Origin of the sequence: Ureibacillus chungkukjangi (assembly GCF_003217295.1) — a bacterium.
Taxonomy (GTDB): Bacteria; Bacillota; Bacilli; order Bacillales_A; family Planococcaceae; genus Ureibacillus; species Ureibacillus chungkukjangi.
The window spans coordinates 57,672-173,014 of sequence record NZ_QJTJ01000004.1; the positions used below are offsets into that span (position 1 = coordinate 57,672).

The following is a 115,343-nucleotide window of genomic DNA, read 5'->3' on the forward strand; positions in this document are numbered from 1 at the left end:
GGTGACGGTATTGCTCGTGCTCATGGCCTCGACAACTGCATGGCCGGAGAATTATTAGAGTTCTCTAACGGTGTTATGGGTATGGCTCAAAACCTTGAAGAAGGTAACGTTGGTATCGTTATCTTAGGTAACTACCTAGGCATTAAAGAAGGCGATGAAGTACGTCGAACTGGCCGTATTATGGAAGTACCAGTTGGTGAAGAACTAATTGGTCGCGTTGTAAACCCACTTGGTCAACCAGTGGATGGACAAGGCCCAATCAATACAACTAAAACTCGTCCAATCGAAAGCCCAGCTTTCGGTGTAATGGCTCGTAAATCTGTACACGAACCATTACAAACAGGTATCAAAGCGATTGACGCTCTTGTACCAATCGGTCGTGGTCAACGTGAGTTAATCATCGGTGACCGTCAAATTGGTAAAACTTCAATTGCAATTGACACAATTCTTAACCAAGCAGACCAAGATATGATCTGTATCTATGTTGCGATTGGTCAAAAAGAATCTACAGTACGTGGTGTTGTTGAAACACTTCGTAAAAACGGTGCTTTAGACTACACAATCGTTGTAACTGCATCTGCTTCTCAACCAGCTCCATTATTATACTTAGCACCTTATGCTGGTGTATCTATGGCTGAAGAGTTCATGTTACAAGGTAAACACGTATTAATCGTATATGATGATTTATCTAAACAAGCTGCAGCTTACCGTGAGCTTTCATTATTATTACGTCGTCCTCCAGGTCGCGAAGCTTACCCAGGTGACGTATTCTACTTACACAGTCGTTTATTAGAGCGTGCTGCTAAGTTAAACGAAACATATCAAAATGGTTCGATTACAGCACTTCCATTCGTTGAGACTCAAGCTGGGGATATCTCTGCATACATCCCAACTAACGTTATCTCAATCACTGATGGACAAATTTTCTTACAAGCTGATCTTTTCCACTCAGGTGTACGTCCAGCGATCAACGCCGGTCTTTCTGTATCACGTGTAGGTGGATCTGCTCAAATTAAAGCGATGAAAAAAGTTGCTGGTACGCTACGTCTTGACTTAGCTGCATTCCGTGAGCTTGAATCATTCGCACAATTTGGTTCTGATTTAGATAAAGCAACACTTGCTAAACTTGAGCGTGGTAAACGTACGGTTGAAGTTCTTAAACAAGACCTTAACAAACCAATCAAAGTTGAAAAGCAAGTAACAATTCTTTATGCATTAACTCGTGGTTTCTTAGATGATATTCCTGTACAAGATATCGTACGTTTCGAAGCTGAATTATACAGCTGGTTAGATGTAAACCACACAAACGTTTTAGATCATATTCGCACTACAAAAGAACTTGCATCTGATGCTGAAATGGCAGCTGCTCTTAACGAATTCAAAAAGACTTTTGCTAAATCAGAATAAGTTTAAACAAGTTCAATGTGTTTTGTGATTAAAAACTAAAAGGTGGTGAAATACCAGTGGCAAATTTACGTGAAATAAAAACTCGTATTACTTCAACAAAGAAAACGAGTCAAATGACGAAAGCCATGCAAATGGTTTCGGCTTCTAAGAGTAAACGTGCAGAGTCAAATGCAAAGAAATATGTTCCTTATATGGAAAAAGTACAAGACGTGGTTGCTGCAATCGCTTCAGGTGCAACTGATGCATCGCATCCAATGCTAGTGTCTCGTCCAGTTAAGAAAACAGCTTATCTTGTAATTGGTTCTGACCGTGGTCTTGCAGGGGCTTATAACTCAAGTATCTTACGTCAACTAGAACGCACGTTAAAAGAACGTCATAAATCACAAGATGAATACGTGATTTTTGCAGTCGGACGTGTTGCTCGTGACTATTTTGTAAAACGTGAATTCAACGTATTAGATAGTGTTGTTGGTTTACCAGACCAACCTACATTCTCAGACGTGAAACAAATCGCTCGTAAAGCTGTTGGTATGTTCGCTGATGGTACATATGATGAACTTTATATGTACTATAACCACTTTGTCAGTGTTATTTCACAAGAAGTTACTGAGAAAAAGGTATTACCTATCACTGATTTAGCTCCAGCAAGCGAAGGCGTATCGGCTTCATATGAATTCGAACCATCAGGAGATGCAATTCTAGAAGTATTACTTCCACAATACGCTGAAAGCTTAATTTATGGTGCTTTATTAGATGGTAAAGCTAGTGAACATGCTGCTCGTATGACAGCGATGAAAACAGCAACTGATAATGCTAACGACATTGTTAGAGATTTATCACTTGTATATAACCGTGCGCGTCAAGCGGCGATTACACAAGAAATTACAGAAATCGTTGGTGGAGCTGCAGCCTTAGAATAGGCTGCACTTTCCAGCGTGCGTTTATAAAAGGAAGAAAAGCGGGAAATTCAATTGCCCTACATAGTTAGTCAATTCGGACCGCTCGGACACCCAACTCGATAGGAGGTACACAAGAATGAACTTAGGACACGTTATTCAAGTAATGGGTCCGGTTGTTGACGTAAAATTCAGCAACGGTCAATTACCAGCAATCTATAACGCCTTAACTGTTAAGATTGATCGTCGAAACGGCGAAAGTGAAACTTTAACTCTTGAAGTTGCTCTTCACCTAGGTGACGATTCTGTTCGTACTATTGCCATGTCATCTACTGACGGGTTACAACGTGGAGCAGAAGTAACAGATTTAGGAAAAGCAATCTCTGTACCAGTTGGTGATGTAACTTTAGGACGTGTATTCAACGTACTAGGTGAAGTTATCGACTTAGGAGAAGAAATCGGAGCAGAAGCTCGTCGTGATTCAATTCACCGCGAAGCTCCAAAATTTGATGAATTATCTACAGAAGTACAAATCCTTGAAACAGGTATCAAAGTAGTAGACTTATTAGCACCTTACATCAAAGGTGGTAAAATCGGTTTATTCGGTGGTGCCGGTGTAGGTAAAACTGTATTAATTCAAGAACTTATCAACAACATCGCACAAGGTCACGGTGGTATCTCTGTATTCGCTGGTGTAGGTGAGCGTACTCGTGAAGGGAACGACTTATTCCACGAGATGAGTGACTCTGGCGTTATTAGCAAAACATCAATGGTATTTGGTCAAATGAATGAGCCACCTGGTGCACGTATGCGTGTAGCATTAACTGGTCTTACAATGGCTGAATTCTTCCGTGATGAGCAAGGACAAGACGTTCTTTTATTCATCGACAACATCTTCCGTTTCACTCAAGCAGGTTCTGAAGTTTCTGCCCTATTAGGTCGTATGCCTTCTGCGGTAGGTTACCAACCAACACTTGCTACTGAAATGGGTAACTTACAAGAACGTATTACTTCAACTAACAAAGGTTCTGTTACATCGATCCAAGCGATCTATGTACCTGCCGATGACTATACTGACCCAGCCCCAGCTACAACTTTCGCTCACTTAGATGCAACAACTAACTTAGAGCGTAAATTATCTGAGATGGGTATCTACCCTGCGGTGGATCCATTAGCTTCAACATCTCGTGCTTTATCACCTGAAGTAGTAGGTGAAGAACACTATGCTGTTGCTCGTGGCGTTCAAATGACGTTACAACGTTATAACGAATTACAAGATATCATCGCCATCTTAGGTATGGATGAGTTATCTGACGAAGATAAGCAAACAGTTGAACGTGCTCGCCGTATTCAATTCTTCTTATCTCAAAACTTCCACGTTGCGGAGCAATTTACTGGTCAAAAAGGTTCTTTTGTACACGTAAAAGATACTGTTCGTTCATTCAAGGAAATCCTTGAAGGTAAATACGATCACTTACCAGAAGATGCTTTCCGTTTAGTTGGTAGCATTGAAGAGGTAGTAGAAAAAGCGAAAAGCATGGGCGTAGAGGTATAATCTGCGGACGAAAGGAGCAAAAATATGAAGACAGTTAAAGTCAATATTGTCACTCCCGACGGCCCAGTATACGATTCAGAAGTCGCAATGGTTATCGCTAAAACAGTTTCAGGTGAAATTGGGGTTCTTCCAGGTCATATTCCTACAGTAGCTCCACTTGCTATCGGTACTGTAACACTTAAAAAAGAAGACGGTTCACAAGAACTTGTAGCCGTTAGTGGTGGTTTCATAGAAGTGCGTCCTGACCAAATTTCAATATTAGCTCCTTCTGCAGAGCTAGCAGCTAATATTGATGTTAACCGTGCTAAAGAATCACTTGCACGTGCAGAACAACGTCTTCAAAAGAAACAGGATGACATCGATTTCAAACGCGCTGAGCTAGCTTTACAACGTGCGATTAATCGTATCAGCGTTCATGAGGGTAATAACTAATTCAACTAATAAAAGCGGACGGGCAACTGTCCGCTTTTTTACTGAATAAGAATATAAACATCAACTCAGCCTTTTTTGGTGAGTTGTGTTTTTTAATTATGTTTAAAGGAGGATATTAAATGGAGGTTTATCAAACTTTAGGTTTCCAAGCCATCATAGGATTAGTTTCCCATATCTTTTTTATTGCCATCACTTTCTATGCGCTTCAAGCATTCAGAGCGGAGCAGTTGTTTAAGAAAGGAAAGGTTTTTCAAATTCAGTTAATTTACATATTATTAAGTATTGCTATTGGTTCTTCAGTATCCAATTTCCTAATTGATTTTTCGAATTGGTCCAGACAATTACCATATATTTTCTCTTAATACTAGTGAAATGGCAATATTACTAAAATGGGGCAATTTATATATCCTGTAAGGACAAATGACATTTCGTTTTTCGTTACATAATATATATAAGAGTTCTATTACCTGCTACATACTTAGTTTCAAGGGATTTTTAAACGGATACGAAAATTCGAGCGTTTTCTACCGGTAGCTTTGCAATTTTTTGTCTAATAATTCAAATCTTGGCGAAAAGCTAAGTATTATAATATTTCCTCGGCAATATTGTTGTAAATTGTTTTGTTACCTTCATTTTGGGTATATATCCAATAATTCACTGTTAATTTTTTACACAATAATTGGATGTATAAAATTCACAAATATGTTTAATCGAGCGTAATATAAACTGTAGAAAATTATTGATATTTCCTGTAAAATAGTGATTTGGATGCTTGTTATACTCTTTAATTAGCAGTACTATATTGATAGTTTTTGTGATTAATAACTTCATTCAGTATTACTCTAATGGCAAAATAAGTATTTCAAATAGTAAAGATTTAATTTAGAAAATTAAAATTAACTTGAATGAGGTTAAAGTCTGTGGCGGATCATGAAAATTTTTAGCGGAAATTATCGAGGGAACTAAGATAAATTCCGAATAAATTTACGCCAAGGCGATTTGATTTATAACCATTCATCAAGGTTCGACAGTTATGGACAATTGAATTCGGAGGGACGAATTGTGGAGAAAATTATTGTTACGGGAGGCCAAAAGTTACGAGGTATCGTAAAAGTTGAAGGAGCCAAAAACGCCGTATTACCTATCCTAGCAGCTTCATTATTAGCTTCTAAAAGAATGAATATCATTAAAGACGTTCCCGATTTAGCGGACGTTAATACAATAAATGAAGTTTTAAAAAGCCTTAATGCGGAAGTAGCATACAACGTAGAAAAAAACGAAATTCACATAAATGCTGAAAAACAATTATCGAGCGAAGCACAATTTGAATATGTAAGTAAAATGCGCGCTTCTATTCTAGTGATGGGATCTTTATTAGCGCGTAACGGCTATGCTCGTGTTGCGTTACCTGGTGGCTGTGCGATTGGATCACGTCCAATTGAATTGCATTTAAAAGGCTTTGAAGCAATGGGTGCCAAAATTTCTTTCGGTCATGGATATGTAGAAGCAAAAACTGTAGATGGTCTAAAGGGTGCTGAGATCTACTTAGACTTCCCAAGCGTAGGCGCTACAGAAAATATTATGACAGCAGCAGCGTTAGCAAAAGGAACTACAATTATCGAGAACGCTGCAAAAGAGCCTGAAATTGTTGACCTTGCTAACTTTATTAATGGAATGGGTGGCCGTGTAATCGGTGCAGGAACAGATACAATCCGTGTTGAAGGTGTAGCAGATTTACATGGTACAACTCATCACATTATTCCAGATCGCATTGAAGCAGGTACTTTCATGGTTGCAGCAGCTATCACTCGTGGTGATGTCTTCATTGAAAATGCAGTACCAGAGCATATGTCTGCTTTAATCGCCAAGCTACGTGAAATGGGTGTAGAAGTACTTGAAGAAGGCGAAGGGCTAAGAGTGCGCGCAAATCAACCATTAAAAGCGGTTGATTTAAAAACAATGCCTCATCCTGGATTCCCAACTGATATGCAAGCACAAATGATGGCGCTTCTTCTAACTGCTGAAGGAACAAGTATCATTACTGAAACAGTATTTGAAAATCGTTTCATGCATGTTGAAGAATTCCGCCGTATGAATGCCTTGGCTAAAATCGAAGGACGTACTGTATTTATCGAAGGACCTGTGAAATTACAAGGTGCTGAAGTTTCGGCAACAGACCTACGTGCAGCAGCAGCTTTAATCCTAGCTGGTCTAGTTTCTGAAGGGGTAACTCGTGTAACGAAGCTGACTCACTTAGATCGTGGATACGTTGATTTCCATAAAAAATTAGCCTCTCTAGGTGCAATCATCGAACGAGTAAATGATGAAGTATCAGAAGAAGAGCAAACTGTCCAATCAAAAGAACAGGCTGTAGAAATTTAACCAATCCTTAAAAACTAAAACACATTTTCATTTTAATCAAACATACGTGGATGAACTGAAAATTAGAACCAAATAAATTCAATTTTTAACGACAAAATTCTTTTAATAGGATTTTGTCGTTTTTTTGTGATGGGGAGGGGAAGAGCGAGCATTTAATAGCGTGAGGAAGGGTAAGGGTAAGAATAAGAGCAGGAGGGCAAGAGCAAGAACAAGAGCATGGATGGTAGGATAAAGCTGTTGATTGCGACGATAGAGAGCGAGCAAGAGCCAAAAAGGTAGAATAAAACTGTTGATTGCGACAATCGGGAGCAAGCAAGAGCCAGAAAGGTAGCATAAAACTGATGATTGCGACAATTGGGAGCGAGCACGAGCCAGAACGGTAGAATAAAGCAAGACATTGCGACAATCTGGAACGCTCATCAGCTTTCACGGTAGCATAAAGCCAATGTTTCCTACAATACCAAGTAGCTAATAGCTCAAACGGTAGCATCAAACCAAACTATCCTACAATTAAATACATTATTCACATGCCCGGCCGGTAACTATACCACACTCAAAATCACCAACTGCCCATCCTTTACCGCATTTACTGCATCTCAAACAAAACCTAACTCTCAACACGCTCCCATTCATTCAAAAAATAAAATTTTCCTCGCCAAACAGATATATTTTCTTCATTCCAATCATAAGTAATATGTATGAAAAAAATAAAAAATTATAGAAACCCAATAATGGTCGTATCAGTCATAGGCTTTGTGATTGCACTTTTTTTCTTTCCATTTCTTTTCTTAAAGTCTGACTCAAAATCGGAGGCGGCTCCACAAAGTACGGCTAAAACCGCTGAGAATGCCTGTGCGCTGACGATAACGGTAAGTGGCAGTGACATTCCTCTTGATTTAGAAGAGTATGTCATAGGGGTTGTGGCGGCTGAGATGCCTGCTGGTTTTAATTTGGAGGCGTTGAAGGCGCAAGCCATTGCGGCAAGGACCTATGTGTTGAAGTCAACAAACTATGGACAAACCCCGATTGAGCCAACAGTTGCTAAACAGGTTTTTTATGATGAAGATTCGAGGAAAGAGAATTGGAACGATTCATATGAAGATTATGAAGCGAAAGTGCGAGAAGCTGTTGAAAGTACACGTGGTGAGGTAATCGAGTACAATGGTGAATTGATTACGGCGATGTTCCACTCGATGAGTAATGGGATGACTGAGAGCTCTGCCAATTATAGCGGGACAGATCTTCCTTATTTACAGTCTGTAGCCAGCTCAGATTTTCAGTATGCCGATAATTATGAAACTACTACTTCACTTACAATTGAAGAATGGAACAGCAAATTAAATATTCAATCTACAATAGAAGATATCAGTCAAATTCGTTTGCAAAAAAATAATACTGGGAGGGTAGAAACCGTTACTATGAAGGATCACGAATGGACAGGCCGTGATTTTAGAACTCTTTTAGACTTACGTTCTACTGATTTCCAAATAAAAGCTCAGGATGGACAAGTAGTGATTACGACAGAAGGGTATGGACATGGAGTTGGGATGAGCCAATATGGAGCTGATGCATTGGCTGATAACGGCTTAACCGCACATAAAATTATTGAACATTACTATAAAAATACAAGTGTCGAAAAAATAAATTGTAAAAAATAAGGATTTTTTTCCAAAATGTGATTAGAAATGTAAAATTTTGTTCACACTTCCATTAGAGGTGATGAACATGAGAGAAGAAAAACAAATTAAGGTCTCTCCTAATAAAAACAGTTGGCAAAAAAAGCCATGGTTTTGGCCGTCAATTTATGCAGCAGTTGCTGTAGTTTTAATCGGTCTAATTTTTAGTTATAATGCGCTAATCGGTGATGAGAAAGAATCAGAAGTGGTACAAAATGACCCAGCTTCTGAAGATCCATCTGCAGTAATTAAGACAAATGCACGTACTGAAACATTGAAATATCCTTTCAATGAAGAAGCACTTGACAATGTAGAAGTTTTACAAGACTTTTACGATGTTACTGCTGATGCGGAGACTAGAGAAAAAGCACTTTTAGTGTTTAATCAAACTTTCTCTACTTCATCAGGTGTATCCTTGTCAGTAAACAACGAGCCATTTGAAGTACTAGCAGCAATGAGCGGTGAGGTTACTGAAGTGAAGCTTGACGAATTTACTGGAAATGAAATTGTAATCTCCCATCCAAACGGTATGGAAACTCGTTACAGCTCAGTAACAGACATTCTAGTAAAACAAGGTGACACAGTAAACCAAGGTCAACCTTTAGCAACTACAATCGAAAACGATTGGAATCCAACAGCTGGAATCCACCTACACTTTGAAGTATTGCAAGACGGAGAACACGTTAACCCAAGAGGTTTCCTAGCTTTCTAATGAAGACAGCCTAAAGCACTTTAAATAATGAAGAGTGCCATGGTCTAAAATTGTTTTGTTGCCATTTTCTCGTGACTTAGATAAGAAGTGAGTTAACACTCTTATTTTCCTAACTAAAAGCAAGACTTGTTGCTCAAAGGTTCAGGCAATAAGCTCTTGTATTGCAGTTAAAGATCAATAAATTGTACAAGCAATGATGAACGTCCAATAAACTCTCCAAGACGATTTTTCTCGTCTGAATGAGATTATTGGGCGTTTTGTGTATTGAAAAACATTAGTACTAAATAGGAGAATGTTTCAGCTTGCACAATTTTTCAATTGAATTGTGTTTTTCTACGCCGATATTAAAGTATAAATTTTGAAGTAAACTAGCACAAGAAAAGACAACAATAAGCCCTTTTGTGAGTGTTATTGTGTTTTTCTATTAGTTTTATTGCGAAAATAGTTCTGAAATTTCAAAAAACCTCATATTGTGAATAAACGTTAAATCGCTAGTTGCAAACGTCAATGAAACACTCGCAATATAAACACGTCGAAAAAAACACCTCTCGTTAGCAAAACGGCACATTCTTATATCCGATAGAAAGGAAGAGAACGTGCACGAGCACATTAGGCATCGCTGCGTTCGGCTTGGAGAGCTGCTTATTGAAACAGGTGAAACGGTTCGTGTCCTCGCGAAAATGACGGGTTATTCGAAAAGTACTGTGCATAAAGACCTAACTGAACGATTATTCTTAGTCAATGAACAATTAGCAAACGAAGTGAAAGAAATCTTAGCCTATCACAAATCAATTCGTCATTTACGAGGAGGCGAAGCAACACGTAAGAAATGGCAGACTCGAAACGATTAAAAAAGCATTTAGTTTGGCTTTCATAAGTCAACTAAGTGCTTTTTTACTATGGTGTACCTGGTACACACACAATCGTGAATATTCAGAATTGAATATGTACCAGGTACATATAACCACATATAACCAAGATAAATAAAGATGTAATTGGAATGTGATTATGTTAAAATAATCTAGATAAAGTATAGGAATAAGCACGTGTTTTTTATGGTGGAATGGCAGGAAGGAGAAATTATTAAATGTTTTCTAAAGATATTGGGATTGATTTAGGAACGGCAAATGTACTCATCTATGTAAAAGGAAAAGGAATCGTCTTAAATGAGCCATCAGTTGTTGCAATCGATAAGAATACGAAAAAAGTATTAGCTGTTGGTGAAGAGGCTCGTCAAATGGTAGGACGTACGCCAGGGAATATTGTGGCAATTCGCCCATTAAAAGATGGTGTAATTGCGGATTTCGATGTGACCGAAGCTATGTTAAAATATTTTATAAATAAGTTAGACGTGAAAGGATTCTTCTCCAAGCCACGTATTCTTATTTGCTGTCCAACAAACATCACAAGTGTTGAACAAAAAGCAATTAGAGAAGCTGCCGAGAAATCTGGCGGCAAAAAAGTTTATTTAGAGGAAGAACCAAAAGTAGCAGCAATCGGAGCTGGTATGGATATCTTCCAGCCAAGCGGCAACATGGTCGTTGATATCGGTGGTGGTACTACTGATGTTGCAGTTCTTTCGATGGGCGATATCGTAACAAGTGAGTCAATCAAAGTAGCTGGGGATGTTTTTGACAACGATATTTTGCAATACATAAAAAGACAATACAAATTATTAATCGGTGAACGTACGGCTGAGTCCATTAAAATCACAATCGGTACAGTTTATCCAGGTAGCCGTGATGAAGCAATGGAAATTCGCGGTCGTGATATGGTAACTGGTTTACCAAGAACGATTGAGATTCATTCCTCTGAGATCGAAAAAGCCTTACATGAATCAGTTTCATTAATCGTGCAATCAGCGAAAAATGTTCTTGAAAAAACGCCGCCAGAGCTATCAGCGGACATTATTGACCGTGGCGTATGTATCACAGGTGGTGGTGCTTTATTACATGGGATGGACCAATTGCTAATCCAAGAGTTGAAGGTTCCTGTGTTTGTAGCCGAAAACCCAATGGATTGTGTAGCTGTTGGTACAGGCTTGATGTTAGATAACATCGACCGCTCTCCAGGTTCTCGTATTTAAGAACCATGACTGATCACAAGCTTTAGTGTGGAAAGAAAAATGGGGCAAGTTGATTTAGCATCTGACTTAATACAAAAATAAATTTAGAGGTGAATTACATTGTTTAAAGGATTTTATACTGTCGCAACTGGAATGGTGTCTCAACAAAGAAAAACAGAAATAATTACGAACAATATGGCTAATGCCAATACACCTGGTTTTAAGTCGGATCAATCAACAATTCGTTCGTTTCCAGATATGCTGTTATCAGCAGTAGGAAATACAAATCTTCCAACTGATAAACAATTAAGTATGGCTAATATTCAGCAAATCGGGTCTGTTAATACAGGTGTGTACTTACAAGAGACTCTAGCTAACTATACCCAAGGTTCAATATATGAAACTAGTCAAAAAACAGATGTTGCTTTAATCAACGGTACAATGCCGACTGATGCTGAATCAGGTCAAGCGGGCTCTATCTTTTTCCGTCTGGAGCATCCAGAGGGTGGAGAAGCATACACACGTAACGGGAACTTTACATTAGATGGTCAAGGCTACCTCGTTAATGCACAAGGACTATATGTACTTTCTGCAGAGGGTGAACGAATCCAGCTTCCAAATGATCAGTACAACCTTACAGAAGAAGGTAATATTTTTGTAGATGATCAGCTTGCTGCATCACTTGGCGTATCGTTTTCAGCAAATCCTAACACGTTAATGAAACAAGACAATGGTTTATATCGTACAGTCGATGGCGAAAATCTGCCTACTGCTTTTGCACAAGAGGGCGTAACGTTCTCCATGCAGCAGAGCTATCTTGAAGGCTCAAATGTCGATTCAGCTCAATCGATGACAGATCTATTAACTGCTTACCGTGCCTTTGAAGCAAACCAAAAAGTTTTACAGGCCTATGACAAGAGCATGGAAAAAGCAGTAAATGAAATTGGAAGAGTATAGAATAGGGAGGATAAATCATGCTTCGTACAATGATTACAGCAACAAACACTTTAGGACAGCTGCAAAGTCAAATTGATACAATCAGTAATAACATTGCAAACAGTAATACAGCCGGTTATAAAGCTAAAGAAGCCACTTTTTCTGAACTTCTATATCAACAATTCAATAATGACAAATTAGATCCAACTGTTCGTAATTCACCAGTCGGTATTCGCTATGGTGTTGGTGCGCATCTTGGACAAATTCAAACGAACTTTGGACAAGGTGGTCTACAAGCAACTGATCGAGATTTAGACTTAGCTTTCACGAAAGAAAAACAATATTTTAATATCCTAATGCCGGATGGCGAAAATGGGCAAAGAACAGTGTATTCCCGACAAGGTGATTTCTATGTAACGCCTGTTGATAATGGACAAGTTATGCTTGTTAATGGTGATGGTTACGCGGTAGCTGACTCCAATGGAGATGCGATTTACTTCCCTGATAATGTAAGTAATTTTAGCTTATCTAAGGATGGCACATTAGGTGTTAACTATCCAGATGGTGATTCATTAACTTTTGAATTAGGGATTACAGAAATCCAAACCTCTCAAGTAATGGAGCATATTTCGGATACTTACATCGGATTGCCAGCGAACCTGAACGAATTAGGCTATAATCAAGCAGATATTCATATAGATTTACAAGGTGCAGCTCGTACTGAAGTAGGGATAACAAGCGGCTCATTGGAGCTATCAAATGTAAATCTTTCGACTGAAATGACAAATTTGATTACTGCACAAAGAAACTATCAATTTAGTTCCCGTGCAATTTCCATCGCCGATCAGATGTTAGGTCTGATTAATGGAATTAGATAACATAGTGTGTAAATTTTTTAAGGGTAAGGGTGATCAAGCATGACAAACGAATTGAAGAGTGAATCTACCCAGCCGAAAGTTCCTAAAAAAGAAAAAAAGAAAAAAGAAGTGACAAACATATAGATAAGCCAATTCGTTGGTATAACTTCCGACTTTTTCCGATTTGGCTAAGAATCATTCTTGTCATCGCCCTACTAATTATTGCTGGAGCCGCAGGTTTAATGGTCGGCTTTGGCGTAATTGGTAGTGGTGAGCCACTGGATGTATTAAAACAGGAAACTTGGCAGCACATGTTAGATATTATAAATGGGCAAGAATAGAGAATAATAACTACAATACGAATTGCTCTTAGATTTGGCTTGTAGTATTTTTTCTATTCTCCTTTTTTGTGCTTATGCGTTATTCAAGCTATAATTTAATATACATAAGGGATTAAAGGGGGATTTTTAAATGTTAACAGCAGAACAAATTCAAGAAATTTTACCACATCGCTATCCGTTTTTATTAGTGGATCGAATCTTAGAAATCGAAGAGGGGAAGCGTGCAGTAGGTATTAAAAATGTATCCATCAATGAAGACTTTTTTAACGGGCATTTTCCAGGATATCCAGTTATGCCTGGTGTTTTGATTGTGGAAGCATTAGCACAAGTAGGTGGAGTTGCTCTGTTAAAATCAGAGGAATTCAAGGGGCGCCTAGCATTTTTAACTGGAATCGATAATTGCCGCTTTAAACGTCAAGTCGTTCCAGGAGACCAATTAAAATTAGAGGTTGAATTTGTAAAACTACGCGGAGCTATGGGAAAAGGTCATGCAGTAGCAACAGTTGATGGTGAACTTGTATGTGAAACAGACATCCTATTTGCAATCGGCCCAGTTCAACCTAAATAATCTTCTTCATTTTATGTGCATATTTTAATAGGAAATTGGGTAAAGAATACAAATAAGGTATTTTTGGACATTGTATTTTGCATTTCACTTTCTAAAGTATTAAAATTAAGTAGGTAGAATGGAACGGTGGTTAGAGCAACATCAAAGATTGTGCTTTTGAACTGTAGGAGGTTTTTAAATAAATGTATAAACAGTTGTCTTCAGGCGTAAAGATAAGCATTACTAGGTCTATCTCAACGTCATTTGAATCATATTTGGCAAGCATCGGCTGGGATGAGGACAAATTTTCGATGGACGAATTTGTAGCAAATTGGCAAAAGTATTTTACAGAAAATGCAGCTTGGTATGACAAGGTTCCTCAAGATGTATTACTTAGCCCAGAATTTCACGAAGAGCTGGCACAGCGAATTGACGAAGTGATTGCCAAAATTTTAAGTGAAAAACCAACGAAAAAGCAAATTGATTCAATTGAAAAAATGCAAAAAGCACTTGGGACAAACTTTACATACGAATGTAAAGCAGAGGCTGCATATGTAGAACAACAACTTAAAGAACAGCTTAAAAAAGAAGACTAAGTTTTCCACGTTGTGTAACGATTTAGAAATTGAGCTAAAATGCGTTACTTCTTTTTTAGGATAGTTCCTTCCTTCTCGGGTAATCTAAGATTAATCACATTCCTTATGTGGTTAAGTATACTTGAAAAGGAGGGAGCTTTTTTTATGTGGAAAAAACCTGTTTTTGCGTTCGTACTTGGATCCGCTTTATTAGTGGGCTGTAATAACACAGCAGATGAAGCAGTAAACGACGTACAAGATGTTGGAGAAAATGTCGGCCAGGATATCAATGAGGGTGTAAACGATGTCCAAGAGGGTGCAGAGGATTTACTACGTGATGATTCCTCAGGTAACCTAAATAACGAAGTGAATAACAACACGGGCACTACTGATTTAGGAGATGACCTAAATGGTAACACAGGTACCCTTAATAATAACGACAATCCTGTTGATGAAGATGGTCAATCAAACAGCGATGGTGCCGGCCAAAATATAAACGGGAATGTTGATAACAACGACGAACGCGTCGATAACGATACAGAAAATCAATAATACATCCCGATTTTGGATGCTACCATGGATCGCCCCAGTAATACGGGGCGATTTTTTTAGTGGCAAATCTTACGTGTACTAAGTAAATTTGGTTATCGCAGGAAAAATGGGTATCCGTACGGGGAAAGTTAAAGCGGGTCATCGCCCAAAATTGGTGGAAAGTTAGTTTAGGGGAAAAGAGAAAGCGGCTCATTGCCCGAAAGCTGGAGAAAAATTCGTTTAGGGGAAGAGAGAGAACGGCTCATTGCCCGAAAGCTGGAGAAAAATTCGTTTAGGGGAAGAGAGAGAACGGCTCATTACCCGAAAATTGGTGGAAAGTTAGTTTAGGGGAAGAGAGAAAGCGGGTCATCGCCCGAAAGCTGGAGAAAAATTCGTTTAGGGGAAGAGAGAAAGCGGATCATCGCCCGAAAGCTGGAGAAAAATTCGTTTAGGGGAAGAGAGAAAGCGGGTCATCGCCCGAAAGCTGAAGAAATCATTATGTACATGCTTAAACAATCAAAAATGTAGATAACTGTGTTAGTGTTTATACAAAGCTAAGTAACCACATACACAGATGTGGCAAAACCTCACGCAAATGAAGATAACAGCACAACCCTAGATAAGCACATACAATCTAACTATCCACACTCCCATCCCATAAATCCACTCCCACACCAAAATAAAAAAAGATTAGGCATGTGTATCCATACCTAATCAGTTTAAGATTCTTTTATGCGTGGGCGTTCGCGCATTCCCTTTTTGAAGCGGGTCATAAGCTCTTCGCTTGATAATTCCTCAGTTAATAGTGAGTTTAATAATGCCTCTGCATACTTGCTTCTTCGAGTTTTGATGGTTCCTTTTAATAAAACGGTGATTTTTTCACCGATTTCGCGGATGTCACTTACCAAAACCTTGAATGGTGCAGGCTCGTTATCTGGAAAAGAAATGATGACATGTACTTCAAAGACTTCATTGGAAGCCTTGAGGTTTTCGAAGGTTGTTTTGTGTTCTTTGGAAAGGAATAATTCAAGAATCCAGGATTTGCGACTGTTTTCTTGATTGATTACGATTCCGTCGATAATGGGAATGTTTTGCCCGCCGTCTTCATTGATCAGGTCAAACGAAAGCATTTTAAACGTCTTCATCAGCAATCCCCCAATATTTTTAGATAATTTTAGTATAACATAGAAAAACTGCGAAAATTAAATTTTGGCCCTTACAATTTTGTGTCACTTCAACTCCATATTCTTACAGCCGCATGGACTTGTCAAAAATCGACAAATTTATCGCTATGTCGAAAAATGATTTTTCAGCTCAAAAACGACGGAAAACCTATATTTTCGGAATTTGCCGAAATTAGTGAGCTCGGTTTATGATGGACTCACAAGAAAGGAGGTGAACGGCATGAACCAAGTCGGACTAGTCGGGAGATTTACAAAAGACCCATTTCTCAAGACATTTTCAGAGAATCGGGTACAAACCAATTTTGTTATAGCGATTAATCGAAACTACCGAAACAACCATGGAAATGTGGAAGCCGATTTCGTTGCCTGCGTAGCATGGGGAAGGCTAGCAGAACGAATTGTCAACTATTGTGGAAAAGGGTCATTGGTAGGCATAAACGGTCGCTTACAAACTAGATCATTTACAAATAAGGAAAATGTAAAAATCTATACAACAGAAGTCATTGTAGATGATGTCCGATTCTTAATCTTAAAGACACCCGAAAATAAGGGTGGAGCTACCAGAAACAATCAAGATGTGTCATCGGATTTTGTTCTTCCTGAACAGGTGGCCAACACTCCAACTCCATAAGACTTGGGCAGTCTGGGAGTGACCAAAACTAGCTGAACTCGAAATGTTGTAGAGGTAACAAAAAGATTTCGCAAAAACCTTTAACTTTCACTAAAAACTAAAACCAACTCTCCTTAGAACAACATAAAATTTTCTCTCCTGTACAATGTAATTTAAAAACTCTCCTAGAATCAAAACAACAAAATCAAAGACTCAACTAATACCTAATCTCAATTTAATCTAAAAATCTCTCTTTTATATGTGTCCTAAACTATAGAAATTATAAATCAGAAAACTCCCTTCCAAATAAAAGCCAATTCATAAATCCATCCTCGATTCACAAATAGCTTGAAAGGAGGTGATAAAAAATCACTACTGCTGACCGCACAGTAGTGACAAAAAATGTCCTAAACTCTACATAGTAGAGAACAAACAATTGAATATGGATAAAACGCAAATTGAATAACGAGAGGCAAAATTAGAGTCGAGTACTACAATACTCGACTCTATACCATATAATTATCTCATCCCATGTGTATCTAGCATTAGTAAATCCATTAATTCATCCTCTTGAAGCTCAGTTAACCAATTGCTCGATTGAATCAATTCTTCAGATAGGGCCGATTTAATTTCAATCATTTTATCGATTTTTTCTTCGATCGTCCCAATGGTTATGAATTTATGAACCTGTACAAATTGTGTTTGTCCGATTCGGTAGGCACGGTCTGTTGCTTGATTTTCAACTGCTGGATTCCACCAGCGATCGGCATGCAATACATGATTAGCTGCAGTCAGGTTTAGACCTGTCCCACCAGCCTTTAAAGATAGTAGGAAAATGGGGAACTCGCCAGCCTGGAAGCTATCCACCAAATTGTCTCGTTGCTGCTTTGGCATACTACCAGTTAAGAAGGGAATATCGATATTGTATAGCTCTGAAAAACAATGCTGTAATAGCTGACCCATACCAATATACTGGGTGAAGATTAAGCATTGCTCCCCGTTGTCCACGATATCTGCTGCAAGCTCAACAATTCTTTTTAGCTTAATAGAACGATTTAACAATGTTTTTGCATCATCATAAGGTTCTTTTAAATATAAAGCTGGATGATTACATAACTGCTTTAGCTTACTCAGCATTTGTAGAATACGACCCTTTTTCTCAAAAGCAGTCATTACCTCAAGCTGTGCCAGTGTATCCTCAATATATCCTTCATACAGCGCGGCCTGTTCACTTGTTAAGGCACAGAATTCTTTCGTTTCCTGCTTTTCTGGAAGATTCAGCATTAAATCTGGATCATTTTTTGTACGACGCATCAGGAATGGACGAATCTTTGTACGTAAGATTTCCTTATGACGATCAGATTCCTCACGCTCAATAGGTACTATAAATTGCTCCTGGAATTTACCGAAGCTGCCTAAATACCCTTTGTGAATAAAGTCAAAAATTGCCCAAAGCTCTGAAAGTCGATTCTCAATAGGAGTACCAGTTAAAGCGATATGATGTTTTCCGTTTAATCGACGAATTGCTCGAGATTGTAAGGTTTGCATATTTTTAATATTTTGGGCTTCATCTAATGCTACACTCGCCCAATTTATGTGCTCTAAGAAGTCAATATCCTGAGAAATCGTCCCGTAGGAGGACAGTACAACGTTTGGTTTTTCACTCTGTATCACGCTTTTAAAGCTATCGTCCTTGATACGATTTGAACCGTAATGAGTCATCACTTTTAAGGATGGTGCAAATCGAACCAGCTCTTTTTGCCAGTTTCCTAAAACAGAAGTAGGGCAAATAATCAATGTAGGCGCAGTTTCGCCTAAATTCTCGTTCGTATATAAAAGATAAGTGATTAACTGTACAGTTTTTCCTAGTCCCATATCATCTGCTAATACGGCACCAAATTTTTGCTCACGCATAAATGTTAACCATTCGAAGCCTTCCTGCTGATAAGGACGTAATTCTGCCTGCAATCCTGTAGGCTTTGGAATAGGGGGAAGACCCTTCTTAGTTGTGAGCTGTTCAATATAATCCTGTAGGGAACGCTGCATTTCGAATGCAAAAAGTGGATCATCCGTTTCAGAATCCTCTTCTTCAAGTGGAGCAGCCAACTCATTCGGTAATTCGCGGAATAAAAGCTCTCGAACAGTCCAGTTTTCTTCCTCTGCCTTATCCATCAGCTCTCGAATCTCATTCATCCAATTAACATCCATACGGAACCATTCATCGCCAATTCGAACAAATTCTCGGTTTTCCTCAACAATTTTGCGGAATTCCTCGGCATTAATTTCTTCGCCATTGACAGATAGCTGCCATTTGAATGCTAAAATATCATCTAACCCAGCGACCGATTTTTGAGATTGGTTACTTGCACTTACACGGACACGCATCTTTGTCTGCTTTAGCTCTCGTAGCCATGCTGGTAAAACAACCTCAAAGCCTAGTGCACTCAATTTAGCAAAGTCATCTCTCAGTAATTTACGAACATCCCCGTCCTCTATTGTGGTATGTATAAACTTGTCAGGGAAAACATGATATGCACGCAAATCCATCAGCTCGAGCATCTGTGCTTGCTGGGTAACGATATCATCTGCAAATTCTAACCATTTTTCAGGGAGTGCCTTTTCAACCGGTAAATGTCTTTTACGAATCGCTGGTGTCCAAAGCTTAGTTGTTTTAGGTGAGCTAAGCACCGTTTCTAAAAGCCATTCCGACGATCCTTCATCTGGTTCACTTAAACGGATGGCCACTTTTAGGTTTCCGATATTACGATCTTTATTTAACGGCCAACCTCCATTTTTGAAGAATGGAAGTAAAGCACGTAAATCTCTAGGATGCAAGCTTGCAAATGCTAATTTTTGATAAGCTGCCGATTTAAGGAGTGATTCCAATTCGTTCAATGTAATATTTTTCTCACGAGTATACTGTTGTACAAACTCATCCTCTAAAAAGCTCTCGGGTAGCTGAAAGGAAAATGAGAAATCACCATTTTCTTTTTCCTCCGTAACGACGTATTCCCATAAAGCACTATTATTCCAAAGGAGCTGTATCGCCTTCATGGATGAAAGGAGCTTTTCGGAATGCTCATCAGCGCCCTTTAGCTGTATAAATGGATGCTTATAAGAAGGCGATAACAAATCGACTAGCTCCACAGTGGGTAAACGAAGATCTGTGTCACTAACATTGGCAGTTAAACCAAAGAAGCTCGGTTCATAACGGAAAAATAATTGCCTTGTCCAATTAATAGGCGACATAGGTGTGTTATCTTCCGTGTAGGCTGTTACAGAAAAGAAAGCTGGTTGCAGTTCTTCTATGGATAATCGAACTATTTTCGTAAAAGGTGTTTGTTGAATTTCTGTCATACCAGTAGGTTTCCTTTCTCTAATTCTTCTTGTAGAGCACGTAGCCGTTTATATTGTTCACGTACAGTCTGAATATAATCAGCCCAAAAGTTAGTTTTTCCACATTTTTTCGAGGCAGACTTCATCATTTTCCAAATTCGCACAGCCTGCTTATAATTCATTCTCGATTTTTGATTTACTTCTTCAAGTGCATAGTAATGGTAAAGTGGCAATGTCATTTCCGGTGCCTCCTCAATTACTTCCTTTAGTCCACAGGTTTCTAGATAAGAAATAGAGGAAGGATATAATTGATGGAGAGCAACCCATTCGCCGTATCGTTTTTCCTTCAGCAAGTAATGAGAATAAGGCTGCACACCATAGCTTCCAAATGCTGAGTAAAGCATCATTTCTTCATGCTCTGAAAGCGGAATATTATCATATAGCTGGTGTATCCTTCTCACATACATTTGTCGTTGAGATGGCACCAAATATCCATTAATATACTCATTTAACAGCGGTAGCATAGCTTTTAAAATCGCATCAGTGGCAATTTCATCGTTACGTGAATGGGCAAATTTAGCCAATCCAAAGTAAACATTCATTTGATCGGGTGCAATGTTTTCTAAATTTTGTTTTAAGGAATCAAAATCCTTTAACAAAATGTGGAAAAGATTAAAGACAGTAGAGAGTGGCACATCCTCACTAATCTCTGACTGCTCATAGCCTTGCAGGATTGCTAATTCCTCTTCAGCCCGTCTTTTTTCGATAAAAACGGTATCCCAGAATAATAAATAAATATTTAATCTTCGACCGATATAACGTTCCTTTTCCAGTAAAAACTCTCGTACTAAAACTTGTAGTGCATCAAAAAATGGATCTGTTGCAAAAAGACGGGATTTCCCAGACAGTTCATGAATGGTATTTTGAATCACTTCAAATCGACGGTCAAAAAAGTACTCAAAGTAATCCGTACCAAAGCTATTTCCGCCTCGCTCAAAATTCACATTTTGCCATAATTTATTTAAAATGGCGATTTCCATAAATAAATTATAGATAGGCTGCCATTCCCGTTCAAAAGGGAGGTGTTTTCTGAGCTTGCCATGTATGTTATCTACTGTGCTAGCAAGAAGGTGTTTTTCGATTAAACGTCCCTCTGGAACAAGATGTGCCATTACCTCGTTTACCATAGCAAGCCAATTTTCAGGAGTGCGTGTGGAAGCAAGCATGTGCAAATTCAAGCTTTTTTTCGTACGCCATTTTGCCGCCCAATCCTGTACAGAATCAATATATTGGAATAAAGCCAAGATAACACTAACCTTATGGCGACACCATGGCTCTTGAGGACAATCACAATTTATTTCACTATTTCGGAAGTTAACGGTCACATGTGTCAGTCGAACATCCTGTACCGATGCATAAAGTGTTGTTGTAGCAGGAACATAGCGCTCTAGGTTAACCGATTTGTTACGTATAGCAAAAAGTGCGCGGCGTATAAGTTCTTCATCCTCAGTGACAGAAGGATGTAATGCTTGCTCTATATTTTCTAGTTGATTTCGAATGAATGCTGCTTGTTCCCATGCAAGTGCTGAAATCGATATCCCCATAGTCATACGCTCCTTAAAAAAACATGTAAGATCAGTGCTTTTTCTTTTACTCATAGTAATTTTCTCATTTCTAACTAAAAAAAGTCTGTCCTTCCATTATAACTTTAAAATGCAGGATTGATAAGTAAAACGGAAAGTTTAGGAAAAAGTCCTCTGTAATTTGGTTGATAATTGGTTTAGCTTGAAGAATACAGGGTATAAGAATTTAACATTAGTTTGTAATTAGTCCAGTGGGTTAACACATTTCCATTTTATTTACAAATATCGATAAAATTAGTAAGATTCTGCTAGTTTGAAAAGCGAAAAGTATGGAGAATATAGCATTAACGAGATACAAAATTCGTATGATACAATAACGGCTTTCAAGGTGGCACCGGCCTTATAGCCCAGAAAATACATATGAATTTGGCTTAAGTTACAACCTAAAGCTGAAATCGCTTTCATTTACTAAAGAATGAAAATGTGTTATAATTAGAAAAATCAGAAAACTTCCAAATTAGGAGGGGATAGTATGATTCAAGTACAGTTTATGAAGCCCTTTTATACAAAAGTAAGCGGAAAGACACTGCGCTTAGTTTTTGCTTATCAGTATTTTTCGATTGTGAAGGATGATGAGTTATATCATTTTGTACCCGTTGAAGGGAAGGAAATGATTATTGACCTAGAAACGAAGCAAATTGAAAATCTGTCAGAGATTTTCGTATTCCAACGTGGAAACCGATTCATTCGTTTACCATTATATCAGCTGCTTTTAATTTCAAATGTGCATGATCATTTAACTCCTATATTGGCCAAAGCAACGACAAGTGACGATACATTAAACGTTATACCGAAAGAGGAATCTCAATCTGAAATGCAAAAAATGATTCGCGAGCTAGAGGAGCAAAACCTAGAACGCCTAATCGACCAAGCTCTAGAAAACCGCGACGAAAAACGCTTCCATGAGCTAGCATCCGAAAAAGCCAAATTATATGGCGCACAAGCTTAATAAAAGATAGGGCACCTCGATTTGCTAATTTGAATCGGAGGTGTTTTTTAATTGAGGATAAATTTGCGGAATTTAGATATGCAACTTTTCAAATGACAGATACGTTATCATTAAAAGGTTAAAAATGCTTCATTGTGACATTAAATTACAAAATACTCCACTGTAATACAAATTTAATTTCACAAAATGGAATGGAAAGTTGTATACTATATTGCGGGATTACATAGTGTTTGCGGTACTAAGAAGGCAAATGCGGTAACATTATTAAAAGGATTTTCGAAACAAGCCATTTATGAAGCTTAAGAATGAGCATAAATCCAGCTTTCGTGGGCATTTTAAAAGAAAATGACCGAAATGACATATACACTCGTTCTCGAAATTTGAAAGGAAGTAACGAATCTTATGACAAAATCAATTTGTGTTGTTGGGTTAGGATATATCGGGTTACCAACAGCAGTTATGTTTGCAAACCATGGCGTGAAGGTTCACGGAGTTGACGTGAATCCAGCAGCTGTGAAAAGTATCCAGGAAAAAACTTTACACATTGAAGAAAACGGACTGCAAGAGCGCTTAAACAAAGCAGTAGATGAAGGCTTTTTAACAGCTTCAACTACGCCACAAGAAGCGGATATCTTTATCGTAGCTGTACCTTCACCAATTAATGCAGATAAAACAGCAAACCTTGAGTATGTGAGACAAGCTACAGCTTCAATCGTGCCATACATTAAAAAAGGCGATCTAGTTATTTTAGAATCAACAGTACCACCAAAAACGGTAGAACGTATCATGATTCCAGAGCTTATCAAAACAGGTCTTGAAATTGGGACAGACATTTACGTATCTCACTCACCAGAACGTGTTATTCCTGGTCGTATTTTTGAAGAGCTGGTAAACAATGATCGTATTGTTGGTGGTATCAACAAGAAATCGTCTGAGCTGACAAAAGAGCTTTACGAAACTTTCGTTAAAGGTCAAATTCACTTAACGGATGCAACTACTGCTGAGCTTGTAAAAGTTATGGAGAACACTTACCGTGACGTGAACATTGCCTTTGCGAACGAGCTTGCGAAAATGGCGGATATGCTAGACGTAAACATTTGGGAAGCCATCAAATTTGCGAACTATCACCCACGCGTGAACGTTCACTTCCCAGGACCTGGTGTTGGCGGTCACTGTATCGCAGTAGATCCATGGTTCCTAGTAGAGCTAGGTGGAGAAAGTGCACAAATCATTAATATGTCTCGTAACACGAATGACAGTATGCCAGCATTCACTGCACAAAAAACACAGGCTATTTTAAATAGAAACAAAGTAGCTGGTGGAAAAGTAGCAGTTCTTGGTTTAGCATTCAAAGGAAACGTTGATGATATGCGTGAAAGTCCATCAACTGAAGTAATTGAAGAGCTTCAGCACCTTGGATTAGAGGTGATTTCTTATGATCCACATATCAAAGAAAACAAGCACGAAACACAAACGCAAAGCCTAGAAGAAGCAACTAAGGATGCGGACATTCTTCTATTCTTAACAGATCATAATGAGTTCAAGGCCTACAACCCATTACAAATCTCGGCAAAACACAAAATCGTATTCGATACGAAAAACTGCTTAAGTCGTGATGCGTGGCAGGAAGCTGGTTTCCAATACCACCTATTAGGCGATGCAAAAAATAAATAAGTAAACTGCACATAAAAAATAAATATCTACTATTTAAGGCAGTGTGCACTTAACAGCATGCTGCCTTTTTAAATTAATATGAGTTTCTACTATAAAAGGACGGATGAAAAGTCATGAAAGAAACTGTACTTGGAATTCAAGTGAATACGGAAAACTACGATAACCTGCTAAAGGAAATTTTCCAGAGAATTGAACGAAAAGAAAAATCACTAATCGTAGCCATCAATCCCGAAAAAATCATGAAGGCAAAAGAAGATCCTTCATTAAAGAAATTATTAAATGATGCTGAGATTCAAATTCCAGACGGAGTTGGAGTTATCATAGCTTCCAAAATCCAAAAGGGGCAGATTACTGAGCGTGTTACTGGCGTTGAAATGATGATGCGTCTATGTGAAGAAGCAGCCAAGAATCAAAAACCAATCTTTTTATATGGAGGAAAGCCTGGAGTAGCAGATACTGCAGCAGCTAAACTTAAAGAGCTGTACCCAGGAATCATCGTTGCCGGCACATTAGACGGTTATGAAAAGGATAACGAAATTGTAAAGGCGAAGATTAATGAAGCAAAGCCGGATATTTTATTCGTTGCAATGGGAAGTCCAAAGCAAGAAAACTGGATCAATGCAAATCGCGAGGAATTACACCCAACAATCTACCAGGGCGTGGGTGGCTCCTTTGACGTATTAGCTGGAACAGTTAAACGCGCACCAGAAGCCTTCCAAAAGCTAGGGCTAGAATGGTTCTATCGTTTAATGAAGGAACCGAAACGTTTCAAACGTCAATTGGCATTGCCTTTATTCTTAGTAGAGGTTGCGCGGAGCTCGAAGAAGTAGTCATTAATATAGTAAATCTAACCAATTAAAGAAAATGGAAAATAAATATGTAAACTTTGTAATTACTGATTGTCCTTTTCTAATTTTGGTGATACACTGTGTCTATAGTAAGATTTTCTCTATGATATAGCTTTAACTTTTCCCTGCAAGGAAAAAAACGGTTGGTAGCCAAAAAAGGAAAGCCTACACATTTTATATGTGTAGGCTTTCTTTTTTTGTTTAATCTATTAGAAGATGCATATTCTACTGAACCATCTAATATACTTATCGAGGGTTAAGGAAGAACTAGAAAGCAAAGTAGATAAGCCTACGGAGGCAATATTATTCTAGTCAAAATACTATATTTATAGTAAAAGAGAAAAAAAGATTAACCACTTATGAAAAAAATATTAAAAAACTATTAAACTTTGCTTCATACGCCCGATAATAAGATTGTTATGACAGTAAAAGAAAATGTTAACCAACCGAAACATTGGAGAAATCCCTGTAATAACAACGAAAATTATTAATCAAACATTATTACCAAATAATGATATGTTTGTTTATGAAAGATTTTGTTGGAATTATAGTTATTTTATGTCATAATAAAAAAGATTTTAAGTTATCAAGACTATTAAATTTATGTTAATCTACATACCTCGACAATTTTCAAGAAGGTACCAAAAAAGGATTGACATAACATTTAGATACTACTAAACTTTTATGTGTAATAGTTTATCTGTACCTATATATAGTTGAGATAACTAGAAAACAATTTTATTTGAATTAGAGGAGGAAATCTTTCTTATGGCTAACCAACCAAAGAAATACACAAAATTCGTAGCAACAGCTGCTACAGCTACTTTAGTAGCATCTGCAATCGTACCAGTTGCGTCTGCAGCAACACCATCATTCCCAGACATCGCAGGTAACGACCACGCGGCAGCGATTGAAGCATTATATGCTGCTGGTCTAATCGGCGGTAAAGCTGATGGAACTTTTGCTCCAAGTGAAAATGTAACTCGTGGACAAGTTGTACAAATGTTAGGTAAATGGGCTGAAAAACAAGGTCTTGAAGTACCAGCTGACTACAAAACAGTTCAACGTTTTAAAGACGTACCATTAACTGCTGATGAAAACTTATTAAAATATGCTGCTCTTGCAAAAGATAACGGTATTTTCACAGGTTCAAATGACAACTTAAATGGTGCTGACAAAATCTCTCGTGAGCATATGGCTGTAGTATTAAACAGTGCATACGCTGCAATCACTGGTACTTCACTAGTTGAAGTTGCTGGAGATGTTTCTGACGTAACAGTTGGAGATCTGGACAAAGTTAATGCTAACTACCGTTCTCAAGTATTAGCACTTAAAAAATTAGGCGTAACTGCTCCTGCTAACTTCAACCCAACTGGTAAAGTTACTCGTGGACACTTCGCTTCATTCTTAAATGCTACAATCAAAGTTGAAGCTCCATCAACTGAAGTAGCTGTTGAATCTGTAAGTGCGATTAACGCAAAATCTTTAAAAGTAACATTCAACACTGCAGCTGACGTAACTGCTGCTGATTTCTCGGTAGCTAAAGGTACTGTTAAATCAAACGTTGCTAACGTTGTTATCGCTGACGATAAAAAATCAGCTACAATCGAATTAACTTCAAAATTAACTAAAGGTGATTACACTGTAACAGTTAAACAAGGTAACAACACTCCTCTTACAGGTACTGTAACTGTAGAAGATGAAAAAGTTGCTGGCTTAGAAATTCTTTCTGATGTAGCTCCAGTAGTAAATACAGATGCTGATGCAGCATTTGAAGAAGCAACTGTTGGTTATCAAGTAACGAACCAATATGGTGAAGATCTTACTAAACTTTTCGGTACATCACTAGTAAAAACTGTTTCTGGTGCTGCTTCTGATGCTACATTAAATGCAGATGGTTCTATCCGTTTCACTCTAGTTGCTAATGCAAAAGTTGGAGATACTATTAATATTACTCTAGTAAATGCTGCAACTGGTGTTTCAACAACTAAAACTATCAAATTATCTGATCAATCTGCAGCTTCTACAGCAACAGTTGGAACTCTTTACAATAAAGATGGTAAAACGTTATCTCAAGATACAGACGTATCTAAAGATAAATTCTACCTACCAATTACTGTGAAAGATCAATACGGTAAAGAAATTACAAGCGCTGCAAGAGCAAATTCTGAATTAATCGTTACAAATACAAACCCAGCAGTAGCAACTTTTGCAAATACAAATGAAATCAAAGAAGTTACAATTGATGGAAAAGATGTATTAGCATTAGAAGTTTCTGGTGTAAGCTTAGCAGGTACAGCTTCTGTTTTAGTAATTGCAAAAGCTAATGGTTCAAATGCACAAGGTTCAGTAACAGTTAAAGAAGGCGTTAAAATTGCTACAGTTTCATTATCTGCTCCAACAGAATTAGTTACAGCTAATAAAGATGTTTACTTCCCATTAACAGTAACTGATACTAACGGAATTGAAGTTAAAACATTAAAAGCTTTAGATGCTATTAATGACACTTTAACTCCATCTACTGGTGAAATTGTTGAAGTTGAAGGAAAAGAAGGCTTATTCGTTAAAGTAACAGACGGATCGGATGCTGGAGAAGTAGAAGTAACTGAAAACGCTCCTTTAACAGTTGTAGTAACTTCTCAATCTGGTAAAGTATCTACTCAAACAGTAACTCCTAAAGCAGAAGCAGTAGCATCTGTTATTACAGGTATCGATGCTGATTTAGCAAATGCACTTCGTGCTGGTGATACTACTGGTGTAACTGTTAAAAACACAGATTTAGTAGTTGAAGACCAATTTGGTCAAGTAATTACTGATAAAGCTGTTCTTGAAACTTTAACATTTGAATTAAGTGCTCCTGACGCTGCAACTTTTACAACTACTAATGGTGCTGCTGCTGATGCATATAAACAATGGACAATTAAACCAGTATCTGGTGCTACTAAAACTTCTGAAAAATTAACGTTCAAATTACGCAAAGATAGTTCAGCAGTTGAAGCAAGCGCATTTACTAAAACATACTCAATCGTGAAAGATGCTGACTTTGCATCATACACAGTAAAAGATGTTCCAACAATCTATGCTGCTGATAATGGTTCTGGTGCTTATCTAGTTGAAGCAGCTTACAATGAAGACATCAAAGTAAATGCTACTACTAAAGATGGTAAAGTAGTAGAATTAACTGAAGGTACAGACTTCGTAGTAACTGGTCAACCTGCAGATGGCGCTGAAGTGAAATTTGCTGACAAAGCAACTACAGCTACAAAAACTGTAACTATCACAATCAACGCTACAGGTGAAGAATTAACAAAAGAATTAACATATTCTAACGTAGCACCAAAAGTTGCTAAAGTTCAACTTGTTAAAAACAATACTGTAGTTAGTACTGAAGTTGCAACACTAGGTGAACCTATTGAAATTACTTCATCTACGAAAATTGAAGAAGTTAAAAATGTTAATTTCGATGGCGGCAAAGTATTCGATTTATCAGAATTAGCTGCTTTAGTAGACTTTGTTATTACTGATACTTATGGTAAAAAAGTAGCGGTAGATGAGTCTGATCTTGATGATTTAGTTCTAACACTTGCTGATGGTGAAGATGATATTGCTCAAACATTAACATTAGCAAAAGTATCTGGTACTGTAACATTTGCTAATAACGGTGCAGCTAATGCTGAAGTATCAGAATTCACTGCTGGTTCAGAATTCAATTCAACAGTTAAATTTGGCGGTGTTACAGGTAATGCTGTAAAAGTAATTGCTGATGCTAAGCATACTCCAACTGCTGATGCAGCTGCAGCTCTAGCAACAGCTAAAACAAATCTAACTAATGCAATTGCAGCAGCTAATACTAATCTTGGAACTGGAACTGTGACTGCTGATGGACTTGGTGCTGGAAATGTTACAGCAGCTGAAAAAACTGCATATACTGATGCAATTGCAGCAGCAACAGCTGTAAAAAATAATGCAGCTTCAACAACAGCACAGTTAAATACAGCAACAACTGATTTAGGAACTGCGACAACAACATTTAATACTGCTAAACAATAATAGTTTAAACTTAACTTTATTTTATAAACTAGTTATCTAGTGAATAAAGAAAAATTGACACCTTATAATGATAGCGACTTTGAAAAAAGCCTATGTATTATAGGGTGTTTTTTTACTAAGTAAAGTTTAGAGCAGGTTTGGTGCTTGTCACCACTGAAATTTCTCGTGTGAAACTTGAAAGCCCTGTAGAGAATTCTCTACAGGCTTTTTTATTTCTTTTTTCCTCAATATACTGGACAAACTCAGACTGCCCGAAATTCAATAGAATCCGGACGTTTCGGGTATAATCTCGGTAAGTCTTTTTTCTATTGAGAAAATAGTTAAACAATGAAATAAACCCTTCCTAAATTAAAGGGAAATTATTAGCTGTTTTAATATCCGTTAATTTCAATATAGGACTACTTCAAAGTTGCTCACTTTGAAGTAGTCTTTTGTATATAGTTTGTCGTGTATGGAGCCTTTTGAGAAAGGACTTTCATTCAACCCCTTTGTCCCTTAGCGATAAACTTTCACCGCGTAATAGAATAAGTTTGTGCTGGAAAATTTATTTTTTTATGTATTTATTAGGTAATTTTTGTTAACAATACTCTTGAAGCAACAAAATTAAAATAATAGAAGGGTGGGATTAAGTGAACTTATCAAATAATTATTGGATTAGCAACAATGCTGCGATTCCATTAGAAAATAGGAAAATTTTAAATGAATTCTTGCTAAGCTATAAATTAGCAAACAAGGCAGAAGCAACTATTACAAAATACAAATCAATTTTAGAGAGATTTTTAAGTGAGTGTACTGTTCCAATTGAAGAACTAACATCAGATGATGTTCTTAAATGGTTTAATGAGTATTCAATAGATAAAAAGGAAAAAACATTAGACTTAGTTCTTTCCTCCTTATCTTCATTCTTTAAATTTTGTATTGCCGAAGAGTATTTGGGTCAAATGGTGATAAAGAAAAGATGGCGGCCTAAAATACCTCATTCACTACCCAAATATCTAACTGAGCAAGAGTATGCTAGAGTCAAAATCGCTGCCGAAAAGTTATCTATTCGCGATCGAGCACTAGTTTTATTTTTATTTTCTTCTGGATGCCGTAGGTCCGAAGTGGTTCAGTTGACAATTAAAGATGTCAATATTGACCGTCGAACAGCAGAAGTCAAAGGGAAAGGGAAAAAGATACGACATGTCCATTTCTCTGAAGAATGTGCCCTAATCTTAAAGGATTATTTAAGTACAAGGTTACTTAAATCAACGGATCCATTATTTTTGAATAAACATGGAAAACCTCTTCAGCAAAATGGCATTTATCTAGTAATATCGAAACTTGGAAAATTAGCAAAACTTAACCAGTCTTTACATCCGCATAGTTGCCGTCATACATTTGCAACCAACATGTTGTCAAAAGGTGCAGGACTTCCATTTATTGCAGATGAATTGGGACATAGCAACTTAAATACGACTCGCATCTATGCTCGTATTCCGACGGAAGATGTGATTCTGGCCTATCAAAATATAATGGGGTGAATGAATATGAATTTGGAAGTACAAAGATCATTTTTTAATGACCATCAAGCTCGATTTAGCTCAGAAACTATTCGTAGTTATCAAATTTCATTGAGGCAGTTTTTTAGTTTTTGTAATAAAAATTATAATGAAGTAAGGGCTGCGGATGTTCGTGCATGGCTTGCATCATTAGAAGAAAAGAGTTTAAAACCTCGAAGCATTCATTTGAAATTATCAGCACTAAAATCCTTTTATAATTATTGTATGGAAGAAAACATGCTGAAAAAAGATCCTACACTTACAATTCAGCCTCCTAAAATTGACGATTCCCTACCAAGATATTTAAGTAAACGGCAAGTGGCACTATTACAAGAATTAACAAAAGGAGACCGGAGAGATCGTGCTTTAATTGAAACCTTCTATGTAACTGGTGTCAGAGTGAGTGAGTTAATAAATATACGATTAGAAGACATTAAGTGGGATATGCGGCAAATATGGATTAAAGGAAAAGGAAAAAAAGTTAGGTTTGTATTGTTTACAAATGAGTGTGAAGTGAGGTTAAAAGCCTATCTTCATGAACGGGAGATACAAAGTGATTATTTATTTTGTAATAGAAAAGGTGGAGCATTAAGTAGGGTTTTTATTGAGAAAAAATTCACAGCATTCTCCGATAAACTTGGATTTAAGATTGTTCCACATATGATGCGACATACATTTGCGACACATTTAACTGAGAAGAATATGGATTTTAGTTATATACAGGAACTTCTTGGTCATTCGAATATTAATAGTACTCGTGTTTATACACGACTGATGGATAATGCCCGTAAAAAACAGTATGATCGTTACCGCTAAAAAGAAACAGATGATTTAGAGAGTCCTATACAAAGAATTTATATAACAGTGAAGCAGGGAGGGGAATATGGATAATTTAAAGTTAAAGGTAACGTTGCCCATAGCTGAGAATCAAAAAGCAATCAATGAGTTTCTTTTAGTAGAAGCAAATACTACGAATAAATCAAGCAAAACCCTGTTTTCTTACCGCAAGAAATTACAAACCATTTTTCAGGACATAACAGTTCCATATAATCTGCTTCAACCCGATGATATAAACAAATGGCTTATGACGAAAAAACATTTGAAAGATAGCACCATTCAGAAATATGAATCCGTAATGAGAGTGTTTTATCGCTTTTGTATTAAGGAAGGTTATTTAGAAAAATCGCCGATAGAAATTAAGCCAAGAGAAAATAAGCCAAGCGAAAATGGAGGGAAGATTACACAAAACTATTGGGAATTAAGACGTGAATTACCCAATGCAGATAACCAAAGAGTGGTCAATGAATTTTTATTTACAATGAAAAACCTGAATAGAAAAGTAAATACAATTGTTGTTTATCGGGGATGTTTAAGTTATTTTTTTAAGGATTGGGAAAAGGCGTTTACTTCCATTACATTAGATGAAATTCGACAATGGTTCAACGAAGAACAAAAAAAGAAAACTGAAAGTAATATAGATGATAGATATATAAAACCCCTTCGTAGCTTCTACAGCTTTTGTGAGGAAGTAGGTTATATAGTAGAACCACCGATAGAAAAGAAAAGTTGGAATAGAACGCCGGAAAGGTATTGGGAGATACAACGTCCTTTAAGAAATAGAAAGAACAAAGTAATAATTAATGAATTTCTATTCAATCTAAAAAATATAAACAAGACTAAGCGAACTATTGAAAATTATAGGGTTATCTTACAATTCTTTTTTAAAGAGAGAAAAGAATTGTTTTCCTCTATAACCTCGATAGATATCGATCATTGGATGAATGACCAGATAAAGAATAAAAGTAAAGATACTGTGGGTAGAAATTTATCTGTTATCCGTACTTTTTATCGTTTTTGTATAAAGCAGGGGTATATGGAAAAATCGCCTGTAAAATACCCGTGGGAACGAGATGGTTCAAATAGAAAGTATTGGGAGTTAAAGAGTCAATTGCTAAACGATAAGAATCATCAAGTTATCAACGAATATCTATTAAGTATTAAATTAGCCAATTTAAGTGAACGGACGATTCAAGATAGACGATTCTATTTAGAGAGATTCTTTAAGAACGAAAAGGAATCGTATGATAACCTTAAATCCGAGTACATTCAAAAATGGTTTATCGAACGTAAGGAAATGTTGCAAGAAACTACAATTAGTAGCTATTTAAGTATGCTCTCCGCATTTTACTTATTCTGTGTAGAAGAAGGCTATGTGGAAAAATCGCCCATCAAATCTCGCTGGTTTCCAAGATTACCAAAACCGATGCCAAAATATTTGGAAAAAGAGCAAATTGCCAAAATCCGAATGCAAAGTGAAGAACACCCGCTTCGAGATCTTTTGATAGTGGAATTCTTGTACGCGTCTGGTTGCCGAATCGGTGAACTAAATACGCTTAACCGAACAGATGTAGATATAGAAAATCGAACAGCCCTTGTCTTAGGAAAAGGAAAAAAATTTCGTAAGATTCATTTTACAGTGAAATGCGCTATTTTACTTGAACGATACCTTGAAACCCGTGATGATAATCATCCGGCCTTATTTCTCTCAGAGCGAGAAACTCGGCTTGGGATTCAGCGAATTCGCGACATTCTAAAGAATATCGGAAAACGAGTCAATCTTGTCGGATCACTTCACGCGCATCGATTTCGTCATACATTCGCAACGGAATTATTAGCGAAAGGGGCTGACCTTTCATTTATAGCAGATGAATTAGGGCATAGGAATCTTCAAACAACACAAATTTATGCGCGTCTTCCGAAACGAGAATTAATTTTGATGTATCGGAAGTATATGAGATAAGGAGGAAGATGAAAATAATGGAGAAGGAAAAATACATTAAACAGTTTAAAGTAGATTACCATTTTCGTTTGACAAAGAAAACCTTAAAAGGGTATATCTTAGCGGTCAATCAATTTTTAGATCATTCGAATGTACCACTGGCGCAGATCTCAAAACGAGATATCCGAAATTGGTTAAAATACCTCATGGAAAATGGCTATGGACCCAGTACAATCAATGGTAAACTTGCTGCTCTGAAAACATTTTTTAAATATTGTTGGGAAGAAAGAATAATTCAGAAAAATCCAGCAAAGGATATTTTATCCATAAAGCGAAACGAAACATTACCACGTTATTTGGAACATGAACAACTAGCGAGACTTCGAAGGTTAAAGGACGTGACATTAAAGGAGCGCGCAATCATCGAGACGTTATATGCAACTGGAGTCAGAATTAGTGAACTTATGGTCATGAATAAAGATGATATCAATTGGTCAGAAAGGAGTATCATGATTCGTAAAGGGAAGGGGAAAAAAGAACGGATTGTCTTATTCAACCAGGAATGTGCCCACTATTTGAAAACTTATCTAGCTAGCCGTACAGACGATTTACCCTATGTTTTTTTAAATGTTGCCGAAACAAATCGTATTTACGATAAGTGGATTGGAACACAATTTCGCTCTTATTCAGAAAAATTAGGTTTTAAAGTAGCTCCACATATATTACGGCATACCTTCGCCGCCCATCTCGCACAAAAAGGGATGCAACTGGAAGGAATTCAAATGTTACTAGGTCATGAGAAGCACCATACCACCCATTCGTATGCACGCTTATATGAACATGCAAGAAAAGAGTTATATGATGAATGGATGTAAGTTCATGAAAATAAGGATTGTTGTATCGCTTCGTCTATCGAAACGGTTACGATAATCCTTTTTGTTTGTTTTGATTGATTTTAGCTATACTAAAAATTAGAGCACGCTCATCGATAAGATACGCGGTTCCTCCTAGACACGTTCAAAACTAGAGGGGAGTCGTCTCGATAAAACGCGAACCAGGAGAATGACTAATAGACCTTTTACCTATACTAACAACGATTTTTGAAAAAGACCTTAAACCCTTGGTATGACTAGGGTTTAAGGCTTTTTTTGTTATGTAAGGTTGGAGCGGAAAGTGCAATTAACGCAAAAACTTTAAAAGTAGAATTCAATAATGCTGTTGCAACAGCTGACCAAGCAAAAGCTACTTTCGATGTTAAACGTGGATCATCTAACGTAAGTTTAACAGCGAAATGGAATGCTGATGGTAAATCAGTAGAATTATCTTCATCTGCTAACTTATTAGCTGGTGATTATACTGTAGCTGTAAATGGTTTATCTGAAAAAGCATTAACAGGTACGACAACTGTTAAAGCTGTTAAAGCAACTTCTTTAGACGTAGCTTCTACAGTATTATATGATGCAACAGCTGAAGCACCTGTAAATGTATCATTAAAAGATCAATATGGTGAAGAGTTAACATTAAACAACTCAGATTTCACTAAAACTGCATACAACAAAACTCAAGGTAAATCTGTAACATTAGGTTTCAATGGAACAGATAAAGCTTACTATGTAAATACATCAGCTAATGAAAATGATTTCAAAGTAGACGATGTTATCACTGTAACTTTCATTCACAATGAAACAGGTTTAACTGTTACTAAAGAATTAAAAGTTGTAGCTGCTTCTACTTTAGACGCTATTACTTTTGGTAACGTAGAACTTCCAAAAGATAAAACAATCTTAACTTCTAACTTAACAGACGTTAAAGTTGCTTACACTGCTAAAGACCAATATGGTGAAGAAGTTGTTATTGACCCATCTGATGTTGAAATCGTAACTTCTGATGCATCTATCTTAGCTAAAAATGATGTTTCTTTCGTAACTGAAGAAAAAGTAAACAAAGTTAAAATTGCTAAATTTGGTAAAGAAGGTACTGTTACTTTAACATTATTAAGCAAAGCTTCAGGTAAAACTGCAACTGTAACTCTTGATGTGAAACAAGCTCCAGGTGCTATTTCTGAAGTTATCCTTGGTACTTCTGAATTAACTGTAGCAGCTAACTCTACTGCACATGTTGGCGTAACAGTGAAAGATAACTATGGTACAGAAATTAAACCAGCTGACTATGTTTCTGGTAAATTTAATGTCACTTCTTCAAACCCATCAGTTGTTGCTGCAAACGCAGTTGGAATTGTAAATACAACTGGTGATAATTATGGAAAAATTTCAGTTGCTGTAGCTGGAAATGCACAAAAAGGTGCAACATCAACAATTACAGTTACTGATGCAATTACTGGTAAAACTTACGGTTCATTTGTAGTAACTGCTGGTGAAGTAGCTGTGCCAACTACAATTGATGTAGCTAAAACTTCAAAACATGCATCTAAATTAGCTGTTGGTGCTGAAACTACAGTAACTTTCACTACATTAGATCAATATGGTAACGCAGCTGTATTAGGTGATTTCACTACTAACTATAAAATTAAAGGTACTGCTGATAATTTCACAGTTACAAAAACTTCACCTACAACTGCTAAAATTGAAGCTGATAAAGTTGGAACTGCAGTAGTTGTTGCAGAACTTAAAAATGCTGCTGGTGATGTAGTAGCTTCTAAAGAAGTATCATTAGAAGTAGTAGCAAACTCATCTGAGGCAGGTCTTGCGATTTCTGATATCGCTACATTAGCTGCAGTTGACCCAGCAGATGAAGATGCAGTATTAGCTTCAGCTTATAAAGAAGCAGTAAAAGTTAAAACTGCTGATGGTGTAGCATTACCATCATCATCAATTATTTCTGTAACTTCATCTAATCCAGCTGTTGCTATGGTTGCTCTAGATGTAGATGGAAACTACTACGTAGCCGGTAAAGCTGCAACAACTGATGCAAGTGGTAAAGTAATTGATGCTAAAGCTACAATTACAGTGGTATATAATGCTACAGATAAACCAGTTACATTAACTAAAGAAGTTACTGTTTCTGCTACACCTGTTGCAGTATCTGAAATTTCAGTAGTGGACAAAGCTCAAACTGCAATTGATACAGATTTAACTGAAGATGCAGAACAAGTACCAACAATCACTGTTGCAAACTTTGACGCATTATCAGATGTTGAGTTATTCCCAGTAGTTAAAGATAACTTTGGTCGTTACCAAGGTGCAACTTTAGCTTCTAACCCAGCTGTATTTACAGACGTACAAATTTCGATTCAAAATGCTAAAGGATTTGTAGATGTTGATGGTGACGATACTATTACTTTAGGATCTGATGATGAATTAGTATTTACAACATTTGAAGATAACTTAATTAACTCTACAGATGGTAAAGCATCATTCCGTATTCTATTAACTAACGGTTCAAAAGTTCAATTTGTAGATGTAACTGTTAATGGTGGAACTACTGTTGCGCAAGCAGCAGCAGCAGCAGTTACGGCTGCAACAGATGCAGTAGTAACTGCAGAAACATCTAAGTCACAAGCTGATGTAGACGCAGCACAAGCATTAGTAACAGCATTACCTACTGACGTAGCTCCAGCTACAACAAAAGCTGATTTACAAGATCGTTTAGCTGCAATTACTGTAACTCCTTAATAAAACGAAATATTAATCAATAAATAAGTAGTATATAAATATTTAAAAAGAAGCCCTAAATGAGAGAAATCTTGTTTATGGCTTTTCTTTTTATTTTGTGATTAAACTAAATTTTTTCAATGAAATCTGTAAAATACTAAAATTGATTTTTGAGTATAGTGGATATAAGTACTATAAATTATGATAATTCTGAAATAATAGGAAACAAAGTAATGCAAATATAGTCAAAATAACGATTTTTTATAAGTATAATGGATGAGTGGTTAAGTGGAGTTATATGAGTAATATTCAAAGAATTCCTTGGTTAACTCGTTCTTATAAAATTATAGATAAATAACTTTTCTATACATTTTAACAAGTAAAATCGCTTTAACTTAAAGTTATAGGAATTTAATCTTTTATATAAAATAAATACGATTCTTTAGCACTAACAAACCTTTCCACTTTCACCACAACTATATCACTTTTCCCTCTTTTTTATCATTTATCTATCACTCTATTTGTTATATGATTGTTTTGTAAGACAGAAACAAACAAAAACAATTTATCTCACAGGGGGATTTATATAAATGACAAACAATAAAACTTTCAAATATTTCAATACAGTAATGGCAGCAGCAGTAGTAGCATCTGGGGTAGCGGTAGTAGCGCCACAAGCAGCTGATGCATCAGAATTAAAGTTCACAGACGTTAAAGCAGGTGACTATTATTATGAAGCTGTAATGAATTTGGCTGAAAGAGGAATTGTTAAAGGATATAATGGCACTGGTACATATGGACCGGAAAACAATATTACACGTGGACAAGTCGCTGTCATTCTAGCAAATGCTTTAGGCTTAGATACTGATAATGTAACGGATCCAGGATTTAAAGACGTTCCAAAATCTCATGATTACTATGGTGCAATCGCAGCACTTGCGAATGCGGGACATATTAGTGGGTATGAGGATAAAACATATAAACCAGGCGAGAAAATCAATCGCTATCATATGGCTTTGATTCTTGCTTCGGCGTTTAATTTAAAAGCTAAAAATGTAGAATCACTTCCATTCATAGATGTGATGGATGTATATAAAGACAAAATTGCTGCACTTTATGATAATGGTGTAACTGCAGGTAAAACAGCTACTACTTTCGGTGGTAACCAAAAAGTAACTCGTGGCCAAATGGCATTATTCATCGTAGCTGCTGAAAAAGCTGCATATCCTACGATGACAGTATCTGAAATTAAAGATTCAAAAGTTTATACAGCAGATGGTAAAGAGTATACGTACTCTGAAGATGTTGCGGCAATCTTTGCAGAAGCTAACCATAAGGCTCTAGAAAATGCTGATATGGGTGTAATCGTTGAAAAAGGCGTAATTGTAGATGTTTATTTCCTTGCTTTAAATAATGCAGGCACTGAAGCAGAGCCAGTTGTATTTGACGGTGGCGATTCATTTATCTTAGGTGACCTAGTAGTGAATGCTGACTGGTTAGAAGTGAAAAACCTAACAGTACTTGGTGATTTATATATCACAAGTGAAGTTGTAAACAGCTTATCAGTTGACATGGTAGATGTTGATGGTGAAGTCTTCGTTGAAGAGATTGAAGCAGCAGAAGAATCTCCTGTTGCTTCATTAAAAAAAATATTACCATTCAACACTGCAGCAGCAAATGCAAAATTAAGCTTTGTTGATTCAACTATTAAATCAATCGATACTGAACGTAACAATCTTGAAATCACTTCTAACACAGCGATTTCTGAAGTGAAATTATCTAAAAATGTTAACGCAATTCAGTTAAATGCTGCAGTTGAGGCAGTGACAGTTAACAATGCAAAGGAAGTTCAAATTTCAGGTACTGGTTCTATCAACAAAGTAACAGTAGCTGAGGCTGCACAGGTAACTTTAAATGTACCTGGTCAAGTGAAAGAGCTTGTTGTTGCAAACAAGGATGCAAAAGTATCTTTAGGTGAAAATGTAACAGTTGAGAAACTAGTTGTACCAACAGAATCAGACTATGCAACAATTATCGATAACTACGAGAATGTAAAAGGAAATATTACTGGTGTACAAGATGAGCAAGGTGCTGTTATCGATACAACAGCTGTAGAAGCTTCAACAATCGAAGAATTACAAGCTGCATTAGCTGATACTCATGTGAAAACGATCAACGTAACAGCTGATATTGAAAACTTAACTGAAAGAATCGTTATTGATCGTGCTGTAACGATCAACGGTGGTGGACATACAATCAGCTTTGCAGATGCAATCAACGATCTTGCTTATGGTAGCCGCCAAGGTATCGTAGTAATGGCTAGTGATGTAGCAGTTAAAGACTTAAATGTTCAGCTAACTGAAAAAGCTGAGTGGCAAGGTGCTTATGCTGTACAGGTTTATAATGCTCAAAATGTAACAATTCATAACTTTGCTGCTACAGGTGCAGATGCTGGTTTACTTGTGAACGGTTCAAAAGTGAAGCTAACTGGAACAATCGATGTAAGTGGTAATGAATTTGGTGGTATCGAATCATCAATCGGTAGCGAGTTAACAGAAGCATCTTCAATCGTTACAACTGAAGCTACTTTAGTAAACACTTCTGAAGTCTATGGTTTACCTACAATTTGGGAAGACAAAGTAACAGGTACAGTTCAATCTGCTGAAGGTGCATTAAAAGTAAATGATGCAGTAAAAGATGGACAAGTACAATACTATTTAACAAACGCTGCAACAACAGTAGAGGTTGAAACTCTTGCTGAATTACAAGCTGCATTAGATCGTGCTGATATCCAAACTATCAATTTAGTAAAAGATATCGAGGAAGTAGCTTCAACAATTGTAGTTGACCGTGCTGTAACAATCGAAGGTAACAACCATACAATCAGCTTCACAGATGCTATCAACGGACAAGCTAATGGAGGTCGTCAAGGAATCGTAGTACTTGGTGATGATGTAACAATCAATAACTTAGCTGTTCAATTAACTGAAGAAGCTAATTGGCAGGGTGCTTACGCAGTACAAGTTTATAATGCTGAAAAAGTAGTGCTAAATAACTTCACTGGTACAGGCGCAGACGCAGCAATTCTTGTGAATGCCTCTCAAGTGGACTTAACAGGTACAACAACAGTTTCAGGCAATGAATTCGGTGGTATCGAAGTTTCAAAAGGTACGGAAGAAGGATTATCAAACTCTGTATTAAATGTAACAGGTACAATTGCAAACGAATCAGAAGCTACAGGTGAGCCAACAATCTGGGTAGTTCATAACAATGATAATGCAAAAACAGCTCAAGGAACTGTATCAGGTAGCGCTTTAGACTCTGCAGTAGTGAACTATATCGACAAAACAGCAGGATACCAAACTCAGTACTATACTCAAAATGCTCCAGTTCAGTTAGTTAGTTTTGGAGGCGACAAAACTGTATGGAACTCTATGAACCTTGCTTATATCGAGGTAGTTGCTCAGTCTGAAAACGGTTTGAAAGAATTAGAAGTAGACCACAATATTCAAGGTTTACCAGAGTTTAGTGTATATGCAAGTGAGGAAAATCCATATGGTACAGACACTGAAAAAGCAAAATTCGAAGCACTTGGTGTAATGGTGACTTATAATGCAGAAGCTAAAAAATGGACTATTGAATTTGGTTCTACAATAACAAACCAAATGGCAAAACAAAAAGATGTGACATTCTATGTAGTAGTGGCTGATGAAAAAGGTTATACTTTTGGGTCAATGTACAATACTGCTGAAGAAAATACATTTAAATTAGCGTTCTAAAATTTAAATACTAATAATATCAAAAAGGAGTTAGTTCAGTGATTACTGAGCTAATTCTTTTTATTTAATTTGTTGAATATTTCGTTATTAAAAGTAAAGACAAAGAAAACTCAATTTTAATGGTATAATAATAATTAAAATTACGAATAGAAAGTGGAGCTGTAAGTTTTGAGAATTAAAGAATGGGATTTATTACGGGTTATCGCCTGTTTATCGATATTACTTTTACATACAACAACGTTTAATAATTTAGTAAGGGGTTCGGCAGAAAATTCCGATTTTGTTCACTTTGTAAGAATATTATTATGCTTTGCGACACCTACTTTTATTTTATTATCTATAATTATATTAGCTGCTAGATATAAAGAAGGTATTCCAGCGAAGTTTTGGTCCTCTCGATTACAATTCCTAGTTATACCATATCTAGTATGGGCAATTGCGGATGCAGTGGTAATTGAGGTTAAGTATCAAAATGGTGTTCTGTATGATTCAATTATAAATAATATTTTTTATGGTGGATTTGTTGGATGGTTTGTTGTAGTTATCTTACAGCTCTACTTGTTATTCTGGTGCATGGTAAAGTTTAAATGGCCACAGATAATTGTATTACCATTTGCAATACTTATTTATTTCTTTCATCTACAATTATTCTCACTCCCATATACGTTCTATCAAGAAAATAATATATATCAGAAATTATATGGTAGTTCATGGTTAATTTACTTTGTAATTGCTTATCTGATAGGTGTGAATTATGAAAAATTACGTCCGGCTTTAAAAAAATATAGAATTGTCACTTTGATTTTCACTATCCTGGCAGGTATTTATATATGGATAAATTTTGGGCAAGGGCAAACTGATATACATTCACGGAGAGTAGATATAGTGTTTTTTGTAGTGGGAATGACAAGTATGATTCTTGCATATGGACAATCTCTCCCACACTTTAAAATTACTCAGTTAATTAGTAAGTATGCGTTTATGATATACCTAATTCATTGGAATGTTTTAAACCTAACAGCAACATATTTCGTTGAACTTATTCCTATTAGTGCTATTCGAATTATTGCTATGTTTGGTTTTACATTAGTAATCACTATACTTATAGCGAAAATAATTTCCTACTTCCCCTTCGGAAAATGGATAGTAGGAAAAATAAGATAACAACTAACCCCCAAGCTCACAAAAGTGATCTTGGGGGTTTTGTGTGTTTGAATTGTTTGTGTACCAGGTACACAAACAATTCTAGAACTATTCAGAAAATTAAACTCTTATTTGTTTTGATTTAAAGAAAACGATGAGGCAAAGTAATTTTTTATGTTGGATGTAAAAGAGCTGATTGTACGATAAATGAACATAAACATGAGAAACGCCAAGTATCGCAATGGTCTAAAATACGTCGCAATCACCATGATAACAAGCACTAATAAAAAGTAAAAAAATGATTTCAATTTTTATCATCCTTTTTAGCAAAAATATAGTAACCTAATTTTTTCCCAGTCAATTGAATTTATACAATAAAATGAAAAGATTGTGTGTACTTAAATTGTGTGTGTACCAGGTACACACACAATTCAAGCACAATTTAAAAAACTTTAGGTGCCTGGTACACAAACAACTCTAAAACAATTCAGAATACTCCGTGTACCAGGTACCCAAACAATTCTCAAACAATTCCCCCCAATCCGTTTCTAATTCTCTTCACAAAAATATTTACAATCTCCTTAATTCTATTAACATCTCCTTAACAAATCACCTTTACACTTAAAAGAAAATAGGTAAAGGATGGTAGTGTTTAATGTCTAAATTTCTTTCTTTTAAAACACTTTTCACTTTAAGTATGGCAGCGGCGGTTGTGGTGGCTCCTACGATTTCGGCGAATGCAGCTGAGAATAAGTACAAGCTTTCATTAGAGGCGCGCTATGATTCTGGCGTTCAAAATCCAGAGGGTGGAACGACGGAAATCGTTGCTTATAACAAGCATAATCACTCTACATATGTAGTGAACGGGAAAACGAAAAAGGTGGAGGCTCTTTCTCTTAACTATCAAAAGGCTGATGCTCTTTCATTAAAACCGTTCCTTTCAATCGATATTGCCGAGCTTTTAAAGACGGTAGACTCTAAATTTCAATATGGCGATTTAACAAGTATTGCTGTACATCCGAAAGAAAATGTCATTGTTGCATCCGTTCAAGCTGAAGGATTTAATGACTATGGCTATGCTGTTTTCTTAACAGGGGAAGGGAAGCTGTTAAATGCAGTGAAGGTCGAGCCACAGCCAGATAACATTACCTTCTCACCAGATGGAACGAAGGCATTAACGGCTAATGAAGGGGAGCCTCGCGAAGGTTATGGAGAAGGTATTATCGATCCTCAGGGTTCTATTTCAATGATGGATTTAACAAAAGGTTTTGAAAACACAGTTGCTAAAACTATTACATTTGAGGCATATGATTCAAGCGAAAAGCGCGAGGAGCTGCTTGCATCCCAAGTAATTTTAAAGAAAGATACAAAGCCTTCACTAGATTTGGAGCCTGAATACATTACTGTAAGTGAAGATAGTAAGTTTGCTTACGTTGCCCTACAAGAAAACAATGCAATTGCAAAGCTTGATCTTACTTCGAGTGAGGTAGTTTCTATTGAAGGAATGGGCTTTAAAGACTTTAGTGTAAAAGGAAATGAAATCGACTTACGTAAAGACGATCAAATCAAGCTTCAAAATGAAAATTATTTTGGAATCTATATGCCTGACGGGATGGCGACATATAGCGTAAACGGTAAAAATTACATCGTTACTGCAAATGAAGGAGACGCCCGAGAATGGGGTGAAGAGGACACAGAAAGCTTCCACCTAAATGAAACTGAAAAAGAAGTGGATGGCAATGAAATTGTCTTCTACGATACAGCCGAGTATGAAGGATTTGCTGAAGAAAAAGAGTACATCTTTGGTGGACGTTCATTCTCCATTATTGATGCGGATACGATGGAAGTTGTTTATGATAGCGGCAGTGATTTTGAGCGTATTACAGCCGAAAAATTTCCAGAGTATTTCAATGCAAGTAATGATAAGGTGAAGCTTGATAATCGAAGTGGGAAAAAGGGTCCTGAACCAGAAGACGTTAAGATCGGTAAAATTGGCGATGAAATCTTTGCCTTTATTGGACTAGAGCGTATCGGAGGCATTATGATGTACAACATTACAGATCCGACAAATGCAGAATTTGTAGACTATCTTAATCTACGTGATTTTAGCCAGGATATTGCTGGAGATGTGTCACCAGAAGGTTTGGCTTTTGTGTCAGATGAAAAGGCTCCACAGCTGTTTGTCGGCCACGAGGTAAGTGGAACAGTAACGGTTTTAAATATACTAGAAAAGCATGTAGAAAATAAAGTTGGCTTTAAGGACATTGAAAATCATTGGGCAAAAAATCAAATTATCGCAGTGACAAAAGCTGGCTTATTTAGCGGTGTCAATGAATCTACATTTGCACCAAATAAAAGCCTAACACGAGGACAAACAGCAATTGTACTAAACAGCTTAGCTTATGATGAAAAAGCAAAAAAAGGACCTTCGTTTAAGGATGTAGGGGCTTCTTCTCCAATTGCAAACGATATTGCATGGGCAACAGAAAACAAAATCATGAGTGGCAAAAATGCTACAACCTTTGCTCCAAATCAATCAATAACAAGGGAAGAATTTGCTCTAGCGATATACAATTATCTATCCTATGAAGGCATTAATTTAGATGCTAGCAACCAATCCACATACAAAGACGATGGAAAGATCAATAAAAACGCAAAACAAGCAGTATACGCACTACAACAAGCAGGCCTAATGACAGGAAGCAACGGGAACTTCAACCCCAACCAACCCCTAACACGCGCCCACGCAGCAACAGTCCTCGCAAAACTAATAGACTAATAGATTTATGAATAGAATTGTGTGTGTACCAGGTACACACACAATTCTAAAACAATTCAAAATACTCCGTGTGCCAGGTACACAAACAATTCTCACACAATTTAATTGAGAATAGCCAAGTCTCTATAATCCTTAGTTAATTCAGAATTATGGGACTTGGTTTTTTTGGTATTTAAATAGGTACTAGTAGTTTTCAATATATGCAATTGTAGGAAAATTGATAGAAAAAGGAATGTATTTAAATGGATAATTTGAAAGAGGCGAAAAATTCATTTTTTTAGAATAATAGGAAATGAAAGTGAAATCTAATAATTTACTAGATTCCAGTTTCGATTCATTGTAAATAAATAATCTTATGAGGTGTAGAAAAAGTATGGATAAGCGCAATATCAAAAAGTCTTTGAATGTATTTTTAGCAACAACCTTAACAGCAAGTGTAGCAGTTCCTATGGTACCTTCGACAGTATCAGCAGAAACTGTTGCAACAGATTTAATTATTTCAGAATATCTTGAAGGAAGTAGTTATAACAAAGCTATTGAAATTTACAATGGAACTGGAGCAGCAGTAGATTTAAGCCAGTATAAGGTTGAGGTTTATTTCAACGGTAGTTCAGCGCCGTCTCAAACAGTATCCCTATCTGGCACATTAGAAGAAGGAGCAACATATATCCTTTATCACGGGCAATCGGCAGCGGATATTAAAGCAAAAGGAAATTTAGAAAGCACAGCAGCCATGAATTTTAACGGTGATGATGCAATCGTATTAAAGAAAAATGATGAAATCATTGATTCCTTTGGACAAGTCGGTGTAGATCCTGGAACAAACTGGGGAACAGATGCAAAGTCAATGGATATGACCCTAGTTCGCAAAGGCTCTATCTTGGCTGGAGATACGAATCCATTCGACGAATTCGAACCTGCTGTACAGTGGATAGCTTATCCTAAAGATACATTCACGCACCTTGGTTCACATGTTTTAGGTGAACAAATCGTAACGCCTGTTGAAGGAACAATCACTGAAGTTAGAGCTCTTCCAAAAGGCAGCACTGTTATCACAACAGGTACAGTTACTGCTGTGATGGGCTCAACAACTTATATCCAAGATGAAAACTCTGGGATTGTATTATATGGGAATAACTTAAACGTTAAACCAGGTGACATTGTTCGTGCGACAGGAGAGCTTACTGAATATATTACTTTATTAGAAATTAATGTTACTCCACAAAGTGTTGAAGTAATAGGAAATACAGAGGTTCCAGAACCGGAAGTCGTTACAGGGGCACAATTACAGGAAGAGCGTGAAGGGAAACTTGTAACAGTTCAAAATGTAAAAATCGAATCTGTAAAAAGCGGGAACTTCCAGGCTGTTGACGGAGAAGGAAACACTTTTGAATTACGACCATCAAGCTCTTCTTTATTAAGTGTAGGTTCTACCTATGAAGCGATTTCAGGAGTTTTAGGCTCATATAATAATATTTATCAGCTAATCCCACGAAGCGTTGATGATATCGTTGAGGATTCCTCAATTGTTAAACCAGTTGTTGCGACACCTGGGCAAGGCTTGATCAAAGAAGGCTCTGAAGTAACTCTATCTACGAGAACAGATGGGGCGACGATTCATTACACAACAGATGGCAGTGAACCAACTCTTGAAAGCCCAATCTATACGGGTGCAATCACAATAACTGAAGACACAACAGTAAAAGCCATTGCAGTTAAAGAAGGCTTAAAGGCTAGTGATGTAGCGGTATTTGAATATATCATCCAGCTTGAAGATATCCGCATTCATGATATCCAAGGGGAAGGTCATTATTCTAAGTATGATGGTTTAAATGTAACGGACGTTGAAGGGATTGTTACGTATGTAAATGGAAATGAATTCTATTTACAAGATTTACAGCCTGATAATAACAGCAAAACTTCAGAAGGTATTTTAGTATATAAAGCATCTCATGGCGTTAAAGCTGGTGACATCATTTCAGTTGATGGAACTGTTAAAGAGTATATGATGCCAGGATATGCAGAGCGTTTTGATACGGACCTTTCTGTAACCGAATTAGCAGCAACAACAATTGATGTTATCGGTACTGGTGAGCTTCCAAAAGCAATCGTTCTAGGGGAAGATGTAGTGCTTCCAACAGAAGTAATTGATAATGATGGATTAACGGTATTTGATCCAGAAGAGGATGGAATTGATTTATTTGAAAGCGTAGAAGGTATGCTAGTTCAAGTAAATAATCCAAAGGTCGTTGCATTGCAAAAATACGGTGAGCTTACAGTTATTCCAGGAAATATGGAAACAAACACAACATCGGGCGGCTTGCGCATTAGCGAAAATGACTATAACCCTGAAAGAATCACGATTAATATCAATGATGAAAAATACCTAGCAAAAATGGGCGACTATTTCGAAGGAAATATTCAAGGTGTCATGAGCTATGGCTATAGCTATTATCAAGTTTTAAGCAATAAAGAAAATCTTCCTGCTTTAATTGATGGAGGAAATCAACGTGAAACAACTTCAATTACACCAGTTGAAGATAAATTAACAGTTGCTTCGTATAATGTCGAAAACTTCTCACCAAAAGCTAAGGATGAAAAGGTAACAAAATTAGCAGAAGCGATTGTTGCTAATATGAAAACTCCAGACATCATCGGTCTAACTGAAGTACAAGATAATGATGGTGAAACAGATAGCGGAACAGTTGATGCAAGTCAAAGTGCTCAGACTTTAATCAATAAAATCGTAGAACTGGGCGGACCGGAATACGTTTACACAGATGTAGCACCAGAAAATAACAAAGATGGTGGGGCACCTGGTGGAAATATTCGCGTTGGATTCCTTTATAATCCTGAAAGAGTTTCATTAGTAGAAGGAACTAAAGGTACAGCAAATGAAGCGGTAGGGTATGAAGATGGCGAGTTAACTTTAAATCCAGGTCGTATTGACCCAACAAACACTGCCTTTAATAGTAGTCGAAAACCATTAGCTGCTCAATTTGATTTTAAAGGTGAAAAGGTTATCGTTGTAGCAAATCACTTTAACTCAAAAGGTGGCGACCAACCACTTTACGGTAAAAATCAGCCAGCAGTATTAGGTAGTGAAGTACAGCGTATGCAAATTGCAGCGATTGTAAATGGATTTGTTAAAGATATTTTAGCAAAAGATCCAAAAGCAAATGTAGTGTTAACAGGGGACTTCAACGATTTCGAATTCTCGAACCCATTGAAGGCGCTTAAAGGCAACGAGCTTACAAACATGATTGAGCAAGTGCCAGCTGAAGAACGCTACTCTTATTCATACCAAGGTAACGCTCAAGTATTAGATCATATTTTAGTAAATAATAAACTAGCATCTAAAACTGAGGTTGACATTGTTCACATCAACTCTGGCTTCATGGAAGAACACGGCCGTGCAAGTGACCACGATCCAGTAGTAGTACAAATTGAGCTTGAAAAAGATAAAAACAAACCAGGCCACGGCAAACCAGAGAAACCAGAAAAACCAGGTAAGCCAGAAAAACCTGAAAAACCAAGTAAGCCTGAAATCCCTGGAAAAGAACAAATCCAAAACACAATCCAACAAATCAAAAACCTAATCAAAGACAAACTAGAAAAACTACTAAAAATGTTCGGCTTCTAAAGAGGCGAATTGTTTGTGTACCAGGTACACAAACAATTCCCACACAATTCAAGAAACCAACAAAAGCCAAGTTCAAAAATGAACTTGGCTTTTGTTGTGCTTATTTTATGTGCCAGGTACACAAACAATTTGAAAACTATTCAGAAAAATGAGGTGGTGGTCATAAATTTGTCTATTCTTCGTTCAAAATCTCGTTAGGAAGTTCATCTTCTGTGGTTTCGCAAAACTGAATATAGTCATTTCTGGACTGAAGAGTAGGGTATTGAAGACAGTTTAAAAGTGGGTCGATGTTTATAAATGGATAGGTAGGGGGCTTGTCCATTTTATATAAGGTATAGCTACTGTAAGGGTAAAGTTCCAATTTATTTACCATAGGGGTTTTCGTATTGATGGGGTTACGGTGAATGTATCTACTTACTCGTAACATGGAAAATGGTGTAGAAACTAAATCAGAAAAATAGCGATTTTCATAGAGATGACCTGAGTAAGAATATCTCTTTTTGTAATAATTACTATATCGCCAATTAATGATTCGCATAATTGTACTTAGTGGAACTTCGGGGGATTGAATAAGGAGATGATAATGATTGGTCATAATACAGTAGGCTGAAAGGGTAAATGGATACTTTTCATAGGTATTATGAAGAATACGATAAAATTCAAAAAAATCTCTTTCGTTATTAAAAATAGGTTGTCGATTATTTCCTCTCATTACAACGTGGTTAAATACTTCAGGATGCCAAATTCTTCTTTTTCTAGGCAATTACTAAACCTCCCTTATAGTCTATTTTACTTAATAGAAATTAAGTTACTTACACAATAAACCATTTCAAATTACTTGTCTAATACTGCTAAATTCATATTTTTAAATGAAAATTGTACTTTTAAACACCTTTACTATCCGAAAATATATGAAACAACCAAAATTAATAGCTCAAATTAAAATTTTACAACACAAAAAATTATTTGAGAATTGTGTGTGTACCTGGTTCATTGAGTATTCAGAATTGAGCGGAATTGTGTGTGTACCTGGTACCTAAAATATTCAGAATTGAACCAGAATTGTGTATGTATCAGGTACACACACAGCCCCAGGCACCCACACAACTCCAAACAAAAATCCCCCAAGCAATTTAATTGCTTGGGGGTTACTTGCGTTTATCAGTTATTCACTCGATAGCCCGATACGTCTTCATCCAGTAGGAAGGATGTGCCGCGTTTTTTGTGGGCGGAGACGAAGAAGATGCCGACAAGGATTGCGGATGCGATTAGTCCGCCGATGAATGATGCGTTTAGCGGAATGCCGAAGCCCATTGTTGGTTCGTATAGGATGTATACTACAACCATGTAAGTCATAAAGCTTGCAGGGATTGTCGCAATCCAGTGATTTTTCTTTGCTAAGAATAGATACATAGCACCAACCCAAAGAGCGATTACCGCGGTTACTTGGTTTGCCCAAGAGAAGTAGCGCCATAAAATATTGAAATCAATTTTTGTTAAGGCATAAGAAATGACGAATAATGGAATCGCGATCCATAAACGGCTTGCAATTTTCGCTTGCCCGAATTTGAAGTATTCAGCAATAATCATACGCGCTGCGCGGAATGCTGTATCTCCAGATGTAATTGGTAACACGATAACCCCTAAGATTGCTAAAGTACCACCAATTGAACCTAACATTAATAAGGAAACTTCACTTACAACTGCAGCTGGACCACCTGCAGCAATAAGTTCACTTAAACCACCGTAACCGTTAAATAAGCTCATAGAAGCAGCTGCCCAGATCATTGCAATAATACCTTCTGCAATCATCATGCCGTAGAAAATTTTACGACCTTGATTCTCATTTTGTGTTGTACGAGAAATAATTGGTGTTTGTGTAGCATGGAAACCAGATAATGCACCACATGTAATCGTAAAGAAAATCAATGGGAAAATCGGTAAATTCCCAGGATGCATGTTTTGGAAAGAAAGCTCAGGAATTGGTGCTCCTGTTACAACCAGTCCAATTCCTACACCAAGTGCTGAAACAACTAATAGAGCACCAAAGTATGGATAAAAGCGCCCGATAATTTTATCAACAGGTAATAATGTAGCAAGAATATAATAGAAGAAAATCACACCAACAATAATTGCTAATGCTACTTTACCATCCATTAAGTTGCTGATTAGCATTGCTGGAGAAGATACGAATACAGTACCCACTAATAAAAGAAGTAAAAGTGCGAAAACGTTTACAACATGCTTCATAAACTTTCCTAAAAATTTTGATACAAGCTCTGGTAAATGTGCCCCTTTGTTTCGAATAGAAATCATACCAGTCAAGTAATCATGAACTGCTCCTGCGAAAATACACCCAACTACAATCCAAATAAATGCTACAGGACCATAAAGTGCTCCTGCAATTGGACCGAATACAGGACCAGTACCGGCAATATTCAATAATTGAATTAATGAGTTCTTTGGTGTTGACATTGGAACATAATCGACCCCGTCAGCATTTACATAGGCAGGTGTTGGTCGTTTTTCTTTTTCCCCAAAAACTTTCTCGACGTACTTGCCATAAGTAAAATAACCAACGATTAAGATTGCAATACACACTAAAAACGTAATCATTTGAGATCCCCCATCCCTTTTTAAAATATTCTTAATATTTTATCTATAATTCGATAGTAGCACAAAATGTTATATAACAGCAATATTATTTTTGTAAAATTATATAACAGTTTTTCAATATAATATGTTTTATGATTATTAAACTCTAGACTTTAAAAAGAAGCGAAATCTTGCTTGATAAATAGGCTATAATCAGAGTGCGCCACTTTCATAATTCTTCGGGATATACGATTCACTAACAATATATATGACTAAATTACCCTCTATAATAAATTGAGAAACTCAAATTCCTATTTCATAACAATTTACCCAATAATTCGAACCATGAGATTCCCATAACCCGTACCCACAGCCCGCTCCATGAATCCGCTTTCATCACCAAGCTTTCAACCACAGCTCCTAATCTAACCAAGTTCATTCTCTCCATACTTACACCAAAAAGCCAGAATCCCTCCACCATGCAGAGTTATCCCAGCTTTCTGAAAATCACTAACCAACTAATAACAAACTAATAGACCAGTCAATCAACCAATTAAATTAACCAATTAACTTAACCGTTTAATCTCCGAACCCAATCTTACCTACTAAATCACAAACGGTTTCTTCATCTTAATCAATCCATATACATAATAGAAGATACTACCTGTAATAATAGTCAGCACAACAAAAAGAATTGCCGTACCAGATTCTCCTGTCCAGCGGAAGAATAGGCGATACATGAAATACACGCCAATGACAATCATGGCGATGGAACTAAGGATACCGATAAATGGGATGATTGAAATAATCGTAAGCCCGATATAAATCAGTAAAAACTTGAGTGCATCCTTTTTAATTTCTTCAAGTGATGTTTTAGTAGAGCCAAGGGCAAATAGGGCATACACATTGAGTAAAGGGATCCATGACCAGAAGGAAATCTCACCTAAGCCGTTTGTTTTAGTTGTGTAATAATAAATAAGAGCAGTAATCACATAGCCAACTACGCCAATCACAAGTATAATGATAAAAAATGTGACTAGAAAACCACCAAACAATGCGGCATCGTAATCACTTTGATACGAATTATACACATCTTCACTCCTTCTTCTTAATAAGCACTAATTTTAATATATGAAACAACAAAAGAAATATTAGACAAATGGGCTGCAATTTTTAAAAGTTAAAAAAACTAAAAAAGTCTTTTTCTTAATTAGATTCTCCTCTTTTTAAGCAATAGGAGCAGGAAGAGAAGTATAAAAGAAAGGATAGTTATTAATACTCCAATTTTGAAGAAAGGAGAAAAATAAGTTAATTCCAAGTCATAATGACCTGGCTTTATAGGAAAACCGATAAAAGTATGATTGACCTCATACAAATCAATTTTTTCTCCGTTTAAAGTGGCATGCCAGCCCTTGCTATATGGAATTGATAAGAAAAAGATACCATCCTTGTTAGAATTGATAACACCAGATAGCGTATTTTCGGTATATTGTATGTCCTCTAAACCATTTTGCTTTAGCTTGAGTACATCAGTTTTATAATCTTCATAGCTATTATGGAGGACACGAATATTTTTAATTTCATATTCACCTTTACTTAAGTAAACATCAATAAAGGCGGCATCATAGTTCCACCCAGCATTGATCGTTATTCTTTCTTGAGGATATGCCCAAGTATTCGATATAGAAAAGTACGTCATTTTTTTATCTAGCATTGATATGTTAAATTGCTGATTGTTCTTTTCTTTGAGCTCCAATTCAACGAAAATCTCACCTTCTGTTTGAGGGCGAGGTATAGGTATGCGAATAAAAGATTTATCATCAGTTGTAGCTACGAAGGAATCTCTATTTTTTTCAAAATCATGCAGCTCAAGATGATTTAGCCCCTCATATAAAACCTTCACGTTTAGATCGTCCCTTGAAAAAGTTTCGACCTTGCTGTTATCACCAGATGGAACATCGCTTAAAACAACAGCTTTTAACAATGTCTGGTCTTTTTCTGCAGTATTTAACTTTATAAATTCCTGTTCTGAAATCCAATCCGTATACAAAAATCCAATGGGAAGCTTGTGGTCATTTTCTAACACACGGAAATTCGCTGTTTCAAAAATAACCGAATATCCATACGGTGTATGCTGTGAATCTTTCCGTATAATATAGAATTGATTATTCAATACAGTTTCAATATAAAGTCGTCCATCATAACGATCATATAAGCTCATCAGATTTTTTTGTAGTATATTATAATCTTCCTTTATGAATCGATGAACATTTTTTGGTATTAAGCTTTGGTAAGCGCTATGTCCCTTATATTGGTAATACATACTTTGATTGTATTGATGAGCATTTTCATCGGTGGAAAACCACATAGTTCTGCCAAAATCAGTATCATATTTTTTAAGGGTTGAAATTATTTCCAATGCTTCTTGATTATCGTAGCCAATTCTATTATAAAAATCAATATTGGCCTTTTTTTGGATTTCAGGTTGTCCAAGTGCATTTTGGAAAAAGTTGTAATGTTGAATGGAACCACTAATTACTAATGAACATATAAGTAATACACCCCCTACTGTGCGTAATTTCTTGTTGTAAGAATAAAGTATAAATACAACTAGAGAAACGATTCCAGATATATATAATAGCTTGTCATATACTTGAACTTCCTCTGAAACAATAGTCCATCTCCATGCCATATAAAAATAAAATAAAAGTGCTACCAAAAAATTAAGTATTAGAAATAAACTTCTTTTCGCTCCTTTTATTATTTCATCAAAGAAATATGCGCTAATATAACTACATGTAAATGCGATTAGGTAGTACCATCGATTTTGCAATTGGGAAAAACCATTTAAAACGGAATACATAAATGGAATAAGCATTAAAGAGGTAATACCTAGGACAAAAATCTTTTTTGGAGTTAATCTTTTTAATCCAATTGTAAATCCGCCAATTAATAAAAATAAGGAAAATATCGCTAATCCGACTGTATATGAATTTTTGTAAGATAAAAAAAGAATATCTAAAGATTTTCCATAGAATTCAGTTTCAAATAACAAAGGTATGTCGTATTCCTTTACTAATCGATCACTATGAAAAAACTGGTAAACAGCAGGTAAAAAAGAGAATGATGCAAGCCCCATGCTAAGAATATATAAACCGATGAATTTACTAATGTAGGGGAAAAATCCTTTAATAGCTTCTTGATGATTCTTTAAATCGAAATATTTATAAATTGCATATAAAGCTAAATACACTGTTGTTATAAAAGCAAAGTAAAAATTTGAAGCAAGGATAAAGGCTAAAACTATTACAAACGGTAGTATTTTTTTTCTTTCCATTAAATAATCAAAAGTTAAAATTAGCAGGGGTAACAGAACAAAACTGTCAACCATATAATCCAACGACAAGCTATACATAGCAAAAGTAGTTGTTCCACCATAGAATAATCCTCCTACTAGAGAGGAAACAAAGCTTCTCTTATGATAACGGAGAAGAAGAAATAATAGAACCATTGCAGAGAATAATCTGCCTATAGAAATTAAGAGATTTAAATTTGCTACTTCATACATAGATTCAAAATCAAAAAATAGTGTTAACAAATAAAAGAAGGAAAAAGAGATATAGTAATTAAACTGACCGAATATATCTCCTCCCAGACCATACGACCAAGACCAGAAAAAATCGCCATTAGTGTATAGAGTGTTTAGTAGATATTTAAAGTAAACCAATTGCTTGGTTACATCGGTTCCTCTTGTTGTAATTAAAGAGGATGCATCGAAGAAATATTTATGCATTATCAATGCGGCAATCAAGAGAACAATGATTGACAAAATGTATAAAACTATTTTATTTTTCAAGTTATCACCACTTTGAAGGAAAATTTAACTGCAATTTTTTATTATAAGTTAAATTTGAAAAACATAAAAGAATTCATATTATTGGGAAATATTGATAATAAGTATTGAAAGAGAAATTCCTGGAAATAATAAATTTAAAATATCCTGATTAATTCTATAAATATTTACAGAAATTCGACAAATTTAGTATAATGAAGTTTGTATGTCTAAAAAAACTGTAAAAATTTTAGTTAAGGAGGAATAAAATGCCAGAAAATATATTGAAGATTAAGGAAAAAATTCCTTATGAATGGAAGTTAGCTTTTTGTACATCTGTTATTATAGGGTTATTAACACATATTTATGTGTTTACTAATAGGTTGCCGAATCATGATGGGTTACTTAATATCTATGGATCTCAAGCTAAAGTTACTTCAGGAAGATTCTTTCTAGGACCTGCAAGTGGACTGAGTTCATATTTTGATTTACCGTGGGTGATAGGGTTATTTTCTATTCTATTTTTAGCGTTGACAGCAGTTTGTATTATTACGATATTTGAAGTGAAAAAAAGAATTTCGATAGTGCTCATTTCTGGAATTGTTGTAACCTTTCCGAGTGTTAGTGCAACGTTTTCATACATGTTCACTGCAGATGGGTATATGTTAGGAGCTCTTTTCTCATCGATAGCAGTTTTATTAACTAAAAAATATAAATTAGGCTTCCTATATGGGGCAATTTTTTTATGTTTAGGAGTAGGAATTTATCAAGCTAATTTATCAGTTGCTATGGCATTGCTAACAATTTGGTTAATGCATGAGATATTATTTAAAGCACCAACTATTAAAAACTTAGGTAAGAATATCTTACGTAGTGGATTATTGGTTGGAATAGGAATGCTACTATATTTAGTTGTTTATAAAATCTATACTGGATTATTTGAAGTGAAAATGACCAGCTATCAAGGGTTAGATAAAGTCGGGGGGTTATCCATCCATGATATCCCTATGCGATTTAATGATATTACAGAGCAACTCAAGGTATTTTTCTTTAGAGGATTTTACTTCTATCAAGAGGTGAATTTGCTAGAAATTCTAAATTTGGGTATCGTTATAATTACGATTGTCTGGAGTATTATAATACTTATAAAACGAAATATTATTAAGAATTTTATCCAAACAATTATATTCATCCTTTTATTTATAAGTTTACCTATCAGTTATTATATTGTTTACTTTGTTTCACCTACTACTTTTTACCATATGTTAATGATATTTAGCATTAGTACTATCTATATTTATCTAGTTTTACTATATGAATCAATCGATGTGAATGGCAAACTATTAATTGAAAAAATTGCGTCATGGGTAACAGTTCTATTATTGGCGTTGACTATATATAACTTTAGCTTGATTGCTAATATAAATTATATGAATATGGAACTTCGATATGAGAAGTCAATCAGCTTTGCTAATCGCGTGTTAAACCGTGTAGAGCAGTTAGAGAATTATAATGATATCGAAAAGATTTCAGTAGTAGGAAAAATATCGTTATACTCAGAATTGACCTCGGTAACGATTCCGAATAAAATACCGATGATGATGGGTGGTACTGGTGAACATTTTTTAAATGATGTATCCCATTACCAAAAGCTGTTCTCTAACTTCTTAGGCTATCAATTAGCTTATCCGACGCCAGAGGAATTGGATAAGATTAAATCAACGGAAGGCTATAGAAATATGAAGCCATGGCCAGCTAAAGAATCTGTACAAGTTATTGATGATATTTTAGTTATTAAATTAGCGGACGAATAATTGGCATTTTTATTATTTGTCTTGCTTTCTTACATAATAACGAATTAAATTTGGGGGCAACAAAATGCCAGAGGAACTACTTGTTAAACTAAAAGCAAAAGTAAACCCTGAGTGGAAGTTAGCATTTCTTTCGACTTTAATAATTGGGCTATTAACACATTTCTATATATTTGTTCATAGATATCCCAACCATGATGGGTTACATAATTTATACAGCACGCAAGCAATGGTAACATCGGGACGGTTTTTCTTAGGACCGGCGAGTAGCTTGAGCAGTTTTTTTGACCTGCCATTGGTTATTGGACTACTCTCTATTATCTTTTTAGCCTTTACATCCATTTGTTTAGTTTATTTATTTAATATTAGAAAAAAACTGTCAATCGTTTTGGTTGCAGGAATTGTCATAACGTTTCCAAGTGTCTCATCTACCTTCGCCTATATGTTTACAGCAGATGGTTACATGCTGGGGATTTTTATGGCAACACTTGCTGTTGTATTAATAAAAAAATATAAGAATTATGGGATTTTCTTAGGAGCATTTTTCGTTTGTTTGGCTGTGGGTATTTATCAGGCCAATTTGTCAGTTACATTAACATTTGCAACTTTATGGATTATCCATGAAATTATTTACTCTCCTATTTCCTTAAAGCAAATTTGGGGCAATATACTACGATCCGTCAGTATGATTGGAATTGGGATGGTTGCATATCTAGTTGTATATAAATTTTTTACAAGGTTTTTAGCAGTAGAAATTTCAAGCTATCAAGGTTTAGATAAAGTGGGAAGCATAACATTGAACCAGATTCCTGTGCGTATCACGCAGATAATTCAGAATCTGAAAACTTTCTTCTTTAGAGGGATATTTACTAGTTTTGATATTAATTTACTTGAAATTTTAAATTTATTACTTTTATTTGTATTAATCACTGGCTTTATCCTTGTGGGTATCAAGAAGAAGTTATTCGTAAATCCGGGAAAATTAGTAACTTTAGCATTATGTATTATAAGTTTGCCATTTAGCTACTATATTGCCTATTTCGCTTCACCTAACGTGTTTTATCATATGTTAATGGTATTTGGGTTAAGTAGCGTCTATATTTTTATAGTTTTAATGTATGATGCATTGGATGATTTACCAAAGTTAAAAATAGAACAGATAACTGCTTGGTTAAGTACTGCTTTAATAGCATTTACAATTTTCAACTTCGCTTTAATTGCCAATATTTCATACATGAATATGGAAATTCGCTACGAAAAATCCATTAATTTTGCTAATAGGTTAGTCGACAGAATTGAGCAACAAGAAGCTTTTGACAAAATAGAAAAAATGGCTGTATATGGTAATGTTAGTATGTATTCAGATTTAACGAGTAAGGTTATCCCGAATAGTATTCCAGAAATGACTGGCTCAACAGGAGAAACATTATTTTATAAACATTATAGTTATCCTGAATTGATAAATTATTTCATTGGCTATCGGTTGGAACCAGTAACGAACGAGGAACTAGAAAGCATACAACAAACACCGGAATTTCAAAATATGGGCATATGGCCACAACAAGATTCTATAAAAGTAATTGGTAATACTGTTGTTGTGAAGTTTGAGCAAACGGAAATGAATGAATAATAAATAGAAGCTTTTATTCAGTAGAGGATAGCGTAAAGAAAGGGGAACACTATGTCATTACTATCTATAGTACTCCCAGCTTATAATGAAGAAAAAATGATTGTAAAGGCTGCAGAGGTTCTAACAGGGCTAATGGAGCAAAAGAATATACAAGCAGAGCTAATCTTTATCAATGATGGCTCAAAGGATGATACATGGCAAGCTATCCAGAAGGCAAGCGGCATGTATTCGAATGTAACAGGCATTTGCTTGTCACGAAACTTTGGAAAAGAGGCAGCCATTCTAGCGGGTCTTGAGCATGCACAAGGGGATTGCTGTGTGGTAATGGACTGCGATTTACAGCATCCTCCTGAAACAGTTATTGAAATGTACTCCTTATGGCAAAAGGGCTTTGAGATTGTTGAAGGCGTAAAGGTATCTCGCGGTAAGGAAAGTAAAATTCATGGTCTGTTTTCAAAAAGCTTTTATAGTATGATCAATCAAGCAACTGGCTTTGATATGTCAAGATCCTCGGATTTTAAGTTATTAGACCGAAAAGTAGTAGATGAATACTTGAAATTGCCTGAACGAAAGCTGTTCTTCCGTGCGCTATCCTTTTGGTTAGGCTATAAAAGTATCGAGGTAGAGTTTGAGGTGCAGGAGCGTACAGAGGGCGAGACGAAATGGTCCTTTGTTTCGTTGATGAAATATGCAGTGAATAATATTACGTCCTTCTCAACTGCACCAATGCAAATTATCACAGTAATTGGATTTTTATTCCTCATTTTTGCCATCGCTCTTGGAATACAATCTGTATTTAACTATATGAGTGGAGAGTCGCTTGAAGGATTTACAACGGTTATTCTCTTGCTATTAGGTATCGGGAGTTTACTTATGATAAGTATGGGAATCATCGGCTTCTATATTTCAAAAATCTACGAGGAAGTTAAACGGAGACCGCGCTATATTGTTTCCGTTACTACAAATAAGGACGAAAAATAAATGAGCAAGCTTTTCAATTTGCTTGATGCAAAGTTTTGGAAATTTATCATTGTAGGGGTTATTAATACAATAGTAGGGACGGCAATTATGTTTGGCTTTTATAATTTCCTGCATTTTTCCTATTGGACCTCATCAGCTGCAAATTATATCTTAACAAGCATTTTAAGCTTTTTCTTGAACAAATATTTCACCTTCCAGCACAAAGGCAGCAGCTGGAAATCAGCTTTACGCTTTGCAGTAAACATTGCCGTTTGCTATTTATTAGCCTATGGTATAGCAAAGCCTGTGACCCTGCTAGTGTTAGCAGACACGGGGCAACGTTTGCAGGAAAATGTAGCGATGTTTGTGGGAATGGTGTTATTTACATTATTAAACTATATCGGACAGCGATTTTTTGCGTTTAAATAAGTCATATAAAGCGAGCCCCAAAAAACTTCGAGGGGCTCGTTTTTATTTTGCATCAATCATTTGGAAAGATGTAACTTCATTAGCAGCAATAATATATTATTTTAATAATGCTTTATAGGAAACAGTCGATATAATAGATATAGTACCAGTTAAAGAGGTGAGAGGTTTTGAGATTGAAAGTATCATTCCTGCAGGTTATTTCAGTAATGGTCGCATTAGTTGTAGCCATAGCGTTTATCAGTTTTGCTCCCAGTAAAGCAGAGGCACAGACTCCGTTTAAGGATATAAAAGGGAGCGATCATTATAAGGCAATCGTAGCTTTGTATGAAGCAAAAGTGATTACTGGAAGAACTGCAACGGAATACAAGCCGAATTTAACAGTAACACGTGGCGAGACAGCACAGTTTATAGTGAATGCACTCGGCTTTAAAAATAATAATCCTAAAAATCCTGGCTATAGTGATGTCCCTACAACAAATCCTTACTATCAAGCAATTGCAATTTTAACGGAGAAAAATGTTGTTAGTGGTTATGGAAACGGGAAGTTCGGTCCGAATGACTCTTTAACTCGATCACAAGTAGCGACTATGATTACAAAGGCTTTTGAATTTAATGTATCGACAGCTACTAAAACTCAGTTTTCTGATATTAACAGATTAAACGATCCCATTATTTCAAGGTATGTGCAAACCTTAGTCGATTATGGAATCACAATAGGTACAACTAAGACAACATATAGCCCTTCCATGAAGCTGACAAGAGGGCACTTAGCAACATTCTTGTATCGCGCTATCGAGAGCAATAGTTTAGAAGTAATTTCAGTAGAATAAATGAAATTTACCTTGCTGCAAGCTATTCCATACCCGGACAAGCTGCAGCATTTTTTGTTTGAACCTCTAATAGAGAGGGTATAGGCTAAAAAACTAAAATTCTAGTACTGTTATTAATAGAAAATGCATAATATATTTTACAACAATGATATTTTACAACATCATTTGATATAATAAGAAAAATTGGATATTTATCCGAATGCTCTTTTGTGGGGGCCTTTGATAAACGTCGTTGGGGGCAGTTTGCTATGTTAAAAAGAACTGTTAGTATCTTCCTTTGTCTTTTGGTACTACAATTTTCTGGGATTTTGGTAGTACAAGCTGGAAATTCGCCTGTATCACCATTTAAAGATGTAAATACAAAGCATTGGGCATTTAAGGAGATTGAATATGTAACTTCAAAGAATTTTATGGCTAAAAGTTCAACTAATACCTTTTCTCCAAATTCAACAATAAGTCGTGCAGATGCAGTAACAACAATTGCCCGCTCTTTAAATTTAGATAAGGCAACAAAATTCAAGCCGAAATTTGTAGATGTGGATACTAACTCCACTTATTATAATGCGCTTTCTCAATTGGCAGAGCGTGGAGCAGTGAAGGATGGAACAAACTTTAACCCAAATAGTCAAATCACTCGAGCTCAATTTGTAACCATATTAGCCGCAGCCTTTGAGATTGAAGTGGATGATGTAAATAAGAAGGCTTTTAAAGATCTGTCTAAGAATTATTGGGCCAAAAATTCGATTGAATCTCTTGCAGATCTAGGAATTATCGGTGGAGTAGATGGAATTAACTTTGCACCAGAAAGAAAGGTTTCTCGTGCACAGATGGCAATATTTATCTGTCGGGCTCTAGAGTTTAAAGCAAAAGTGAATAATAACGAGATTATCTATGATTATCTGTCCAAGGAGTACTTGGATACTAAACAGTACTCAGACAAATGGGCACAAGAGGTTATAAGCCTAGTAAATAAGGAAAGAGCCAAAGCAAAGCTTCCCGCACTTGTTGAGGATAAGAGATTATGTCAAATTGCAGTCGTTAAAGCTCAAGATTTCATAAAACATGATTATTTTAATCATTTATCAAAGTTTTATGGACAACCATGGGACTTAGCAGCAGTATTTGATTATCAATTCACAAGCTTTGGAGAAAATATAGCTAAAAATTTCTACACACCGCAAAGTGTATTAACCGCTTGGATGAATTCACCTTCTCATAAAGAAAATATCCTACGTTCACATTATACAAATATCGGTGTAGGAATAAGGGAATCTAAGGATGGAACAATGTACTGGGTTCAAATGTTCGCGAGTAAATGAAATTTTTGAATATAATTCTTATAAAATAGGTTTTATGTGAAAAAAATAGGGTAATATTACTGTAAAGACATACCATTTATATATCTAATATTACAGAATTATTACAAAAAGTGTCGATATAAGTCAAAATCTATTAAACTTTAAAACGCTGATTATCACGGAAACGTTGATAAATCAGCGTTTTTTTATATTTTTCAAATAGATTGAAAACGTTACACAATTGAAAAATTACAGATTAGTAAGATGTGTTAATCTTAAAACAAGTTAAAAACGGTACTTTTGGGAGGAGCAATTAATATGAAGAAGAAGTGGTTACTACCTATATTTGCATCTTTTATGGTGTTGTCCGCGTTTCCTGCTGATAATGTCGATGCAGCGTCACCGGCGGACGTGCTTTCGACAGCAAAAAAATATATCAATACACCTTATAGAAGTGGTGGTACTACGGCTAGTGGATTTGATTGCTCAGGTTTCACTTCCAAAGTATTCTCGGAGTTAGGTATTACATTAAATCGTACTTCTGGCGGTCAGTATAATCAAGGTACTGCTGTTTCAAAAGCAAATCTTCAAGTTGGAGATCTAGTATTCTTTAACACTAGTGGCAAAGGCGTTTCTCATGTTGCAATTTATATTGGCAATAGCCAAATGATCGGCGCAGAATCTAGTGAAGGTGTTACAATCTCAAGCATCAACGACCCATATTATTGGGGGAAACGTTATGTTGGTGCAAAACGTGTTGCTAACTTTGAAGAAGAAAAAGTAGTTGAAGCAGTTAACAAAACTGCAGAAGTAAAAAATAAAGAAATTAATTTCAATATTTATGCCTCCCGTGCAGAAGTAGCAGTAAAAATTGCGGAAGCATTAGGTTTAGATACAACTGATACTAATACGGGGTTTGAAGATGTTAAGTCAACACATGCTAATGCAGGTGCTATTGCTGCAGTTAGAAAAGCTGGAATTTTTTCGGGCGATAACGGTAAATTTAATCCTGCATCACCAATCACACGTTCTCAAATTTCATTAGTAATAATGAATGCTTTCAAATTAGAACAAGGGAATATTTCAAAAACCTTTACTGATGTAAAACCAGGAAGTAAAACTGCTGATGCTATTCAAATTATGGCGTCTAATGGAATTACATCTGGTAAAGCTGATGGCACATACGGTTTAGCCGATTACGTGACTAAAACTCATTTAGATATTTTCGTTACAAAAGCAAAGGCAATTCGTTAATCTACTAGAGTTATACCCTGACTCCCAAACTATAAACCAAAAAACCTTAACTTTAAAAGAGAGTTTGCTAATTTCTAGCAAGCTCTCTTTTTATTAATAGAAAAAGTAGAAATTTATCCTTTTTAGTCAAAAAAGTGAGAAAAAATGAAATTTGTGTCATAAGTCTAATGTTTTCGTATGAGATTTTTGATAGACTATAAGTAGTCAAGAGAGGAGGACAATACTGAATATGACTAAACGAAAAATAGTATGTATGTTACTTGCTTTATGTCTAGCGATTCCGATGTTTGGTACACAAACAACAAGTGCAGCACCAGTCTTTGCTGACGTTCCATCAACCCATGAGGCTTATGAAGCAATAAACTATGTCAAAAATGCTGGTCTTGCTGGTGGGTATAATGAGGGAGGACAACTCCTATTTAAACCTAGCCATCTAGTAACGAGATCACAGGCAACGATAATGCTTTTAAATGCGCTTGGTGTTGAAAAAATAAAATCAACAAAGTCAAGCTATAGTGATGTTATTAGTGGTAGTGGTCTTTCAGAATTTGTTGAAACTGCTACTAAAATGAATTTGCTTGTTGAAAAATCGACAGATAGAAAATTTTATCCGTATCTAGCAGTATCTTTAAAAGACGCAAGTTTAATTATTTCAAAGGCGTATAATTTAGATGTTGAGAAATATAGTACATATTCTTTACCTTTTAAAGGTATCTCAGCTTCAGATCCTTATTATAAGTATATTAGTACGCTATATCATTTAGGAGTAATAGATGATAGTTTTGCGCAATTAAGTAATAAAAATGTTAATCGTGGTCAATTTTCAATATTAATTGCTCGAGCAGCTCAAAAGTTTGAACCACCAGTACAAGGTATTTCAGCACCTGAAGATGCAAAAGTAATTGGTAAAGTAAATATTACAGTAGATAATTTAAATGTTCGAAGCTCTGCAACCTCATCCATTTCAACTAATATAGTTGGGAAAGTGAATAAAGGAACAACTTTCAATGTATATGAAGACAGTAACGGTTGGTTAAAAGTATCCTATGATGGTGTATTTGCCTATGTTTCAAAACAGTATGCACAATATATCACAGGAGAAGTATCAAAACCAGAAACGCCAAAACCTCCAGATACAATTACTACAGGTACAGTTGGAAAAGCTACTGTTAATGGTTTACAAGTACGTTCAGGGGCAGGAACTAATTTTTCATCTATTGGTGTTTTAAACAAGGGTGATGAAGTTGCGGTCCAAAGTATTTCTAATTATTGGGCGAAGGTAAGCTTTAACAACAAAGAAGGCTATGTTCACAAATCTTATTTAAAACTATTAAATCAATCTGGTAGCGCTGTAAAAAATCGTATTATTGTTATTGATCCAGGACATGGCGGAAAGGATCCTGGCGCAATTGCTGAATCTGCAACTGAAAAGGCTATTGTTCTTAAAGTAGCTAATCAAGTGAAGCAAAAATTGGAAGCTAATGGAGCTAAGGTAGTCATGACTCGTTCTGGCGATACTTATCCGTCATTACAAGATCGCGTTAAAATTGCAGATAATAATTATGGTGAAGTATTCGTAAGTATTCATGTAAATTCTGCTTCTTCTTCAAGTGCAAAAGGAACTGAAACTTATTACAGTGTATCTTCTGGAGATATGTTTGAAGAAGATATCAAATTGGCTACTTATATCAATAATCAAATTGTTAATAATGCAAAAATGACAAATCGTGGCGTTAAAAAAGAAGCGTTTTATGTTATCAATAATATGATTATCCCTTCCGTTTTAGTAGAATTAGGATTTATTTCTAATAACGAAGACCGAGCTAAACTTGTAAATGATCAGTATGTTTCCATCTTTGCTGATTCAATTTATAAGGGGATTGTTGAATACTATAATAAATAGTTTTAGAAAAGAAGAATCTGTTCAAGAGTTAACTTACTTTTGAACAGATTTTTCATTTATTGAATCAAAAAAATTAGAACAAATAAAATCTTATTTAGAGGATATTATAAATAATGGCAACTTGTACTTTAGAAATTCGTTATACAAAAAAGAGCTAGAAAATATATAGATTTCTTCTAATATCATAGAGATTGATGACTATGATATATGATATAATGGACACTAGCTTTGTCATAAATAGTAGTAAAACTTTAAAGTAAAGTGAGGGAAATGAGAGCATCACAAAATGATGATGTCATAATTATATGAAGGATAAAAGTAAAAGCTTTATCAATAATATCAATAGAATTGATACATTTTCACCGTATTTCTTCTTACCGTTTATTTTATTTCTGTATTTTTTTATTAGCCTTTTTGATTTTCATCGTTTTGAATTATTCGATGTAACAGTATCAATTTGGCCAGCCGTAATTTTAGCTTTAATATGTTATTATCTAGGTGTATATATTATTGATAAATTACAATGGACATTACCAACATTTGGTTTATCAAAGTTGGGGAAATATGTCGTTCATTTTATAATTGTCTTAACAGCTATTGGACTAATCGCTTATATACTAATGATTATACAAGGTAGTGTTGGGCTTTCCGATGAATCGGTTCGACGTAATTTAGACCCGAAACTGAATTTCTTAAGCTCACTTTTATGGTTTGGTGTATTATTGCTAATTTCATACAAAATGATTCGTGAAGAGAAAATGACCTTTAAAAAAGCAGCAGTGTACTTTGTCATTTTTGCAGTAGTTATGGTACTTTTCTTATTAATGGGTTATCGTACACCTTTAGCTATCATGTTATTTACAGGTTTAATTATTTTCCACTATATAGTTAAAAGAGTTAAGCTGACTTGGTTTATAACTTTTTTAGCAGTTATAGGGATTGCATTTTCGCTATTTGGATTCCTGCGTGTGGTGTCAGAAGATACTTCCAAGGAATTTAACAACAGAGAGCAACCGGATATCACTCACTTAGAGGAAGAGAAAAAAGTTCAGTTAATCACGGTTGAACAAAAGGTGAATGAAACTCCTAAATGGATGCGAGCGTTAAATGGAGAAATGGTAACAGGACATATTGTATTAAGTAAAATTATTCAATATACCGAAGACGAAGGATACTTAGGTGGACAAATGCATACAGGTATTATTAGTACAGTACTGCCTGGTGAACAAACATCACCGCGTATGAAAGTAACAGAGGTTGTTAACTCCCTGAGTGTAGAGGAAGGGAAGTATATCACCCGTCCTAATCGTACGACTACGCCAACCTTTATCGGACAATTGTTCTTAGATGGTGGATATTTGTTAGTAGCGATTGGTTTCTTACTGTATGGTGCTATTGTTTCTCTTATTTATAATAAAGTGAAGCAGGCTGGTGTAAAGAGCTTCCATTCTGTTGCTTATGCCTTCACTGTTACATTATTTACGGTTTCAATGCATACCGGATTACTTGACCTCATTTTTATCCTAATGCTTGGTTTCGTGATATTGGCTTCGGCTATTATAAAAAGTGATAAGAAACAACTAAAAATATAGAAAAAACGCTTCCATATCAGTGATATGGAGGCGTTTTTTTTGTAAAAAAAGATTGTCTCACAATTGGAGACAATCTTTTAATCATTATTCAGTAGTATTTAGCACATTGATTAAATCACTGCGGATATAACCAGTTTTTACAGTCAGACTATCTGGAACTACCTTATACCAAGGAAGAGCTTCGTTTTGGTTAACAGTATCAGTAATAATTACTGGCATTAGTGTACGAGTATACGTGTAGATTTTATCAGTATTTAAATTTGATGGTGCAACCCGTACATTTAAACCACCAGTATTCGTTATACCAACCTTATAGGCGTTATTTGCATCCTTAAAGCCTAGATACTTATCTGCACGATAGTAATGACCAGCAGCTTTTGCACCCCAATACGGATCAGAAGCATACTTAACATTAAAGCCGATACGTTTTGTACCAAATACAGAACCGTGAGCATAAGAAGCATTAGCGGGTACATAGTTTTTCAACCAGAAAGCATTCAATAATTCTTTGATGTTTGCATCGATTGAAGTAAAGTTTTTATCTAGAGAGCCTGAATCGTATACATATAGACCGAATAAGTTATTAAGATTCTGTGCATGGTCACTTAGTCCATATGCACTTTCATGCATCGCTAAAGACAGAATCATTAGTGCGTTTACATTATATTCAGCTTCAATTTTTTTCAAAACAGGACCTAGATTTTTGAGCTTACTTTTTGAACCGTTAGTTCTTGAAGAAAGTACATAATCAATATACTTGTCAAGCTCCTCAGCAGTGTATTGTGTTTTTGAGTGAGTTGGTAAAAATTGATAATAATTATAGTATGTAAATGATGATCCTCCACCTGAGAAGTTAATTCCATTCCAACTATAATATTTTACCCCTGTTTTCATTTCAACAGGTGCTTTACCATAAAAATAGTTTGCAGTAGCAGTACCATTTTTATTAACTAAATAGTGAGTGATTTCACCATTATTATTCATGTAGTATGAACGACCCTTTGAAAGAGAGAAAGGAATTAAAGTTACATGATATTTGTTAGCAGAACCAACTTGTCCGGCTAGATCTACTTTAACAGTTTTACCATCTGCAGTTAAATACTGCATTTCTGTGTTAGCAGCCGTTCCAATACTGTCTTGAACAGTTTGAGAATAGAAAGTTGTATAAACATCAGAAACTGCATAGCCTGTCCCTGGGTGCATATAGATAATTTTGTCTTGTTCACCCTGTACAATTACTTGAGTGTCTTTTGTTTTTGCATTTAATACGTTGTTGAAATCAAAAGAAGTTTTCCCACTATCAACCAATTTGCCGCCTGAAATTTCTTTCAGCTTAAATGGACCGGCATGAATAGCTGCACTATCACCGGCAACCTGCATTAAACGTAGTATAAATCTTGATGCCTGAGAAACTGGTGTATTTTGATTAGGATAGAAGTACTTCACATTTCCTACTTCAGCTCCATGAATCATACCAAGCTCTACTCCAAGTGCAACAGCAGGGCGATATGGTTCTAGAATTTGGTTAGTATCTACGAAGTTTAAAGTGAAATTTGTAGAAGTGCCTTTTTTCATATAAGTTAGAGCATTTTTAAGCATTAAAGCCATATGTTGACGCGAAATATTGGCATTAGGCTTAAATGTTCCATCTTCATATCCAGAGATGATTCCAGCATCTGCTGCATTTCTAATATCTTGATAGTATTTATTGTTAGAAGATACATCGCTGAAAGTTTTTTTATTTTCGGCTGGTAGATTTAAAACTTTGGATAAAAAACTAGCAAATTGTCCCCGTGTAATTGTGTTGTTGGGATTGTACTTGCCATTTGCGTCAGGTGTATAGGCACCTTTTTCAATTAGATAGCGCAACCCTACCTCGTGGTAATTACCAGATACATCATCAGTAGCAGCACTAGCTTTATTTGTCGTAGAAAGTACTGAAATTATTACTGCAAATGTTAATAAGAATAAAGTGATTTTTTTCAAATATATTTCCCCTCCATTTCCTACACTTCAATACTATCAAATTATTAATAGAAATATAAGAGGTCATTTATATTATCTTTTAGAAAATATATGAAATTATAAGGTAAATAGTAACGTTTTTTCTGGATAATATATATTAATTTACTAATAAATATTTTATTTGATAGATTAATATGATTAAATGGATAATAGAGGAAAGGAAGTGACAGCTCAAGAAGCGAGCACAAAATTATGCAAAAGAGAAGCACAGTTGGATTTTTAGTCTTAATGTTGGTCTTTGGAGTAATCGGAGTACCTGCTCATGCAGCTCAAACAGTAAATGAACAGTATCCGGTGTCGAGTGGGGTTAAATATAGTCAGTATACATATAAAAATTCATCAACAAATGTTATTAATCATTTATCAATAAATTTAAATGATCCATATACAAAAGTAGATTTAGGTTTACCTTCTACATATAATTCGAGAGATCGCGTAACATCACTTGCTACTAAACATTCAGTAGAGGGTAATAGAGTAGTAGGAGCGATAAACGCTGCGTTTTTTGATACAAGTGAAGGAAATCCTTTGTTTTTAATCGCTAAAAATAATCAAATTATTAATGGCGGCATTGTAACAGAGGGAGCAGACCAATATATGAATGTTCCAACAGCCTTCGGGATTAACCAAAATGGCCAAGGAATAATCGATTATTTCGATTTTGATATCAATTTATCACGCGATGGAAAGACATATGAGCTTTCAGGGATGGACCGAGTACGAAATGCTGGAGAAGTAATCGTATATACACCTCTCTTTTATAAAGGACATACAGATACCAATGAATTTGGTTATGAAATCATAGTTGAAGGAAGCTCCAATATCGCCAATATTGCTTTTGGCGATACAATTAGTGGAACAGTTAAAGCAATTGCTCCATATGGAGAATCAAAACACACTATCCCTAAAAATGGATTTATCATATCTATTCAGGGGGGATCTAATAGTGCTTTTTCTGACGTCAAAGTAGGAGAAAAAATTGATGTTTCCTTTTCTGTAGATAAAAAGTGGGACAAGTCTCAATTTATTCTAGCTTCGGGTCCAATGCTTGTTCGTGATGGAAAGCCTTATATCATGATGAGTACTTCAAGTAGTCGTGCCAAGGAGATTGCTCCAAGAACTGTTGTGGCATCTAGTGCTGATAAAAAAACTGTTCATTATATTACTGTAGACGGACGTCAAACTCATAGTAAAGGAATGAATATGGTACAACTAGCAAACTATCTTGTTGAACTAGGTGTTGATACAGCTATTAATCTCGATGGTGGCGGTTCGACTGCTATGGGTATTCGTAAATACGGCAGCAATAATGTTGTTTTAGCAAACAAACCTTCAGATGGCTCCGAACGAAGAGTAAATGCGATACTAGAAGCTGTTAGTACAGCGCCAACTGGTGTAGCAAAAACGATGAAATATACTAGAACAAACGTAGGTACAATGCTAAAAGGGACTAGCTCTACAATTACGGTTCAACATGTCTTAGATCAATATTATAATCCTCTTTCAATTTCAAAGGGTGAAGTTACTTTGAAATCAGTAGAAGGAACATTAACGATTAATGGAACAACTTTTACTACTACAAAAGCTGGCTCTGATTATGTTTATATTAATCATAATGGAAAGGCTGTACAGTCATTCCCAGTTACAATTGTAGACGCACCAGCTTCAATGAGTATTAGTGGTAGTAATAAAGTTTCGAACGGAAGCAGTTCTACATATACTGTTAAAGCTTTAGATGCTAGTGGGAAAAATTTAATATACAATGCGAGTCAACTACAGTGGTCCGTTCAAGGAAATATAGGAACAATCACAACTGGTGGGAAATTTACAGCTACGAAACCTGGTAAAGGAAGCATTGTAGCGAAGCTAGGAACTAAAACAGTTTCTTATCCAATTGAAGTACCTGAAAAAAGTATTTTCACAGATATATCTGTAAGTCACCCTTACTATGAGCAATTAAAATATTTAGCTGAAAAAGGCTACGTAGCAGGTTATGCAGATGGTAGCTTTAAACCAAATAATGAGTTAACAAGAGCTCATGGTGCAGTTATTATAAGCAAAGTAATGGGCTTAGATACTACAAATATTACTAATCCAGAATTTACTGATGTTTCAACTGCACATATGTATTATAAGCAAATTGCAGCAGTGCAAAACGCTAAAATTATGGGCGGAAAAGAAGATGGTTCATTCGATCCAAATGGAAAATTAACACGTGCACAAATGGCTGTTATTATAGCTAATGCTTTTGAGTTATCCGGTATATCGTCCACACAATTTTCTGATGTACCGAGTGATAGTGGAGCATATCCGTTTGTCCAAGCACTAGCCAAGAACAATATTACTGTTGGTTATAGTGATGGGACGTATAAACCGAATTCGTATATTACTCGTGCTCATTTTGGATTGTTTATCTATAATGCTTTAAAGTTAAAGTAATTCTATAAAGTATAGAGGAAGGGCATGTCAAATAGAATGACATGTCCTTTTAATGTTTTTCAATTTATTTTTCTTCAATATCAAAATTTGAATATTAAGTTCAAAAGAGGGATTATTTAAAATATGGTATAATTGTTCAATATAAAATGTAAAAGGATGTAGGTTAATGAAAATCGGGATCGTAGGAAATTACGGTAATGATAATAACGGGGATGAAGCAATTTTACTTAGTATCATTACGCAGGTTGAACAAGTATTTTCTATAACTAGAGAAGATATAACCGTCTTTAGTAACAATACACAGCAAACTTCAGAACAATATGGAGTAATAAGCTATCCACTCTATTATAAAAAGGGAAATCTATATAAAACTTTCTTTCATACTTATAAGTCAAATCAAAAATATGTAGCTGAATTTGATTTACTCATTATAGGTGGAGGCGGTATTCTGATGGACTTTTACCGTCGTGAAGCGCATCTTTTTGGAACATATGGGTTAATGGCCGCAAATTCAAAAGTACCTTACATCGTTTACGGTGCTGGAGCGGGACCACTAGACACATTAACAGGTAAATTAATGATTCGGTTACTTTGTAAGCATGCAGAAAATGTATCTGTACGAGATCCAGAATCAAAAGCTCTATTGCAGCAAATTGGAGTAAAGAAAGATATAAAAGTAATTGGAGATCCTGCATTTACTTTACATAATCCAAAGAATGAACATGTAAAAAAGCCAACTCAAATTGGATTGTCGGCTGTTCCAATATATAATGCGAATTATTGGCCATCTGGCGATATTGAAAAGTATGACAATTATGTAAAAGGTATGGCTGCTAACCTTGATAACTTAATAAAAAACCATAATGTCCAACTTACATTTTTCGCGACAAAATTTCCACAGGATGTATCTGTAACAAAGGATATCCAAAAGAAAATGCAATTTGGAAGCAGTACTAAAATTATTGATGAAAACTTAAAGCCCGAGCGTTTGCTAGAGGTAACAAAAGAGTTCGATATCGTCATCGGTACACGTCTACATTCCTTGATATTAGCGACAAATACACAAACACCTATTATCGCGCTTTCATATCATCAAAAAGTAAGTAATTATATGAAGCTTATTAATGCGCAAAATCGTTGTATATCTATAGAGGAAATTCAACAAAACCCAAATGTAATTGCTGAGGCAGTTGCTCATATACAATCCAATTGGGAAGAAATCATTGAAGATACAAAGGATATTTCTGAAAGATTATATTCAGAAGCCATGAGCGGAAAACAATTGATGGTAAAGGCAGTGAAGGGCAAATGAAAAAAGTACTCGTAATTAGCAATATGTATCCTTCCAGCGAGCATCTGTCATTTGGAATCTTTGTAAAAAATCAAGTCGACGCACTGAAAAAAGAGCAGATAGATGTCATTGTCGCTGCGAATAATAATCCAGCAACAGGTAAAAAGAATACGATATTAAAATATAGTAAATGGGCTTTAAGTGTATTTAGTAAGGCGATGAAGGAACGAAAGCTAATTTCTATTACACATGCACATTACGTCTTTCCATCTGGGGTCTTTTCCTATGTGCTAAAGAAGGCATTCAATATTCCATACATCGTAACAGCACATGGTGGAGATATTGAACGCATGGCGAAGAAAAGTGCCAAGATACGAAATTGGACGCAAAAAATTCTCAAGGAAAGCAGTCATGTTATCGCTGTTGGTCCTGTATTAGCAGAGCAAATCGAGAAAGAATTTAATATTCCTAAAGAAAGGATACTGATCTGCAGTATGGGTGTAAATAGAGAAGTCTTCCATCAAACTGACCAAAAGCAAGCTCGCAAGCAATTAGGGATCGAGGAAGAGGATTACATCTATTTATTTGTCGGAAATGTGATTAAACAAAAGGGTGTAGAGGAATTATTGCATGCCTTTAAACAGGTTCAGAAAAGTACAGACCAAAAAGTGAAACTGGTCATTGTCGGTTCAAGAAGAGATCAAAGCTTTATAAATTCGATTGAGCCTTTAGTCGATAGCTCAGTGAAGCTGATTGACCCACTTGAACAAATGGATCTTGTAAAATGGTTCCAGGCTAGTGATGTATTTGTATTACCTTCCCATATCGAAGGCTTTGGTTTAGTTGCTCTTGAAGCGATTGCTACAGGAACGCCAGTAATAGCCTCGAGGGTAGGTGGACTTGTTTCTTTACTTGAAAATGGAGCAGGTCATCTCGTAGAACCGCAAAATTCGGAAGCTTTGGCCAGTGAAATGCTGAATGCTTTAAACACACCGAAAGAGCAATATTATCAAAAGCAGGCTGCTGATGAAATTTTACACATTCATGATGCAAACGAAATTACGAAGCGTGTCATTGGTCTATACGAATCTGCCGTTAAAGGTGGTTCTAGCCTATGAATAAGTTTATGAAAGTTGTCGGCGCTGTTGCTATTATTAATATTGTTGCAAGGCTTTTCGGTTTCTTTAGAGAAATGGCCATTGGGTATCAATATGGTGTGTCTTATAAAGCAGATGCTATATTTACTGCTTACACACTACCCAATTTTCTTTATTTAGTAATTGGCGGTGCTTTTACAACTGCAGTGATTTCACTTTATAACAAAAAGACAACTGACCAAGCGTTATTCATAAAACAATCCTTTACCATTGTTTTAATCTCTGTATCAATAATGACAATCTTTGTTCTCTGCTTTACAACATCGATCTTAAATTTGATATACAACCAGAATTATAATATAAGTCCTGCAGAATTCGACTTAGCAAAGCATCTATTCTACTGGATGATGCCTTCATCGATTCTTTTATGTCTTGCCTCTTGGTATAGTGGACTTCTAAATATTAATGATAAATTTCATTTATCAAGTATTTCGATATTAATTTATAATGTATTCTTTTTAATCATTGCAGTTGCTCTATCCTTTGTGGTTGGTCCAATTGCATATGGGATAAGTGCATTGGCAAGTGCAGTTATTATGATGTATTTCCTTGTAGCTGGCTATCGCAAGCTAAATTCACATCCTGTGGGCTTCTCGTTTAAGCATGATAAAACGACTAAGCAATTATGGTTAATGGTTGTACCGATTGCCCTTGGTGGGGGAACATTACAAATATATGCTATGCTTCAGCGTTTTTTCGTAATGTTTTTAGGATTAGGAGAAAGTGCGATTTCCGCGGTCAATTATGCATCTCGCTTGACGCAATTTCCACAAGCAATTCTAATCACGGCTGTTACTACGGTCATCTATCCGATTTTAAGTAAAAAAGAGGCAGAGAATGATTATGAGTCCATCAAGAATTTATATAGCAAGGGCTTGCATTATTTACTGCTATTATTGATTCCAGTATCAATCTATTCGTTTTTCAACGCAGAAAATATAATTCAGGTTGTTTTTGAAAGAGGAAAATTTACAGCTGAGGGAACAATGATTACAACACCGGTATTTCAAATCTTTGTCTTATCAATGTTCTTCTTAGCAGCAAATACGTATATTACACGTTTCTATTATGCAAAAGCAGACTCGATGTCACCGGTAGTATTCAGTCTTATCAATGTTTTTGTTATTAATATCTTAGTTATGTATTTGATGGCAGACTCTACAGGTGTAAATGCAATCGCCTGGGGGACACTGATTAGCTCGATTATCAATACAATTATGCTAATCGTCTATGCACGATATAAATATGATTTAAAGCTAAGCTCAAACAAGAGACGAACAGATATATTCAAAACAATTGTAGCCTTTATACTAATTGCTATAGTAATGTACTTCTCAAGTACTTATTTAGAGTTTGGAAACAAATGGATTACCTTTGTAGTTGGTTTAATTGTTTTCACTTTTATTACTTTAGGGTCATATTTACTATTTGGAATAAAAGAAGTAAAAGACTATTTATTCACCATTAAAAATAAAATTTTTAAAACGTCCTAAAACTAGAGCACCTTTCTAAAGGTGCTCATTTTTTTTATTTTGATTAGGTTAAAAGAACTATAGTTAGATGTTGCAGAAGTCATTGGAAGTCACCTTGTTTTCACATTTTATATACAAAAGGTGAGACTAAAGTCTATCTTTTATTTTGGGAATGTATTATAATTATTAACATAGTGATAGTGAAAACTAAAGTTAGTAATATTAAGGATAAGGTGGAAAAGTATTATGGCACGTGGAAGAAAAGTCAACTCAAACGGTGAAAAAAGCAAACAATTACTGCGTGAAAAAGCAATCGAATTATTCTCAACTAACGGCTATTATCAGACTAAAATTAGTGATATTGTAAAAGCGGCTCAGGTTACACAGCCAACTTTTTACTTATATTTTGAAAGTAAAGACTCGTTATTTAACGATTTACATCAACAATTTCAACAAGATCTTTTCAATATCCTAGATGAGCAATTTGACCAACAGGATATTCAATTTCTTAAGGTAGTTGAAAATTTACTTCAATACTTTATTGCCAACCCAATGCTTACAAAGATTGGACTCTATCAATCTGAAGAGTCGTATCTTGTGAAGGACAAGCTAGTGAAAAAGTTTGAAGAAATTCTAGAAGGACAAGCTAGAAATTATCCAAACCAACAACACAACGATATACAAGTTGTTTCCCAAAGCTTATTGGGCTCTATTTTACGTCTAACAAATGCTTTTTTACTGACAAATCAAAAGTCTGCAAAAGAGCTTGCCGAGGATTTATTCTCGATTTACTTCAAAAAAGAACCAGCATTGGTCACTTCATAATAATAAAAGGTTATTTGGATATTGATTTTGTTGGGGGAATTAGAGCGACCTGTGAAATATTGGGTGAGAGAGCTTTTGTGCTTGGTAGATAAGATAGCATTTTTTGTGTTTGATAGATAAGAGGAGAATTTACCGCTAATTAGCGAGAGAGCCTTTTAAAACCCAAAATAAGAGGAAAAATTCCGGTTATCTGCTTAAAATCAGCCGAAATTCAATGATTTACCCACAATAAGAGGAAAATCTTCCCTTATTTTCAAGGGAATAGCTAAAATCATCAAAATAAGAGGAATTTCTCCGTTTATTGCTGTTCTCTAACATACCGAGAATAATCAAAATTCAATCAAAATAAAGCCGAATAGATAGAAAGAATCCCCACTAAAGAGCATTTGCTTCCTTAGTGGGGATTCTTTCTATTTTTGTACGGCTACCTTTAAGTAATAGCCCTTAATCATGGGCTTGCCGTTTTTGTCTTTAATAGTTGGCTTGATGATGACCATATATTCGCGACCTTTTTGGAGTGGTGACGTTGGCTTAATTATTAATTGTTTGCCTGACACCTCAGTGGAGGCTGCAATAGCAGTACCGCCAAGCTGTACGATCTCTACGTCCTTCGAGTCTAGCTGACTAGCAATCTCTTTATTGAAATTTATCGTAAAGGTTTTTGTTGTAGGGACATTGCTTAAGCTTGGTAATTGTTTATACGTATCCAGATTTTCTGTAATTTGATCGTAATGAGCAGTATATAAAGGATTGGTAGCCGTTACGATGTTTGGTTTAATCCCGGTATCCTTTACAACGGTGCCCTTTGGACCAAAGAATTCCGCAATTGTTAGCTTTAGGACGCTGCCATCTGGGAAGTAGTAGAAGGATTGCATTGTTCCTTTTCCAAAGGTTTGCTCCCCGTAAAGAATTGCAGCATGCTGGTCTAATAATGCAGCGGCAGTCATTTCAGATGCGCTGGCACTATAACGATTCACCAAAAGGCGTGTTTTAGCAGGAAATAAAATTCCTTGCTGTTTTGCATTCACAAGTACGTTTGAAGTAGAGGACTGCATTTTATAAGCATACAGAGCACCAGGGAACATACCGATCAGTCTTTCGGCAGTCAATACATAGCCCCCGCCGTTATTTTGCAGGTCGACAATGAAAGAGGTCGCACCTTGATTTAACAGCTTGGTATAAGCATTCGCCACTAGCTGTGCTCCGTCCTCTGAGAAAGAATTTAAAGAAATATATCCAACATTTTCATAAAGAAGCTTCGTATTTACATTTGGAAGAGTTGAAGAACATAATTGAACAGTCTGTGTAACTGTTGCCCCATTACTCTTTAGGATTTTCAATTCGACCATCGTATTTTCTTCATTTAAAAATAAAGCCTGTACCTCTTCAACACTCATGGCAGTAGTGGAAAGGCCATTTACTTCTGTGATAATATCGCCAACCTGGAAGTTAGATTTAGTTGAGCTATTTGCATTCACTAGCTCGGTCACTAAAATACCTTTTTCGTGCTTTTGTATCACAATTCCGAGCCCCGAAGATGAGTTGTTGATGGTATTCATATACGAATCATATTCATCCTTTGAAAAATAGTCGGAATAAGGGTCTAGCATATTAATAGCCTCTTCGATCGTTTTTGCAGATTCAAGATTGCCGTTAATATTGCCTACGTAATCATTACGTATAATCGTTTTAACCTCATCAAGAGTAGCTGCAAATGTCTGGAGCGGAAGAAGCAATAGGAGCATTATGCTTAAAAGCAACGATAGATATTTTTTCATAGGTATAACTCCCTTAATTCTTTTGATAATTTAATTATAGCTAATTACTACGAATTTACTAGATAGTAATTTTTAGAAAATAAAGCTATAAAAAATGCCTCTTTTACATAATGATTCGTAAAAGAGGCATGGTCCTTATTTCGTAAATAAATGAATGATCCAGCCAATCACTAGTCCAACAATAGCCGGTACCAGCCAACCGATACTTTGATCATAAAGTGGTAATAGAGTTAAGATATTTTCATACCAGCCGATAGAATAGCCCGCCGTTTTAATACCATCGTATAAGCTTACAAGTGCTGTTGCAAATAAAGCTAAGCTATATACAATTGGTGCGCGGTTGAACATCTGATCGAACAATACTAAGAACATTAAAACAATCGCAATTGGATAAATGAACATCAATACCGGTAACGTAATTGAAATTAGCTTTGATAAGCCAAAGTTTGAAATAACGAAACTAAAAATTGTAAAGATAACAGCTAACGTTTTATAAGAAAGCTTAGGGAACAGCTTATTAAAGAATGTAGCGTTCGCTGAAACTAATCCTACAGCTGTTGTGATACAAGCTAATATTATAACTACTGACAAAATGATATTTCCGAAGCTGCCATAAAGAGCTTTAGCAGATTGAGCGATAATACTACCGCCATCTCCAAGGTAACCAATAGAATCAACACTCGTTGCGCCAATATATTCTAGAGAAATATAAACAAAGGCAAGTCCAACTGCAGCAACAATCCCTGCAAAAATAGTTGTTTTAACCTGTTTCGCGCGATCTGTAATTCCTTTTGCTTGTAAAGCTTGTACAATTACTATCCCGAACACAAGAGAGGCAAGTACATCCATTGTTAAATAGCCTTGGATAAAGCTTTCAGAAAATGCGTTTGTAGCATACACACCATGTGGTTCACCAAATTCGCCCATTGGTGTAATAAATGCTTTAACAGCAAGTAAAGCAATGACGAACAATAAAGCGGGTGTTAACACTTTCCCAATTCGGTCTACCATTTTAGAAGGATTCAATGATAGATACAGAACAATCGCAAAGAAAATAATCGTTGTAATCAGTAAACCACTTGCTTTTGCTGATTCCGATAGAAACGGAGCAATCCCGATTTCATATGTTACGGCCCCAGTACGTGGAATGGCAAATAATGGTCCGATAGATAAATAAACGACACCTGTAAATAGAATACTAAATAATGGATGAATTCGATTCGCAACCACCTGCAAATCTCCACCATTTTTTGCTACAGCAATAATCCCAATCAACGGTAATCCGACACCTGTAATAAGGAATCCGATAATCGATGGAAGAAATTCTGTTCCGGCATTTTGTCCCAGTTCCGGCGGGAAAATAATATTACCTGCACCAAGGAATAATGCAAAAAGCATAAACCCAACAGCAAGATTCTCTTTAATAAATTTCATAAACCAAAACCCTTTCTGATTGAAAAGCAAAAACTTTCAAAAAATTTATCGCAAAATTCGACATCACAAGTTTAATTATAGCACACACTTTAGCCGAATAAAATAGCATTTTCATAATCTTAATATTTATTTATTTAAATATTGAAATTTTTCTAAAATTTTTAGATTTTTATCTGTAACGAGGTAGGTTGCAGTTAATAGATAGAATTGTTTTATAGGGAAAGCGAGATGAAACTGTCAGCGTCCGTAAAGGCTAGAGGTGGCCGTTCTGGGGGAGAGAGAAAGGTTGTCAGTGCTCCTAAATGCTAGAAATGGCAGTTATGGGGAAAAGAGAAGGGTTGTCAGTGCTCGTAAAAGCTAGAAATGGTAATTATGGGGAAGAGAGAAGAGTTGTCAGTGCCCCTAAATGCTAGAAATGGCTTTTATGGAGAAAAGAGAAGAGTTGTCAGTGCCCCTAAATGCTAGAAATGGCCGTTATGGGGAAGAGAGAAGGGTTGTCAGTGCCCCTAAATGCTAGCAGTGGCAGTTATGGGGAAAAGAGAAGAGTTGTCAGTGCTCCTAAATGCTGGAAATGGCAGTTATGGGGAACAGAGAAGGGTTATCAAAGCCCGTAAAAGCTAGCAGTGGCAGTTATGGGGAAGAGAGAAGGGTTGTCAGTGCCCCAAAAAGCTAGAAATGGAGATTATGGAGAAGAGAGAACAGTCACTGCCCTTAAAAACTTCTATCACCCAGACTCCGAGAGATATCACTAGTAAACAACTAAAATTGAAGTGCCAAATAGAAATTGATCGCTACTCATACTACATATATCCATAGACTTGCCCCAAACCGAGTTTTTTTGTAAAACCCAATAGAAAATTGTCATAAAAATAGTTATGATGGAAATAGAGAGAGAATTTACTAGAAAGGATGGGGCGAGAATGTTACAGAAAAAGAAATTGTTATTCCTAAGTACTGCTTTAATTGCGACAGCGGCTATTAGTGCACCGATGGCAGAAGCATCTAGTTACACTGTAAGTAAGGGTGACAACTTAACGAAAATTGCTACAGCTAACAAGACGACAGTGGCACAACTGAAGCAATGGAATAATTTGAAGAATGATAATATTTATGTTGGACAAAAGCTTATTGTTACGAATGCGAAGCAAACGACAACAAGCTCACAACCAGCAGCATCCAATCAAAAGCCCGAAACGAGTACCCAGCAAACTACAAAACCGGCCGCAGCTAGTAGTGTGGGCACTTATAAAGTAGTTAAAGGTGATACTCTATCAAAAATTGCTACTGCTTTAAAAGTAACAGTTGCCGATATTAAGAAGTGGAACGGGCTAAAGAGCGATGCGATTTATGTAGGGCAGCAGCTTAAGGTTGGTGAAGTGAAAACTACCACAACGCCAACGCCATCAAAGCCAACAACTCCTGCACCAACACCAAACAAGGATTTACCAGCAAGCACTCCGGTAACGGCGCCTAATCAAAATACAAATGTACTAAACTATGAGGTAGTGAAGGGCGATTCCTTATCAAAAATTGCTTCTAAATTTAGTGTAACTGTCGCAGATTTAAAAAAGGTGAACCAATTAAATTCTGATTTGATTTACATTGGACAAGTGTTGAAGCTAAATGTTTCTTCTACAACTGAAGGGGAGCCGGAAGCAGTCTTAAATCCAAAGGAAGTCATCCAATCGGATTTAGCGATTGACGCTAAATTAGCAAAAGAGATTGCGATTAAAAATAACGTGTCTGCGAATGGACAAGCAGTTTATGCGAATGTGCTAAAAATTGCTCAATCTTTAACTGGTACGCCGTATGTATTTGCTGGAAATACTCCTGCTGGGTTTGATTGCAGTGGGTTTGTGAAGTATGTCTTTGCAAATGCAGGAGTGGATATTGCTAGAAAGAGCAGTAATGATTATTTCATGAATGATACGACTAAGGTTGAAAACCCGATTCCAGGGGATATCATCTTCTTTAAAAATACGTATATCGAGGGAATTTCTCACATGGGTATTTACATAGGGAACGGTGAATTTATTCACGCGGGTAGCAGTGGGGTGCAAGTCACTAAGCTATCTTACGAATATTGGGCGTCCAAATTTGTCGCATTCAAGCGATTTAATCAGGTAAAATAAGCTCGGGATTATTAATATAGAGACGCAAGAATGTTGAGAGTTATTCGCTAGCATTCTTGCGTTTTTTTATTGTTGGCGGATATATGTGATAAAGTGGCGGATATTTTATAAATTTTGGCGGATATATCACTAAAACCGGCGGATAAACCACCTGAACTGGCGGATATTCGCATCCCGGCACCCCCCACACCTTCAAAAAAATGACCTAAAAGAATTGTCTTTTAACAATTCCTTTAAGTCACTTTCAATACTCTTTATTTATTTTGCGTTACTCTTGCACTCCAGCGGGACATGTCGAATTCACCCTCTGAAACTAGTTCTTCAGGGAAGATGAATGTCCATGGTTTTGTTGAGTTTGGTTGAACTGATATCACTGGGTCTAGTCTAAATGCACCCTTGGCAACAAGCTTTCCTTCAGCATCGACAATTTCTAATGGAAGCTGTTCGATATTGATGGCCTTGTTATTGCCATTTCTTATAAAGATAGAGGCTACTAAGCTTTTATCGTCCTGGATTTTAGCTTGTAGGCCAGTGAAATTCACTTCGTTCTTACCTAGCTTCGGTAATTTTTCTACGATTTTCACTAATGCTTCCTGCTGATCCTGTGGAAGCTGTGTTTTCCAAGTTTCGTCTAAATCCAGCTGATGCCCTCGTAGTGATACAAGGTTGAATGCGATTTTCCAGCCATCCTCTGGTACTTCCTCAGCTGACACCGTGCTTTTCTCAAATGTAAATACCCAAGGACGGGCACTTTTACCAGGAAGGGCACCTAGTTCAGCAAAGTTAAAGCTTTTAGCACCGATTTGTTGGTCGTTTTTATCTAATAAAAGTAATTCAATTTCACCTAGCTGAATCGCCTGTTCTAATGAAGAGCGTACAAAGGCTTTTACATTCCAAGCCTTTGTGTTTGGATCTACTTCAATATTAATGGCAGCTAGCGATAATTGGTTTGGCTTTAAAGGCTGCAATTCATTTGCTAAGAAATTGAAAATATAGCGTTGCTCCTGTGGCACATGCCAGTCCGGATGAAATGAAAGCTTTGTTTCCACATTATTTGCATTTGCACCTTGTTTTCCACTTTGACCTACGTCCTTAGAATCGATGGCACTGTCTGCTCCGACCTTGTCTGTCTTTTTAAAAAATGAAAATAAACCCAATGTTATTCCTCCTCTGTATTACTTAGCGACTTCATAAATGCGACGATTTCTTCAACGATGGAACGACGAAGCTCTTGATAATTTTTACCGAATAGCTCCAATCCTTCTCTTTGATAAATACGCATCGGGTCTTCTTGTTGGTATTGACGTAAACCGATACCTTCTTTTAAATGACTCATTTGCTCTAGATGACGAACCCACATAGAGTCGATGAACGCTAGCATGACACGAGGAATGATCTGCATCACCTGCTCGTTTTGCTCAAAGCCTTCAATCGTTTGCAGTAATTCATCCACTGATGGCTGAATCGACTGTAAAATATTCTTCACCTTTGTTTCTTCACGGTCAATACGAACTGGCGTCAAGAACAGTGAATTTACAGTAGACTCCATTTTGTCGAAATCCCAATCAATTGGACTCAGCTCTTCTGGAGCATTATCGCGCACAGCAAAATCGACTGTTTCATTTAACATCGTTTTTAGCTGGCCGATTAAATCCTCTTGCTTTAATACATTGTCGCGTAAGTTATAAATGACACGGCGTTGATCATTAATAACATCATCTAGCTTTAGGTTATATTCACGCATGGAGAAATGAGAGCCTTCAACGATGCGCTGTGTTCGGTCAACTAGTTCTAAAACCTCTTTATTTTGAACACGGCCTGTATCATCAGCTACTAATTTCTTCTGGAACTTTTCAACATCCTCTTTTGCATAGCGTCGGAACATATCGTCCTCCAGCGAAACGATGAACTGACTTTCACCTGGGTCACCCTGACGCCCTGAACGGCCTCGCAATTGGTTGTCGACACGACGACTTTCATGCTTTTCAGTACCGATTACATAAAGACCACCTAGCTCTGCAACGCCTTCACCAAGAACGATGTCCGTTCCACGTCCAGCCATGTTTGTTGCAACTGTAATACGCCCCTTTTGACCAGCTTGTGAAATTAACTCCACTTCCTGCTCTACAGTTTTTGCATTAAGCAGCTGATATTGTAGACCTAATTGATCCAAATAGCTTGCAACCTTTTCAGACTGAAGAATCGAAGTCGTCCCAATTAGAATTGGCTGTCCTTTTTCATGTCTTGCTAATGCTTCCTGTGCGACACGGTCATATTTTTGATCTGCTTTTTCGTACACAATGTCGGGCTGGTCAATACGGATGCGAGGTCGGTTTGTTGGAACCTGTATAACACTCATTCCGTAAACCTCTCTAAATTCCTGTTCCTGTGTTTTCCCAGTACCCGTCATACCTGCTAATTTGGGATACATACGGAAGTAGTTTTGAATCGTAATTTGAGCCTGGGATTTGTTCTCTTCGGTAATTGTTACGTCTTCTTTCGCCTCGATCGCTTGGTGTAAGCCGTCTGACAGTGAACGACCCTCCATAATACGACCAGTAAACATATCGACTAACTGAATCTTGTCATCCTTAACTATGTAATCCACATCACGCTCGAACATTACATGGGCTCTAACTGCTTGAATGACATAGTGGTATAGCGTTTGGTGATCTAAATCATATAAATTATCAACACCAAATGCAGCTTCTACTTTTTCAATCCCACGATCTGTAAGAGAAGTTGCTTTTGTTTCATCATCGAAATCGTAGTCTTCATCTTTTTTGAAGCGTTTTGCCAGTACGGAGGCAATGCGGTGTAATTCCTCGTTTGCACTCATTTTGCCTGCAATAATCAACGGCGTTTTGGCTTCATCGATTAAAACTGAGTCGACTTCATCGATAATAGCGAAGTGATATGGACGCTGTACTTTATCGGCAATTGTGTGCGCCATATTGTCACGTAAGTAATCAAATCCGAATTCTGTCCCAACACCATATGTAATATCAGCATTATAGGCTTCTTTTTTGTGATGCGGCTCCATCATCGGTACATTTAAGCCGACCGTTAAGCCCAGGAATTGATGAATTTGACCAATTAGCTCAAAGTCGCGCTTTGCTAAATAATCATTCACTGTAATAACGTGTACGCCTTTACCTTCAAGTGCACGCACATAAGAGGGCAGGGAAGCAACTAAAGTTTTCCCTTCACCTGTTGGCATTTCTGAAATATTCCCTTCAGTTAATACAAGCCCACCGATTAACTGCACATCAAAGTGACGCATATTCAGTACGCGCTTTGAAGCTTCACGAACTACTGCAAATGCATCCGGGATAATTGTAGAAATATTTTCGCCTTTTTGTAACCTTTCCTTAAATTGAAACGTCATACTTTTTAGTTCATCATCTGTCATTGATGAATAAGTAGCTTCAAGCTGGTTAATTTGATCGACGGTTTTATAGTATTTTTTTAATTCTCGAGAACTTGTTTTTTCCTTGTTTCGATTAAAAATTGAGAACATTTTTTTACGCTCCTTTAAAAATCGGCTACATATATAGTAGACACTTAGTTATTCTATCAAACTTTACAAGGTATGACCACTTACGATAAGGAGAAACTAATGTAAATAGGCTGTAACTATTATTCCCATCTTTCTTAAGTTTGCTACTTTTATTCATCGATTTACAAATTTAATGATTTTGTAGTATTTGTTCTTTTTTTGTAAACGATAAAGGCTATATTTTTAAATAGCGTTCATGCTATAATGAATGAGATTTTATCGTGTATATTATATTTTTTTGAGGAGGAGAGACATGCTTTACGTGTCTTTAATCGTGGCATTTGTTGGTGCCATTTTAATCACTCCACTTGTCAAACGATTAGCATTCCGAATAGGTGCGGTAGATGCACCAAACTATCGAAAAGTACATTCGCGTATTATGCCTCGATTGGGTGGTTTAGCTATATTTATTTCGTTTTTAATTGGACTAGTTATATTAAGACCTGTTCCGACCGCTCCATTGGTTCAATCAGGCGAAAACCCATTTATCATACCGTTAGCAATGGTGTTAGCTGCAACAGTTATTGTCATTACGGGTGTTTTAGATGACATGTATGAAATTTCAGCGAAAGCAAAAATGATCGGTCAGTTAGTTGCAGCTTGTATCATCGTCTTCTTTGGCGGGATTCAAATCGAGTTCATTAACCTGCCATTTGGTGGAGAGCTAGAGTTTGGATTTTTAAGTATTCCATTTACAATTTTATGGATTGTTGGGATTACAAACGCCATTAACCTAATAGATGGACTTGATGGACTAGCAGCCGGTGTTTCAACAATCGCTTTAATAACATTAGCTTGTATGGCCTTAATAATGGGCAATATGTTCGTAGTTGCTACTGCAGCAATTTTAGCTTGCAGTACAATCGGATTTTTATTTTACAATTTCCACCCAGCGAAAATCTTTATGGGTGATACTGGAGCTTTATTCTTAGGATTTATGATTGCTGTTCTGTCCCTGCTAGGCTTTAAAGGGGTAACAATCTTTTCGTTTATTATCCCTGTTATTATGCTTGGCGTTCCAATTTCTGATACATTCTTTGCAATTGTTCGCCGTATCCGTAATGGACAAAAGTGGTCAGATCCAGACAAATCACATTTACATCACAGACTAATTGATGTTGGTTTCTCGCATCGTCAAGCTGTATTGATCATTTATGGAATTGCAGCAATGTTCGGTTTAGCAGCAATCATCTTCTCGATGGCAAAGCTTTGGGGTGCAATATTACTGATTACAGTAATCCTTGTGGCAATTGAATTGTTCGTTGAAGTGATTGGACTTGCAGGAAAGAACTATCGACCGTTGATTAACCTGGCAAGAATATTTAATAAGTAGAAAATACATGAGCTATTACTTCCGTTCTTATTTGAACGAGATGAAGTAATAGCTTTTTTTATGTCGAAATAGAAGCATGCTGATTAATATTTTTATTATGTGGGTATAAATTTGTAGTGGCTAATGGAGATTTTATAGGGCAGAAGCTTTTAAAGACAAAAAGAAACCCATGAAGGAATGGAATTTCCATCATGGGCATCGTGTAGTAGAATTATCGAGTTGATATATCTTCGGAATCAGTTGTGCTTTCAGATGCTTTTTCGTTCGACTCTTCAGTACCTGAAATATTCGATGTGTCGGGAATTAACTCTAAATGGCTTTTAAGGATATGCTCTGTTTCCTCTAAGGATTCTTCATCCAACATGTAATAGTAAATTCCTGTCGACATATCGTCGGCCCCATCTAATGTTAAGGAATCAATCTGTGGAATACCTTGTGTTAAATAACTAAAGAATGACTTCATTTCATCGAAGGTCATATCTGTTTTCATGTTATCGCCAATGGCTTCGATTACATCGCCGTATTTGGTAATAGAAGTTACGTTTGTTGCTTTTTTGGCGATCGCCTTAATGATGTCCTGTTGGCGTTTTCCACGCATGATGTCACTATCTACATAACGAGTACGGGCTAATGATAATGCTTCACGACCATTTAGCTCTTGCAGGCCTGGCTCTAAATAAACTGTTTTTTGGTCATTTTCATCTTTTTCATAAAAGGCATAAGGAAGATCGACATCTACTTCGATTCCGCCAAAGGCATCTACAACCTCGATGAATGCATTAAAGTTCATACGTACATAATAATCTACAGGAATATCAAATAATTCCTCAACTGTTTCAATTGTAGCAAGTGTACCACCAGCTGCATGAGCATGGGTAATTTTGTCTTCTCTATCCTTATAAGGGATATATACATAAGAATCACGAGGAATACTTACTAATTTAACCGTTTTGGCTTTGTTATTTAATGTAGCTAACACCAATGCATCCGAGCGAGAGTGGTCTGAACCTTGACCTCTTTGCTCACTATCATCTACACCGATAAAAAGAATCGATACATTGTCTTCTACAGGCTCAACCTTTGCCTGTCGTTTTTCTGAAATTTCGCGATCCACTTTTTCAAAGGACTGATTTGCAGCAGTTTCTGCTTTCTTTGTTATATAGACTCCGTATGCGGTTACGCATAATAAAACCGATGCCGACAATAATAAAAGTACTTTAAGTACAAGAGATACTCTTGACTTCTTTGTAGGAACATTCCGTTCTGATCTTTTCATCTAAACTCTCCTCATATGTAGGAATTCATTTTATCGTAAATTGTTGTGCATCATTTCATTTGATTTTTTTTAGTATGTCAATCGCGAAAGTTAAATATCTATGGTAAAACTTTCGTTATATAGAAGCGTATCGACAACTAAACCAATACGATTAATTATACTATGATGTCGAATTACAGTAAAATAGATTTTATTTTCATTATTAAATGCTTAGGTAGATTATAAGATTAATAGTATAAAATATGTATGTAATTGTCCTAATTATTCGCAAGGGGGGAAGTGGCTAAGGATTTTCTAAATTGTAGAAAACCCTTTGCAGCTAGAGGTTAAATCACGAATTCAACAAATTTCTTATCAATGCAAGTAATAGTGGACTGACCGTTTGTAAGCTCCGTAATCCAGTTCGTGAAGTTTTCCTCATCATCCTTTAATACATCGACAAGTACCTCGACATTTTCTGCATATTGGATTTCATTCAATGTATATTGCGAGCTGCGTATTTCGTTTTCAACTTTCCCTAACCATGTATAATCTATCGAGATTTTCATTACGTGATGCAATTTACGTTCTACTACCTGTGCAGCATCAATTCCTTCAGTTGTTGCTTTGCCGTATGCACGGATTAAACCGCCGCCACCAAGCTTGATGCCACCGAAATATCGGGTTACCACCACAACAGTATCCTTTAACCCTTGTTTTTTTAACACTTCTAGCATAGGGACGCCTGCAGTGCCGCTAGGTTCCCCATCGTCATTGGCTTTTTGGATTTGGTCATGCTCCCCAATCATGTAGCAGGAGCAATTATGAGTTGCGCCAGAATTTAGTTTTTTAATGCTTTCGATAAACGCAATAGCCTCCTCTTCTGTTTCTGCTCTATTTACATAAGCAATAAATCGAGATTTTGAAATAACAATTTCTCGCTCTCCCATGCCTTTTACAGTTTTATAGTCATTTCGCATTATTCTATCTCCTTTTTATTACAAAAATTGAAAGTTTCTATAGTAAGATATTTACTTAAAATTTAATTTTAAAATGTTATAATAATAATTAACAATTACAGTTCCTGGTTTTTCTTATTAACTACTCAATATTTCTTATCGCATTTCAAATCCACTAATGGGCAAGAAGTCATTCTTTTTTTTATAATTTCTATTATTATAATAGAGAAATTTAAAAAATAAGAGTAAATTATAGTAGTCGAGTGATTTGAAATAAAAGTGTAACACGTTTATCACACTTCTGAAATCTCATCGAAACATCGTTTTATAGAAAAAATTGTTATAATAGGAGCACCAATAAGGATTGGGGTTAGGGTAAAGGTATGTTTTCAAACGAAAAAGTTGATATTGGCTCACTTGATGTGATTTTTAATCGTATGATTGAAACTATAACGAATTCAAAAAGTGAAATATTCATTATTAGTGAACAAAGTCGTAGCAGCTTTGAAGAGCTAAAGGAAGAGTTAGAATACATCAAGGAAAAAATCAAACTAATCATAGATGAAAGTGATGATTTAGAGAAAAGAACCAAACTCGCCAAGTTACGTCTAGTAGAGGTGAGTAAGTATTTCAACCAATACACTGAAGAACAGGTTCGTGAGGCATACGAAACAGCAAATGATCTACAAATTCGTTTATCACTGACACGTTCTGAGGAAAAAAGACTTCGTGAAAAAAGAGATGATTTAGAGCGCCGTTTAAGAACATTATACGATACAATAGAACGTGCTGAACATATTGTTGACCAAGTTAACGTGGTTTTAAATTATTTAACGACAGATCTTAAAAATGTAAGTCTTGCCTTAGAAAATGCGAAAATCAAGCAAGATTTTGGCATTAAAATTATTGCAGCACAAGAAAAGGAAAGAAAACGCTTGTCCCGTGAAATTCACGATGGACCTGCTCAAATGATGGCAAATGTTCTCATGCGTTCCGATTTAATAGAAAGAACGTATCGAGAAAAAGGCATGGAGCCAGCTATGAAGGAAATTACAGAGCTGAAAAAGACTGTAAGAAATGCCTTGTCAGAGGTGCGTCGTATTATTTACGATTTGCGTCCGATGGCATTAGATGATTTAGGAATCGTTCCAACCTTAAAAAAATATCTCTCTACAATCATGGAGTATAACCCAGGAATTCAGGTACATTTCCAAACATTTAGCGATGAAAAAAGGCTTCCGTCTGATTATGAGGTGTCTATTTTCCGTTTAGTTCAAGAAAGTGTAAATAATTCCATAAAACATGGTAAATCTCCTGATATTTGGGTAAAGATAGAGTGGCTAAGCAAGCAAATTAGCATTTTAGTCAAGGATAATGGAATTGGGTTTGATAAACAAATTGCTAGAGAACAGTCCTTTGGTATTATCGGCATGAAAGAAAGAGTCGATTTACTAAAAGGAACGATGGAAATTCAAAGTAGTCCAGGGAATGGTACAAGCATTTTATTTAAGGTGCCTTTACCTGAAAATATACTAACTATCGAGAGTAAATAGAGGCCACTGTAGGGGGAATAGGATTTATGACGAAAATTATTATTATTGATGACCACCAATTATTCCGCGAAGGAGTAAAGCGTATTTTAGATTTTGAAGATACATTTGAAGTTGTTGCTGAAGGTGACGATGGCGGGGATGTAGTAAACCTATACCGCAACACTTTACCAGATGTTGTTCTAATGGATATTAATATGCCGGCTAAAAATGGTGTAGAAGCAACTTCTGAGTTAATAGCAGAATTCCCGGATGCGAAGGTTATCATGCTTTCAATTCATGATGATGAGTCATACGTAACGCATGCTCTAAGATCTGGTGCTCTAGGCTACATGCTAAAAGAAATGGATGCAGACGAAATCGTTGAAGCGATTAAAGTCGTAGCAAACGGCGGATCTTATTTACATCCAAAGGTAACAAAAAACCTAGTTGCGGAATTCCGCCGCTTAAGTGAGCACGAAAACAAGGGCAATTTCCACCAAACAGAAATTCGCCGTCCATTCCACTTACTTACAAAGCGTGAGTGCGAGGTTCTTCAATTATTAACAGATGGACAATCTAACCGTACAATCGGTGAAACATTATTCATCTCAGAAAAAACAGTCAAAAACCACGTATCAAGTATTTTACAAAAAATGAACGTAAACGACCGTACACAAGCAGTAGTAACTGCCATCAAAAACGGTTGGGTTGAAGTTCGATAAAATAAGAGAAATCCTAATTGACGATAATTTCGTTGATTAGGATTTTTTTAGTTTTAGGAATGTCAGAAGTATACGTGCGTTATGTTTCTCTAAGTAAGGGTATGGTTATAATAGGAAAAAACAGAAGACTAAAATAGCTGAGGGGTCGCGTGTGAACGAAGCAGGAAACTAATTGATTGTGAACGGCGTCATACAATCGGTAAAGTAATAAATAATAAAATATAATTACATTTTCGTGAAAATTTTACGAAATTAGCCATAGTTTGACAACCATGCTACAATATTTACGCGGGAGGTATTAAGTTATGAAAAAATGGTTAATGCTGGCAATGGCGCTATTTTGCCTAACTGCTTGTAACAATACAGATGATGATAGTAAGAATACTGAAGACCTTATGGCAGCCACTGAGGAAAGTGAAACTGAGGTTGGCTTTGAGGTTTTAGGTGATGAAATAGAAGAGGCGACTAATATCCCACAGGAAGAGCAAGATGCAATCCTTGCTGCCTTTGATGAATACATTGCATCATTCAATGCAAAAGACATCGATCGCTATGTGGAAACCCTCTCAAAAAATCCAAAGGGCTTTGAATTTGAGGATGATGTAAATACAGCTAAGCAAGTATTTGCAGAGTACAATGTCAAAAGAACACCTGCAGACACAACGATTGTAAAGTATAGCGAAGACGAAGCTCAGGTCTACGCCAATATGACAATCGAAATGACTGAAATCGAAACAAATGCGGAGCTAGCAAGCAGTGGACGCCAAGTAACAGTCTTTGTTAAAGAAGAGGGCACTTGGAAGGTAACAAGCGTTTACTATATCGGAAGCGAATCCGCTCAATAATAAAATCTATAGTATTTTGGAAATGTAGGATTTTGTCTTACGAAAGTTTCCTAAAAGCTGAAGTGTTTCGTGTACAATTAACTTAATGTATGCGAAGCGCTTTTTTGTTTTAATTAGGTTTTTCAGTGGGAAAATCAATGCGCCAAATATTTATTTTCAGGCATTTGTAAGGTAAGACATTCACAGACAGCAGGAATTACGGTAAAATATGGTCAATAGGAGAGTGGGATATTCATGAGTATTGCAGTCGTTACAGACAGTACAGCATATTTAAGCGTAGAGGAAAGAGAACGCTACAACATTCGAATGATTCCTCTTAGTGTTAACTTAGAAGATGGTAGCTATGAAGAAGAAGTCGAAATCACTTCTTCCGAGTTTTATGATAAAGTTCGTACAACAAAGACATTCCCAAAAACAACGCAGCCACCAGTAGGGAAATTTGTTGAGTTATTTGAAGAGCTTGCAAAGGACTACGATGAGGTCATCTGTATTCATCTCTCAAGTGGAATCAGCGGTACATATCAAGGGGCTATCCAGGCTGGTCAAATGGTAGAGGGCATAAAGGTACATGCCTTTGATAGCGAAATTTCATGCTCGCCACAGGGTTATTTTGTGTTGAAAGCAGCTGAAATGGCGGCACAGAATGCAACAAGCGATCAAATCCTGAGCACCCTAGAGGAAATGAAGCGCCTAATGCACGCTTATTTCATCGTAGACGATCTAGCACATCTACAACGCGGAGGCAGGTTATCGGCAGCCGCGGCTCTAGTAGGCGGTCTACTACAAGTAAAACCAGTCCTGTGCTTCGAAGAAAAAGTAATCGTACCCTTCGAGAAAATCCGTACGAAGAAAAAAGCACTGCGCCGTGTAGAAGACCTGTTGGCCGAGGATGCCATGAAGGGCGACAAATACATCGCCACAGTCATCCACGCCAATTGCGAAGAAGACGGACGCGAATGGATGAACCAGCTAGCCGCGAACTATCCAAACGTAGAATTCAACCTAAGCTACTTTGGTCCGGTTATTGGCACACACCTTGGTGAAGGCTCGTTAGGACTTGGTTGGGTGAAGAAGATTTAGAAAATGTTAAGAGTATGAACAGCCTCTGCGAAATTTGTGGGGGCTGTTTTTTTGTGGTGGTGTGGAGGGCGAGTACTGGACAGATTTTTTGGTTTACCAGACACTTCGCTCGATTTACCGGACAACTTTTCGAAAATACCGGACACATTTTAAAATTCACCGGACATTTCGCGATTCCAAAGCTTAAAGCATGTTGCAACTTGCGCCATAGTTTATTGTACAGATTTTATAATTTATTGGACACATTTCTAATTTTATTGGACAAACCTCGATTTTTATTGGACATTTCATAATTCAAAACAAAAGGAGCCAATCAATGAAACTAAAACTCTCAAAACAAAACAAACCTCAATTCTATCATGGAATCATCATCGAGCCCGCGATCCCTGACTTCTTCACAGGGCGCATTTGGACACGTACCAACACACCGTTCCCACAAGCAAAAATCGATAACTACATTCTCCACAACTATTTCACCACAAAACCCGGTATCACGAAAAAATCAAATACGATCTTCTTCCAACGCCCCCATTACACCTGTAACCGATGCAAAAACGAAAACCAACAGGAATTCATCCACTACCAATGCTCGAGATGCGAAAAGGAATGTGTTTATTGTAGACATTGCATCAACATGGGGAGGGTGACGAGCTGCACGGATTTAATCACATGGAATGGACCAAAGCCGCTTAATCATAAAAAACATGTACTTGATTGGAGCGGTACCTACACTGAAGCACAAAACGAGGCAGCCAATCAGATTAAAAGCAGTATTAAACTCAAGCGCAGTCATCTCGCGGTTGCTGTGTGTGGGGCGGGGAAAACGGAGATGCTGTTTCCCGGAGTTCTTCACGCATTAAACAAGGGGCTAAGAGTATGTATCGCAACACCTCGAACGGATGTTGTACTTGAGCTTTTCCCTCGTTTCCAAAAGGTTTTTCCAAAAACCACACTGCACGCTTTATACGGGAATTCACCAAAACAATCTGGCTTTCCCCAGCTGATTCTTGCCACAACTCACCAGCTTTTTCGATTTGAGAATGCTTTTGACGTCATAATTGTTGATGAGGCAGACGCATTTCCTTATACCTTTGACGAAGCATTACAAAAAGCCGTTCATAAGGTTAAAAAACAGAATGCTCCGATTACTCTAGTCACAGCCACGCCATCTCCCAAAATACTTAACAGAACGAAGAAAGAAAACTGGGGCAGCTCCTTCATTCCAAAGCGATATCACAATCACCCTTTGCCAGTTCCCATCTATAAGCCTCTGTGGTCGTATGATAAAGCCATTCAAAAGGAGAAGATTCCTCGAAAGCTAATCGACTGGACCAAAACAAAGCTATTAAACAATGAACCATTTCTAATATTTTTCCCAACCATCCACCTAATGGAACTAGCTACCCCGTTATTTCAGCAATTAAACGAAAGCATTTTGAGTGTTCATGCAGAGGATGTAGAGCGGAAGGAGAAGGTCATCAGGCTTAGAAACGAGGAAATCCCAGGTCTTCTTACTACCACAATTCTTGAAAGGGGAATTACCATCAAAAATGTCCAGGTAGCCGTTGTAGGGGCGGAATCGAAAATTTTCACCTCCAGTGCACTGATTCAAATTAGCGGTCGTGTCGGTCGAAATGCTAACTATCCAAACGGGGACATTGTATTTTTTCACCATGGCATTACAGCTGAAATGGATGAAGCACGCAATGAAATACTTCGACTCAATAAAGAAGGGTTTGGTAAAGAATGAAGCGCTATGAAGTCTCTAACTGTCTACTGTGCAATAGCCCAATGGATGAACCGGCAACGTGGAAAACGCTTTTAATGAATCTTTTCCCACGAACAATTTGCCTGCATTGTGAAGAAAAGTTTGAGCCCTATGAAAACACTGATGCCGATAGCATGTCTCTCTATAAATATAATGAGCAGATGAAAGACTTCTTACATCACTATAAGTTCATGCATGACATTCTCCTAGCCAAGGTATTCAGGCACCAAATACGTCAGCATCTCGTAAAGAAAAAGGAGATTATCGGCGCAATCCCAATGCATCCTGAAAAGCAAAAGGAAAGGACATTTTCACATGTGGACGAATTACTAAAAGCAGCCAACATCAGCTACCAAAGTCCGCTTGAAAAAATTACTATTGAATCACAGGCGGAAAAAACACGAGAAGAGCGACTTAACACCCCACCGATATTTGCATTAAAGGCTAATCAAGCTTTGAAGAATAAATCCTTCATATTAGTCGATGACATCTATACAACAGGAACCACCCTTAATCACGCAAAACACATTTTACTTGAGGCTGGAGCCAAATCAGTCACAACTTTTACATTGATTCGAGGGTAATTAAAAACATTTTGTAAAAACGGTTAATAAAACTCAAAATCTGCCGATGATTTAAGTAAGAGAAACTATTTACCTATAAAATGAATTACGAGTTATGTAACGGAGGAAATCAAAATGGGAGAATTAAGAAATTGCCCAACATGTGGAGATTTTTTCAACTTCACTGGTGTTAGAGATGTATGCCATAAATGTGTACAAAGTGAAGAAGAACAATATCAAGTAGTCTATAGTTTTTTACGCAAACGCGAAAACCGCGCAGCAACAGTAGAACGAATTGTAGAAGTAACTGGTGTGAAAGAAGAATTATTATACAAATGGGTCCGAAAAAACCGCCTACAACCAGCAATGTTCCCGAATTTGGGCTATCCTTGTGATAATTGTGGGAGTTTAACAAAACAGGGAAAACTCTGTGAGAACTGTCAAAATGATTTGAAAGCAGAATTACGTACATTCGAAGCAGCTAAAGAATTTAGAAGTAGCGTAGAAAATAGTGAAAAAGGTACTTATTTATCTGATAGAAAGAGATAAATAATTTAACTCACATGAATATTGCTTAATATTTCCTAAGAATTGTCCATTTAACGAAACAATTCATAGGAAAAAAGCATATAATGTGAGTTTTTTCATTTAAAACGTTAATATTTTTAATATATAACCGAAATTAACTATAGAAAGAAAATTGCAAGGAGGGATTACTATGAAAATTACATCATTTGGTGTGAATTCCGTTAACCCGTATAATAAACAACAAAAAAACTTAAAAGCAGCTGAAAGTAAAAGCGTGGCAGCAACTGATAAAATCGAAATCTCGTCTGCTGCAAAAGAAATGTCTGCATCATCAACCTACAGCACTGAAAGAGCACAAAAAATTCAACAATTAAAAGAACAAATCCACTCTGGAAATTATCAGGTTGACTCTAGAAAAGTTGCCGAGGATATGCTGAACTACTATCGTAAATAATTCATTTTTAATAAAAGGAGATTACAACTATGTCAGTCCAATTGATTGTCTCTATTTTAGAGAAGCTAGAAAAAATGCATAAAAGTTTGCTTGAACTAAGCCTTGCTAAAACAGAGCTAGTAAAAAAGGGCGACATGGAGGGTCTCGATACAATTATTAAAAATGAGCAATCACATGTAGCAGCGATCGAAGTACTTGAGAAACAGCGTCTGCAAATGGTAACGGATTACCTTCGAGCAAAAGGAATTGCTCTTGCCGACACTCCAACTGTAGCTGATGTAATCGAAGCTGCTGAAAATCAAGAAGAACGAAATCAATTAAACGAGCTAAGTAACCAACTATTATTAGTAATAGCAGATTTACGAAAACAAAATGAGCTAAATCAGCAGCTTGTTTTTCAATCTCTAAAATTTGTCAATATGACATTAGATATGATGAGACCGCAGCCGGAGCAAATCAATTACTCTGGAAACCAGACAGCGGATCAAAATAATGCTGCGAAGAAATCTATTTTTGATTCACAAGCTTAAAATTGCGGCTCGAAACAACCAATAACATAAAAACTATTATTCTATTTAAATAAGGAGGAGACTTCATGCGCTCCACATTTATGGGTTTAGAAGCAAGTAAGCGCGGTCTATATACGCAACAAAGCGCTCTATATACAACAGGTCATAACATTGCTAATGCCAATTCAGTTGGATATTCACGTCAGCAGGTGAATATGTCACCAACTTTAGGCTATCCAGGTATGGGCTTAAATGCGCCAACAACTGCAGGGTATATCGGTACTGGAGTAGAAGCTACTTCTGTTCAACGTGTCCGTGATGATTTTACTGATAAGCAGTACCGACAAGAAACAAATAAATTAGGTTATTGGGAAGCCAAATCTAATTCAATCACTCAAATGGAAGATATTTTAAAAGAGCCATCTGATTATGGATTAGCTGAATCTTTAAATCAATTTTGGAATTCCTTACAGGATTTAAACGTAAATCCTGAAAATGGTGGTGCCCGTGCAGTAGTTATTCAACGAGGGATTGCAGTGGCGGATTCTTTTAACTATATGCATAGCTCAATCCAGCAAATTAAAGAAAATACAGGAGCAGAAATCGGGATTTTAACGAAAGATGTAAACTCAATTCTGCAGCAGATTGCAAGCTTAAATGAACAAATTAAATCGATAGAACCAAATGGCTATATGCCGAATGACTTATATGATGCACGTGATAACCTATTAGATCAACTTTCAACACATATCCCAATTGAAACGTCTAAGGTGCCATCTGGAGGAAACTCGCTAGCTATTGCTGAAGGTTCTATTACGGTATCTCTTAAACTAAAAGATGGAACAAAAGTAACCTTAGTAGAAGGTCGTAACTATTCTCAGCTTCAAAATGCAGGTGAAAATACTGAACCTGATGGTGTTACTCCTAATGGGATGATTACAGGCCTTAATGTTCTTAAAACTGACGGCACGATTGAATCGATAGGTGTCAACGAATTGAGTGATTTAGGGAAATATAAATCACTAGTAGATTCGTATGGCTACTCAACTGATGGAAGTGGTAATCCTGGTACAGAAAAAGGATTAATCCCTGACATGCTAAATAAGTTAGACTTAATGGCGCAATCATTTGCTACTGCGTTTAATGCTATTCATAAAGAGGGGACAGATTTAGCAGGAGTCAATGGACAAGCTTTCTTTGTTCAAAATGGAAAAATTGATGAGACTGGTATCACTGCTGGAAATATATATGTTTCACAAGGCTTGATAGACAATCCAAATCTGATTGCCGCTTCTGACTCAACTGCTGGAAATGCAGAAACAGGAAACGGAAAACAAGCATTAAAACTTGCTAACATGAAATTTAATAGTCTATCTGACTTAGGTGGTGTAAGCGTACAGACCTACTTTGAGGGTGTAATTGGTCAGCTAGGAGTAGATGGGCAACAGGCAGCTCGCTTGCAATATAATTCAATAACATTGCAGCAAGCTGTAACTGAACGTCGTGCATCGATTAGTTCAGTATCTTTAGACGAAGAAATGACAAATATGATTACATTCCAGCAAGCGTATAATGCCAATGCTCGTATGATTTCAGTTATTGATGAAACATTAGATAAAATCATCAATGGAATGGGCAGAGTGGGATTATAATAGGAGGTTAAAATAAATGCGTGTAACCCAATCAATGCTTTCGGGTAATCTGCTACGTAACTTATCAAATAATTACGGTAAGTTAGGTCAATTACAAGAACAGATTAATACAGGGAAAAAAGTAAATCGTCCTTCTGATGATCCAGTAGTAGCAATGAAGGGCATTAAATATAGAACTGAACTAAATAATGTTGAACAATTTTCTCGTAACATCGGGGAAGCATATAACTGGTTAGATACAACGGATGACACGTTCGATAAAATTGGAGAGACTATGCAACGTGCCAATGAATTAATGGTACAAGCTTCTAGTGATACTTCTACACCAGAGGATCGTCAAAAAATAGATAGTGAGCTACAGCAACTAAGAGAGCATATTCAAAATCTTGCGAACACAAAAGTTGGTGAGCGATACATCTTTAGTGGGACGAAGACGAAAACTGCTCCTTTCCAAAAGGAAACAGGCTATGATGCAAACTTAGAGGACCCAGCTTTCCAAAAATCAATTGATATCGAAGTATTTGACGGAATTAATTTACAGGTTAATACGACACCTATTAAATTATTTAAAGAAATTGATCAGATGTTTGAACAAATTAGCACGGAAATTAATGCAGGGACAACAGGGGAACAATTATCAGCCCATTTAACAACGATTGATAATAATATGAACAAATTATTAACTACTCGTGCTGATATTGGTGCTCGCCAAAATCGTGTAGAATTAATGGATTCAAGACTTCAATCTCAAGAAATTATTGCGACAAAACGAATGTCAGATAATGAGGATATTGATTACGAAAAAGCGATTGTTGAGATGACAACACAAGAATCAATTCTTCGTGCTGCTTTATCAGTAGGGGCAAAAATAATTCAACCAACTCTATCTGACTTTTTAAGATAATTTTAAGCGTTTGGACATTTGCTCCAAACGCTTTCTTTAAAGGGTGAAAAATATGAATATCCCAAAATTACAGCTTGAATCTACAAAAGCTCAAATTGGACTTACAACTCAAAAACCAGTACAAGAAATTGAACAGCCTAAAGCGAATCTAGATCTCCAGCAGCCTCAAGCTAAAATGTCCATGGAAACAACTAAATCACAGCTTTCAATTGATGCTGTACAAGCAAGAGAAAGCTTAGATTTGAAAAGTTCAATGAGTCGAACAGCTGAAGTAGCGCAATACAGCCTTCAACAAGCTATGGAAGGTGTTGCAAGACGAGCAGAAGAGGGGAATGAATTGATGCGGATTGAAAATGGTGGAAATCCAATTGCCGATCAGGCAAAAAGAAGAGGGAAACAGCCTTATTCAAGTATAAACATTAAGTTCATTCCCCAAGCTGATAGCGTAAATATTAACTTTCAACCTGGGAAAGTTGACATTCGAGTTGAACCCCAAAAAGTAATTAATAATACAACTATTAATAAGCCTGTACACAACTATACGCCAGGTAAAGTAAAGGTAGAATTATTACAAGCACCATCATTAAAAATTGACTGGTCTGTATAAAAGAAGGAGCTAAGAAGATGAAATTAAAAACAGCATATATGGGAGAAGTAGAAATCGATTCAAAGGACACGCTCAAATTTGAACATGGGATACCAGGATTTGAGACAGAAAAAGAATTTATTTTATTACCTATAGAAGAAAATAGTATATTTCAGGTTCTTCAATCAGTCCAAACAGAAAATTTAGCATTTATAATCACGAGCCCCTATTCAATAATTTCGGAATATAATTTTAATCTTGATGAGGCGACAGTTAAAGCTCTAGATATTCAGCATGAAAATGAAGTTGCGGTATTTGTCATTGTTTCACTTAAAGATTCATTGGCTAATTCTACTGTGAATTTAAAAGCACCGATTGTTTTAAACACTTATAACAAAAAAGTAAAACAAGTCATATTAGATAACGAAGCCTATAGTGTTCGTCATAAACTCTCTTTAGAAAGTGAAAAGGGGTGAAGAAATGTTAGTACTTTCACGTAAAGTAGGAGAAACAATTTGGATTGGTGAGAATGTTGAAATCGTCATTTCTGAAGTACAGGGAGAACAAGTGAAAATAGGAATTAGAGCTCCTAGAAGTATTAATGTTATTCGAGGTGAGCTAAGACAGGATGTATTGAATAATAATACAGAGGCAGTTGTTACGAATTTGGATTTATTAAAAAAGCAAAAATAGTTTACCCCCCCATTTAGTATACTGAGACCTTAATAAGTGGGGTATTTTCTTAGAAATAAATATAAAGATTAAACTTTAAAACAAAATATAAAAATACTCATATGAAAAATATTAAAAAAAGTTTTATAAAGCTATTAAACAAAATAGAGTGCGTCCGATATTAATAGTGTAAGGTAAGAGAAACAAGTTCGGCCGGCTAGCTTCTCTACTTACAACAAAAACAAAACTAATTGCTCACATGGACGTGAGCCTTACATTCCAAGGAGGAAATTATAATGAGAATCAATCACAATATCGCAGCTTTAAACACACACCGTCAGTTAAACACTGCATCAACACAACAATCAAAATCTATGGAGAAATTATCTTCAGGTCTTCGTATTAACCGTGCTGGAGATGACGCTGCAGGTCTAGCAATCTCTGAAAAAATGCGTGGACAAGTACGTGGACTAGAGCAAGCTTCACGTAACTCTCAAGATGGTATTTCTATGATTCAAACTGCTGAGGGTGCTTTAAACGAAACACATGACATTCTTCAACGTATGCGTGAATTAACAGTTCAAAGTAATAATGATACTAACACTGCAGATGACCGTGCAGAAATCCAAAAAGAAATTGGACAATTAGTTCAAGAAGTTGATGGGATTGCACAACGTACAGAATTTAATACAAAGAATTTATTACAAGGTAAAGTAGGACTTAAGCTTGATGCAGCGGATAACGGGACATTAGATACACTAGCTCTTAGCTATGATGTAGATGTAACGAATGCAAAAGCTGGTACAACATATACTTTTGCCCATACAAATGATTCAAATGCAATTACATTAACTGATGGAACAACTACTCAACAGGTAACGGTTGGAACGGCTGGAGCGTTTACAGCTGGTACAGTTTTAGATTTTGACAAGCTTGGTGTCAAAATTACTTTAAAGCAAGGTGGTACTTTTGGGTCTGATGCAACAGAATTAGCATTAAATGCAAAGACCCTTATTACTGAGGATGATGCAGCACTCAACTCTAGTGCAAAGATTCAAATTGGAGCAAATAGTAACCAAACACTTACTATCTCTATTTCAGATATGAGTGCAAGTAGTCTAGGTTCATCTGCTACTCCTGCGTTTGCATTAAATGGTGTTAATGTAACAACTCAATCTTTTGATAATAATTTAGCTGTAATTGACCAAGCAATTAAGGATGTATCAGGGGAACGTTCTAAACTTGGTGCATACCAAAACCGTTTAGAGCACACAATTAACAACCTGAACACATCTTCTGAAAACCTAACTGCTGCGGAATCTCGTATCCGTGACGTAGATTATGCTTTAGCTGCTTAATAGTAGTGACAAGCACAGTCGTCCTAGCTGGTAACGGCTAGCGAGTATTATCGGGTGAATTGCTGGAAACCCCTTAGAACTTTCTTCCCCACAACGTAGCTGGAAACGGCAAGCGTGAAGGGTTTAAGAAGAAGAAAGATTGGGCAATCAGCAGCCAAGCTCCTGTCTCGAAAGAGTGGAGAAGGTTCAACGACTAGGATAGACCATCTAAGGTGAAAGCTATGGTGATGAAATCCGTAGGTGAAACAATGTACATCAGCATTGTGAATCCGAAGTGCCCGACCCCTACTAGAATGCTAGAGGGTGAAGATATAGTCTAGTCATTTGTGAAAGCAAATGTTCGCACGATGGCGAAAGAAATGATGAACCAAACAAAGAATTCTATTCTTTCTCAAGCAGCACAAGCAATGTTGGCTCAAGCTAACCAACAACCACAAGGAGTTCTACAACTTCTTCGTTAATTTTAGAAAATTTGGAAGGGGCTCTAGTCATGCTAGGGTCTCTTTTTTGTTGTTATTTATTTAACACATTAAGGTTAAGATAAGATAGTTAGGTATTATTTTTCATATTTTGGTAAAATAGAATTATTAAATTTTGTCAGGGGAGATAGTATGCTAGAAATTCATGAGACATCAAACACATTAAAATCATATTTAGAGATGGATGTTTTTAATGAAGATACAAAAAAACGTGTTAAGGGTGCTGATATTGTCTTATTACCTAACTTTGGAATTAAGGAAGGGATTGATAGAGCTTTTCAACCCGATACAGTAGCTTTCTATAAATATTCTATTGCCACTAAAGGTAGTGAAGCTAAGATTGAATTATTTGAAAACAAAGGCGAGGAAAAGATTTTAGCATTACATTCATTTGATATTTGGATTCCTCTAATGGTTATAGGGAGCTCTGTTCTGTTGCCTTTTACTATAAATCTAGTCAGTAGTTTTGTATATGACAAGATGAAAGGTAGACCTAATGATGAACCAACCGTTCATTTTAATCTATTAATTGAGGACAAAGAAAAGGGGAAAAGTAAACATCTAACCTATAAAGGTCCGGCTGATGGTTTTAGTGAAAGTTTTGAAAAGCTTGATGTTAATAAACTGTGGGAGGATGAATAATGCTTTCTATTTTAAAAACAGAGCTAACTGATTTCTGTGAACTTTCATCAGTTAGAGCAAATATAAATAAAGCATATCGTGAACTAGAAAGCCAAAATTATGATAAAGTAATTCAAATTTGTGATATTAGCATAGCGGAATGTGAAAAAATAAAGGAAAAAGCAGTAACTTTAGAAAAAGAAGAAATTGCAAATTCAATGTTTGTAGCGAGTGCATACTGTAAAGTATTGAAATACTATTCAAGGTATTGGCTGAAATTAGTTGAAGGTAAATACAAAGATTCATGGGTTGTATTACAAGACACTATTGATAACTTGATAAGTGTAACAAAGTTTACGGAAAATCATTGTGAGTTTGGAATTAGAGAATTTAACTCTCATCTGAACGAATTAGAAAAATTATATCCTTATAGTATTTTTGCTAGTAGTGAAATGGTCATAGAAACTAAAGAATGCAGTATTTGTGGTAAATCGGTTTTAGACATAGATTGTATACACATTCCAGGTAACTTGTATTGGGGACAGATGGCAGTTACTATTTGTAAGGATATTGTTTTTCAAGCGGTAGCATTAGTTAAACATCCAATGGATAAACGTTGTGTAATAGAAGTTAGCGGTGATAATATAATTGAAAAGGAAAAGTTTAAATTACTACATTACTTTGTTGAAAATAATACTAATCCATTAAAATTATTTACTGTAATTGAACTAGATAAGTACTACTATAATGAAAAATATGACATGGTTAAACGAAATGAACCATGTCCTTGTAATAGTGGTAAAAAATTCAAAAAATGTTGCGGAGAAATTAAGTATGAAAGAGGCTCCCATTTTCATATTAAATTAGAAAATGACATTAGCTTAAGACCGCTACCCTTTTCTTCTATGTTATTGGGTTCCTAAACAGAAGAAGTTCACTTATCTGCAGATAGCTCTTAGCAAGGGTGCTTAAAATAAAATGATTGAATATTCAGGTATATATTATAATAATAGAATGTAAGTTTGTTTTGTTATGAACATAGTGTTCAAGAATTTGTGGTCTAAGCTCTAACTCCTTTCGAGGAGTTAGGGCTATTTCTATTTTTAGGAGGAGAAAAGATAATGTATTTAGATTGGTTTGTAGGAACAATGAAAAAGACATTTAACATTGAAGTTAAGCGAGAGGATGTAGGCTACGAAGCCCATGATTTCTATCATGAAGAAATAGATGATTTGCTAATCCCAACTGAACACTTAGAAAAGCTACCAGACCCATTGCTTATTGAAGCAATCTCGTATGTAGATGATAAAGGGTATGAGTGGATTGCTGGCTATGTACTGGAAGAGGAAACGAGAAAGAAGCTGTACGAAGTTTGGATAAGGAATGGGGAACAAATTGCTTACGAAATTTATGTTGACTAAGCGAGATTGACGACATTTCTTTCTGCAATCTTACGACAAAACTAAAAGGACTTGAATAGTATTTTGCAGAATAGATGAGCGATAAGGAATCGGAATGATTTTCGTATGAAAAAACTGCCGACATTATTATATAACTGTCGTGAGCCGGAAGGATGGCTAGGAAAAATGAATACTAAGAGAACGTAAAGGCTATTGGTGTATGAATGTGTACATCAATAGCCTTTTTTCATTTTGGAGGTGAATCATTCTTGGAAATAGCAGAGTTTGAACAGTGGCTCTTTACAGAGGGTAAAGCAGCTAAAACAATCGAGTCCTATGTGAACGATGTCAAAGGATTCCAATCCTACTTGCAAGAGAAGTTGAAGGATGTTCCAGTCCTATCTCGCTTCTCATTTGTTAGGTACAAGGAACATTTGATGAAGGAGGGCTATGCTGTTTCAACCATCAACAAAAAGATAAATAGCCTAAAGGTCTACAACGATTTTCTAAGAACCAAAGGACTCCTAGGTGAATCATTCATTCAGTTGAAGCGGGATAGAATCAAAATCGCTGCTGGAAGTGAGGACAATGTAGGTGCACTTTCGGATGAACAGGTGGAAGAATTGCTATTTTACGTTGAAAACAAAAGCAAAGTTAGCACTCGTAACAAGCTGATTGTCTATTTGTTGCTCTATACGGGTGTAAGGGTCAGTGAATTAGTTTCAATCAAGATTGTAGATATTGACTTTCTGACGAATCAATTGGCGGTGATTGGAAAAGGCGGAAAGAGGCGTGAAATCGGGCTTAGACAAGATGTGCTTCAATTAGTAAGGGACTACATGAAGGAAGAGCGTTCTGGGTCTAAATTCAGCCATAGCGACCATTTGTTAGTAAGCCAGAGGGCAGAAATAATGCATCGTGATGCAGTGAGGGATTGGCTAGCAAAAGTGTCAAAAGAGCTAGGATTCAAACTGCATCCCCATTTGTTTCGTCATACGTTTTGTACAAGGTTGTTAAAGAAGGGGGTAGACCTTACAACCGTAAGCAAGCTTGCAGGACATTCCACAGTGAATATGACGGCAAGGTTCTACATCCAAACGACTAAACAAGAGAAGATAGATGCGGTCAATCTATTATAAGAAATGGAGGAAAAATAAGATGGATACGAAGCAAATTGTTATCATCAAAAAAGTAATGTGTGCTATTTTAGCAATCGCTTTGGAAGAATTGTCTAAGAAGAATAGAAGGTAAATAAGGAGCAATTTATTTTCCTGAATGAACAAGAATCTATTGTAGGTTCTTGTTTTTTTTTGCATTCCTTTTGAACCCTAGCGAAGAATCAGTAGTGAAAGTAGGGACGCTGTTGATGCTACTGACGCTACTTTAGGTGAGTGTAGGTCTCGGATTATCCTTTTTTTTGGTCATTTCCAAATGTGTCTAAAATGTGACAGTCGGCAACGCTGAGTCCCTTAGTCTAAACGTCTGAAAGATACTAATGGTAGTTGTAGAAAGAAAAAAACTTCAAAATTCGTGAATTGGAAATCAAGAGTTTCCGATGAGAGGGCTTAGCGACTAAGTGTAAACGTCTGAAAAAAATATTTATTTGAAGTGCCTCAAACCATTGGTACATAAGGGTTTTGTCGAATTTACGCACTCTTTTTTGTGTGCTAATATGTCTCTTGCAAGAAAGCCGTTAAAACTACTTCAAAAAAATAGAGCTCATTGGAGGGTCATTAGATGCAAAAATATCAATCAAAATTAGTACGTCCTACAAACAAGTATGTCCTAGACGAAGGGGCACTAAAGGGGAAAATCTTTTCAGTGAATGTTAAAGAGTGTCCTAGTATGTATCACGAATCGGGCAAGCGAGATGCCTTAGTTATTAAAATAGAATTTATCAACTCGAACGGTGACTTGGTCTATGTGGAATATGCACCAACCATCACATGGTCTGAAAAAGGGAAGTTCATGAAAACACTACATGACCTAGATGTTGTACCAGCAATGGGAGAAGAACTAGACATCAACACACTGGTTGGTATGAGGGTAACGGCTACTATTGAAAATGTAGAACGTAACAATGTTGTTTACAGCAATATTGTAAGAATCCAGAAAAGGGAAACTGATATTCAAGCTAAGGTATCTAATGAAGAAGATAGTGAAATGATGAATCAACTGTTTGATGTTGATGAAATCGACTTCGATGGCATGTAATATCCTAGCAAAGCAACAGTACCGGCTATAGCGGCAATGGTTGCTATAGTCCCTACTGACGCTACACGGGACAAAAACAAAAGAAGGAGACTAACTAGAATGACATTTACAGAAGCAAAAACGACAGAAGAAATGATTATTAAATCTCAATCAATCCTTAACTGTAAAGAGGATGTTAAAGAAATACGTATCATGCAAAAGTCCAAAGGCACAATCAGTGGTTACTTTAATGATTACCAAAAGCTAGCAAGTGTTGCAGCAGAATTTGATGGGAAGGTTCCAGCAATCTATTTCACACTAAACCCTGTGAAACCTGATTTGCTTTCAAGAGCGGCAAACCGTATTGTACAACGAGCAAAAAATACGACTGCTGATGCCGACATTGAATGCAGACGATGGTTTCCAATTGATTTTGACCCAGTACGTCCGTCTGGTATTTCATCAACGGATGAAGAACATCAAGCTGCCCATACGCTGGCAAAAGAAGTACAACAATTTTTTACAGATAGAGGTTGGAGTGAACCTGTTGTAGCGGATAGCGGCAATGGTGCACATCTCTTATACCCTATTAACCTACCAAACGATGACGAAAGTACCCAGCTTATCAAACAAGCATTAGAAGCATTGGACTTTCTATTTAGTAACGAATCAGTCAATGTCGATAAGAGTGTATTTAATGCCGCTCGGATTTGGAAGCTTTATGGAACAATGGCTTGCAAAGGTGACCATACAGAAGAACGACCATATCGGTTGTCTCAAATACTAAATTGTCCAGAAGAACTGAAAGAAGTGTCGGTGGAACAGCTAAAGTCATTAGCAGATTTATGTCCAAAAATGCCGACCAAGGGGAAATCATCTTTCAAAAAGAGCAACACAGAGGAAGGATTCAATTTGGAAGAATTCATTGAAGAACATGAACTGGATGTCGCCTTTTCCGCCCCCTGGAAGGATGGAGCAACCAAGTATGTGTTGTCTACTTGTCCTTGGAATAAATGTCATACGAACAAAAGTGCATTTATTATCCAGTTTGAAAATGGGGGGATTGCGGCAGGTTGCCATCATAATAGCTGTTCGGAGGAAAACTGGCAAACGCTACGAAAGAAATTTGAGCCAAATTGGAATCCATCATCTAAGGAAGAATCGAAAAAGGAATCACAAGCGGATGTGTTGATTCGAGTGAGTGAAGAAGCTGAATTCTTTCAGAATGATTTAGGAGAATCCTTTGCAGCGGTAACTATCAGTGGTCATAAAGAAGTATTAAAGGTGAAAAGTAAGAAATTCAAAATGTGGCTAACGAAGCAATTCTATGATGCTACGAAAAAGGCACCAGGAAGCGATGCGATGAATCAAGCACTTGGTGTCATGGAAATGAAAGCAGCCTTTGAGGGTGATGAACATAAACTGCAATTACGAGTGACAGAAAAAAATGGTGCATTTTACTATGACTTAGCGAATGAGGATTGGAGTGTTGTAAAGGTGGAGCCTCGTTCTTGCCAAGTATTGAAAGATGCTCCTATCCTATTTACTCGCAATAAGAATACGAAAGCTCAAGTTATGCCTGATTTTGCTGGTGACTTGAAGTTATTACTAAATCACATACGAATTAAGAATGAAGATGACCAAATTCTTTATCTTATCTATGTTGTCACATGCCTAATTCCGAGTATTCCGCATGCTGTACTTGTATTCAGTGGTGAAAAAGGAGCGTCCAAGTCCACTTCCATGCGATTGACAAGACAAGTAGTTGACCCTGCTGTACAAGATTTATTGACAATGCCTAATAGTTTGCAAGACTTGGCACTATCATTGGCTAACAACTATATGCCATCTTTTGATAATTTGGATGGTTTGTCCGCTGAAAAAAGCGACCTCTTATGTATTGCTTCTACAGGTGGTGGATTTAGTAAACGAACATTATTTACCGATGATGATGAAACACTACTTGACCTTCGTAGATGTGTTGGATTGACTGGTATCAATGTAGTGGTGACAAGAGCGGATTTGATTGACCGTTCCATTATTATTGAATTAGACCGTATTCCAGAAGATGAGCGAAAGGAAGAACGTGATGTGTGGGAAGCATTTGAAAAGGATAGAGCATCCATAGTAGGTGGAGCTTTGCAAGCTTTAGCAAAAGCAATGGCTATCTATCCAAATGTGCAATTAGACAAACTTCCACGGATGGCTGATTTCACTCGATGGGGTTATGCGATTGCGGAAGTCTTAGGGTATGGAGGAGAACGATTCTTGCAAGCCTATCGCAAAAATCGTAATCAATCCAATGAAGAAGCTATTTCTTCTCATCCAGTAGCCGCTACAGTTGTTGCTCTTATGAAGGAAAATCAATCTTGGTCGGGTTCCGTTGCTAGTTTGCTAGGTGAACTAGAACGTGTAGCCGAACAGGAAAAAATTAATACCAAAGTCAAAACATTCCCGAAAGCCGCTCACATTTTAAGCAGAAGGCTAAAGGAAGTGAAGTCCAATTTAGAAGATGTAGGGATTACTTTTGTCATTCGCCATGCAGGAGATTCCAAAAAGGTATCCATTCAAAAGTCTGGCGGCAATGTTGTTCCAATTCGCCCGCAACAAGGCACATTGAAACGGACAGGCACTGATTCAAATGAAGTCAAAGACGATGAACTGTCGGAAGATTATGATGAATTTGCGGGATGGTAATCATCCCTTTTGCACCTACAGTAGTGTCAGTAGCGAAAGAAGGGTTGCTACTGACGCTTTGTGGGGTAAATTTTACCCGAATCAAAACAAGAACCTAAAAATATATTATTACCTTGCAATCATTAGAAGGGAGACATTTATATGTTATTTATGGAATCAGTTGAGCAGTTTGGAAAATACCAAGCAAACATTGAGCGGAGTCCAGTTACGATAAAAGCCTATCATGAAGATTTATCACTTCTAAACCGTTACCTAGAAGAGAAATATAACAGTCCAGTTTATTTGGAGGACATTACACAAGAAGATGTTGAGGAGTATCTTTATTATCTTAAGAATATTAAGGGGTACCAGCCCATTAGCCGAAAACGTGTGTTAGGAAGCATGCGGTCATTCTTTGGCTATGCCTACAAAAGCGAATGGTGTGACAAGAATGTTACCGTAAGGCTTGAGCCAATCAAATGCCAGCAAAAAGAGCGGCAGTATCTTTCTGAGGAAGAGGTCAATCAATTTGTGCAAGCCATCCAACATGACCTTGCTCGTTTAGTAGCACAAACTCTTTATTATACTGGCATGCGTATTTCGGAATGCCTAAACCTTCATGTAGAGGATGTCGATTTAGAAGACAATCTGATTCACATTAGGCATGGAAAGGGCAACAAAGACCGCTTTGTACCAATCAATTCGAAATTGAAGGAGTTGCTAGTGGACTACACGAAGAACTGGAGGGTGAATTCTGACTACTTCTTTGCAACGAGAAACACAGGCACTTTTTCAAAAACTAGGGTGTCCAAGATATTTAGGGATACAAATCAGGCATTGGGATGGAAAAAGGATGTGACTGCACACATTCTTCGTCATTCATTTGCTTCTAAGCTAGTCAAAAATAATGTTCATTTGGTCAAGATTTCAAAGCTATTGGGGCACAGTAGCCTAAAAACAACCAGTATCTATGTCCATAGCAACATGGATGATTTGAAAGATGCCGTTAACACGCTGTAAAGGGGGAATGAAAAAAATGGCTAAATCTGAAGCATTGCAACCAATTTATGATGAAAAGGTTAAAGGAATCTTAAAACTACTAGGGGAAGGATTTTCAAGGGAAGAGGTGGCTGAACAGTATCGCTATTCAACCTATCGTTCAATGGATAGCTATATGAGCCGAAAGAATTTTGTTTGGGACAAGCGAAAAGGGACGTATGTACCTGCAGATGCTATCAAGGCTTCACTAGAAACAATGACGAATTTTCCATCAGACCGAGTCCGTAGAATTGTAATGGAATTGAACAAGGAAGGAGCGGATTTGAAGAAGCTTGCATTGAAAGTAGGATTCGAAAATCATTTGGAAATGGCTTCTTATATGAAATCGAAAGGGTTTGAATGGTCACAGGAGGCAGGGAATTATCTCTCTACTTTCCCGACATTGCCTAATGCAGAGGAAACGGTTGCTACTGTCAGTAATGACGCTTCATTAGAGGGTTCCCTTTCCATTGGAAATGGTGACGTTGAGCAATTTCTACCTTTACTCGAATGGTTAGCTTCGAACAAGGAGGGCTTACAAAACCTTTTGGGAGCGTCAGTAGCGTCAGGACAAATCCCCCGCTTTACCCTTCCTGGTTTATTTGTTACAAAATCGGTTCATATGACGAACGCTCTTGACCAAATGGTTCGAGATTTTAGCAAGGAAAAGAACATCAATCAGCGGGAAATCTTTGAGGTTGCATTGATTGAGTTCTTTCAGAAATATGGCTATGAGCGAGAAGTTGAGACATTGTTACAACAAAATGCCTAGCCAATGGATTTCTAATGGAAGAAATGACAAACAGTTCTAATGGTTTCCTAATGACCTGCTGTTTTTCGTTCTTCCATTTTTTTATGATTTCCTAATGTTTTGGAACGAGTTCTTTCCATTCTATTTGGTTTTCCTAATGATGCAACTTCACTTTCTGCAAATTCTTTGAGTTACATGGGTTTCTTGGTTAGGGAGATTTTTGATTTTCGAGGTTACTTTTCGTCAGTTATCAAGTGCTTCGGGTGCACAATCTAAATCAATGGAGAAACTAGCTTCAGGTCTTCGTATCAACAAAGCTGGAGACGATGCAGCAGGTCTTGCAATCTCTGAAAAAATGCGTGGGCAAATCCGTGGATTAGACCAAGCATCTAAAAATGCTCAAGACGGTATCTCTATGATTCAAACAGCTGAAGGTGCATTAAATGAGACTCATGACATTCTTCAACGTATGCGTGAACTATCTATTCAATCATCAAACGATACTAACACAGACGAAGATAGAGATGCACTAAATAAAGAATTCACTCAATTAAAAGAAGAAGTTGACCGTATTGCAAATACAACTGAGTTTAACACTCAAACATTATTAAATGGTAATCTAGGCTCTAAAGTAGGAAAAGCAGCTGAGGACGATATTACCGGAGTTGCAGGTATAGCAAAAGTTACTACATCAGGCGGACTTGATGCTGGAACATATACAATTAGTAAAGTTGATGCTGAACCAGATACTGGTGTAGTTGCACATTATACTGCTACTGATGGTGCTGGAAACACTTTGAAATCAACAGAAGATACAGGTAGTGGTAGATTAGTATTTACAGTTCAAGATGATGAAGATAATGATACTGGTGTAGTAGGCTTCACTATTGAAACTAATGGCGGATATGAAGCGGCATCAGCAGATGGTAAGAAAGTAGTAGTCGAAGGTGGAGAAACACAGTTCCAAATTGGTGCGAACCGTAACCAAACAATTGGTCTTTCCATTAACGATATGACTTCTTCAGGTTTACAAATCAACAACTTGGATATTTCTGGTCGTGATGGGGCACAATCTGCAACAACAGTTTTAGATAGTGCAATTAAATCTGTTTCTGATGAACGTGCAAAATTAGGAGCGTTACAAAATCGTTTAGACCACACAATCAATAACTTAAATACATCTTCTGAAAACCTAACTGCCGCGGAATCTCGTATCCGTGACGTAGATATGGCGAAAGAAATGATGGAACAAACTAAGAACTCTATTCTTTCTCAAGCAGCACAAGCAATGTTGGCTCAAGCGAACCAACAACCACAAGGAGTTCTACAACTTCTTCGTTAATTTTAGATTATTTGGAAGAGACTCTAGTTTTGCTAGGGTCTCTTTTATTATGATTTAAAAATTAGAAATTTATTAAATTGTAATTTGGAGATTAATCTTTTGTAGATTGCTTTATTCTTATACATAATTTCAATGATTCTTAATTGATATTTCACGTCATGGCTACTTAATCACTCTCCTTTTGTTAAAGATGCTTATATTACATATTCAATCCAAGTAAAAGTCTCTTTAAATAATTATCTTATATACTAATTGATAGGTATAAATTTATAAAACTTATCCGATATAAACAATAAGATGTTTTTTGTTTGGGAGGAAAAAGATGCGCATTGAAAATCAAAGTCATCCAATGAATAATGTAGCTTCTATGAAATCGGTTGAAACACAAACAGTAAAACCAGAGAATTATAGGGAAGAAAAAGCGCATAATTCTGAGGTGGAAAACGAGATTTCTACTAATCAAATGAAACAAGCAGTAGATTCGATAAATGAAATTTTCGAAATTAATAACAGTGAATTAAAATTCGTTTTTCATGAAGGACTAAAAGAATACTTTGTTCAATTAGTAAATTCAGAAACAGAGGAAGTAGTAAGGGAGATTCCTTCTAAAAAACTATTAGATGTTTTTTATGAGATGCAAAAGCTTGTGGGAATGATTATTGACGAAAAAATATAAAGAAAATGAGGAGGAATTTTGATGACAGCAATGCGAATTGGTGGTCTAGCCTCAGGGATGGATATTGATACTTTAGTAGAAAAGTTAATGGTAGCAGAACGTGCACCTTTAGATAAGCTAGAGCAAAAAAAGCAAACTTATGAATGGCAACGTGATGCATATCGCGATGTAAATACAAAATTACAGACATTTGATACATATATTGCAGATAATTTGATTTTGAAAAGTCTTAATACTAAAACGGCAACTTCTTCAAATTCAGATTTAGTCAGTGTAACAGCTACAAGTGCTGCCTCGGGTACGCTTTCAATTGAAGGGGTATCTCAGTTAGCTACAGCAGCAAGAAAAGTTGGCCAATCTGTAACTAATAATAGTGGAATAAGTGCAAGTGGAACTACAAAAATTAGTGATTTAAATGGCTCTACATTCACTGGAACAACAGAGCAATCGATACTTATCAAAGCTATTACAAAAAGCGGTACTATGGCTACTGAAGCCACTGAGATTAAATTTAAAGCAACAGATACAATTGATGATGTATTAAAGAAAATCAATTCAAGTGGTGCAGGTGTCACTGCATTTTTTGAAAATGGCAAACTTTCACTTACTGCTACGAATACCGGGGCACTAAAAGACGGTAGTGCGGAGATTCAATTAGTTAGTTCTCAAACGAAGGATGGGAATACAGTTACAGCAACTGGAAATGAGCTCTTTGGTATCTTAGGTGTTACAGGTTCAGATTCCTCCAATCCTAATAATTTAGTCGATGGAGGACAAAATGCAATTTTGCGCATAAACGGAATTGACATAGAACGATCGTCAAATACATTTACCTTAAACGGTTATTCCATTACTTTAAAGGATACATTTAATTCAAATGTTACTAATCCGACTGAAGCCACTGTCGGTAAAGCTGTTACTTTGAACTCAACTACTAATGTAGATGAAATAATTACTAAAATAAAAGATTTTGTTAATACGTATAATGGTTTAATAACGGATTTGAAAAAGTTAACAAGTGAGACAAAAAATCGAGATTACGCTCCGTTAACTTCTCTTCAACGTAAAGAAATGGAAGAGAAAGAAATTGAGCTTTGGGAGAAACAAGCGAAGAGTGGTTTGTTAAAAGGAGATTCTGTTATTCAAAATGGACTTTCTTCTATGCGTTCTCTAATTTATCAGTCAAATCCTGCGATAACGAATACAAAATTCAACACTTTGTATAATGTAGGGATTACTACGTCTAAGGATTATCTATCAGGTGGTACCTTAGAAATCGATGAAGATAAATTACGTGCAGCATTACAAGAGGATTCAGATTCTGTAACGAAGCTATTTTCATTCTCTGATGGAAAAGAAAAAGATACAGTTATTGTAAATGGTGTAACAAAAGAAGTTGATACTAGAGGATTCTTACAAAAGCTTCGTGGAGAAATGACGAAAGTAAAAGTTAACATAGAAGCAAAAGCTGGTCGAGCTAGTATGAACGAATCGCAATATACTCTGGGTAAATTTTTAAGAGATGTTAATAGTAGTATTGATACTTGGGAAACTAAATTAACATCTATCGAAAGTCGTTACTGGAAACAGTTCACTGCTATGGAAACGATGATAAATAAAGCCAATAGCCAATCTACTTCATTATCATCGTACTTTGCATAATAAGAGTGATGGGAGTTTACCCAAATGGATAACCAGCAATTGCTACTTCAACTTTCTGCAAAGCTTTTTCAATCGATGGAGTCGATTCCAAAGGGTGACGAGCGGGATGCGTTTATTGAAGATATTAACCGACAACTGGACGAACGTGGGAAAGTATTGGAATTATTAAAAGAAGATAGAATACAGTTGAATTCTGAAAACAAAACTCATGCAATGCTTATCGAACTTGATAAAGGCATCCGTGAACGACTTGATGCAATCATGCAAGAGGTTAAGGCAGATATGAAAAATCTCCAAACTGCCAAAAAAAATGAAAAGCAATACTCGAATCCTTATTCTTCTGTTCGCGTAATGGACGGGATGTACTACGATAAGAAAAAATAATGGACTCGTATTCAAAGTTCAACTTAAAAGGAGAATATACGATGGTTACGCATAACGCAGCATTTAATGCTTACAAACAAAACAGTGTTACTACAGCTTCTCCAGGTGAATTAACGCTAATGTTATATAATGGTTGCTTAAAATTCCTAACTAAAGCTAAGCTTGCTATTGAAGCAAACGATGTTCAAGAAAAGAATACAAACATCCAAAAGGCTCAAGCTATTATTAATGAGTTAATGGTTACTTTAAAGCAAGATCAACCTATTACTCAAGAATTGCTTCCGCTTTACGACTACATGAACCGCCGCCTAATCGAAGCAAACATCAAAAATGACACAGACATCATCGACGAAGTAATCGGTCTAACTACTGAATTCCGAGATACTTGGAAGCAAGTGATTCAGATGACACGTCAACAACAATATGGTAACGCACAACAAGTTTAATATTTTAATAGCCTTACATCAGCTTCCTTTGATGTAAGGCTTTCATTTTGCCTAAAAGAGTAATGTTTCATAAATTGGGTATAATTTTAATAGAAAAATTGCTATCAAAAGTCATGGTAATTCGAACCAAAGAAACAGTAAAAAGTCATGTAGACATACTACTCGAGATTGATTACTTTGGAGTAAGTAGAATTTTTCGCGGATGATCCGCATGAGAAATGACATTGA

General features: G+C 36.4%; 89 protein-coding genes and 1 pseudogene (1 of these 90 only partly in view). 75 read left to right on the forward strand and 15 right to left on the reverse strand.

The window, feature by feature from the left end:
* The 16 genes from atpA to BJ095_RS04905 form a co-directional block, all read left to right on the forward strand.
* A protein-coding gene (gene atpA, locus BJ095_RS04830) for a F0F1 ATP synthase subunit alpha (protein WP_107932506.1) crosses the window boundary here: on the forward strand, positions 1-1,407 show its 3' portion. 102 nt of this gene lie to the left of the window's left edge; 1,407 of the gene's 1,509 nt are visible here — the last part of the coding sequence; its start codon lies off the left edge, out of view; it ends in the stop codon at positions 1,405-1,407.
* Positions 1,408-1,463: 56 nt separating this feature from the next.
* A complete protein-coding gene (gene atpG / locus BJ095_RS04835; RefSeq protein ID WP_107932508.1) occupies positions 1,464-2,327 on the forward strand; it encodes an ATP synthase F1 subunit gamma in 864 nt (287 codons plus the stop codon).
* Positions 2,328-2,442: 115 nt separating this feature from the next.
* Positions 2,443-3,858: a F0F1 ATP synthase subunit beta gene (atpD, locus tag BJ095_RS04840; protein ID WP_107932510.1), complete on the forward strand. Its 1,416-nt coding sequence runs from the start codon at positions 2,443-2,445 to the stop codon at positions 3,856-3,858.
* A gap of 24 nt (positions 3,859-3,882) precedes the next feature.
* The gene (locus BJ095_RS04845; RefSeq protein ID WP_107932512.1) at positions 3,883-4,290 is read left to right on the forward strand and encodes a F0F1 ATP synthase subunit epsilon; all 408 of its coding nucleotides are present in this window, start codon (positions 3,883-3,885) and stop codon (positions 4,288-4,290) included.
* Positions 4,291-4,409: 119 nt separating this feature from the next.
* Positions 4,410-4,652 (forward strand): DUF1146 family protein, encoded by a 243-nt coding sequence (locus BJ095_RS04850; RefSeq protein ID WP_107932514.1) that lies wholly within the window; start codon positions 4,410-4,412, stop codon positions 4,650-4,652.
* 700 nt (positions 4,653-5,352) lie between these two features.
* Positions 5,353-6,672 carry a UDP-N-acetylglucosamine 1-carboxyvinyltransferase gene (gene murA / locus BJ095_RS04855; protein WP_107932516.1) on the forward strand — a complete coding sequence of 440 codons (1,320 nt, stop codon included), beginning with the start codon at positions 5,353-5,355 and terminating at the stop codon, positions 6,670-6,672.
* Between the two features lie 731 nt (positions 6,673-7,403).
* A complete protein-coding gene (gene spoIID, locus BJ095_RS04860; protein ID WP_235867573.1) occupies positions 7,404-8,330 on the forward strand; it encodes a stage II sporulation protein D in 927 nt (308 codons plus the stop codon).
* A gap of 67 nt (positions 8,331-8,397) precedes the next feature.
* Complete coding sequence (locus BJ095_RS04865; protein WP_107932520.1) at positions 8,398-9,060, forward strand: M23 family metallopeptidase; 663 nt, start codon at positions 8,398-8,400, stop codon at positions 9,058-9,060.
* A gap of 596 nt (positions 9,061-9,656) precedes the next feature.
* Positions 9,657-9,911 (forward strand): sporulation transcriptional regulator SpoIIID, encoded by a 255-nt coding sequence (locus BJ095_RS04870; RefSeq protein ID WP_107932522.1) that lies wholly within the window; start codon positions 9,657-9,659, stop codon positions 9,909-9,911.
* A gap of 236 nt (positions 9,912-10,147) precedes the next feature.
* Positions 10,148-11,146 carry a rod shape-determining protein gene (mreB, locus tag BJ095_RS04875; protein WP_107932524.1) on the forward strand — a complete coding sequence of 333 codons (999 nt, stop codon included), beginning with the start codon at positions 10,148-10,150 and terminating at the stop codon, positions 11,144-11,146.
* Between the two features lie 99 nt (positions 11,147-11,245).
* Entirely contained in the window at positions 11,246-12,082 is an 837-nt protein-coding gene (locus BJ095_RS04880; RefSeq protein WP_107932526.1) for a flagellar hook-basal body protein, read from the forward strand.
* 17 nt (positions 12,083-12,099) lie between these two features.
* Positions 12,100-12,939 (forward strand): flagellar hook-basal body protein, encoded by an 840-nt coding sequence (locus BJ095_RS04885; RefSeq protein ID WP_107932528.1) that lies wholly within the window; start codon positions 12,100-12,102, stop codon positions 12,937-12,939.
* A 221-nt stretch (positions 12,940-13,160) separates the two neighbouring features.
* Positions 13,161-13,259: a DNA-directed RNA polymerase subunit beta gene (locus tag BJ095_RS19215; protein ID WP_235867574.1), complete on the forward strand. Its 99-nt coding sequence runs from the start codon at positions 13,161-13,163 to the stop codon at positions 13,257-13,259.
* A 130-nt stretch (positions 13,260-13,389) separates the two neighbouring features.
* The gene (gene fabZ, locus BJ095_RS04895; RefSeq protein WP_107932531.1) at positions 13,390-13,827 is read left to right on the forward strand and encodes a 3-hydroxyacyl-ACP dehydratase FabZ; all 438 of its coding nucleotides are present in this window, start codon (positions 13,390-13,392) and stop codon (positions 13,825-13,827) included.
* A gap of 182 nt (positions 13,828-14,009) precedes the next feature.
* Complete coding sequence (locus BJ095_RS04900; protein WP_107932533.1) at positions 14,010-14,402, forward strand: hypothetical protein; 393 nt, start codon at positions 14,010-14,012, stop codon at positions 14,400-14,402.
* 144 nt (positions 14,403-14,546) lie between these two features.
* Positions 14,547-14,933 carry a hypothetical protein gene (locus BJ095_RS04905; RefSeq protein WP_107932535.1) on the forward strand — a complete coding sequence of 129 codons (387 nt, stop codon included), beginning with the start codon at positions 14,547-14,549 and terminating at the stop codon, positions 14,931-14,933.
* Between the two features lie 698 nt (positions 14,934-15,631).
* On the opposite strand, the gene BJ095_RS04910 is transcribed toward BJ095_RS04905, so the two are convergent.
* A complete protein-coding gene (locus tag BJ095_RS04910) occupies positions 15,632-16,057 on the reverse strand; it encodes a YwpF family protein (protein WP_107932536.1) in 426 nt (141 codons plus the stop codon).
* Between the two features lie 259 nt (positions 16,058-16,316).
* Between BJ095_RS04910 and BJ095_RS04915 the strand changes: the two genes are divergently transcribed.
* Positions 16,317-16,727 carry a single-stranded DNA-binding protein gene (locus tag BJ095_RS04915; RefSeq protein ID WP_107932538.1) on the forward strand — a complete coding sequence of 137 codons (411 nt, stop codon included), beginning with the start codon at positions 16,317-16,319 and terminating at the stop codon, positions 16,725-16,727.
* Positions 16,728-17,225: 498 nt separating this feature from the next.
* Here the strand turns inward: BJ095_RS04915 and BJ095_RS04920 are convergent, their stop codons facing one another.
* A complete protein-coding gene (locus BJ095_RS04920; RefSeq protein WP_107932540.1) occupies positions 17,226-20,063 on the reverse strand; it encodes a DEAD/DEAH box helicase in 2,838 nt (945 codons plus the stop codon).
* Entirely contained in the window at positions 20,060-21,646 is a 1,587-nt protein-coding gene (locus BJ095_RS04925; RefSeq protein WP_107932541.1) for a hypothetical protein, read from the reverse strand. Before BJ095_RS04925 ends, BJ095_RS04920 begins: the two co-directional genes overlap by 4 nt.
* A gap of 511 nt (positions 21,647-22,157) precedes the next feature.
* Between BJ095_RS04925 and BJ095_RS04930 the strand changes: the two genes are divergently transcribed.
* The 13 genes from BJ095_RS04930 to BJ095_RS04990 all read left to right on the forward strand — a co-directional run bounded on the left by BJ095_RS04930 (position 22,158) and on the right by BJ095_RS04990 (position 48,481).
* Positions 22,158-22,634, forward strand: a complete 477-nt coding sequence (locus tag BJ095_RS04930; protein ID WP_107932543.1) for an IDEAL domain-containing protein — start codon at positions 22,158-22,160, stop codon at positions 22,632-22,634.
* 402 nt (positions 22,635-23,036) lie between these two features.
* Complete coding sequence (locus BJ095_RS04935) at positions 23,037-24,308, forward strand: nucleotide sugar dehydrogenase (protein WP_107932545.1); 1,272 nt, start codon at positions 23,037-23,039, stop codon at positions 24,306-24,308.
* Between the two features lie 113 nt (positions 24,309-24,421).
* Positions 24,422-25,138, forward strand: coding sequence for a WecB/TagA/CpsF family glycosyltransferase (locus BJ095_RS04940; RefSeq protein ID WP_107932546.1), 717 nt, complete (start codon positions 24,422-24,424; stop codon positions 25,136-25,138).
* Positions 25,139-25,924: 786 nt separating this feature from the next.
* Entirely contained in the window at positions 25,925-29,206 is a 3,282-nt protein-coding gene (locus BJ095_RS04945; protein ID WP_107932548.1) for an S-layer homology domain-containing protein, read from the forward strand.
* A gap of 629 nt (positions 29,207-29,835) precedes the next feature.
* Positions 29,836-30,729, forward strand: a complete 894-nt coding sequence (locus BJ095_RS04950; RefSeq protein ID WP_107932550.1) for a tyrosine-type recombinase/integrase — start codon at positions 29,836-29,838, stop codon at positions 30,727-30,729.
* 6 nt (positions 30,730-30,735) lie between these two features.
* Positions 30,736-31,563, forward strand: a complete 828-nt coding sequence (gene xerA / locus BJ095_RS04955; RefSeq protein WP_107932552.1) for a site-specific tyrosine recombinase/integron integrase — start codon at positions 30,736-30,738, stop codon at positions 31,561-31,563.
* Positions 31,564-31,630: 67 nt separating this feature from the next.
* Positions 31,631-33,547: a tyrosine-type recombinase/integrase gene (locus tag BJ095_RS04960; RefSeq protein ID WP_107932554.1), complete on the forward strand. Its 1,917-nt coding sequence runs from the start codon at positions 31,631-31,633 to the stop codon at positions 33,545-33,547.
* Between the two features lie 17 nt (positions 33,548-33,564).
* Positions 33,565-34,401, forward strand: a complete 837-nt coding sequence (locus BJ095_RS04965) for a tyrosine-type recombinase/integrase (RefSeq protein WP_107932556.1) — start codon at positions 33,565-33,567, stop codon at positions 34,399-34,401.
* Between the two features lie 273 nt (positions 34,402-34,674).
* Positions 34,675-37,158: a hypothetical protein gene (locus BJ095_RS04970; RefSeq protein WP_107932558.1), complete on the forward strand. Its 2,484-nt coding sequence runs from the start codon at positions 34,675-34,677 to the stop codon at positions 37,156-37,158.
* A gap of 569 nt (positions 37,159-37,727) precedes the next feature.
* Positions 37,728-40,916 carry an S-layer homology domain-containing protein gene (locus BJ095_RS04975; RefSeq protein ID WP_107932560.1) on the forward strand — a complete coding sequence of 1,063 codons (3,189 nt, stop codon included), beginning with the start codon at positions 37,728-37,730 and terminating at the stop codon, positions 40,914-40,916.
* Between the two features lie 168 nt (positions 40,917-41,084).
* A complete protein-coding gene (locus BJ095_RS04980; protein WP_107932562.1) occupies positions 41,085-42,080 on the forward strand; it encodes an acyltransferase family protein in 996 nt (331 codons plus the stop codon).
* A 634-nt stretch (positions 42,081-42,714) separates the two neighbouring features.
* Entirely contained in the window at positions 42,715-44,838 is a 2,124-nt protein-coding gene (locus BJ095_RS04985; RefSeq protein WP_235867575.1) for a choice-of-anchor I family protein, read from the forward strand.
* A 373-nt stretch (positions 44,839-45,211) separates the two neighbouring features.
* Positions 45,212-48,481 (forward strand): chitobiase/beta-hexosaminidase C-terminal domain-containing protein, encoded by a 3,270-nt coding sequence (locus tag BJ095_RS04990; RefSeq protein ID WP_181417965.1) that lies wholly within the window; start codon positions 45,212-45,214, stop codon positions 48,479-48,481.
* Between the two features lie 172 nt (positions 48,482-48,653).
* Here the strand turns inward: BJ095_RS04990 and BJ095_RS04995 are convergent, their stop codons facing one another.
* From BJ095_RS04995 to BJ095_RS05010, 4 genes are all read right to left on the reverse strand, one after another.
* Positions 48,654-49,244 (reverse strand): transposase, encoded by a 591-nt coding sequence (locus BJ095_RS04995; protein ID WP_107932566.1) that lies wholly within the window; start codon positions 49,242-49,244, stop codon positions 48,654-48,656.
* Between the two features lie 398 nt (positions 49,245-49,642).
* Complete coding sequence (locus tag BJ095_RS05000; RefSeq protein ID WP_107932568.1) at positions 49,643-51,097, reverse strand: carbon starvation CstA family protein; 1,455 nt, start codon at positions 51,095-51,097, stop codon at positions 49,643-49,645.
* A gap of 584 nt (positions 51,098-51,681) precedes the next feature.
* Positions 51,682-52,167: a hypothetical protein gene (locus tag BJ095_RS05005; protein WP_235867576.1), complete on the reverse strand. Its 486-nt coding sequence runs from the start codon at positions 52,165-52,167 to the stop codon at positions 51,682-51,684.
* Between the two features lie 119 nt (positions 52,168-52,286).
* Positions 52,287-54,932, reverse strand: coding sequence for a YfhO family protein (locus tag BJ095_RS05010; protein WP_107932570.1), 2,646 nt, complete (start codon positions 54,930-54,932; stop codon positions 52,287-52,289).
* A gap of 245 nt (positions 54,933-55,177) precedes the next feature.
* Between BJ095_RS05010 and BJ095_RS05015 the strand changes: the two genes are divergently transcribed.
* From BJ095_RS05015 to BJ095_RS05055, 9 genes are all read left to right on the forward strand, one after another.
* Complete coding sequence (locus BJ095_RS05015; protein ID WP_107932572.1) at positions 55,178-56,722, forward strand: glucosyltransferase domain-containing protein; 1,545 nt, start codon at positions 55,178-55,180, stop codon at positions 56,720-56,722.
* A gap of 64 nt (positions 56,723-56,786) precedes the next feature.
* Positions 56,787-58,349, forward strand: coding sequence for a glucosyltransferase domain-containing protein (locus BJ095_RS05020; protein ID WP_107932574.1), 1,563 nt, complete (start codon positions 56,787-56,789; stop codon positions 58,347-58,349).
* A 51-nt stretch (positions 58,350-58,400) separates the two neighbouring features.
* On the forward strand, positions 58,401-59,330 hold the full coding sequence (locus BJ095_RS05025) for a glycosyltransferase family 2 protein (protein WP_107932576.1): 930 nt from the start codon (positions 58,401-58,403) through the stop codon (positions 59,328-59,330).
* Positions 59,331-59,738 carry a GtrA family protein gene (locus BJ095_RS05030; protein ID WP_107932578.1) on the forward strand — a complete coding sequence of 136 codons (408 nt, stop codon included), beginning with the start codon at positions 59,331-59,333 and terminating at the stop codon, positions 59,736-59,738.
* Between the two features lie 167 nt (positions 59,739-59,905).
* Positions 59,906-60,568, forward strand: a complete 663-nt coding sequence (locus BJ095_RS05035) for an S-layer homology domain-containing protein (RefSeq protein ID WP_146223197.1) — start codon at positions 59,906-59,908, stop codon at positions 60,566-60,568.
* Between the two features lie 248 nt (positions 60,569-60,816).
* The gene (locus tag BJ095_RS05040; protein WP_107932582.1) at positions 60,817-61,887 is read left to right on the forward strand and encodes a CAP and S-layer homology domain-containing protein; all 1,071 of its coding nucleotides are present in this window, start codon (positions 60,817-60,819) and stop codon (positions 61,885-61,887) included.
* 297 nt (positions 61,888-62,184) lie between these two features.
* Positions 62,185-63,120, forward strand: a complete 936-nt coding sequence (locus BJ095_RS05045; protein ID WP_107932584.1) for a C40 family peptidase — start codon at positions 62,185-62,187, stop codon at positions 63,118-63,120.
* A gap of 229 nt (positions 63,121-63,349) precedes the next feature.
* Positions 63,350-65,023 carry an N-acetylmuramoyl-L-alanine amidase gene (locus tag BJ095_RS05050; RefSeq protein ID WP_107932586.1) on the forward strand — a complete coding sequence of 558 codons (1,674 nt, stop codon included), beginning with the start codon at positions 63,350-63,352 and terminating at the stop codon, positions 65,021-65,023.
* Positions 65,024-65,328: 305 nt separating this feature from the next.
* Complete coding sequence (locus BJ095_RS05055; protein WP_107932588.1) at positions 65,329-66,615, forward strand: oligosaccharide repeat unit polymerase; 1,287 nt, start codon at positions 65,329-65,331, stop codon at positions 66,613-66,615.
* An 84-nt stretch (positions 66,616-66,699) separates the two neighbouring features.
* Here the strand turns inward: BJ095_RS05055 and BJ095_RS05060 are convergent, their stop codons facing one another.
* A complete protein-coding gene (locus BJ095_RS05060; RefSeq protein ID WP_107932590.1) occupies positions 66,700-68,601 on the reverse strand; it encodes an S-layer homology domain-containing protein in 1,902 nt (633 codons plus the stop codon).
* Positions 68,602-68,832: 231 nt separating this feature from the next.
* On the opposite strand from BJ095_RS05060, the gene BJ095_RS05065 reads away from it, so the two are divergent.
* From BJ095_RS05065 to BJ095_RS05085, 5 genes are all read left to right on the forward strand, one after another.
* Positions 68,833-71,079 (forward strand): S-layer homology domain-containing protein, encoded by a 2,247-nt coding sequence (locus BJ095_RS05065; protein WP_107932592.1) that lies wholly within the window; start codon positions 68,833-68,835, stop codon positions 71,077-71,079.
* A gap of 166 nt (positions 71,080-71,245) precedes the next feature.
* Complete coding sequence (locus tag BJ095_RS05070) at positions 71,246-72,391, forward strand: polysaccharide pyruvyl transferase family protein (RefSeq protein ID WP_107932594.1); 1,146 nt, start codon at positions 71,246-71,248, stop codon at positions 72,389-72,391.
* A complete protein-coding gene (locus BJ095_RS05075; RefSeq protein ID WP_107932596.1) occupies positions 72,388-73,488 on the forward strand; it encodes a glycosyltransferase in 1,101 nt (366 codons plus the stop codon). Before BJ095_RS05070 ends, BJ095_RS05075 begins: the two co-directional genes overlap by 4 nt.
* Positions 73,485-75,020, forward strand: a complete 1,536-nt coding sequence (murJ, locus tag BJ095_RS05080; protein ID WP_107932598.1) for a murein biosynthesis integral membrane protein MurJ — start codon at positions 73,485-73,487, stop codon at positions 75,018-75,020. The genes BJ095_RS05075 and murJ overlap by 4 nt, the downstream gene beginning before the upstream one ends.
* 225 nt (positions 75,021-75,245) lie before the next feature.
* Positions 75,246-75,824 carry a TetR/AcrR family transcriptional regulator gene (locus tag BJ095_RS05085; protein ID WP_107932600.1) on the forward strand — a complete coding sequence of 193 codons (579 nt, stop codon included), beginning with the start codon at positions 75,246-75,248 and terminating at the stop codon, positions 75,822-75,824.
* Between the two features lie 410 nt (positions 75,825-76,234).
* On the opposite strand, the gene BJ095_RS05090 is transcribed toward BJ095_RS05085, so the two are convergent.
* A complete protein-coding gene (locus BJ095_RS05090) occupies positions 76,235-77,602 on the reverse strand; it encodes a S41 family peptidase (RefSeq protein ID WP_107932602.1) in 1,368 nt (455 codons plus the stop codon).
* Positions 77,603-77,737: 135 nt separating this feature from the next.
* Positions 77,738-79,036 carry a branched-chain amino acid transport system II carrier protein gene (gene brnQ, locus BJ095_RS05095; protein ID WP_107932604.1) on the reverse strand — a complete coding sequence of 433 codons (1,299 nt, stop codon included), beginning with the start codon at positions 79,034-79,036 and terminating at the stop codon, positions 77,738-77,740.
* A gap of 920 nt (positions 79,037-79,956) precedes the next feature.
* Between brnQ and BJ095_RS05100 the strand changes: the two genes are divergently transcribed.
* Positions 79,957-81,168 (forward strand): C40 family peptidase, encoded by a 1,212-nt coding sequence (locus tag BJ095_RS05100; RefSeq protein WP_181417966.1) that lies wholly within the window; start codon positions 79,957-79,959, stop codon positions 81,166-81,168.
* 254 nt (positions 81,169-81,422) lie between these two features.
* On the opposite strand, the gene BJ095_RS05105 is transcribed toward BJ095_RS05100, so the two are convergent.
* A complete protein-coding gene (locus tag BJ095_RS05105; protein WP_107932608.1) occupies positions 81,423-82,325 on the reverse strand; it encodes an accessory Sec system S-layer assembly protein in 903 nt (300 codons plus the stop codon).
* A gap of 2 nt (positions 82,326-82,327) precedes the next feature.
* Positions 82,328-84,688, reverse strand: a complete 2,361-nt coding sequence (gene secA2, locus BJ095_RS05110) for an accessory Sec system translocase SecA2 (protein ID WP_107932610.1) — start codon at positions 84,686-84,688, stop codon at positions 82,328-82,330.
* Between the two features lie 292 nt (positions 84,689-84,980).
* On the opposite strand from secA2, the gene BJ095_RS05115 reads away from it, so the two are divergent.
* A complete protein-coding gene (locus BJ095_RS05115) occupies positions 84,981-86,060 on the forward strand; it encodes a glycosyltransferase family 4 protein (RefSeq protein ID WP_107932612.1) in 1,080 nt (359 codons plus the stop codon).
* A 211-nt stretch (positions 86,061-86,271) separates the two neighbouring features.
* On the opposite strand, the gene BJ095_RS05120 is transcribed toward BJ095_RS05115, so the two are convergent.
* Both BJ095_RS05120 and BJ095_RS05125 read right to left on the reverse strand, forming a co-directional pair.
* Positions 86,272-87,336 (reverse strand): LCP family protein, encoded by a 1,065-nt coding sequence (locus tag BJ095_RS05120; protein WP_107932614.1) that lies wholly within the window; start codon positions 87,334-87,336, stop codon positions 86,272-86,274.
* Positions 87,337-87,662: 326 nt separating this feature from the next.
* Positions 87,663-88,295, reverse strand: a complete 633-nt coding sequence (locus tag BJ095_RS05125) for a YigZ family protein (protein ID WP_107932616.1) — start codon at positions 88,293-88,295, stop codon at positions 87,663-87,665.
* Between the two features lie 362 nt (positions 88,296-88,657).
* Between BJ095_RS05125 and BJ095_RS05130 the strand changes: the two genes are divergently transcribed.
* From BJ095_RS05130 to BJ095_RS05145, 4 genes are all read left to right on the forward strand, one after another.
* The gene (locus BJ095_RS05130) at positions 88,658-89,827 is read left to right on the forward strand and encodes a sensor histidine kinase (protein ID WP_107932618.1); all 1,170 of its coding nucleotides are present in this window, start codon (positions 88,658-88,660) and stop codon (positions 89,825-89,827) included.
* A gap of 26 nt (positions 89,828-89,853) precedes the next feature.
* Positions 89,854-90,528 carry a response regulator transcription factor gene (locus BJ095_RS05135; RefSeq protein ID WP_107932620.1) on the forward strand — a complete coding sequence of 225 codons (675 nt, stop codon included), beginning with the start codon at positions 89,854-89,856 and terminating at the stop codon, positions 90,526-90,528.
* A gap of 305 nt (positions 90,529-90,833) precedes the next feature.
* Positions 90,834-91,373, forward strand: coding sequence for a nuclear transport factor 2 family protein (locus tag BJ095_RS05140; protein WP_107932622.1), 540 nt, complete (start codon positions 90,834-90,836; stop codon positions 91,371-91,373).
* Positions 91,374-91,607: 234 nt separating this feature from the next.
* Positions 91,608-92,453 (forward strand): DegV family protein, encoded by an 846-nt coding sequence (locus BJ095_RS05145; protein WP_107932624.1) that lies wholly within the window; start codon positions 91,608-91,610, stop codon positions 92,451-92,453.
* Positions 92,454-92,955: 502 nt separating this feature from the next.
* On the opposite strand, the gene BJ095_RS19450 is transcribed toward BJ095_RS05145, so the two are convergent.
* Entirely contained in the window at positions 92,956-93,078 is a 123-nt protein-coding gene (locus BJ095_RS19450) for a hypothetical protein (RefSeq protein ID WP_328588992.1), read from the reverse strand.
* Positions 93,079-93,087: 9 nt separating this feature from the next.
* Between BJ095_RS19450 and BJ095_RS05150 the strand changes: the two genes are divergently transcribed.
* From BJ095_RS05150 to fliS, 25 genes and pseudogenes are all read left to right on the forward strand, one after another.
* Positions 93,088-94,203: a DEAD/DEAH box helicase gene (locus tag BJ095_RS05150; RefSeq protein ID WP_306460145.1), complete on the forward strand. Its 1,116-nt coding sequence runs from the start codon at positions 93,088-93,090 to the stop codon at positions 94,201-94,203.
* A complete protein-coding gene (locus tag BJ095_RS05155; RefSeq protein WP_107932628.1) occupies positions 94,200-94,805 on the forward strand; it encodes a ComF family protein in 606 nt (201 codons plus the stop codon). Before BJ095_RS05150 ends, BJ095_RS05155 begins: the two co-directional genes overlap by 4 nt.
* A 114-nt stretch (positions 94,806-94,919) precedes the next feature.
* Positions 94,920-95,333 (forward strand): TIGR03826 family flagellar region protein, encoded by a 414-nt coding sequence (locus BJ095_RS05160; protein ID WP_107932630.1) that lies wholly within the window; start codon positions 94,920-94,922, stop codon positions 95,331-95,333.
* Between the two features lie 169 nt (positions 95,334-95,502).
* The gene (flgM, locus tag BJ095_RS05165) at positions 95,503-95,766 is read left to right on the forward strand and encodes a flagellar biosynthesis anti-sigma factor FlgM (protein ID WP_107932632.1); all 264 of its coding nucleotides are present in this window, start codon (positions 95,503-95,505) and stop codon (positions 95,764-95,766) included.
* A gap of 29 nt (positions 95,767-95,795) precedes the next feature.
* On the forward strand, positions 95,796-96,296 hold the full coding sequence (locus BJ095_RS05170) for a flagellar protein FlgN (protein WP_107932634.1): 501 nt from the start codon (positions 95,796-95,798) through the stop codon (positions 96,294-96,296).
* 65 nt (positions 96,297-96,361) lie between these two features.
* Positions 96,362-97,927 (forward strand): flagellar hook-associated protein FlgK, encoded by a 1,566-nt coding sequence (flgK, locus tag BJ095_RS05175; RefSeq protein WP_107932636.1) that lies wholly within the window; start codon positions 96,362-96,364, stop codon positions 97,925-97,927.
* A 16-nt stretch (positions 97,928-97,943) separates the two neighbouring features.
* Positions 97,944-98,831 carry a flagellar hook-associated protein FlgL gene (gene flgL, locus BJ095_RS05180; RefSeq protein ID WP_107932638.1) on the forward strand — a complete coding sequence of 296 codons (888 nt, stop codon included), beginning with the start codon at positions 97,944-97,946 and terminating at the stop codon, positions 98,829-98,831.
* 52 nt (positions 98,832-98,883) lie between these two features.
* Positions 98,884-99,438, forward strand: coding sequence for a DUF6470 family protein (locus BJ095_RS05185; protein ID WP_107932640.1), 555 nt, complete (start codon positions 98,884-98,886; stop codon positions 99,436-99,438).
* A gap of 17 nt (positions 99,439-99,455) precedes the next feature.
* Complete coding sequence (gene fliW / locus BJ095_RS05190; RefSeq protein WP_107932642.1) at positions 99,456-99,893, forward strand: flagellar assembly protein FliW; 438 nt, start codon at positions 99,456-99,458, stop codon at positions 99,891-99,893.
* A 4-nt stretch (positions 99,894-99,897) separates the two neighbouring features.
* On the forward strand, positions 99,898-100,110 hold the full coding sequence (csrA, locus tag BJ095_RS05195) for a carbon storage regulator CsrA (protein WP_107932644.1): 213 nt from the start codon (positions 99,898-99,900) through the stop codon (positions 100,108-100,110).
* A gap of 275 nt (positions 100,111-100,385) precedes the next feature.
* The gene (locus BJ095_RS05200; RefSeq protein WP_107932646.1) at positions 100,386-101,447 is read left to right on the forward strand and encodes a flagellin N-terminal helical domain-containing protein; all 1,062 of its coding nucleotides are present in this window, start codon (positions 100,386-100,388) and stop codon (positions 101,445-101,447) included.
* Positions 101,448-101,794: 347 nt separating this feature from the next.
* A pseudogene (locus BJ095_RS19220) lies at positions 101,795-101,908 on the forward strand (flagellin); the annotation flags it as partial.
* A gap of 150 nt (positions 101,909-102,058) precedes the next feature.
* Complete coding sequence (locus BJ095_RS05210; protein WP_107932648.1) at positions 102,059-102,568, forward strand: hypothetical protein; 510 nt, start codon at positions 102,059-102,061, stop codon at positions 102,566-102,568.
* Complete coding sequence (locus BJ095_RS05215) at positions 102,568-103,470, forward strand: SEC-C metal-binding domain-containing protein (RefSeq protein ID WP_107932650.1); 903 nt, start codon at positions 102,568-102,570, stop codon at positions 103,468-103,470. The genes BJ095_RS05210 and BJ095_RS05215 overlap by 1 nt, the downstream gene beginning before the upstream one ends.
* Before the next feature lie 198 nt (positions 103,471-103,668).
* Entirely contained in the window at positions 103,669-103,968 is a 300-nt protein-coding gene (locus BJ095_RS05220; RefSeq protein WP_235867577.1) for a hypothetical protein, read from the forward strand.
* A 248-nt stretch (positions 103,969-104,216) separates the two neighbouring features.
* On the forward strand, positions 104,217-105,086 hold the full coding sequence (locus tag BJ095_RS05225) for a tyrosine-type recombinase/integrase (protein ID WP_235867578.1): 870 nt from the start codon (positions 104,217-104,219) through the stop codon (positions 105,084-105,086).
* Between the two features lie 598 nt (positions 105,087-105,684).
* Positions 105,685-106,161, forward strand: coding sequence for a hypothetical protein (locus BJ095_RS05230; RefSeq protein ID WP_107919933.1), 477 nt, complete (start codon positions 105,685-105,687; stop codon positions 106,159-106,161).
* A gap of 99 nt (positions 106,162-106,260) precedes the next feature.
* The gene (locus tag BJ095_RS05235) at positions 106,261-108,837 is read left to right on the forward strand and encodes a hypothetical protein (protein WP_107932653.1); all 2,577 of its coding nucleotides are present in this window, start codon (positions 106,261-106,263) and stop codon (positions 108,835-108,837) included.
* Between the two features lie 141 nt (positions 108,838-108,978).
* Entirely contained in the window at positions 108,979-109,836 is an 858-nt protein-coding gene (locus BJ095_RS05240; protein ID WP_107932655.1) for a tyrosine-type recombinase/integrase, read from the forward strand.
* 16 nt (positions 109,837-109,852) lie between these two features.
* Entirely contained in the window at positions 109,853-110,626 is a 774-nt protein-coding gene (locus tag BJ095_RS05245; protein WP_107932656.1) for a hypothetical protein, read from the forward strand.
* A 259-nt stretch (positions 110,627-110,885) separates the two neighbouring features.
* The gene (locus BJ095_RS05250) at positions 110,886-111,947 is read left to right on the forward strand and encodes a flagellin N-terminal helical domain-containing protein (RefSeq protein ID WP_107932749.1); all 1,062 of its coding nucleotides are present in this window, start codon (positions 110,886-110,888) and stop codon (positions 111,945-111,947) included.
* Positions 111,948-112,269: 322 nt separating this feature from the next.
* The gene (locus BJ095_RS05255; RefSeq protein ID WP_107932658.1) at positions 112,270-112,623 is read left to right on the forward strand and encodes a flagellar protein FlaG; all 354 of its coding nucleotides are present in this window, start codon (positions 112,270-112,272) and stop codon (positions 112,621-112,623) included.
* A 21-nt stretch (positions 112,624-112,644) separates the two neighbouring features.
* Positions 112,645-114,285, forward strand: a complete 1,641-nt coding sequence (locus BJ095_RS05260) for a flagellar hook-associated protein 2 (protein ID WP_107932660.1) — start codon at positions 112,645-112,647, stop codon at positions 114,283-114,285.
* Positions 114,286-114,309: 24 nt separating this feature from the next.
* Entirely contained in the window at positions 114,310-114,669 is a 360-nt protein-coding gene (locus BJ095_RS05265) for a flagellar protein FliT (protein ID WP_107932661.1), read from the forward strand.
* A 41-nt stretch (positions 114,670-114,710) separates the two neighbouring features.
* Entirely contained in the window at positions 114,711-115,115 is a 405-nt protein-coding gene (gene fliS / locus BJ095_RS05270; RefSeq protein WP_107932663.1) for a flagellar export chaperone FliS, read from the forward strand.
* The last annotated feature ends 228 nt before the right edge of the window (positions 115,116-115,343 follow it).

Excerpts from the sequence above, each read along its gene's own strand:
- fliW (WP_107932642.1), top strand. The coding sequence starts at position 99,456 with ATGAAATTAAAAACAGCATATATGGGAGAAGTAGAAATCGATTCAAAG.
- BJ095_RS19450 (WP_328588992.1), bottom strand. The coding sequence starts at position 93,078 with ATGTCTACAATAAACACATTCCTTTTCGCATCTCGAGCATTGGTAGTG.
- BJ095_RS04990 (WP_181417965.1), top strand. The coding sequence starts at position 45,212 with ATGGATAAGCGCAATATCAAAAAGTCTTTGAATGTATTTTTAGCAACA.
- fliS (WP_107932663.1), top strand. The coding sequence starts at position 114,711 with ATGGTTACGCATAACGCAGCATTTAATGCTTACAAACAAAACAGTGTT.
- BJ095_RS05210 (WP_107932648.1), top strand. The coding sequence starts at position 102,059 with ATGCTAGAAATTCATGAGACATCAAACACATTAAAATCATATTTAGAG.
- BJ095_RS04965 (WP_107932556.1), top strand. The coding sequence starts at position 33,565 with ATGGAGAAGGAAAAATACATTAAACAGTTTAAAGTAGATTACCATTTT.
- BJ095_RS04945 (WP_107932548.1), top strand. The coding sequence starts at position 25,925 with ATGGCTAACCAACCAAAGAAATACACAAAATTCGTAGCAACAGCTGCT.
- BJ095_RS05115 (WP_107932612.1), top strand. The coding sequence starts at position 84,981 with ATGCTTTACGTGTCTTTAATCGTGGCATTTGTTGGTGCCATTTTAATC.
- BJ095_RS05125 (WP_107932616.1), bottom strand. The coding sequence starts at position 88,295 with ATGCGAAATGACTATAAAACTGTAAAAGGCATGGGAGAGCGAGAAATT.
- BJ095_RS05265 (WP_107932661.1), top strand. The coding sequence starts at position 114,310 with ATGGATAACCAGCAATTGCTACTTCAACTTTCTGCAAAGCTTTTTCAA.
- BJ095_RS04850 (WP_107932514.1), top strand. The coding sequence starts at position 4,410 with ATGGAGGTTTATCAAACTTTAGGTTTCCAAGCCATCATAGGATTAGTT.
- BJ095_RS05260 (WP_107932660.1), top strand. The coding sequence starts at position 112,645 with ATGACAGCAATGCGAATTGGTGGTCTAGCCTCAGGGATGGATATTGAT.
- BJ095_RS04925 (WP_107932541.1), bottom strand. The coding sequence starts at position 21,646 with ATGGGGATATCGATTTCAGCACTTGCATGGGAACAAGCAGCATTCATT.
- BJ095_RS05025 (WP_107932576.1), top strand. The coding sequence starts at position 58,401 with ATGTCATTACTATCTATAGTACTCCCAGCTTATAATGAAGAAAAAATG.
- BJ095_RS04905 (WP_107932535.1), top strand. The coding sequence starts at position 14,547 with ATGTGGAAAAAACCTGTTTTTGCGTTCGTACTTGGATCCGCTTTATTA.
- BJ095_RS05120 (WP_107932614.1), bottom strand. The coding sequence starts at position 87,336 with ATGAAAAGATCAGAACGGAATGTTCCTACAAAGAAGTCAAGAGTATCT.
- BJ095_RS05145 (WP_107932624.1), top strand. The coding sequence starts at position 91,608 with ATGAGTATTGCAGTCGTTACAGACAGTACAGCATATTTAAGCGTAGAG.
- BJ095_RS05135 (WP_107932620.1), top strand. The coding sequence starts at position 89,854 with ATGACGAAAATTATTATTATTGATGACCACCAATTATTCCGCGAAGGA.
- BJ095_RS19215 (WP_235867574.1), top strand. The coding sequence starts at position 13,161 with ATGGTCGGCTTTGGCGTAATTGGTAGTGGTGAGCCACTGGATGTATTA.
- murJ (WP_107932598.1), top strand. The coding sequence starts at position 73,485 with ATGAATAAGTTTATGAAAGTTGTCGGCGCTGTTGCTATTATTAATATT.
- BJ095_RS05255 (WP_107932658.1), top strand. The coding sequence starts at position 112,270 with ATGCGCATTGAAAATCAAAGTCATCCAATGAATAATGTAGCTTCTATG.
- secA2 (WP_107932610.1), bottom strand. The coding sequence starts at position 84,688 with ATGTTCTCAATTTTTAATCGAAACAAGGAAAAAACAAGTTCTCGAGAA.
- BJ095_RS04920 (WP_107932540.1), bottom strand. The coding sequence starts at position 20,063 with ATGACAGAAATTCAACAAACACCTTTTACGAAAATAGTTCGATTATCC.
- atpD (WP_107932510.1), top strand. The coding sequence starts at position 2,443 with ATGAACTTAGGACACGTTATTCAAGTAATGGGTCCGGTTGTTGACGTA.
- BJ095_RS04865 (WP_107932520.1), top strand. The coding sequence starts at position 8,398 with ATGAGAGAAGAAAAACAAATTAAGGTCTCTCCTAATAAAAACAGTTGG.
- BJ095_RS05000 (WP_107932568.1), bottom strand. The coding sequence starts at position 51,097 with ATGATTACGTTTTTAGTGTGTATTGCAATCTTAATCGTTGGTTATTTT.
- BJ095_RS05160 (WP_107932630.1), top strand. The coding sequence starts at position 94,920 with ATGGGAGAATTAAGAAATTGCCCAACATGTGGAGATTTTTTCAACTTC.
- BJ095_RS04935 (WP_107932545.1), top strand. The coding sequence starts at position 23,037 with ATGACAAAATCAATTTGTGTTGTTGGGTTAGGATATATCGGGTTACCA.
- csrA (WP_107932644.1), top strand. The coding sequence starts at position 99,898 with ATGTTAGTACTTTCACGTAAAGTAGGAGAAACAATTTGGATTGGTGAG.
- xerA (WP_107932552.1), top strand. The coding sequence starts at position 30,736 with ATGAATTTGGAAGTACAAAGATCATTTTTTAATGACCATCAAGCTCGA.
- BJ095_RS05150 (WP_306460145.1), top strand. The coding sequence starts at position 93,088 with ATGGGGAGGGTGACGAGCTGCACGGATTTAATCACATGGAATGGACCA.
- BJ095_RS05055 (WP_107932588.1), top strand. The coding sequence starts at position 65,329 with ATGAAGGATAAAAGTAAAAGCTTTATCAATAATATCAATAGAATTGAT.
- flgL (WP_107932638.1), top strand. The coding sequence starts at position 97,944 with ATGCGTGTAACCCAATCAATGCTTTCGGGTAATCTGCTACGTAACTTA.
- BJ095_RS05235 (WP_107932653.1), top strand. The coding sequence starts at position 106,261 with ATGACATTTACAGAAGCAAAAACGACAGAAGAAATGATTATTAAATCT.
- BJ095_RS04915 (WP_107932538.1), top strand. The coding sequence starts at position 16,317 with ATGAACCAAGTCGGACTAGTCGGGAGATTTACAAAAGACCCATTTCTC.
- BJ095_RS05250 (WP_107932749.1), top strand. The coding sequence starts at position 110,886 with ATGGAGAAACTAGCTTCAGGTCTTCGTATCAACAAAGCTGGAGACGAT.
- BJ095_RS04900 (WP_107932533.1), top strand. The coding sequence starts at position 14,010 with ATGTATAAACAGTTGTCTTCAGGCGTAAAGATAAGCATTACTAGGTCT.
- BJ095_RS05220 (WP_235867577.1), top strand. The coding sequence starts at position 103,669 with ATGTATTTAGATTGGTTTGTAGGAACAATGAAAAAGACATTTAACATT.
- BJ095_RS05245 (WP_107932656.1), top strand. The coding sequence starts at position 109,853 with ATGGCTAAATCTGAAGCATTGCAACCAATTTATGATGAAAAGGTTAAA.
- BJ095_RS05130 (WP_107932618.1), top strand. The coding sequence starts at position 88,658 with ATGTTTTCAAACGAAAAAGTTGATATTGGCTCACTTGATGTGATTTTT.
- BJ095_RS04910 (WP_107932536.1), bottom strand. The coding sequence starts at position 16,057 with ATGAAGACGTTTAAAATGCTTTCGTTTGACCTGATCAATGAAGACGGC.
- BJ095_RS05085 (WP_107932600.1), top strand. The coding sequence starts at position 75,246 with ATGGCACGTGGAAGAAAAGTCAACTCAAACGGTGAAAAAAGCAAACAA.
- BJ095_RS04845 (WP_107932512.1), top strand. The coding sequence starts at position 3,883 with ATGAAGACAGTTAAAGTCAATATTGTCACTCCCGACGGCCCAGTATAC.
- BJ095_RS05045 (WP_107932584.1), top strand. The coding sequence starts at position 62,185 with ATGAAGAAGAAGTGGTTACTACCTATATTTGCATCTTTTATGGTGTTG.
- BJ095_RS04930 (WP_107932543.1), top strand. The coding sequence starts at position 22,158 with ATGATTCAAGTACAGTTTATGAAGCCCTTTTATACAAAAGTAAGCGGA.
- BJ095_RS04975 (WP_107932560.1), top strand. The coding sequence starts at position 37,728 with ATGACAAACAATAAAACTTTCAAATATTTCAATACAGTAATGGCAGCA.
- BJ095_RS05200 (WP_107932646.1), top strand. The coding sequence starts at position 100,386 with ATGAGAATCAATCACAATATCGCAGCTTTAAACACACACCGTCAGTTA.
- BJ095_RS05030 (WP_107932578.1), top strand. The coding sequence starts at position 59,331 with ATGAGCAAGCTTTTCAATTTGCTTGATGCAAAGTTTTGGAAATTTATC.
- BJ095_RS04885 (WP_107932528.1), top strand. The coding sequence starts at position 12,100 with ATGCTTCGTACAATGATTACAGCAACAAACACTTTAGGACAGCTGCAA.
- BJ095_RS05075 (WP_107932596.1), top strand. The coding sequence starts at position 72,388 with ATGAAAAAAGTACTCGTAATTAGCAATATGTATCCTTCCAGCGAGCAT.
- flgM (WP_107932632.1), top strand. The coding sequence starts at position 95,503 with ATGAAAATTACATCATTTGGTGTGAATTCCGTTAACCCGTATAATAAA.
- BJ095_RS05240 (WP_107932655.1), top strand. The coding sequence starts at position 108,979 with ATGTTATTTATGGAATCAGTTGAGCAGTTTGGAAAATACCAAGCAAAC.
- BJ095_RS05090 (WP_107932602.1), bottom strand. The coding sequence starts at position 77,602 with ATGAAAAAATATCTATCGTTGCTTTTAAGCATAATGCTCCTATTGCTT.
- BJ095_RS05185 (WP_107932640.1), top strand. The coding sequence starts at position 98,884 with ATGAATATCCCAAAATTACAGCTTGAATCTACAAAAGCTCAAATTGGA.
- flgK (WP_107932636.1), top strand. The coding sequence starts at position 96,362 with ATGCGCTCCACATTTATGGGTTTAGAAGCAAGTAAGCGCGGTCTATAT.
- BJ095_RS05070 (WP_107932594.1), top strand. The coding sequence starts at position 71,246 with ATGAAAATCGGGATCGTAGGAAATTACGGTAATGATAATAACGGGGAT.
- BJ095_RS05155 (WP_107932628.1), top strand. The coding sequence starts at position 94,200 with ATGAAGCGCTATGAAGTCTCTAACTGTCTACTGTGCAATAGCCCAATG.
- spoIID (WP_235867573.1), top strand. The coding sequence starts at position 7,404 with ATGGTCGTATCAGTCATAGGCTTTGTGATTGCACTTTTTTTCTTTCCA.
- BJ095_RS04940 (WP_107932546.1), top strand. The coding sequence starts at position 24,422 with ATGAAAGAAACTGTACTTGGAATTCAAGTGAATACGGAAAACTACGAT.
- brnQ (WP_107932604.1), bottom strand. The coding sequence starts at position 79,036 with ATGAAATTTATTAAAGAGAATCTTGCTGTTGGGTTTATGCTTTTTGCA.
- BJ095_RS04985 (WP_235867575.1), top strand. The coding sequence starts at position 42,715 with ATGTCTAAATTTCTTTCTTTTAAAACACTTTTCACTTTAAGTATGGCA.
- BJ095_RS05140 (WP_107932622.1), top strand. The coding sequence starts at position 90,834 with ATGAAAAAATGGTTAATGCTGGCAATGGCGCTATTTTGCCTAACTGCT.
- BJ095_RS05020 (WP_107932574.1), top strand. The coding sequence starts at position 56,787 with ATGCCAGAGGAACTACTTGTTAAACTAAAAGCAAAAGTAAACCCTGAG.
- BJ095_RS05050 (WP_107932586.1), top strand. The coding sequence starts at position 63,350 with ATGACTAAACGAAAAATAGTATGTATGTTACTTGCTTTATGTCTAGCG.
- BJ095_RS05170 (WP_107932634.1), top strand. The coding sequence starts at position 95,796 with ATGTCAGTCCAATTGATTGTCTCTATTTTAGAGAAGCTAGAAAAAATG.
- BJ095_RS05040 (WP_107932582.1), top strand. The coding sequence starts at position 60,817 with ATGTTAAAAAGAACTGTTAGTATCTTCCTTTGTCTTTTGGTACTACAA.
- BJ095_RS05100 (WP_181417966.1), top strand. The coding sequence starts at position 79,957 with ATGTTACAGAAAAAGAAATTGTTATTCCTAAGTACTGCTTTAATTGCG.
- BJ095_RS05015 (WP_107932572.1), top strand. The coding sequence starts at position 55,178 with ATGCCAGAAAATATATTGAAGATTAAGGAAAAAATTCCTTATGAATGG.
- BJ095_RS05065 (WP_107932592.1), top strand. The coding sequence starts at position 68,833 with ATGCAAAAGAGAAGCACAGTTGGATTTTTAGTCTTAATGTTGGTCTTT.
- BJ095_RS05215 (WP_107932650.1), top strand. The coding sequence starts at position 102,568 with ATGCTTTCTATTTTAAAAACAGAGCTAACTGATTTCTGTGAACTTTCA.
- mreB (WP_107932524.1), top strand. The coding sequence starts at position 10,148 with ATGTTTTCTAAAGATATTGGGATTGATTTAGGAACGGCAAATGTACTC.
- BJ095_RS04960 (WP_107932554.1), top strand. The coding sequence starts at position 31,631 with ATGGATAATTTAAAGTTAAAGGTAACGTTGCCCATAGCTGAGAATCAA.
- fabZ (WP_107932531.1), top strand. The coding sequence starts at position 13,390 with ATGTTAACAGCAGAACAAATTCAAGAAATTTTACCACATCGCTATCCG.
- BJ095_RS05230 (WP_107919933.1), top strand. The coding sequence starts at position 105,685 with ATGCAAAAATATCAATCAAAATTAGTACGTCCTACAAACAAGTATGTC.